At 69.2% G+C, this 107,109-nt stretch carries 111 protein-coding genes and 3 tRNA genes; 71 read left to right on the forward strand and 43 right to left on the reverse strand.

Going from position 1 to position 107,109, the window contains the following annotated elements; translation table 11 throughout:
* Positions 1–448: 448 nt before the first annotated feature.
* The 3 genes from ASG63_RS05515 to ASG63_RS05525 all read right to left on the reverse strand — a co-directional run bounded on the left by ASG63_RS05515 (position 449) and on the right by ASG63_RS05525 (position 6,666).
* Positions 449–4,180 carry an EAL domain-containing protein gene (locus tag ASG63_RS05515; RefSeq protein WP_056212906.1) on the reverse strand — a complete coding sequence of 1,244 codons (3,732 nt, stop codon included), beginning with the start codon at positions 4,178–4,180 and terminating at the stop codon, positions 449–451.
* A 309-nt stretch (positions 4,181–4,489) separates the two neighbouring features.
* The gene (locus ASG63_RS05520) at positions 4,490–6,001 is read right to left on the reverse strand and encodes a sensor histidine kinase (protein WP_338011809.1); all 1,512 of its coding nucleotides are present in this window, start codon (positions 5,999–6,001) and stop codon (positions 4,490–4,492) included.
* A complete protein-coding gene (locus ASG63_RS05525) occupies positions 5,998–6,666 on the reverse strand; it encodes a response regulator transcription factor (protein ID WP_056212909.1) in 669 nt (222 codons plus the stop codon). Before ASG63_RS05525 ends, ASG63_RS05520 begins: the two co-directional genes overlap by 4 nt.
* A 165-nt stretch (positions 6,667–6,831) precedes the next feature.
* Here ASG63_RS05525 and ASG63_RS05530 point away from each other — a divergent pair, with 165 nt between their 5' ends.
* The 11 genes from ASG63_RS05530 to ASG63_RS05580 all read left to right on the forward strand — a co-directional run bounded on the left by ASG63_RS05530 (position 6,832) and on the right by ASG63_RS05580 (position 16,288).
* Entirely contained in the window at positions 6,832–7,479 is a 648-nt protein-coding gene (locus ASG63_RS05530; RefSeq protein ID WP_056212911.1) for a hypothetical protein, read from the forward strand.
* A gap of 52 nt (positions 7,480–7,531) precedes the next feature.
* Entirely contained in the window at positions 7,532–7,879 is a 348-nt protein-coding gene (locus tag ASG63_RS05535) for a hypothetical protein (protein WP_056212913.1), read from the forward strand.
* 82 nt (positions 7,880–7,961) lie between these two features.
* Positions 7,962–8,426: a hypothetical protein gene (locus tag ASG63_RS05540; RefSeq protein WP_056212915.1), complete on the forward strand. Its 465-nt coding sequence runs from the start codon at positions 7,962–7,964 to the stop codon at positions 8,424–8,426.
* A gap of 133 nt (positions 8,427–8,559) precedes the next feature.
* Positions 8,560–8,973 (forward strand): EF-hand domain-containing protein, encoded by a 414-nt coding sequence (locus ASG63_RS05545; protein WP_056212916.1) that lies wholly within the window; start codon positions 8,560–8,562, stop codon positions 8,971–8,973.
* A 237-nt stretch (positions 8,974–9,210) separates the two neighbouring features.
* The gene (locus ASG63_RS05550) at positions 9,211–10,128 is read left to right on the forward strand and encodes a branched-chain amino acid ABC transporter permease (RefSeq protein WP_055959172.1); all 918 of its coding nucleotides are present in this window, start codon (positions 9,211–9,213) and stop codon (positions 10,126–10,128) included.
* 90 nt (positions 10,129–10,218) lie between these two features.
* Positions 10,219–11,517, forward strand: coding sequence for a high-affinity branched-chain amino acid ABC transporter permease LivM (livM, locus tag ASG63_RS05555; protein WP_056213095.1), 1,299 nt, complete (start codon positions 10,219–10,221; stop codon positions 11,515–11,517).
* Between the two features lie 104 nt (positions 11,518–11,621).
* Entirely contained in the window at positions 11,622–12,446 is an 825-nt protein-coding gene (locus ASG63_RS05560; RefSeq protein WP_244476333.1) for an ABC transporter ATP-binding protein, read from the forward strand.
* Entirely contained in the window at positions 12,443–13,225 is a 783-nt protein-coding gene (locus ASG63_RS05565; RefSeq protein ID WP_056212920.1) for an ABC transporter ATP-binding protein, read from the forward strand. The genes ASG63_RS05560 and ASG63_RS05565 overlap by 4 nt, the downstream gene beginning before the upstream one ends.
* 2 nt (positions 13,226–13,227) lie before the next feature.
* A complete protein-coding gene (locus tag ASG63_RS05570; protein WP_056212921.1) occupies positions 13,228–13,593 on the forward strand; it encodes a DUF6867 family protein in 366 nt (121 codons plus the stop codon).
* An 86-nt stretch (positions 13,594–13,679) separates the two neighbouring features.
* Positions 13,680–14,801: a branched-chain amino acid ABC transporter substrate-binding protein gene (locus tag ASG63_RS05575; RefSeq protein WP_056212923.1), complete on the forward strand. Its 1,122-nt coding sequence runs from the start codon at positions 13,680–13,682 to the stop codon at positions 14,799–14,801.
* Positions 14,802–15,646: 845 nt separating this feature from the next.
* Positions 15,647–16,288, forward strand: a complete 642-nt coding sequence (locus ASG63_RS05580) for a DedA family protein (RefSeq protein ID WP_056213097.1) — start codon at positions 15,647–15,649, stop codon at positions 16,286–16,288.
* Between the two features lie 247 nt (positions 16,289–16,535).
* Here ASG63_RS05580 and ASG63_RS05585 read toward each other — a convergent pair.
* Positions 16,536–16,611 (reverse strand) — tRNA-Asn (locus ASG63_RS05585).
* Positions 16,612–16,957: 346 nt separating this feature from the next.
* Between ASG63_RS05585 and ASG63_RS05590 the strand changes: the two genes are divergently transcribed.
* The 6 genes from ASG63_RS05590 to rsgA all read left to right on the forward strand — a co-directional run bounded on the left by ASG63_RS05590 (position 16,958) and on the right by rsgA (position 24,304).
* Positions 16,958–17,031, forward strand: a tRNA-Cys gene (locus tag ASG63_RS05590).
* 273 nt (positions 17,032–17,304) lie between these two features.
* Positions 17,305–17,955, forward strand: a complete 651-nt coding sequence (locus ASG63_RS05595; protein ID WP_056212925.1) for a protein-L-isoaspartate O-methyltransferase family protein — start codon at positions 17,305–17,307, stop codon at positions 17,953–17,955.
* 299 nt (positions 17,956–18,254) lie between these two features.
* A complete protein-coding gene (locus ASG63_RS05600) occupies positions 18,255–19,622 on the forward strand; it encodes a TolC family outer membrane protein (RefSeq protein WP_244476332.1) in 1,368 nt (455 codons plus the stop codon).
* A gap of 189 nt (positions 19,623–19,811) precedes the next feature.
* Positions 19,812–20,417, forward strand: coding sequence for a PopZ family protein (locus ASG63_RS05605; RefSeq protein WP_082501193.1), 606 nt, complete (start codon positions 19,812–19,814; stop codon positions 20,415–20,417).
* 115 nt (positions 20,418–20,532) lie between these two features.
* The gene (locus tag ASG63_RS05610) at positions 20,533–23,265 is read left to right on the forward strand and encodes a valine--tRNA ligase (protein ID WP_056212931.1); all 2,733 of its coding nucleotides are present in this window, start codon (positions 20,533–20,535) and stop codon (positions 23,263–23,265) included.
* Between the two features lie 40 nt (positions 23,266–23,305).
* Positions 23,306–24,304, forward strand: coding sequence for a ribosome small subunit-dependent GTPase A (rsgA, locus tag ASG63_RS05615; RefSeq protein ID WP_056212933.1), 999 nt, complete (start codon positions 23,306–23,308; stop codon positions 24,302–24,304).
* A gap of 10 nt (positions 24,305–24,314) precedes the next feature.
* On the opposite strand, the gene purD is transcribed toward rsgA, so the two are convergent.
* The gene (gene purD / locus ASG63_RS05620) at positions 24,315–25,598 is read right to left on the reverse strand and encodes a phosphoribosylamine--glycine ligase (protein ID WP_056212935.1); all 1,284 of its coding nucleotides are present in this window, start codon (positions 25,596–25,598) and stop codon (positions 24,315–24,317) included.
* Between the two features lie 445 nt (positions 25,599–26,043).
* On the opposite strand from purD, the gene xseA reads away from it, so the two are divergent.
* The 11 genes from xseA to ASG63_RS05675 all read left to right on the forward strand — a co-directional run bounded on the left by xseA (position 26,044) and on the right by ASG63_RS05675 (position 36,665).
* Positions 26,044–27,765: an exodeoxyribonuclease VII large subunit gene (xseA, locus tag ASG63_RS05625; RefSeq protein WP_056212937.1), complete on the forward strand. Its 1,722-nt coding sequence runs from the start codon at positions 26,044–26,046 to the stop codon at positions 27,763–27,765.
* 172 nt (positions 27,766–27,937) lie between these two features.
* Positions 27,938–28,165, forward strand: coding sequence for a DUF4170 domain-containing protein (locus ASG63_RS05630; RefSeq protein WP_056212940.1), 228 nt, complete (start codon positions 27,938–27,940; stop codon positions 28,163–28,165).
* Between the two features lie 135 nt (positions 28,166–28,300).
* Entirely contained in the window at positions 28,301–29,245 is a 945-nt protein-coding gene (locus ASG63_RS05635; RefSeq protein WP_055959118.1) for a ribose-phosphate pyrophosphokinase, read from the forward strand.
* Positions 29,246–29,432: 187 nt separating this feature from the next.
* Positions 29,433–30,143: a DUF1013 domain-containing protein gene (locus tag ASG63_RS05640; RefSeq protein WP_056212942.1), complete on the forward strand. Its 711-nt coding sequence runs from the start codon at positions 29,433–29,435 to the stop codon at positions 30,141–30,143.
* 336 nt (positions 30,144–30,479) lie between these two features.
* Positions 30,480–32,210 carry a 30S ribosomal protein S1 gene (gene rpsA / locus ASG63_RS05645; protein ID WP_056212944.1) on the forward strand — a complete coding sequence of 577 codons (1,731 nt, stop codon included), beginning with the start codon at positions 30,480–30,482 and terminating at the stop codon, positions 32,208–32,210.
* Between the two features lie 451 nt (positions 32,211–32,661).
* On the forward strand, positions 32,662–33,648 hold the full coding sequence (sppA, locus tag ASG63_RS05650) for a signal peptide peptidase SppA (protein ID WP_056212946.1): 987 nt from the start codon (positions 32,662–32,664) through the stop codon (positions 33,646–33,648).
* A gap of 46 nt (positions 33,649–33,694) precedes the next feature.
* On the forward strand, positions 33,695–34,006 hold the full coding sequence (gene ihfB / locus ASG63_RS05655) for an integration host factor subunit beta (protein ID WP_056212948.1): 312 nt from the start codon (positions 33,695–33,697) through the stop codon (positions 34,004–34,006).
* Between the two features lie 34 nt (positions 34,007–34,040).
* Positions 34,041–34,415, forward strand: coding sequence for a lipopolysaccharide assembly protein LapA domain-containing protein (locus tag ASG63_RS05660; protein ID WP_056212950.1), 375 nt, complete (start codon positions 34,041–34,043; stop codon positions 34,413–34,415).
* A gap of 31 nt (positions 34,416–34,446) precedes the next feature.
* Positions 34,447–35,088, forward strand: coding sequence for a phosphoribosylanthranilate isomerase (locus ASG63_RS05665; RefSeq protein ID WP_056212951.1), 642 nt, complete (start codon positions 34,447–34,449; stop codon positions 35,086–35,088).
* A gap of 147 nt (positions 35,089–35,235) precedes the next feature.
* On the forward strand, positions 35,236–36,477 hold the full coding sequence (gene trpB / locus ASG63_RS05670; RefSeq protein ID WP_056213099.1) for a tryptophan synthase subunit beta: 1,242 nt from the start codon (positions 35,236–35,238) through the stop codon (positions 36,475–36,477).
* Between the two features lie 111 nt (positions 36,478–36,588).
* Positions 36,589–36,665 (forward strand) — tRNA-Met (locus ASG63_RS05675).
* 258 nt (positions 36,666–36,923) lie between these two features.
* Here the strand turns inward: ASG63_RS05675 and ASG63_RS05680 are convergent.
* Both ASG63_RS05680 and ASG63_RS05685 read right to left on the reverse strand, forming a co-directional pair.
* Complete coding sequence (locus tag ASG63_RS05680; protein WP_200957528.1) at positions 36,924–38,210, reverse strand: hypothetical protein; 1,287 nt, start codon at positions 38,208–38,210, stop codon at positions 36,924–36,926.
* Positions 38,211–38,280: 70 nt separating this feature from the next.
* The gene (locus tag ASG63_RS05685; protein WP_156394076.1) at positions 38,281–38,817 is read right to left on the reverse strand and encodes a hypothetical protein; all 537 of its coding nucleotides are present in this window, start codon (positions 38,815–38,817) and stop codon (positions 38,281–38,283) included.
* A gap of 185 nt (positions 38,818–39,002) precedes the next feature.
* On the opposite strand from ASG63_RS05685, the gene ASG63_RS05690 reads away from it, so the two are divergent.
* Complete coding sequence (locus tag ASG63_RS05690) at positions 39,003–39,317, forward strand: hypothetical protein (protein WP_056212957.1); 315 nt, start codon at positions 39,003–39,005, stop codon at positions 39,315–39,317.
* Here ASG63_RS05690 and ASG63_RS05695 read toward each other — a convergent pair.
* The 14 genes from ASG63_RS05695 to ASG63_RS05750 all read right to left on the reverse strand — a co-directional run bounded on the left by ASG63_RS05695 (position 39,314) and on the right by ASG63_RS05750 (position 44,184).
* Positions 39,314–39,490, reverse strand: coding sequence for a hypothetical protein (locus ASG63_RS05695; protein WP_244479820.1), 177 nt, complete (start codon positions 39,488–39,490; stop codon positions 39,314–39,316). The genes ASG63_RS05690 and ASG63_RS05695 overlap by 4 nt on opposite strands.
* Positions 39,491–39,819: 329 nt before the next feature.
* The gene (locus ASG63_RS05700; RefSeq protein ID WP_056212961.1) at positions 39,820–40,011 is read right to left on the reverse strand and encodes a hypothetical protein; all 192 of its coding nucleotides are present in this window, start codon (positions 40,009–40,011) and stop codon (positions 39,820–39,822) included.
* Positions 40,008–40,217, reverse strand: coding sequence for a hypothetical protein (locus tag ASG63_RS24995; RefSeq protein ID WP_156394077.1), 210 nt, complete (start codon positions 40,215–40,217; stop codon positions 40,008–40,010). Before ASG63_RS24995 ends, ASG63_RS05700 begins: the two co-directional genes overlap by 4 nt.
* Positions 40,214–40,471 carry a hypothetical protein gene (locus ASG63_RS05705; protein ID WP_056212964.1) on the reverse strand — a complete coding sequence of 86 codons (258 nt, stop codon included), beginning with the start codon at positions 40,469–40,471 and terminating at the stop codon, positions 40,214–40,216. Before ASG63_RS05705 ends, ASG63_RS24995 begins: the two co-directional genes overlap by 4 nt.
* Positions 40,468–41,169 carry a phage terminase large subunit family protein gene (locus ASG63_RS05710; protein WP_056212966.1) on the reverse strand — a complete coding sequence of 234 codons (702 nt, stop codon included), beginning with the start codon at positions 41,167–41,169 and terminating at the stop codon, positions 40,468–40,470. Before ASG63_RS05710 ends, ASG63_RS05705 begins: the two co-directional genes overlap by 4 nt.
* A complete protein-coding gene (locus ASG63_RS05715; RefSeq protein ID WP_056212968.1) occupies positions 41,166–41,600 on the reverse strand; it encodes a hypothetical protein in 435 nt (144 codons plus the stop codon). The genes ASG63_RS05710 and ASG63_RS05715 overlap by 4 nt, the downstream gene beginning before the upstream one ends.
* A complete protein-coding gene (locus ASG63_RS05720; RefSeq protein ID WP_056212970.1) occupies positions 41,597–41,944 on the reverse strand; it encodes a hypothetical protein in 348 nt (115 codons plus the stop codon). Before ASG63_RS05720 ends, ASG63_RS05715 begins: the two co-directional genes overlap by 4 nt.
* Position 41,945: 1 nt before the next feature.
* On the reverse strand, positions 41,946–42,137 hold the full coding sequence (locus ASG63_RS05725) for a hypothetical protein (RefSeq protein ID WP_056212972.1): 192 nt from the start codon (positions 42,135–42,137) through the stop codon (positions 41,946–41,948).
* A 3-nt stretch (positions 42,138–42,140) separates the two neighbouring features.
* Positions 42,141–42,641, reverse strand: coding sequence for a hypothetical protein (locus ASG63_RS05730; protein ID WP_156394078.1), 501 nt, complete (start codon positions 42,639–42,641; stop codon positions 42,141–42,143).
* Positions 42,642–42,652: 11 nt separating this feature from the next.
* Positions 42,653–42,862, reverse strand: coding sequence for a hypothetical protein (locus ASG63_RS05735; RefSeq protein ID WP_056212976.1), 210 nt, complete (start codon positions 42,860–42,862; stop codon positions 42,653–42,655).
* Positions 42,859–43,029 carry a hypothetical protein gene (locus ASG63_RS25000; protein WP_156394079.1) on the reverse strand — a complete coding sequence of 57 codons (171 nt, stop codon included), beginning with the start codon at positions 43,027–43,029 and terminating at the stop codon, positions 42,859–42,861. The genes ASG63_RS05735 and ASG63_RS25000 overlap by 4 nt, the downstream gene beginning before the upstream one ends.
* Positions 43,029–43,361, reverse strand: a complete 333-nt coding sequence (locus tag ASG63_RS25905) for a hypothetical protein (protein WP_056212978.1) — start codon at positions 43,359–43,361, stop codon at positions 43,029–43,031. The genes ASG63_RS25000 and ASG63_RS25905 overlap by 1 nt, the downstream gene beginning before the upstream one ends.
* A complete protein-coding gene (locus tag ASG63_RS05745; RefSeq protein ID WP_056212980.1) occupies positions 43,358–43,579 on the reverse strand; it encodes a hypothetical protein in 222 nt (73 codons plus the stop codon). The genes ASG63_RS25905 and ASG63_RS05745 overlap by 4 nt, the downstream gene beginning before the upstream one ends.
* Entirely contained in the window at positions 43,576–44,184 is a 609-nt protein-coding gene (locus tag ASG63_RS05750) for a hypothetical protein (RefSeq protein WP_056212982.1), read from the reverse strand. Before ASG63_RS05750 ends, ASG63_RS05745 begins: the two co-directional genes overlap by 4 nt.
* Positions 44,185–44,320: 136 nt before the next feature.
* Here ASG63_RS05750 and ASG63_RS05755 point away from each other — a divergent pair, with 136 nt between their 5' ends.
* From ASG63_RS05755 to ASG63_RS05780, 7 genes are all read left to right on the forward strand, one after another.
* Positions 44,321–44,614: a helix-turn-helix domain-containing protein gene (locus tag ASG63_RS05755; RefSeq protein WP_056212984.1), complete on the forward strand. Its 294-nt coding sequence runs from the start codon at positions 44,321–44,323 to the stop codon at positions 44,612–44,614.
* 187 nt (positions 44,615–44,801) lie between these two features.
* Positions 44,802–46,478, forward strand: a complete 1,677-nt coding sequence (locus ASG63_RS05760) for an AAA family ATPase (RefSeq protein ID WP_056212986.1) — start codon at positions 44,802–44,804, stop codon at positions 46,476–46,478.
* Positions 46,479–46,503: 25 nt separating this feature from the next.
* The gene (locus ASG63_RS05765) at positions 46,504–46,770 is read left to right on the forward strand and encodes a hypothetical protein (RefSeq protein WP_056212988.1); all 267 of its coding nucleotides are present in this window, start codon (positions 46,504–46,506) and stop codon (positions 46,768–46,770) included.
* Between the two features lie 51 nt (positions 46,771–46,821).
* Entirely contained in the window at positions 46,822–47,421 is a 600-nt protein-coding gene (locus ASG63_RS05770) for a hypothetical protein (RefSeq protein WP_056212990.1), read from the forward strand.
* A complete protein-coding gene (locus ASG63_RS27000; RefSeq protein WP_082559192.1) occupies positions 47,402–47,779 on the forward strand; it encodes a hypothetical protein in 378 nt (125 codons plus the stop codon). Before ASG63_RS05770 ends, ASG63_RS27000 begins: the two co-directional genes overlap by 20 nt.
* Entirely contained in the window at positions 47,742–48,533 is a 792-nt protein-coding gene (locus ASG63_RS05775) for a metallophosphoesterase (RefSeq protein WP_056212992.1), read from the forward strand. Before ASG63_RS27000 ends, ASG63_RS05775 begins: the two co-directional genes overlap by 38 nt.
* Before the next feature lies 1 nt (position 48,534).
* Positions 48,535–48,855 (forward strand): hypothetical protein, encoded by a 321-nt coding sequence (locus ASG63_RS05780; RefSeq protein ID WP_056212994.1) that lies wholly within the window; start codon positions 48,535–48,537, stop codon positions 48,853–48,855.
* Between the two features lie 244 nt (positions 48,856–49,099).
* Here ASG63_RS05780 and ASG63_RS05785 read toward each other — a convergent pair whose 3' ends face one another.
* Both ASG63_RS05785 and ASG63_RS05790 read right to left on the reverse strand, forming a co-directional pair.
* Positions 49,100–50,083, reverse strand: coding sequence for a phage regulatory protein/antirepressor Ant (locus ASG63_RS05785; RefSeq protein ID WP_056212996.1), 984 nt, complete (start codon positions 50,081–50,083; stop codon positions 49,100–49,102).
* Positions 50,083–50,709 (reverse strand): hypothetical protein, encoded by a 627-nt coding sequence (locus ASG63_RS05790; RefSeq protein ID WP_056212998.1) that lies wholly within the window; start codon positions 50,707–50,709, stop codon positions 50,083–50,085. The genes ASG63_RS05785 and ASG63_RS05790 overlap by 1 nt, the downstream gene beginning before the upstream one ends.
* Before the next feature lie 194 nt (positions 50,710–50,903).
* Between ASG63_RS05790 and ASG63_RS05795 the strand changes: the two genes are divergently transcribed.
* Positions 50,904–51,167 (forward strand): helix-turn-helix transcriptional regulator, encoded by a 264-nt coding sequence (locus tag ASG63_RS05795; protein ID WP_156394081.1) that lies wholly within the window; start codon positions 50,904–50,906, stop codon positions 51,165–51,167.
* A gap of 197 nt (positions 51,168–51,364) precedes the next feature.
* Here the strand turns inward: ASG63_RS05795 and ASG63_RS25010 are convergent, their stop codons facing one another.
* Complete coding sequence (locus ASG63_RS25010; RefSeq protein ID WP_156394082.1) at positions 51,365–51,520, reverse strand: hypothetical protein; 156 nt, start codon at positions 51,518–51,520, stop codon at positions 51,365–51,367.
* Between the two features lie 1,018 nt (positions 51,521–52,538).
* Between ASG63_RS25010 and ASG63_RS05805 the strand changes: the two genes are divergently transcribed.
* The gene (locus ASG63_RS05805) at positions 52,539–54,509 is read left to right on the forward strand and encodes a hypothetical protein (RefSeq protein ID WP_156394083.1); all 1,971 of its coding nucleotides are present in this window, start codon (positions 52,539–52,541) and stop codon (positions 54,507–54,509) included.
* A gap of 539 nt (positions 54,510–55,048) precedes the next feature.
* Here the strand turns inward: ASG63_RS05805 and ASG63_RS05810 are convergent.
* Positions 55,049–56,446, reverse strand: a complete 1,398-nt coding sequence (locus ASG63_RS05810) for an LLM class flavin-dependent oxidoreductase (protein WP_056213007.1) — start codon at positions 56,444–56,446, stop codon at positions 55,049–55,051.
* Between the two features lie 264 nt (positions 56,447–56,710).
* On the opposite strand from ASG63_RS05810, the gene ASG63_RS05815 reads away from it, so the two are divergent.
* From ASG63_RS05815 to ASG63_RS05835, 5 genes are all read left to right on the forward strand, one after another.
* Positions 56,711–57,928 (forward strand): acyl-CoA dehydrogenase family protein, encoded by a 1,218-nt coding sequence (locus tag ASG63_RS05815; protein WP_056213009.1) that lies wholly within the window; start codon positions 56,711–56,713, stop codon positions 57,926–57,928.
* 12 nt (positions 57,929–57,940) lie between these two features.
* Positions 57,941–59,305: an LLM class flavin-dependent oxidoreductase gene (locus ASG63_RS05820; protein WP_056213011.1), complete on the forward strand. Its 1,365-nt coding sequence runs from the start codon at positions 57,941–57,943 to the stop codon at positions 59,303–59,305.
* Positions 59,306–59,340: 35 nt separating this feature from the next.
* Positions 59,341–60,345: an aliphatic sulfonate ABC transporter substrate-binding protein gene (locus tag ASG63_RS05825; RefSeq protein WP_082513854.1), complete on the forward strand. Its 1,005-nt coding sequence runs from the start codon at positions 59,341–59,343 to the stop codon at positions 60,343–60,345.
* Between the two features lie 71 nt (positions 60,346–60,416).
* Positions 60,417–61,214, forward strand: coding sequence for an ABC transporter permease (locus tag ASG63_RS05830; protein WP_056213104.1), 798 nt, complete (start codon positions 60,417–60,419; stop codon positions 61,212–61,214).
* Between the two features lie 22 nt (positions 61,215–61,236).
* Positions 61,237–61,992, forward strand: coding sequence for an ABC transporter ATP-binding protein (locus tag ASG63_RS05835; RefSeq protein ID WP_056213106.1), 756 nt, complete (start codon positions 61,237–61,239; stop codon positions 61,990–61,992).
* 45 nt (positions 61,993–62,037) lie between these two features.
* On the opposite strand, the gene ASG63_RS05840 is transcribed toward ASG63_RS05835, so the two are convergent.
* The 3 genes from ASG63_RS05840 to ASG63_RS05850 are packed head-to-tail and all read right to left on the reverse strand — an operon-like array spanning position 62,038 to position 64,635.
* A complete protein-coding gene (locus tag ASG63_RS05840) occupies positions 62,038–62,832 on the reverse strand; it encodes a MetQ/NlpA family ABC transporter substrate-binding protein (protein WP_056213013.1) in 795 nt (264 codons plus the stop codon).
* A 50-nt stretch (positions 62,833–62,882) separates the two neighbouring features.
* On the reverse strand, positions 62,883–63,548 hold the full coding sequence (locus ASG63_RS05845; RefSeq protein ID WP_056213015.1) for a methionine ABC transporter permease: 666 nt from the start codon (positions 63,546–63,548) through the stop codon (positions 62,883–62,885).
* On the reverse strand, positions 63,538–64,635 hold the full coding sequence (locus ASG63_RS05850) for a methionine ABC transporter ATP-binding protein (RefSeq protein WP_056213017.1): 1,098 nt from the start codon (positions 64,633–64,635) through the stop codon (positions 63,538–63,540). The genes ASG63_RS05845 and ASG63_RS05850 overlap by 11 nt, the downstream gene beginning before the upstream one ends.
* 500 nt (positions 64,636–65,135) lie before the next feature.
* On the opposite strand from ASG63_RS05850, the gene ASG63_RS05855 reads away from it, so the two are divergent.
* The gene (locus tag ASG63_RS05855; protein WP_082559193.1) at positions 65,136–66,125 is read left to right on the forward strand and encodes an ABC transporter substrate-binding protein; all 990 of its coding nucleotides are present in this window, start codon (positions 65,136–65,138) and stop codon (positions 66,123–66,125) included.
* Between the two features lie 4 nt (positions 66,126–66,129).
* Positions 66,130–67,173, forward strand: coding sequence for an LLM class flavin-dependent oxidoreductase (locus tag ASG63_RS05860; protein WP_056213019.1), 1,044 nt, complete (start codon positions 66,130–66,132; stop codon positions 67,171–67,173).
* 3 nt (positions 67,174–67,176) lie between these two features.
* Here ASG63_RS05860 and ASG63_RS05865 read toward each other — a convergent pair whose 3' ends face one another.
* Genes ASG63_RS05865 through ASG63_RS05885 form a run of 5 tightly spaced genes read right to left on the reverse strand, consistent with a single transcriptional unit; the run spans position 67,177 to position 70,957 of the window.
* Complete coding sequence (locus tag ASG63_RS05865; protein ID WP_056213022.1) at positions 67,177–67,620, reverse strand: DUF6691 family protein; 444 nt, start codon at positions 67,618–67,620, stop codon at positions 67,177–67,179.
* Positions 67,617–68,030, reverse strand: a complete 414-nt coding sequence (locus ASG63_RS05870) for a YeeE/YedE family protein (RefSeq protein WP_056213024.1) — start codon at positions 68,028–68,030, stop codon at positions 67,617–67,619. The genes ASG63_RS05865 and ASG63_RS05870 overlap by 4 nt, the downstream gene beginning before the upstream one ends.
* A gap of 56 nt (positions 68,031–68,086) precedes the next feature.
* Positions 68,087–69,004 carry an ABC transporter permease gene (locus tag ASG63_RS05875; RefSeq protein ID WP_056213027.1) on the reverse strand — a complete coding sequence of 306 codons (918 nt, stop codon included), beginning with the start codon at positions 69,002–69,004 and terminating at the stop codon, positions 68,087–68,089.
* Complete coding sequence (locus ASG63_RS05880; RefSeq protein ID WP_056213029.1) at positions 69,001–69,912, reverse strand: ABC transporter ATP-binding protein; 912 nt, start codon at positions 69,910–69,912, stop codon at positions 69,001–69,003. Before ASG63_RS05880 ends, ASG63_RS05875 begins: the two co-directional genes overlap by 4 nt.
* A gap of 10 nt (positions 69,913–69,922) precedes the next feature.
* The gene (locus ASG63_RS05885; protein ID WP_056213032.1) at positions 69,923–70,957 is read right to left on the reverse strand and encodes an ABC transporter substrate-binding protein; all 1,035 of its coding nucleotides are present in this window, start codon (positions 70,955–70,957) and stop codon (positions 69,923–69,925) included.
* A 954-nt stretch (positions 70,958–71,911) separates the two neighbouring features.
* On the opposite strand from ASG63_RS05885, the gene ASG63_RS05890 reads away from it, so the two are divergent.
* From ASG63_RS05890 to ASG63_RS05905, 4 genes are all read left to right on the forward strand, one after another.
* Complete coding sequence (locus ASG63_RS05890; RefSeq protein WP_056213034.1) at positions 71,912–72,103, forward strand: hypothetical protein; 192 nt, start codon at positions 71,912–71,914, stop codon at positions 72,101–72,103.
* A gap of 54 nt (positions 72,104–72,157) precedes the next feature.
* Positions 72,158–73,021 (forward strand): serine O-acetyltransferase, encoded by an 864-nt coding sequence (gene cysE / locus ASG63_RS05895; RefSeq protein ID WP_056213036.1) that lies wholly within the window; start codon positions 72,158–72,160, stop codon positions 73,019–73,021.
* Positions 73,022–73,489: 468 nt separating this feature from the next.
* Positions 73,490–74,881 (forward strand): family 2B encapsulin nanocompartment shell protein, encoded by a 1,392-nt coding sequence (locus tag ASG63_RS26785; RefSeq protein WP_056213039.1) that lies wholly within the window; start codon positions 73,490–73,492, stop codon positions 74,879–74,881.
* Entirely contained in the window at positions 74,868–76,958 is a 2,091-nt protein-coding gene (locus ASG63_RS05905; protein ID WP_056213041.1) for a family 2A encapsulin nanocompartment cargo protein cysteine desulfurase, read from the forward strand. The genes ASG63_RS26785 and ASG63_RS05905 overlap by 14 nt, the downstream gene beginning before the upstream one ends.
* Before the next feature lie 142 nt (positions 76,959–77,100).
* On the opposite strand, the gene ASG63_RS05910 is transcribed toward ASG63_RS05905, so the two are convergent.
* Positions 77,101–77,970, reverse strand: a complete 870-nt coding sequence (locus ASG63_RS05910) for a LysR family transcriptional regulator (protein ID WP_244479821.1) — start codon at positions 77,968–77,970, stop codon at positions 77,101–77,103.
* Between the two features lie 114 nt (positions 77,971–78,084).
* Between ASG63_RS05910 and ASG63_RS05915 the strand changes: the two genes are divergently transcribed.
* Complete coding sequence (locus ASG63_RS05915; RefSeq protein WP_056213044.1) at positions 78,085–79,020, forward strand: AEC family transporter; 936 nt, start codon at positions 78,085–78,087, stop codon at positions 79,018–79,020.
* Positions 79,021–79,117: 97 nt separating this feature from the next.
* Here ASG63_RS05915 and ASG63_RS05920 read toward each other — a convergent pair whose 3' ends face one another.
* Positions 79,118–80,557, reverse strand: a complete 1,440-nt coding sequence (locus tag ASG63_RS05920; protein WP_056213046.1) for an aminotransferase-like domain-containing protein — start codon at positions 80,555–80,557, stop codon at positions 79,118–79,120.
* Positions 80,558–80,916: 359 nt separating this feature from the next.
* Here ASG63_RS05920 and ASG63_RS05925 point away from each other — a divergent pair, with 359 nt between their 5' ends.
* The 11 genes from ASG63_RS05925 to ASG63_RS05975 all read left to right on the forward strand — a co-directional run bounded on the left by ASG63_RS05925 (position 80,917) and on the right by ASG63_RS05975 (position 95,547).
* On the forward strand, positions 80,917–81,399 hold the full coding sequence (locus tag ASG63_RS05925) for an MSMEG_0572/Sll0783 family nitrogen starvation response protein (RefSeq protein WP_056167628.1): 483 nt from the start codon (positions 80,917–80,919) through the stop codon (positions 81,397–81,399).
* Positions 81,400–81,481: 82 nt separating this feature from the next.
* Entirely contained in the window at positions 81,482–82,558 is a 1,077-nt protein-coding gene (locus ASG63_RS05930) for a Nit6803 family nitrilase (protein ID WP_056213048.1), read from the forward strand.
* Complete coding sequence (locus ASG63_RS05935; protein ID WP_056213111.1) at positions 82,512–83,615, forward strand: MSMEG_0568 family radical SAM protein; 1,104 nt, start codon at positions 82,512–82,514, stop codon at positions 83,613–83,615. Before ASG63_RS05930 ends, ASG63_RS05935 begins: the two co-directional genes overlap by 47 nt.
* A complete protein-coding gene (locus ASG63_RS05940; RefSeq protein ID WP_056213050.1) occupies positions 83,612–84,157 on the forward strand; it encodes an MSMEG_0567/Sll0786 family nitrogen starvation N-acetyltransferase in 546 nt (181 codons plus the stop codon). The genes ASG63_RS05935 and ASG63_RS05940 overlap by 4 nt, the downstream gene beginning before the upstream one ends.
* A complete protein-coding gene (locus tag ASG63_RS05945) occupies positions 84,157–85,152 on the forward strand; it encodes a sll0787 family AIR synthase-like protein (protein ID WP_056213052.1) in 996 nt (331 codons plus the stop codon). The genes ASG63_RS05940 and ASG63_RS05945 overlap by 1 nt, the downstream gene beginning before the upstream one ends.
* Positions 85,149–86,324 carry an MSMEG_0565 family glycosyltransferase gene (locus tag ASG63_RS05950; protein ID WP_056213054.1) on the forward strand — a complete coding sequence of 392 codons (1,176 nt, stop codon included), beginning with the start codon at positions 85,149–85,151 and terminating at the stop codon, positions 86,322–86,324. Before ASG63_RS05945 ends, ASG63_RS05950 begins: the two co-directional genes overlap by 4 nt.
* The gene (locus tag ASG63_RS05955) at positions 86,317–86,598 is read left to right on the forward strand and encodes an MSMEG_0570 family nitrogen starvation response protein (protein ID WP_056213056.1); all 282 of its coding nucleotides are present in this window, start codon (positions 86,317–86,319) and stop codon (positions 86,596–86,598) included. Before ASG63_RS05950 ends, ASG63_RS05955 begins: the two co-directional genes overlap by 8 nt.
* A gap of 37 nt (positions 86,599–86,635) precedes the next feature.
* On the forward strand, positions 86,636–87,904 hold the full coding sequence (locus ASG63_RS05960; protein ID WP_056213059.1) for an MSMEG_0569 family flavin-dependent oxidoreductase: 1,269 nt from the start codon (positions 86,636–86,638) through the stop codon (positions 87,902–87,904).
* A 329-nt stretch (positions 87,905–88,233) separates the two neighbouring features.
* A complete protein-coding gene (locus ASG63_RS05965) occupies positions 88,234–89,166 on the forward strand; it encodes a transporter (protein WP_056213113.1) in 933 nt (310 codons plus the stop codon).
* A gap of 162 nt (positions 89,167–89,328) precedes the next feature.
* Positions 89,329–90,171, forward strand: coding sequence for a Pnap_2097 family protein (locus ASG63_RS05970; RefSeq protein ID WP_056213060.1), 843 nt, complete (start codon positions 89,329–89,331; stop codon positions 90,169–90,171).
* A 435-nt stretch (positions 90,172–90,606) separates the two neighbouring features.
* Positions 90,607–95,547: an AAA domain-containing protein gene (locus ASG63_RS05975; RefSeq protein ID WP_244479822.1), complete on the forward strand. Its 4,941-nt coding sequence runs from the start codon at positions 90,607–90,609 to the stop codon at positions 95,545–95,547.
* Between the two features lie 126 nt (positions 95,548–95,673).
* Here the strand turns inward: ASG63_RS05975 and ASG63_RS26790 are convergent, their stop codons facing one another.
* The 4 genes from ASG63_RS26790 to ASG63_RS05990 all read right to left on the reverse strand — a co-directional run bounded on the left by ASG63_RS26790 (position 95,674) and on the right by ASG63_RS05990 (position 98,253).
* Positions 95,674–96,087, reverse strand: coding sequence for an ATP-binding protein (locus tag ASG63_RS26790; protein WP_082559194.1), 414 nt, complete (start codon positions 96,085–96,087; stop codon positions 95,674–95,676).
* The gene (locus ASG63_RS26795) at positions 96,006–97,490 is read right to left on the reverse strand and encodes a GAP1-N1 domain-containing protein (RefSeq protein ID WP_338011810.1); all 1,485 of its coding nucleotides are present in this window, start codon (positions 97,488–97,490) and stop codon (positions 96,006–96,008) included. Before ASG63_RS26795 ends, ASG63_RS26790 begins: the two co-directional genes overlap by 82 nt.
* On the reverse strand, positions 97,472–97,642 hold the full coding sequence (locus tag ASG63_RS25015) for a hypothetical protein (protein WP_156394084.1): 171 nt from the start codon (positions 97,640–97,642) through the stop codon (positions 97,472–97,474). Before ASG63_RS25015 ends, ASG63_RS26795 begins: the two co-directional genes overlap by 19 nt.
* Positions 97,643–97,917: 275 nt before the next feature.
* Positions 97,918–98,253 carry a hypothetical protein gene (locus ASG63_RS05990; RefSeq protein WP_156394085.1) on the reverse strand — a complete coding sequence of 112 codons (336 nt, stop codon included), beginning with the start codon at positions 98,251–98,253 and terminating at the stop codon, positions 97,918–97,920.
* 225 nt (positions 98,254–98,478) lie between these two features.
* Between ASG63_RS05990 and ASG63_RS05995 the strand changes: the two genes are divergently transcribed.
* Entirely contained in the window at positions 98,479–98,820 is a 342-nt protein-coding gene (locus tag ASG63_RS05995; RefSeq protein WP_056213071.1) for a hypothetical protein, read from the forward strand.
* Between the two features lie 52 nt (positions 98,821–98,872).
* Here ASG63_RS05995 and ASG63_RS06000 read toward each other — a convergent pair whose 3' ends face one another.
* Positions 98,873–99,406 (reverse strand): hypothetical protein, encoded by a 534-nt coding sequence (locus ASG63_RS06000; protein WP_056213073.1) that lies wholly within the window; start codon positions 99,404–99,406, stop codon positions 98,873–98,875.
* Between the two features lie 46 nt (positions 99,407–99,452).
* Positions 99,453–100,340: a hypothetical protein gene (locus ASG63_RS06005; RefSeq protein ID WP_056213076.1), complete on the reverse strand. Its 888-nt coding sequence runs from the start codon at positions 100,338–100,340 to the stop codon at positions 99,453–99,455.
* A 139-nt stretch (positions 100,341–100,479) separates the two neighbouring features.
* Here ASG63_RS06005 and ASG63_RS06010 point away from each other — a divergent pair, with 139 nt between their 5' ends.
* The 9 genes from ASG63_RS06010 (at position 100,480) to ASG63_RS06045 (ending at position 104,852) form a co-directional block, all read left to right on the forward strand.
* Positions 100,480–100,992: a GcrA family cell cycle regulator gene (locus tag ASG63_RS06010; protein ID WP_162248637.1), complete on the forward strand. Its 513-nt coding sequence runs from the start codon at positions 100,480–100,482 to the stop codon at positions 100,990–100,992.
* Positions 100,992–101,858, forward strand: a complete 867-nt coding sequence (locus tag ASG63_RS06015) for a hypothetical protein (RefSeq protein WP_056213080.1) — start codon at positions 100,992–100,994, stop codon at positions 101,856–101,858. Before ASG63_RS06010 ends, ASG63_RS06015 begins: the two co-directional genes overlap by 1 nt.
* Positions 101,852–102,139 (forward strand): hypothetical protein, encoded by a 288-nt coding sequence (locus tag ASG63_RS06020; protein WP_056213082.1) that lies wholly within the window; start codon positions 101,852–101,854, stop codon positions 102,137–102,139. The genes ASG63_RS06015 and ASG63_RS06020 overlap by 7 nt, the downstream gene beginning before the upstream one ends.
* 2 nt (positions 102,140–102,141) lie before the next feature.
* Positions 102,142–102,612 (forward strand): hypothetical protein, encoded by a 471-nt coding sequence (locus tag ASG63_RS06025; RefSeq protein ID WP_056213085.1) that lies wholly within the window; start codon positions 102,142–102,144, stop codon positions 102,610–102,612.
* A gap of 69 nt (positions 102,613–102,681) precedes the next feature.
* Positions 102,682–103,368 (forward strand): hypothetical protein, encoded by a 687-nt coding sequence (locus tag ASG63_RS06030; protein WP_056213087.1) that lies wholly within the window; start codon positions 102,682–102,684, stop codon positions 103,366–103,368.
* 23 nt (positions 103,369–103,391) lie between these two features.
* Positions 103,392–103,544, forward strand: coding sequence for a hypothetical protein (locus ASG63_RS25020; RefSeq protein ID WP_156394086.1), 153 nt, complete (start codon positions 103,392–103,394; stop codon positions 103,542–103,544).
* Entirely contained in the window at positions 103,544–103,819 is a 276-nt protein-coding gene (locus ASG63_RS06035) for a hypothetical protein (RefSeq protein WP_244479823.1), read from the forward strand. Before ASG63_RS25020 ends, ASG63_RS06035 begins: the two co-directional genes overlap by 1 nt.
* Positions 103,820–103,821: 2 nt before the next feature.
* Positions 103,822–104,016 carry a hypothetical protein gene (locus ASG63_RS06040; RefSeq protein ID WP_056213088.1) on the forward strand — a complete coding sequence of 65 codons (195 nt, stop codon included), beginning with the start codon at positions 103,822–103,824 and terminating at the stop codon, positions 104,014–104,016.
* A 2-nt stretch (positions 104,017–104,018) separates the two neighbouring features.
* Complete coding sequence (locus ASG63_RS06045; RefSeq protein ID WP_056213089.1) at positions 104,019–104,852, forward strand: hypothetical protein; 834 nt, start codon at positions 104,019–104,021, stop codon at positions 104,850–104,852.
* Positions 104,853–104,958: 106 nt separating this feature from the next.
* On the opposite strand, the gene ASG63_RS06050 is transcribed toward ASG63_RS06045, so the two are convergent.
* Complete coding sequence (locus ASG63_RS06050; protein ID WP_244479824.1) at positions 104,959–106,509, reverse strand: tyrosine-type recombinase/integrase; 1,551 nt, start codon at positions 106,507–106,509, stop codon at positions 104,959–104,961.
* Positions 106,510–106,943: 434 nt separating this feature from the next.
* Positions 106,944–107,109 (reverse strand): transposase (locus ASG63_RS06055; protein ID WP_156394087.1); only part of this gene is annotated, 166 nt, incomplete at its 5' end.

A 107,109-nucleotide genomic window follows, 5' to 3' on the forward strand; every position in this document is an offset into this window, starting at 1 on the left:
CTCTCGAAACGTGTCAGCAATCGTCTCACAATCCTCTTCACAGAGGATCCGCAAGAGCAAAATCGCCGCCCACGCTTCTCTTTCTCAGATTCACTTGTCAAAGAACCGCAAACACACAAACAAAACAGCAAAGCTCGCCCAGAACCCCAGGCCCAAACCCCGCCAATCGTCAGGAGATGCAAAAGCAAGCCGCCAACCCCGTTGGCCGCCCGCCGATGAACCGGGGTATACGGATCACTCCCAGACCCGTCAACTGNGAGGCGGTCCTGTGGATGAGCGCCGAGCTGGGCCAAAACAGCAAAGCTCGCCCAGAACCCCAGGCCCAAACCCCGCCAATCGTCAGGAGATGCAAAAGCAAGCCGCCAACCCCGTTGGCCGCCCGCCGATGAACCGGGGTATACGGATCCCCGGATCCCCTGTCAACAGCCTTGTGACAGAAACACGACGTTCAGGCCGCGTCGCGCAGGCCTTCGAGGAACCGACGTGCCTCCTCGGCCGGGAGGGGGCGGCCGAGGAGGAAGCCCTGCGCCTCGGTGCAGCCTTCCTGGCGCACCCGCGCCATCTGCTCTTCCGTCTCGATTCCCTCGGCGGTGATGCTTGCGCCGAGCTGGGTGCCGAGGTCGACCACCGCCCGTACGATCGCCGCGGTGCCGGGATCGGCGATCTCGCGGATGAAGGACCGGTCGATCTTGATCCGGTCGAAGGGAAAGCGGCGCAGGTAGCTCAGGGAGGAGTAGCCGGTGCCGAAATCGTCGAGGGCGATCCGGACCCCGAGAGCCCGCAGGCGGTGCAGGGGCAGACCGGAGGCCGACAGGGCGGAGACCACGCTCTGCTCCAGGTTCGCTTGCCCGAACTGGACCGCCGAGACGTTGACCGCGATGCGGCGGTCCCCTGGCCAGGAGGCCGCCTCGGTGCAGGCCTCCCGGAGGGCCCAGCTTCCGAGCTGACGGATCAGCCCGGTCTCCTCCGCAAGGGGAATGAAGGCGCCGGGCGCGATCATGCCCCGCACCGGATGCTGCCAGCGAAGCAGGGCCTCGAAGCCCTTCACGGCACCGCTGTCGAGGTGCAGGACCGGCTGGTAGTGCAGGCTGAAGCCGCCCGTGCGCACCGCCTCGCGCATCTCCAGCTCGAGGAGGTTGCGCTGGGTCGTCGCCGCATCCATGGCCGCCTCGTAGAAGCGATAGGTGTTCCGGCCGGCCGCCTTGGCCCGGTAGAGGGCGATGTCGGCGTTGCGGAACAGCGTGTCGGCGTCGGCGCCGTCCTGGGAGCCGAGGCCGATGCCGACGCTGACCCCGATCCCGACCCGGTGGCCGTCGAGGTCGACGGGCTGCTCCATCGCCTCGATGATGCGGCGCGCCGCGAGCCCCGCTTCCTGGGGATCGTCGAGGTCGGCCAGGATGATGGCGAATTCGTCGCCGCCCAGGCGCGCGACGGTGTCGCCCTCCCGGACCACGCTGCGCAGGCGGTCGGCCACCACGCGCAGGAGCGCGTCGCCGGCCGGATGACCGAGGGTGTCGTTGACGGCCTTGAAGCGATCGAGGTCGCAGGCCAGGACCGCGAAGCGGCCGCCCCGGCGATCGGCGCGGGCGAGGGCGTTGCTCAGGCCCTCCTTGAACAGGAGCCGGTTCGGCAGGCCGGTCAGCCCGTCATGCAGAGCCATATGGGCGATCCGGCCCTCCGCCAGCTTGCGCGCGGTGACATCCATCGTGAGCCCCACGATCTTCACCGGCTCGTTCGACTCCGGGTCGGTCACGACCCGGGCGAAGCTCTGGAGCCAGCGCGGCGGATCGCCTTCCGGCGCCGCCAGCCGGAACTCGCCGCTGTAGGATCCGCCCTCGGCGAGGCAGCGGTAGACCTGTCCGTACAGGACCGCGAGGTCGCCCGCATGGATGTGGCGGTCCCACGCGCCGATGCCGACCTCCACCGGCCTGTCGGCCGCGTGGCCCGCCGGCACCGGGAGGCCGTACATCCGCGCGCTGTCGACGGAGTGCCGGACGGTGCCGCCCTTCAGGTCCCAGGACCAGAGTCCGGCCCCGGCCGATTCCTGCGCGAGCCGCAGGAGGTTCGAGGTTTCCTCCAGGGCTTGGCGCGCCGTCACGATGTCGTCGATGTCGAGGGCCGTCCCGAGCAAGCCGACCATCACGCCGTCCTCCCGGATGGGCAGCATGACGAGCTTGTGCCAGCGATAGACGCCGTCGTGCCGGAGGAGGCGGCCTTCCATCTCGTAGGCATCCCCCAGCCGGCGGGCCTCGCTGAAGACCGCCTCCATCCGCGCGGCATCCTCCGGGTGATTGCGGGCGAGGCGGGCCTCCCGGCTGATGCCGATGGGTCCGTAGTAGTCCTCGAACCGCTGGTTGACGTAGGTGGCGGTGCCGTCGTGGAGGGAGACGACCCAGACGATCTGCGGCAGGGAATCGGCGAGCGCGCGGTACCGGGCCTCGCCCAGGCGCAGGGCCTGCTCGGCGGCGACGCGCTCGCTGACGTCGCGCGCGGCGGTGATGGTTTCGAAGGGCCGCCCCGCCTCGTCGCGCACGAGCCGCGTCTGCGCCTCCACCCAGATCCAGCGGCCATCGCGGTGGCGCAGGCGATGGGTGATGCGGCCCGTCTCGGTGCGCCCGGCCCGGAACGCCTCGAGGAACGCGCGCGTGGCGGGCGCATCCTCGGGGTGGAGCGAGGCCTCCAGGGGCAGGCTCAGCATCTCCTCGGGGCTGTAGCCGAGGAGATCGCGGGCGGCCGGAGAGACGTAGGTGCGGACGTTCGCGACGCTGCGCCGGACGATCATGTCGGAGACGGAATCCGCGAGGATGCGATACCGCCGCTCGCCCTCTCGGGTGCGGGCCTCCGCCGCCCGATGCTCCGTGACGTCGGTGAAGGTGTGCAGGATGCCGCCGTCGGGCAGGGTCACGCCCCGGACCTCGAGGGTGGTCCCGTCCGGACGCGGCCAGTCGATCCGCAGGGGCGTCCAGGCGCCGGTCGCATCGCGCAGGCGCGGCCGGCCGTCCTGGGCGGTCGGCATCGCCGAAAACTCGCCGCGCTCCGTCAGGTGCGCGAGGATGTCGGACAGGAGCGCCCCTTCGCACAGGATCGCCTCCGGCAGGTCCAGCAGTTGCAGGGCCCGCGGGTTGAGCAGCCGGACGCAGCCCTGCGCATCCATCATGATCAGGCCCTGGTCCATGGTCTCCAGGGTCGCGCGCAGGCGCAGGTCCTTCTCCCGCAGCTGCGCCTCGGAGGCAGCGAGGTCGGTGACGTCGAGGACGAGGCCGTAGAGCGCCGTGAGGCGGCCACCGGCATCGCGCTCCACCGCGCCCTGGACGATCACGTGACAGAGGCTGCCGTCCGGCCGGACGATGCGGGCCCGCCCCTGGTAGGCAGCGCCCTCGGGCCCGTCGCTCTCCAGGGCGTTGGCGATGCGGGCCGAGACCGCGGCCCGGTCGTCCGGATGGTAGTAGGCGAGGTGGTCGTCGAGGGAAATCTCGCCGCCGGGGGGCATCGGCCGCCCGAAGACACCGCATAGTCCCTCGGACCACGAGACGGTCCGGGCCCGCGCATGGATGCGCCAGTAGCCGATATGGGCGACGGACTCGGTCATCCGCTGGGCCTCGACCACGAGCTTGAGGTCGGCGGCCTTGGCGGCAAGGAGCACCTCTGTCCGCTGGCGCTCCGCTCGCTCGATCTGACTCGCGCGCTGCGCGACGGTGAGCCGGAGGTGGGCCTCGACGACGGTGCCGAGGTCGCGCAGTTGCGCCACGCGGGTCGCGTCGAAATCGTCGCGCGGAACCGTGTCGATGAGGCAGAGCGTGCCGAGGGGCAGGCCGTCCGACAGGGCGAGGGGTACGCCCGCGTAGAACCGGGCCCGCGGCCCCCCGGTGACCAGGGGGCTCGTTGCGAACTCGGCATCGGCCAGGATGTCGGGCAGGACCAGCACCGCGCCGGGCGCCCCCAGGATCGTCCGGTCGCAGAAGGCACCGGCCCGGGAGAGGGTGCCCCCCTCGGCGACACCGCATCGCGCCTTGAGCGTATAGGTCTCGCTGCCGGCAAGGTTCACGAGGGCGATGGGCACGCCGAACAGAGCGCAGGCTGTCCGGCAGACGGCATCGAGATGCGCCTCCGGCGTACACTCCAAGAGTCTCAGGTCGTTGAGGATGGCCAGACGCTGCGCCTCGACGCTGGAGCTCGGCACGACAACCCTTTCTCACCGACGCACAATCCACGGAAACGCCGCGATCCGCGTCTCAGGACCCCGAAACCGGCAGGCCCCGCTGTCGATGACGGGTCCGAGCCGGCACAAGATAAACATCGACCGGTCTTGCGGACACCCGCGACGAAACCGCCCGATGCGAGACCATGCCGTGCCAGCCTTTCACTTTCCTTTATGCGCGCGACGTCTCGGCGACGGCCGTGCGTTCCTTGGTGGCGCGCCGGCTCGTTTGTCCGGGAAGGCGGCGTTGCACACCGTCGACGTCGGTTCTTCGCGAGACATCGGCGGCCGTCACGCCGGCAAAAGCAACCGGGCACTGAGACCGCCGAGATCCGAGCGCGTGAGGCGCAAGCCCCCGCCGTACAGCTCGGCGAGCTCCCGGGTGATCGAGAGACCGAAGCCGTGGCCGGGCACGCTCTCGTCGAGGCGTCCGCCGGGCCGCACGGCGCGGGCGGCCGCCTCCGCGTCCAACCCGGGACCGTCATCCGCCACGGTCACGGCAATTCCCGCCTCCGTGGCGGCGGCCGAGACCCGGACGCGACCGCGGCTCCACTGGCAGGCATTGTCGATGAGGTTGCCGAGCATCTCGTCGATGTCCTGCGGATCGCAGGCCACCGCGAGGCCGGCCGGCAGGTCGAGCTCGAGGGCGAGGCGCTTCTCGGCGTAGAGGCGCCCGAAGGTGGTCCGCAGGTCGGCGAGGGGACCGGCGAGTTCGGTCCGGGTGCGGGTCGCGCCGCCCAACGCGGCGGCCCGGGCGCGCCGCAGGTGGTGGCGCACCTGCCGGTCCATGGCGCCGGCAAGCTCGGCGAGGCGACCATCCGGGTCGCGGGTCCGGTCCGAGAGGGCGAGGGTCAGGGTGGCGAGGGGCGTCTTCAGGCCGTGGGCGAGGTTCGCCACGTGGGTGCGGGCCCGTTCGAGGTTTGCGGCGTTCTGGTCGAGGAGGGCGTTCACCTCGCCCACCAGGGGACGGATCTCGGCGGGCTGCGGGCCGGGAATCCGGGGCCGGCGTCCGGCCCGGACCTCGGCGATGTCCCGGCGCAGCTGCTCCAGGGGCCGCAGGCCGAGGCGGACCTGCAGGACGGTGCCGGCCACCAGGCAGAGACCGAGGATCCCCAGGATGGCCGCGAGGGTCAGACCGGCCTCGCGCAAGGGTCCGTTCAGGGCCCTAACCGGGGCCGTGGCGATGAGGAGGGCCGGCGGCGTGTCCCCCTGGGCGGGCAGGACCTGGATGCGCAGGATCAGGGCTTCGCCCCAGGGGCCGGTGCCGTCGCCCGGCTGGGGGCGGTCCGGGTCCCGGTCACGGGGTGGCCGGGCCGAGCCGGGGCCGCCCGGGATCGAGCCGCCCAGGGCGGACGGGTCCGGCAGGCGCGGGTTGCGCGTCTCCAGGGATTCCCCCTGGAGGGACTCGGCCCGCAAGGTCCTGCCCCCCTGGCGAACCTGCCAGTACCAGCCGGAACGCGGGCGGTCGAAGGGCGGCCCGTCCAGCGCACGATCGAGGCGCAGGCGGTCGCCAGGGCCGCGCTCCAGGCTCGACGCCAGGGCGACGAGCTGGCTGTCGAGGCGGCTGTCGAGCTGGGTCCGGACGAAGCGGTGCAGGACGAGCCCGATGGCGAGGCCGGCGACCAGCAGGGCCACGGTGACGAGGCCGAGGGCGGCCAGGAGCAGGCGCCGCTGCAGGGAGCCGAGATGGAGGAGCCCGACGGGCTTCGGGGGCGGACCGGGCCGGTCGGACGGCGCGGGCTTGGCCGGCGGTCCGTGCCCAACCGCGCCGGCGTGCCCGGCAGGAGGCTTCGTCGGGGTCACGCGGGATCGCCCGGGAGCAGGCGATAACCGTGGCCACGCACCCCCTCGATCCGGGCGGGGGCGATCTTGCGGCGCAGGCGGGTGATGATGACCTCGACCGAGTTCGAATCGACGTCGGCGTCGCCGTCATAGACCCGCTCGATGAGCTGGCTGCGCGGCATCACCCCGTCCTTGTGCAGGATCAGGCAGGACAGGACGCGCCATTCGAGGCCGGTGAGCTTCAGGGGCAGGCCGTCGCGCTCGAAGGTGCCCAGGCCGGATTCGTAGGAGAGGGGACCGCAGGTGACGCGGGACGCCCCGTGCGCGGTCGCCCGGCGCACCAGAGCACGCAGGCGGATCACCAGCTCCTCGACCCGGAACGGCTTGACCAGGAAGTCGTCGGCCCCCGCCTTGAAGCCCGCGACCTTGTCGCTCCAGCCGTCCCGCGCCGTGAGGACGAGGACCGGCACGGTTCGGCCAGCCGCCCGCCAGGCCTGGAGGACGGTGAGCCCGTCGCGCCTGGGCAGGCCGAGATCGAGCACCACCGCGTCGTAGGTCTCGGTCTCTCCGAGATGCTGCGCGTCCTCGCCGTTCGCCGCGTGGTCGAGGGCGAAGTTCTCGGCCCGCAGGGCCTTGGCGATCTCGGCGGCGAGCGGCGCATCGTCCTCCACCAGCAGGAGTTTCATGGCGTGGTGTCCGTGGGTGGAAGGGCGAAGGTGGACCGGCGAGCGGCCTACGCCGCGTCGTTTAACGGGGGCTGAACCGTGCGGTTCAGATCGGGTTGGAGGCCCCGGCCTAGAACGGCGTCAACCCGAGAGGGCAACCGCCGAACCCCGGAAGGACAGGCCACCATGACCGAGACCGCCCAGACCCCCGCGCCCGCCAGCCTCACCCCGACCCCGAAGCCCTCGCGCCGCGCTCTCGTCGTCGGCGCCATCGCGGCGCCCCTGGCCTTCGGCGCGGTCGGCCTGTCGCTCGCCCAGACCGGAGCCTCGGTGATGACGCCGGTGGCGCCCACGGCGATCTCCGCCCTGAAGGCTTCGGGCTCCATCGCCGCCAAGGGCGACGTCGCCGAGATCTACGGCAACAAGTTCGTGATGCAGGACGGCACCGGCAAGGCGCTGGTCGAGACCGGCCGCCAGGGGGAGGGGGGCGCCCTGGTGAAGCCCGGCGAGGCCATCACCGTGCAGGGCCGGTTCGAGAACGGCTTCCTCCACGCCCTGCTGATCACCCGCGCCGATGGCAGCCAGGTGCGCGTCGGCCCCGCCGGCGGCCCACCCGCCGGAACCCTGGACTGGGCCAAGGACAAGGTGGGCCTCGGGGCGAAGCTCGACGTGCCGGCCCTGACCGCCCGCGTCGAGGCGGCCGGCTACTCCGACATCCGGGTCACCGGACGGGGGCCGCGTCACCTCGAGGTCGCCGCACGCGGCACCGATGGGCGCGAGCGCCAGCTCCACGTCGGCTTCGACGGTCAGGTCCGCGAGAAGCGGGTCTTCTGAGCGTCCCCTGCGCCGTCTCCCCCCTTCGATCTCACCCGGCAGGACATCCATCATGACGAAGACCACAGCCCTCCTCGGCGCCGCCGCGATCCTGATCGCCGGCGCGGCCGTCGCCCAGCCGGCCCCGCCGCCCGGCGGTCCGCGCCCCGGGCCGGAAGCCGGCGCTCCTCCGGGCGGCCCCCGGCGCGGTCCCGATGCACCGCCGCCGCCGAAAGCCGCCCATTTCCGCCTGGAGCGGGGCGAGACCGCCGTCGACGTGAAGTGCGCCGACGAGGAGCCCATGAAGGCCTGCGCCGACCTGACCCTGCAGATGCTCGACCGCCTCGCCGCGCTGCCGCAGCCGGACGCGTCGAAGACCGACGGGTCCAGGCCAGAAGCGGCCAAGCCCGACGCCCGCTGATCCCACCCCGAACAGCGATGCGGCGGCTCCCCGAGCCGCCGCATCCCGACCTCCCTCCTTTGACAGAGAGCACCCTATCCTGATGCCCACAACATGCAGCACGCACGGAACGATCTGGGCCCTGTTCGGCCACCGCCTCGCGATCGAGGCCCCCGAGGGCCGCGTCCTCGTAGATCTCGGCCCGGAGGGCGCCAGGGCGCTCGCCCTCGCGGGCGCGACGCTGACGCCGGGCGACGCCATCGCGGTGACCGGCGAGCGGAAGCCCTCGGAGATCAAGGCCATCGCCATCACGGCTCCGGACGGGATACGGCACGCCATCGCCCGGCCGCGTCCCGAAGACGGCGATGCGGGTCAGGCCGATCCGACGGTCGCCTTCGCGGCACTCCGAAAGGCGGGCTTTCAGGTCGAGGGGGAGGCCCGGCGCAGGAGAAAGCATTTCGAGATCCGCGCCCGGAAGGACGGAGGGTATGTCGAGGCGCACGTCACCTTCGCGGGGGTGATTCGCAAGACGAAGGCCCTGTCCGGGGCTGCCGCGCCGACCGGCTGACCAAGCGTCATGGCGCCGGGCCGAAGGGGGACCACCGGCCCGGACGCGATACTGCATTGCAATATCAAGCTTTCGCCGCTCCATTTCAGCGTGATAGATCGGCAATCGTTACTGCTGATACGGAGCTCTTCGCATGTCCCATCTGTCCCGCCTCGCCGTCGTCCTAGGTGCCGCCGCCCTCGCGCTTCCTCTGGCCATCCCGGCTTCCGCCAAGGGTCCGGGCGCATCGAAGGTGATCTCGATGGTCGACACCGACAACGACGGCACCATCGACCTCAAGGAGGCCCAGGCCGTGGCCGGCGCCCTCTTCGACAAGCTGGAATCCGACAAGGACGGCACCGTCGACGCCAAGGAGCTCAAGGGCCGCGTCAGCAGGAAGGCCCTCAAGGCCGCCGACCCGGATTCGGACGGCACCCTCGACAAGACCGAGTTCCTCGCCCTGGTCGAGGCCCGCTTCAAGGCCGCCGATCCGGACAACGACGGCACCCTCGACGCCAAGGAGTTGAAGACCCCCGCCGGCAAGGCCCTGGTCTCCCTCCTCAAGTAAGTCCGACCGGTGCCTCGGGCACCGGAGCACGACCCACCTCCCGGGACGGCCCGGCGCTCCCAGCGCCGGGCCGTTCGCGTTTCAGGGTCCGGGAAAGCTCACCCCGGGACTCGCCGCGAGGATTGACCGGAGGCGGCAGTTCAGAACATTCCAGGCTGGCACGCCATTCGCAAACAGCGTCTGCCGATCGCAGACAGCGTTCGCCGATGGCTGCGCTGTCGAAACGAAGGCCGGTTCATGGAATTTTTCGCCCAGCAGTTCATCAACGGCCTGACGCTCGGGTCGATCTACGGGTTGATCGCCCTGGGCTACACCATGGTCTTCGGCATCATCGGGATGGTGAACTTCGCCCATGGCGACGTGTTCATGCTCTCATCCTTCATTGCCCTGATCTTCTTTCTCATCCTCACGTCCTGGCTCGGGCTGACCTCGGTCGCTCTGGTGTTCCTGATCGTGCTGGTGCTCGCCATGATCCTCACGGCTCTCTGGGGCTGGGCGATCGAGCGGGTCGCCTACCGGCCCCTGCGCGGCTCCTTCCGCCTGGCGCCGCTGATCTCGGCCATCGGCGTGTCGATCTTCCTGTCGAACTTCGTCCAGGTGGTGCAGGGCGCCCGCAACAAGCCGGTGCCGCCCCTCGTCCGGGACGTCATCGTGCTCTACCAGAACGAGCAGTACACCGTGACCCTGTCCTACAAGCAGGCGATCATCATGACGACGACGGCGCTGCTGCTCGCCGGCTTCTGGTACCTCGTGCAGCGCACCTCCTTCGGCCGCGCCCAGCGCGCTTGCGAGCAGGACCGGCGCATGGCGGCCTTGCTCGGTATCAACGTCGACCGGACGATCTCGCTGACCTTCGTGCTGGGCGCGGCGCTCGCCGCCGTCGCCGGCACCCTCTACCTCCTCTATTACGGCGTGGTCTCGTTCTCGGACGGGTTCGTGCCCGGCGTGAAGGCCTTCACCGCGGCGGTGCTCGGCGGCATCGGCTCGCTGCCCGGCGCGGTCCTCGGGGGCCTGATCATCGGCCTGATCGAGACCTTCTGGTCGGCCTACTTCTCGATCGAGTACAAGGACGTGGCCGCGTTCCTGATCCTCATCGTGGTGCTCATCTTCAAACCATCCGGCATCCTCGGACGCCCCGAAGTCGAGAAGGTCTGAGCCATGGCGCAAGGATCGACGACTCACGGATCGACCATCGGTGGGGTGTCCCCCACCGTCGGCCGCCGCTCCGCCGCGGCCCTGCCGGAGATGCTCAAGGATTCCGCCCTCTTCGCCCTAGTGACGCTCGGGTTGAGCATCCCGGTGGTGGCCTACCGCACCGATCTTGGGCAGGGCACCGGCCTTGAACTCACCGGTCGCTGGGGAGTCGTCGCGGGCCTCTGCCTCGCGGTGTTCGTGCTGCGCCTCGGCCAGCGCCTGCTGCTGGGCGAGGTCGCGCGCCGGCGGGAGGCCCACCGCCTCGCGACCGTCGATGCGGCCCCGGTCGTCGCCCGGGCCGGCCGCGTCCTCGGTCCGCTGACGCTGGCCGTCGCGCTCACCCTGCCGCTGCTTGCCACCCTTGGCTCGGGCGGCCTGTCGGAGGGGCGCTACTGGATCGACCTCGGAATCCTCATCCTGACCTACGTCATGCTCGGATGGGGCCTGAACATCGTCGTCGGCCTCGCCGGGCTGCTCGACCTCGGCTACGTCGCGTTCTACGCGGTGGGGGCCTATTCCTACGCGCTGCTCTCCACCGTGTTCGGGCTCTCGTTCTGGATCTGCCTGCCGCTGGCCGGCCTGTTCGCCGCCGCCTTCGGGGTGCTGCTCGGCTTCCCGGTGCTGCGCCTGCGGGGCGACTACCTCGCCATCGTGACCCTCGCCTTCGGCGAGATCATCCGCCTCGTCCTGATCAACTGGGTCGACTTCTCCGGCGGGGCCGCCGGCCTGTCCTCGATTCCCCGCGCCAGCTTCTTCGGCATCCCGTTCACGGCCGGGGAGGGCGGCTTCGCCCAGACCTTCGGGCTGAGCTTCAGCCCGATGCACCGGATCGTCTTCCTCTACTACCTGATCCTGGTGCTGGCGCTGATCACCAACCTCGTCACCCTGCGCATGCGTCGCCTGCCCCTGGGGCGTGCCTGGGAGGCCCTGCGCGAGGACGAGATCGCCTGCCGCTCGCTGGGCATCGACACCACGATGACGAAGCTCACCGCCTTCGCGCTCGGCGCGATGTTTGCGGGCTTCGCCGGCTCGTTCTTCGCTGTGCGCCAGGGCTTCGTCAGCCCCGAAAGCTTCAACTTCCTCGAGAGCGCGATCATCCTGGCCATCGTGGTGCTCGGCGGCATGGGCAGCCAGGTCGGCGTCGCCATCGCGGCGATCGTCATGGTCGGCGCCCCGGAACTGCTGCGCAACCTGTCCTTCCTCAAGGCCGTGTTCGGCGAGGGCTTCGACCCGAACGAGTACCGCCTGCTGCTGTTCGGCCTCGCCATGGTGTGCATGATGGTCTGGCGCCCGCGCGGGCTCATCTCCGAGCGCTCGCCCTCGGTCCGCCTCGGGGGGCGCAGCGCATGACGCGTGCCACTGGTACCACCCGCCTCGCCACCCTGCGGGACGCGCCCCCGGCCGCGAATCCGGGCGGCCCGGTCGACCCGATCCTCGTGGTCGACCACCTGACCATGCGGTTCGGCGGCCTCACCGCCGTCGGCGACCTCTCCTTCAAGGTCGGGCGCGGCGACATCACCGCGCTGATCGGCCCGAACGGCGCCGGCAAGACCACGGTCTTCAACTGCATCACCGGCTTCTATAAGCCGACCGAGGGCATGATCCGCTTAGCGCAGGCCGGCGGCGAGACCTACCTGCTGGAGCGCCTGCCGGGTCACGACGTCAACCGCCTCGCCCGGGTCGCCCGCACCTTCCAGAACATCCGCCTGTTCCCGCAGATGACCGTGCTGGAGAACCTGCTGGTCGCCATGCACAAGCCCCTGATGCGGGCCTCCGGATTCTCCCTCGCGGGCATCCTCGGCCTGCCGGGCTATCGCCGGGCGCAAGGTGAGGCGATCGCCAAGGCCGCCGGCTGGATCGCGCGCATCGGCCTGACCCACCGGGCCGACGAGCCGGCGGGCGATCTGCCCTATGGCGACCAGCGCCGCCTGGAGATCGCCCGCGCCATGTGCACGGACCCGGTGCTGCTCTGCCTCGACGAGCCGGCCGCCGGCCTCAACCCGCGGGAATCGGCCGACCTCAACACCCTTCTGCGGATGATACGCGACGAGTACGGCACCTCGGTGCTGCTCATTGAGCACGACATGTCGGTGGTGATGCAGATCTCCGACCGCATCGTGGTGCTCGATTACGGCGTCAAGATCGCCGACGGCACGCCGGACGAGATCCGCAACGACACCCGGGTGATCGCGGCCTATCTCGGCGTCGACGACGAGGAGGTGGCGGCGGTGGAAGCGGAAGTCGGACTTGCCGGAACCTCTACGGGATTAACGGCATGAGCGTCGCGGGCATCAACGTGCTGGTGGACGAGACCCGCGCCCGGATGGACGCCATGACGGCGCCGCTGCTCAGCGTGCGCGGCGTCTCGGCCTATTACGGCAGCATCCGCGCCCTGAAGGGCGTCGACATCGACGTGCACGCGGGCGAGATCGTCGCCCTGATCGGCGCCAACGGGGCCGGCAAGTCCACCCTGATGATGACGATCTTCGGCCAGCCCCAGGCGCGCGAGGGCACCATCACCTTCGCAGGGCAGGACATCACCAAGCTGCCGACCCACGAGATCGCCCGGCTCAACCTGGCGCAGTCTCCCGAGGGAAGGCGGATCTTCTCCCGCATGACGGTGCGCGAGAATCTGCAGATGGGCGCGGCCGTCAACGGGGGGAAGCATTTCGCCGAGGACCTCGAGCGGATGTGCACGCTGTTCCCGCGCCTGCGCGAGCGTATCGACCAGCGCGGCGGCACCATGTCGGGCGGCGAGCAGCAGATGCTCGCCATCGCCCGAGCGCTGATGAGCCGGCCGCGCCTGCTCATGCTCGACGAGCCCTCGCTGGGCTTGGCGCCCCTGGTGGTCAAGCAGATCTTCTCCGCCGTGCGCGACCTCAACGCCCGCGAAGGCCTGACCGTGTTCATCGTGGAGCAGAACGCCTATCATGCCCTCAAGCTGGCGCATCGCGGCTATGTCATGGTCACGGGGGCGGTCACGATGAGCGGCACCGGCCAGGCCCTTCTCGACGACCCGCAGGTGAAGGCCGCCTATCTCGAGGGGGGATCGCACTGAGCATGGCCGACGGTTTCAGCCTCGATCTGCGCACCCTCGGAATTTTCCTCCTCATCACCGTGGCGATGGGCGGGGGTGCGGCCTGGATGACCGGCAGCGGGCTCGCCCGCGGCTGGCGGCCGTTCTGGCACTGCGTTCTGGCCCTGCTGCTGATCGCGGCGGTGACGCGGTTCCTCCACTACGCGCTGTTCGAGGACCCGCTGCTGTCGCTGCCGGCTTACCTCGTCGACGCGGCGGTCGTCCTCGCCATCGGGGCCGTGGCCTACCGCTACACCCGCACCGGACAGATGACCCGGCAATATGCCTGGCTCTACGAACGCACCGGACCGCTGAGCTGGCGGGACCGGACGAGCGCGCCGACGCCGTGACGGCGCGTCGCGAGACCACACCGCGTGTTGGCGACCGTGCCGGCGAAGCGAACGCCCGGTCCGGCGCCTCAAGAGGGGAAACGAGCATGAAGTCACTGTTTTCAGCCGGCGTCGCCCTCAGCCTGATGCTGGCGGCCACCGCCGCTCAGGCCGAGATCAAGATCGGCGTGGTGGTCCCCGTTACCGGTCCCAACGCCGCCTTCGGTGCGCAGATCAAGACCGGGGCCCAGCAGGCCATCGCCGACATCAACAAGGCCGGCGGCGTCAACGGCGAGAAGCTGGTGATGACGGTCGGCGACGACGCCTCCGATCCGAAGCAGGGCGTCTCGGTGGCCAACAAGTTCGCCTCCGAGGGCGTGAAGGCCGTGGTCGGCGCCTTCAACTCGGGCGTCTCGATCCCGGTCTCGGACGTGCTGCAGGAAGCCGGCATCGTCGAGGTCAGCCCGGCCTCCACGGCGATCAAGTATACCGAGCGCGGCAACTGGAACACCTTCCGCACCTGCGGCCGCGATGACCAGCAGGGCGCGGTGGCGGGGGCGTATCTCGCCGAGAAGTTCAAGGGCAAGAAGATCGCCTTCGTCCACGACAAGACCCCCTACGGCAAGGGCTTGGCCGACGAGACCCTGAAGGCCCTGAAGGCCAAGGGCGGCACCAACGTGCTGTACGAGGGCATCAACCCGGGCGAGAAGGACTTCTCGGCCCTGGTCTCGAAGCTGAAGCAGGCCAATGTCGACGTGGTCTATTTCGGCGGTCTCTACACCGAGGCCGGCCTGCTGATCCGCCAGATGCGCGACCAGAGCCTGCAGGCGCCGCTGATGGGCGGCGACGGCATCGCCGACCGCGAATTCGCCCAGGTGGCAGGCCCGGGCTCCGACGGCACCCTGATGACCTTCTCACCGGATGCCCGCAAGAATCCGAAGTCGAAGGCCACCGTCGACGCCTTCAAGGCGATGAACTTCGACCCCGAGGGCTACACCCTCTACTCCTACGCCGCCATGCAGATCCTCGCCGACGCGATGAAGGCGACGAAGTCCACCGACGGCCAGAAGGTCGCCGCCTACATGCACGAGGGCAAGCCCTTCAACACGGTGATCGGCGACATCGCCTACGACAAGAAGGGCGACATCACCCGCCCGGACTACGTGATGTACATGTGGAAGAAGGGCGCCGACGGCTCGATCAACTACGCCGGCAACGAGCAGCCGTAGGCTCCGCCGAGCGTCGTCGCCGATCGGGGCCGGGGGCGCGATCCCCCGGCCTTTTTTGTGCGGGGCCGCGCGAAGGCTCCGGGCGCGACGAACCTGCACACCCCGTCAGCCGGCCACAGCGCCAGGTCGGCTCCGGTTGTCGCAACGGGTCGTGGGCGGTTCTCCGCGTCCGCGCGCATTCCACCCCGACGGAGCAGCTATCGCCACACGCGCCGGAAGACCGACGTCCCCCGTGACGCCGACCCCGAGGGCGGCGTCGACCCGGACCATCGTCCACGCAAGATCGCCTGACGAGTTCAAGACGGAGGCTCCGAGACCTCCGCGCCCAGGCGACATCCCAACGACGGAGCGATGACCATGAGGCGACATGGCTCCCGGTCGCCGCATGCCAGACCTGTTCTCGCCGAACCCCCGGGAGGGTTAACGGGCCGGTCCGCTTCCGGTACCCCAAGCTGTGCCGTTGGACTGGCACGCCACTTGAGGAGCCTGGATGACCCTAGACGTGCAGCACGATCGCTCTGCCTCGCCGCTCGCAACCGTCTCTCACGAGATCTATCCGTCCCCATTGCCAAGTCCAGAGCATCCGGGCGACGACGCTCCGGTGCCTGCGCCCGATACGCCGACCGCCCCGAGCTTCGAAAGCGACTGTTTCGCGGGCTTCGGCTCCTTCAGCTGATCCCCCAACAGAGTAGCGCTCCGCCTCCGGCAATGGTCCGGGGGCAGGGCGTTGCGGGCACCGCAGGATAGCGGTGACCCAATCTTCAGGCACGGCTCAGCCACAGCCGAGCCCCGTTCCCGCCATGTTCGCCCGCTCTGTGTCGCGGGATTGCCGAACGGGAATGCCCATGTCCTTCCTCACGAACCTGCCCATCGCCGACCTGATCGCCAGCTACGGTTATATCGCGATCTTCGTCGTCATCGCCCTGGAGAGCGCGGGCGTACCGCTGCCGGGCGAGACGATCTTGATTTCGTCGGCGGTCTATGCCGGTAGCACCGGCCAGTTGAACATCGGCCTGATCATCCTCGCCGCCGCGACCGCCGCGATCCTGGGCGACAATCTCGGCTACTGGGTCGGCCGCCGCTGGGGCATGCCGCTCCTGCTGCGCTACGGCCACTTGATCGCCCTGGATCACGGCCGCCTCAAGCTCGGGCAGTATCTCTTTCGCGAGCATGGCGGGAAGATCGTCTTCTTCGGCCGCTTCACCGCGATGCTGCGCGCCTATGCAGCCGTCCTCGCGGGCGTGAACAAGCTCGATGCCCGCCGCTTCCTGATCTTCAACGGCCTCGGCGGCATTGCCTGGGCAACGATCATGGGCCTCGGCTCGTATTACTGCGGTCGCTCGATCGAGCATGTCGCCGGGCCCGTGGGCCTCGCCCTGCTGGCCGTGGTGATCTTCGGCGGCCTCGCGCTCTGGCTGTTCGTGCGCAAGCACGAGACGCGCCTGCTGGCGGAGGCCGAAAGCGCGATCCCCGGCCCACTGACCTAATCGACGCCGGCACGCTCCCCCCGAGACGAACCCCGTCGGCCTCCGAGGCCGGCGGGGTTCGTCGTTCGCGGACAAGTGCGAGAGGCGCGACGCCGGAAGATAGCAGGCTTTACCGAGAACATCGCCGCGTGACGTACTCGACGAAGGCGTCGAACCAGCGGCTGCGAGGATGCGGGGCCAGATCCCAGGATCGGCTCAACCGCTCTAGCTGACTCATCAAGAGTACAGCCAAGTCTTGAAGGAAGATTGGCTCCCCGAGCAGGACTCGAACCTGCGACAAAGCGATTAACAGTCGCTTGCTCTACCAACTGAGCTATCGGGGACCGCGATCGGGGGTCTACACAGCGCTTCGCCGGGACGCAAGAGTGTCTGGACCGGTGATTTGACGATTCCGTCACATTTTTTGACCGGCGCCCGGGGCGTTGCCGGAAATCCTCGCGACCCGGACTGAGGTCGCGTGGAACCGGAGGCGGGGGATCGAGGCGCAGGACCGAAGATGGCCCCACCCAGGCGCGCGAAGGGGGGACGCATCCGTCCGTGCAGCCTAATTTGCAGAGATCGTTCAAAGGCCGTTGCCCTCACGCGGGGGGCTCTGCTAGAGACCGCTCTCCCCGAGCCGGCCGCCCGGACGGGGGTCGCCGGACGAGCCCCTCGGGGCGGTGCGACAGAGGCCTCGTGGCGGAGTGGTTACGCAGAGGACTGCAAATCCTTGTACGGGGGTTCGATTCCCTCCGAGGCCTCCAACTTTTCTATTGTCGGCGCGGCCGGCGTCCCATTCGAGGAACGAGATCCCGCCGGTACCGGCGCCAAGTGTTCGGCGGCCCGGGTGGACAGAAACGATCGCAGCGGCCGAGGCCCGGAAGACCCGCTTCTGCGTGTCAGCGGGGCGCCTCCGGGAACCTTGCGTTTTCGCCATCGATCCACGACAACCCGCAAGCTTCGGCGTGGCCGCCCGGCCGCCCGGAAGGACAGAGCGGCGCCCGGCGCCGGCTCAGGGTCGAGGGAAGACGGCATCCATGCTCGATTACGCGCAGGCACGACGCCTCATGGTCGATTGTCAGTTGCGGACCTTCGACGTGAACGACGTCCCGGTCCTCGACGCCTTCGGAGAGGTCGCCCGCGAGCGTTTCGTGCCGCCGGGCCGCGAGGACTTCGCCTATATCGACCAGACCCTGCGGCTCGGCCGGACGGGCCGCGCGATGCCGGCACCGATGCTCCTGGCACGCATGATCCAGGCCCTGGCGATCCAGCCGGGCGACACCGCCCTCGATGCCGCCACGGGCTACGGCTACGGCGCCGCGATCCTCGCGCGGCTCGGTACCGACGTCGTGGCCCTCGAATCCGATGCCGATCTCGCGACGGGCGCCCGCGAACGCCTGACCGGCCTCGACCGCGTCACGGTCGTCGAAGGACCGCTCGAGGCCGGCGTCCCGCAGAGTGCACCATACGATGCGATCCTGGTGAACGGCCGGGTGGAGACGCGTCCGCAGCCCCTTCTGGATCAGCTGAAGGACGGCGGTCGCCTCGTCTGCGTGATGGGCCGGGACCGGGCCGCGAAAGCGACCCTGTTCGTGCGGGCCGGCGACGCCTTCGGCGCGCGCCCCCTCTTCGATGCCGCTCTTCCGCCCCTGGGCGCCTTCGCGGACGCGGTCGATTTCGCGTTCTGACCTCCGCAGAGCTGCCAAAAGGACCGCTTCGTCGCCATCGATGCCGTGGACTGGAGACCGGTTTCGCGCCCCGCACGCCTCGGAGGTAACCCGAAAGGAGTGTCGCTTTTTTGCGGCACCCCTGACGGATTCACGCAATGCACAGCAAGCAACCGGTGCTCTGCCGGTCAAGGTCGGGTAGTCTCCGCATCGAGGCGGGCAACCCGGTATCGCGCCCAGGCGCGGCGGCCTTCTGCGAGGCCGTCCGGTTCATCGAGAAACCGCAAGGGCTGATGAGCGTGAGAGATTCGAAACCTGCGATGCGCACGAGGCTTCGGCCGGCCGGCCTCGCCGTATTGGCGGTCGCCCTGGCGAGCCCGGCCGGTGCCGAGACGCTGGAGAGCGCACTCTCGCGGGCGTATGCCGCCATTCCGATTCTGAATTCCGGCCGCGCCGGCGTGCGCGCAACCGACGAGAGCGTAGCACAGGCGAAGTCCGGCTATCGTCCTACCGTCAGCCTTGATGCCGACATCGGGATCGGCCAGCTGGATGGGACAGTCTCGAGACAAAGGCTCAATCAGGTTACGCGTCCGGGCGGTGCGGGCCTCACCGTCAACCAAACTCTATTCAACGGCTTTCGCACCGACAATCAAACCCGCCAGGCGGAATCCGATGTTCTCCGCGTCCGGGAGGCCCTTCGCGCCACCGAGATGAACGTCCTGTTCAATGCAGCCCAGGCCTACATGTCGGTCCTCAGCGATACGGCAAACCTCGAACTGCGCCGCAACAACGTCGAGGTGTTGGAAGAGCAGCTTCGCCAGACTCGCGACCGCTTCAACGTCGGTGAGGTGACCCGCACCGACGTGGCGCAGGCCGAGGCCCGCCTCGCCGGCGCTCGGAGCGACGTCAGCGGTGCCGAGGCCACTCTGCGGGCCAGCATCGGCACCTATCGCCGCTATATCGGCGTCGAGCCGCGCCAACTCGCGCCCGGACGGCCTCTGGACCGCTACGTTCCGGCCAGCCTCGATACGGCGATCAATATCGGCCTCAAGGAGCATCCGCAGATCCTTTCGGCGCTGCACCTCGTCGACGTGTCCGAGGCCCAGGTGAAGGTGCTGGAAGGGGCGCTGTACCCGACCGCCGGCCTGCAGGGCTCGGTGCAGCAGCGCTATGACCAATCTTTCGCTGGCGACAATTTTCTCAGCGCCACCATCGTCGGCCGCCTGACGATTCCCCTCTACGAGGGAGGCCAGACCTATTCGCAGATCCGTCAGGCCAAGGAGACGGTCGGCCAGCGCCGACTCGATGCCGAGGACACCCGCGATCAGGTCCGCTCGGCCATCGTGACGGCCTGGGGCCAGCTCGAGGCGTCCAAGGCACAGGTCATCGCCTCGCAGGCGCAGGTGCAGGCCAACGAAGTGGCTCTGAATGGCGTGCGCGAGGAGGCCCGCGTGGGCCAGCGCACCACTCTCGACGTGCTGAACGCGCAGCAGGAGTTGCTGAACGCCCGTACGAACCTGATCATCGCCCAGCGCAACCGGGTTGTCTTCTCCTACGGCGTCGTCCAGGCGATCGGTCGCCTGACGGTGCGCTTCACGGCGCTGCCGGTGGCGGTCTACAGCCCGAAGGAACACTTCGATCAGGTCAAGGACCTCTGGTACGGCGTGCGCACACCCGACGGACGCTGAGGTTCGGCAACCACGCGGTCGCCGCAATTCGGGCTGTGCCGCCCCGGCCGGCGCAGCCGTACCTTAGAGTCTCACGGCGGCGCGAGCTTATCCCGTGCCGTGCAGCGGCCGGCGCTTGTGTCGGGGCGGGAGCATGAAATACTCGCCGCACGTCGCAACCGTTTCCCCCAGATCCCGAGCATCGTCCGGATGAGTGCAGCGAGCCCCAAGGTGTCGGACAAGGCGCAGGAACCCTCCATGGAGGAGATCCTGGCGTCGATCCGGCGCATCATCGCCGACGATCAGATCGCCAAGGCCGAGGTGGTCCCGCCGCGGGCATCCGCCCCGCAGCCCGAGAACGACGATGTCCTGGACCTCGCCGAGGTCGCCCAGCCCGTCCGCAAGCCCATCCCCCTCGACGAGCCCGAGATCGCGTTCCGCAAGGAGCCGATCGAGGACGGGCAGATCGACTTCGATGCGATCTCCTTCGACGATGACGAGCCGGAGCTGGAGCCGCTGCCGCCTCTCCGTGCCGCTGCCCCCATCGAGCCGCCGCGTCCGGCTCCCCAGTCCGCGATGCGCGAGCCGGAGCCGACACCCACCGAGCGCCTGACCTCGGCCGTCACGGATGCGAGCGTCGCCCAGGCCTTCCACATGCTCTCGAACACGGTGATGAGCAGCCAGGCCCGCACCCTGGAGGACCTCGTGCAGGATATGCTCCGGCCCATGCTGAAGGGCTGGCTCGACGAGAACCTGCCCGGCATGGTCGAGCGTCTGGTGCGCGCCGAGATCGAGCGGGTGGCTCGGGGCCGCTGAGGCCCGAACGCGGTCGCAGAGCCGAATCGCGGGGCTCGCGTGTTGACGCAGGGGGCCCGACAGGTTGAAAGCGGACCAACCTCCGCTTTCCCCGATCAGTGACCCGACCCCGCCCATGATGGACAAGACCTTCGATCCCGCCGCCGTCGAGGCGCGCATCGCCGCCGCCTGGGAATCGGGCGAGGCCTTCAAGGCCGGGCGCCCCGAACGGGCCGGGGCGAAGCCCTTCACCATGGTGATCCCGCCGCCGAACGTGACCGGCAGCCTCCATATGGGGCACGCCCTTAACAACACGCTGCAGGACATCCTCTGCCGCTTCGAGCGCATGCGCGGCCGCGACGTGCTCTGGCAGCCGGGCACCGACCATGCCGGCATCGCCACCCAGATGGTGGTGGAGCGCCGCCTCGCCGAGGCGAACGAGCCGGGCCGGCGGGAGATCGGCCGCGCGGCCTTCGTCGAAAAGGTCTGGACCTGGAAGGCGGAATCGGGCGGAGCGATCGTCAACCAGCTAAAGCGCCTGGGCGCTTCCTGCGACTGGTCGCGGGAGCGCTTCACCATGGGCGTCTCGGGGGCGCCGGACGACCAGATGGTCCGTGCCGTCACCCGGACCTTCGTCGACCTCCACGCCCAGGGCCTGATCTACCGCGACAAGCGCCTGGTGAACTGGGATCCGAAGTTCCAGACCGCGATCTCGGACCTCGAGGTCCTGCAGGTGGAGGTGAAGGGCCATCTCTGGCACTTCGACTACCCGGTCGTCGACGCAGGCGGCACCGAGACCGGCGAGATCATCACGGTCGCCACGACCCGGCCCGAGACCATGCTGGGCGACACCGCGGTGGCGGTCCATCCGGAGGACGAGCGCTACACCCATCTGGTCGGCAGGCGCGTGCGCCTGCCCCTGATCGGGCGCCTGATCCCGATCGTCGCGGACAGCTATTCCGACCCGGAGAAGGGCACGGGTGCCGTCAAGATCACGCCCGCCCACGACTTCAACGACTTCGAGGTCGGCCGTCGCGCCGGCTGCACGCCGATCAACATTCTGGATCCGGAAGCCCGCATAAGCCTCGACGGCAATGCGGCTTTCCTGAGCGGTTCGGATCCCGAGCCGGAGGCCCTGGCCCTGCACGGCCTCGACCGATTCGAGGCGCGCAAGCGGGTCGTTGCCTTGATGGAGGCGCGCGAGCGCCTGCGTCTTACCGAACCGAACACCCACGCGGTCCCGCACGGCGACCGCTCGAACGTCGTCATCGAGCCCTACCTCACGGACCAGTGGTACGTGAACGTGAAGCCCCTGGCCGAGCGCGCCCTGCAGGCGGTGCGTGATGGAAAAACCCGTTTCGTGCCCGAGAATTACGAGCGGACCTTCTTCCAGTGGCTCGAGAACATCGAGCCCTGGTGCATCTCGCGCCAGCTCTGGTGGGGCCACCAGATCCCGGTCTGGTACGACGAGGCGGGCGGCATCTACGTCGCCATGAGCGAGGCGGAGGCGCAAACCCAGGCCGATGCGAAGCGCGGGGCGCCCGCGCCCCTGCGTCGGGACGAGGACGTCCTCGACACCTGGTTCTCCTCCGCCCTGTGGCCGTTCTCGACGCTGGGCTGGCCCGACGAGACCCCGGAACTGGCGCGCTACTACCCGACCGACACGCTGGTGACCGGCAAGGATATCATCTTCTTCTGGGTCGCCCGGATGATGATGCTCGGGCTCCACGTCACCGACCGGGTGCCGTTCTCCACCGTCTACCTGCACACGCTGGTGCGCGACGCCTCCGGCGCAAAGATGTCGAAGTCGAAGGGCAACGTCGTCGATCCGCTCGGACTCATCGACCAGTATGGGGCCGACGCCCTGCGCTTCACCCTTGCGGCGATGGCCGCCCAGGGGCGCGACATCAAGCTGGCGGTGAACCGGGTCGAAGGCTACCGCAACTTCGCGACGAAACTCTGGAACGCCTCGCGCTTCGCCGAGATGAACGGCTGCGCCCTGCGGGCCGACTACCGGCCGGAAAACGCTGGCGAGACCCTGAACCGCTGGGCCCTCGGCGAGGCCGCGCGAGCGGTCGCCGAGGTCACGACGGCCCTCGAGGCCTACCGCTTCAACGACGCGGCGGCGGCAGCCTACCGCTTCGTCTGGAACATCTTCTGCGACTGGTACCTGGAACTGGCCAAGCCCGTACTCCAGGGGGAGGGCGTCGCGGCGGCCGCCAAGGCCGAGACGCAGGCCACCGTGGCCTTCCTGATCGACCAGATCGCCAAGCTGCTGCACCCCTTCATGCCCTTCCTCACGGAAGAGCTCTGGGCGATCAAGGGCGCAGACCTGCCGGAGCGGGGCCTGCTCGCCCTTGCGCCCTGGCCGGATCTGGCCGCCCTTAACGACTCGGCCTCGGAGGCCGAGATCGGCTGGCTCGTCGACCTCGTCTCGGAAATTCGCTCGGCCCGCTCCGAGACCAGCGTGCCGGCAGCGGCGCAGATCCCCCTCGTGGTGGTCGGCGTCGATGCGGATCTGCAGGCCCGGGCGACCCGCTGGGGCGACACCCTGGCGCGGCTGGCGCGGCTCTCCGAGATCCGCTTCGAGGCGGCCGCGCCGAAGAACTCGGTGCAGCTCTTGGTGCGCGGCTCGGTGGCGGCCCTGCCGCTGGAGGGCATCGTGGACCTGGCCGCAGAGGTCGCCCGCCTGAAGAAAGAGGCGGCGAAGGCCGGCGCCGAGATCGCCAAGATCGAGGGCAAGCTCGGCAATGCCGACTTCCTCGCCCGCGCGCCCGACGAGGTGGTGGACGAGCAGCGCGAGCGTCGCGATGCAGAGGCCGCCCGCCTGGAGAAGATCACGGAGGCGCTGGCGCGGCTCGCCGCTTGAGCGGGTCGCAAGCCTTCGGCGCGCGACTGGGTCGCGCGTCGTGACGGTCGTCCATACCCTGGCCGAACTCGGCTGGTCCGCCTTCTTCGCGGACCAGTGCCGGCCCGACGAGGCGGCCCTTGTGCCCCAGCGCGTCGCCACCGTGCACCGCGCCCGCATGGGCGCCCTCGCGGAGGCGGGGCCGCTCAAACTCATGCTGCCGGTCCACACCAACACCGGCGACTACGCGGTCGGCGACTGGGTCCTGGTCGAGGCCGGGACGCAGATGCTGCGCCGACGCCTGGACCGCCGCACCGTCCTGGAGCGGCGGCGGGAAGGGAGCGCCGCGCCGCAGCTCGCGGCGGCCAATGTCGACGCGCTCTTCATCGTCACGTCCTGCAATGCGGACTTCAATCCGACGCGGCTGGAGCGCTACCTTGCCCTCGCCAACCAGGGTGGCGCCGAGCCGGTCATCGTCCTGACCAAGGCGGATGTCTGCGAGGATGCGGAGCGCTATCGCCGCGAAGCCGAGGCCCTGCAGCGCGATCTCGCCGTGGTGCTGGTGAACCCCCGCGAAACTGGAGCAGCGGCGCGGCTCGGCCCCTGGTGCGGCCCCGGCCGCACCGTGGCGGTGGTCGGCTCTTCGGGGGTCGGCAAGTCGACCCTCGTGAACACCCTGGCGGGCCCGGGCCACGCGGCGCCACAAGCGACGGGGGGCATTCGGGAGCACGATGCGAAGGGCCGGCACACCACGACGAGCCGCTCGCTCCATGCCATCGCGGGCGGCGGCTGGGTGATCGACACGCCCGGGATCCGCTCGCTCCAGCTCGGAGATGCGGCCGAGGGGATCGACACCCTGTTCGCCGAGATCACCGAGCTGGCTCCCGCGTGCCGCTTCCGCGACTGCACCCATGCCCACGAGCCCGGCTGCGCCGTGCAGGACGCGGTGGCCGAGGGACGCCTCGACCCGGAACGGGTGGCGCGCTGGCGCATCCTGCGGGCCGAGAACCGGGGCAACACGGTGGTGCCCACTGGCCCCCGCGGCAACAAGCGGCGCTGACCGCCGAACCTCAGATCCCGCCGCCCGCGACCTCGCGGGCGACGGCGCGGCGGCCGATATCGCGCCGGCAGAAGCCCTCTGGCCAGTCGATCCGGGCCACCGCCGCGTAGGCGCGTGCCTGCGCCTCCATCATGCTCTCGCCCAGGGCCGTGACGGCGAGCACCCGGCCCCCGTCGGCGAGCAGGCGCCCGCCCTCGGCGCGGGTGCCGGCCTGGAACACCAGGACCTCGTCGCTCACGCCCGCGGCCTCGATCCCGCGGATCTCCGAGCCGCGCAGAACCGCTCCGGGATAGCCGGCCGCCGCCATGACCACCGTGAGCGCGGCACGCCGCTCGTCGAATTCAAGGCTGATCCCGGACACGTCGCCCTCGCAGGCCGCCAGCAACGCCGGTACGAGATCGGAGGCGAGGCGCGGCATCAGCACCTGGGCCTCCGGGTCGCCGAAGCGGGTGTTGTACTCGATCAGCTTCGGCCCGTCGGCAGTGAGCATCAGCCCGGCATAGAGGATGCCGGTGAAGGGGATGCCCCGCGCACGCATGCCGTCGAGCGTCGGAGCGATGATGGTCTCCATCACCTCCCGCTCCAGGGCCGGGGTCAGGATGGTTGCGGGCGAGTAGGCGCCCATGCCGCCCGTATTGGGGCCGCGGTCGCCGTCGAAGACACGCTTGTGGTCCTGGGCCGTGCCCACCGGGACCGCGCGGGTGCCGTCGCACAGGGCGAAGAAGCTCGCCTCCTCGCCGAACAGGCATTCCTCGATGACGATCTCGGCGCCGGGCTCCTCGAACAGGGCCCGCACGGCGCTCTCCGCCTGCTCGCGGGTCTCGGCCACGACCACACCCTTGCCGGCAGCCAGACCGTCGGCCTTCACGACGATGGGGGCGCCCTGCGCGGCGAGGTAGGCCAGGGCCGGCTCGAGAGTTTGGAAGCGCGCGAAGGCGGCGGTGGGGATGCCGACTGCGGCGCACAGGTCCTTGGTGAAGCCCTTGGAGCCCTCGAGCTGGGCGGCGGCCTTCGTCGGGCCGAACACCCGGACGCCCGCAGCCTGCAGGTCGTCGACGAGGCCCGCCACCAGGGGGGCCTCGGGCCCGACCACCACGAGGCCGATGCGTTCGCCCGAACAGAAGGCCCGCACGGCGGCATGGTCGGACACGTCGAGCTCCGGGCGGTTCTCGCCGAAGGCGGCCGTGCCGGGATTGCCCGGTGCGGTGAACAGGCGGGTGCAGAGGGGGCTCTTGGCGAGGGCGAAGGCGAGGGCGTGCTCGCGCCCGCCCGAACCGATGAGGAGGATGTTCATGAGGGGTGATGTTCCCCAAAAGCCGTTCGTTGAAAAGTCCGATTCGCCGTCGACACTCGCGCTGTGCACGGGAAGCGGTCCGCGAACCGGGTTCGGCCTCCGTGTGTTCTCGGACTTTCCGCATGGAACGAACCGCTTCGGACGACGTTGTGAGGATTATGCCAGGCTGTCGCAAATCCGTTCCGTTTTTGGTGGCGCCGACTCCTTCCCGGAGTGTCAGCCTCGCGCATTACGTCACGCACGGACGCGTTCCCGTGCGCGCCTGCAACGACAACGGCAACCTCGACAATCTGCCGATCTGGCGCATGGCCCTGGCGATCTGCGCCGTGCCCGTGGCATCCGTGCTGGTCATCCTCTCCATCCTGATGTGATGCGCCGGGTGTGACTTGGAGCGGCGCGGCCGATCCCTTTACCTGAGGCGACGCCGGCCCTAGCGTCCGCCGCCATGGCCGTTCCTCCTCCGCCCGCCAAAGCCGCCTCCGGATCCGGACCCGTCTCCAACGTGCCGGAATGGTCCGTCGGAGACCTTGCCTCCGCGCTGAAACGGACGCTGGAGGATGCCTTCGGTCACGTCCGCCTGCGCGGGGAGATCTCGGGCTTTCGCGGCCAGCACAGCTCCGGCCACGCCTACTTCTCGCTCAAGGACGGCAGCGCCCGGATCGACGCGGTGGTCTGGAAGGGCACCTTCAACCGCCTGCGCCAGCGGCCTCAGGAAGGGCTCGAAGTGGTCGCCACCGGGCGGATCACGACCTTCCCGGGCAAGTCCTCGTACCAGATCGTCATCGAGACCCTGGAACCCGCCGGCGTCGGGGCTTGGATGGCGCTGTTGGACGAGCGCAAGCGCGTGCTCGCCGCCGAGGGCCTGTTCGCGCCCGAGCGCAAGCGGCCGATCCCGTACCTGCCGCGCGTGGTCGGCGTGGTGACCTCGCCCACCGGCGCCGTCATCCGCGACATCCTGCACCGGCTCGCGGACCGCTTCACCCGGCCGGTCCTGGTCTGGCCCGTGCGGGTTCAGGGGGAGGGGGCGGCCGAGGAGATCGCGGGGGCGATCCGGGGCTTCAATGCGCTGGCGCCCGGCGGCGCGATTCCCCGGCCCGACGTCCTCATCGTGGCGCGGGGTGGCGGTTCGATCGAAGATCTCTGGGCCTTCAACGAGGAATGCGTGGTGCGGGCGGCCGCGGACTCGACGATCCCGCTGATCTCCGCGGTGGGCCATGAGACCGACACCACCCTGATCGACTTCGTCTCCGACCGCCGGGCTCCGACCCCGACGGGGGCCGCCGAGATGGCGGTTCCGGTGCGGGCCGACCTCGTCGCCGCAGTGGTCGATCTCGGACGGCGCCAGCGTGAGGCGGTCCAGCGTCGCCTCGACCGGGAGCGCAGCGACCTGCGCGCCCTGGTGCGGGCGATGCCGGACGTCGACGCCTTCCTGGCGGCCAAGCGCCAGCGCCTCGACCTCGCCGAAGCACGGCTCGGCCCGGCGCTGGCCGGCAACGCCCGGGTGTTCCGGCTGCGCGTCTCGCACCTCGTCGAGCGCTTCGCCCGGCATCCGCCCACCCTGGCCCTCGCCCAGGCGCGGGGACGCGTCGCCCGCATCGGCGACCGTCCCGGCGCGGCCCTGCGCCACGACATGGCGCGCAAGGGGGAGGGGCTGTCCTATCTCGGTCGCCGCCTCGTCATCGCCCGGGCGGGAACGGTGAGCCGCGCGCGGGCGGAGCAGGTCCGCAGCCGCGATCGCCTCGACGCCCTGCAGGCGCGGCTGGTCCGGGCCGGGATCCGCTCGACGGAGCGCCGCGCCGACCGCCTGGCAGGCCTCTCCGGTCTCCTCGGCTCGCTCGGCTACCGGGCCGTCCTGGCCCGCGGCTACGCCCTGGTGCGCGACGCCGACGGGCGGGCGATCCGCGCGGCGGCGCAGGCCGCGCCGCACATGACCCTGGAATTCACAGACGGTTTCGTCGAGGTCGCGCCGCGCGCCGCCGCGGCCCCCGCCGCGGCGGATCCCCCGAAGGCCGCGCGGAAGAAGAGCGCCCCGACCAAGACCGCCCCAACCAAGACCGCCGCGACCAAGGAGGCAACCAAGACCGCCCCGACGACGGCTGCCGGGACGGCGCCGCCGGCGGACGTCCCGGCGCCCCCGGCCCGGCAGGGAAGCCTGTTCGACCTCTGAGGACCGGTTGCCGGGCGGCAACGCCTGTGCACCGTGGCCGGCGGGGAGGGGGCCTGCGTGTTGCGCGGCACGCGGATCGGGTTGACGAACCCGGCGGCGTTTGCGACCGCACCGGCGGCACGCCTCGTGCCTTCCGGGATGGCGCCGGATCCGGGCGGAAGGAGATGCGGGAATGACGACGACGATCGACAGCGCACAGAGACTGCATCTCGTCTTCGGGGGCGAATTGGAGAGTCTCGACGGCGTGAATTTCCGCGACGTCAAGGATCTCGACATCGTCGGCATCTTTCCGGACTACGCCTCGGCCCAGACCGCCTGGAAGGCCAAGGCACAGTCGACGGTTGACAGCGCCCAGACGCGCTACTTCATCGTGCATCTGCACCGGCTGCTCGAGCCCTGATGTGCGAAACCTGACTTCGGAACGGACGTGAAGGCATTGTGACGCCGGGGTTGCGGCTGTTATGCAGCGCCGCAACGATGGCCTCAACCTCGGCACGGGCTCGGCCCTCCAGGATCGCGAGATGAAGACCCCGGCATGAAGTCCTCGATCAAGATCATCGCCGGCAACGCGAGCCGCCCCCTGGCCGAGGCCATCGCGGCCTACCTCGAATTGCCCTTGGCCAAGTGCATGGTGCGGCGCTTCGCCGACATGGAGATCTTCGTCGAACTCCAGGAGAACGTGCGCGGCGAGGACGTGTTCATCGTCCAGTCGACCTCGTTCCCGGCCAACGATCACCTGATGGAACTGCTCATCATGATCGACGCCGCGCGCCGCTCCTCGGCGCGGCGCATCACCGCCGTGATCCCGTATTTCGGCTATGCCCGCCAGGACCGGCGCACCTCGGGCCGCACCCCGATCTCCGCCAAGCTCGTGGCCAACCTCATCACCGAGGCCGGGGCCGACCGCGTGATGACCCTCGATCTCCATGCCGGGCAGATCCAGGGCTTCTTCGACATCCCGACCGACAACCTGTTCGCCGCCCCCGTGATGGTGCGCGACATCAAGGAGCGCCTCGACCCCCGGGACTGGATGGTGGTCTCGCCGGATGTCGGCGGCGTCGTCCGCGCCCGTGCCATCGCCAAGCGCATCGACGCGACCCTGGCCATCGTCGACAAGCGCCGCGAGCGTCCGGGCGAGTCCGAGGTGATGAACATCATCGGCGAGGTCGAGGGACGCTCCTGCATCCTTGTCGACGACATCGTGGATTCCGGCGGCACCCTGGTGAACGCCGCCGAGGCCCTCCTGAACGCCGGCGCCAAGGACGTCTCCGCCTACATCACGCACGGGGTGCTCTCGGGCGGCGCGGTCTCCCGCATCGCCGCCTCGCGGATGAAGGAGCTCGTCATCACCGACTCGATCCAGCCGACCCAGGCGGTCAAGCTCGCCCGCAACATCCGGGTCGCCACCATCGCGCCGCTCCTGGGCGAGGCCATCGGCCGGACGGCGACGGAATCCAGCGTGTCGAGCCTCTTCACCTGACGCGCGCGTCCCGGATGTCCGGGACCAGCGGATCGCAATTGCGCTGACCCCATCGGAACCTGTATAGACGGCGCTTCCCTATTGCAGCGTTGAGACGGGATGCTGCCGGCCAGTCGAGGCCGGAGCGAGCGACGCCCTGTCGGCGGCGCCCCGGACCCGTCCCGCACGAACCAGTTGGAGTAGCCCGATGTCGCAAGGCCCGCTGATGCCGAAGGCCACCGCCGTATGGCTGGTGGAGAACACCTCGCTGGCCTTCGAGCAGATCGCCGATTTCTGCAAGCTGCACCCCCTCGAGGTAAAGGGGATCGCCGACGGCGAGGTCGCCGCGGGCATCAAGGGCCTCGATCCGATCACCACCGGCCAGCTCACCCGCGACGAGATCGAGAAGGCGCAGAAGAGCCCCAACTACAAGCTCAAGGTCGCGGTCTCGAAGGTGAAGCTGCCCGAGGTCAAGCGCACCACCAAGGGACCGCGCTACACGCCCCTCTCCCGCCGCCAGGACCGGCCGAACGCCATCCTCTGGCTGCTGCGCAACCACCCCGAGCTCAAGGACGCGCAGATCATCCGCCTCGTCGGCACCACCAAGTCGACGATCCAGCAGATCCGCGAGCGCACCCACTGGAATTCCGGCTCCCTTCAGCCGATGGATCCGGTGACCCTCGGCCTCTGCACCCAGATCGACCTCGATTTCGAGGTTCAGCGCTCGGCCAAGGACCGTCCGGCCAACATGCCGGTGGATGGCGGCGCGACGCTGCTGCCGACCGAGGTGTCGACGGCCACGGACTACACCGAGGCCGACGCGCATCACCGCAGCGCCCGCGACGAGAAGCTCAACGCCGATTCGGTGTTCGCGAAGCTCAAGGGCATGCGCAGCACAGAGGACGACGACGAGGACTGAGGCGCCCCGCACGCGCCGCGCCGACCGATCCCCGTGGCCCCGCCGCGGGGATTTTTCGTTTCCGGGCTCCGGGGCGGAGGGCCGGCAGCCAGTTGCCGGATGGTCGGCAATCCGCTATGCAACCGGCGTTCTCCGAATGGATTCCACGAGGCTCGGCCGTCCCGCCGGGCCACGCTCCGTTTGGAGGATCGCTCTCGACCATCGTTTGAGAATGCGTCGGCCCTCCTCCGGGAGGTTGAGCCCGTCGGGTCCGTGACCCCGGGTGGCGACGTCGAGGGTGTCCCGTCACACGAGCCGCCGATGCCGGCCTCCCGATGAGGCCTGTCAGGAGACAGAATGACCGCTGGTAACGCCCTGCAGCGTAGCCCGAGCCGCGACGATTTCGCCGCTCTTCTCGAGGAGTCCTTCCTCGAACACGAGATCACCGAAGGGTCCGTCGTCAAGGGTCGCGTCGTCGCGATCGAGAAGGACGTGGCCGTCATCGACATCGGCGCCAAGACGGAAGGCCGTGTCGCCCTCAAGGAATTCAACGGCCCCGGCCGCGAAGGCGAACTCGCCGTCGGCGACGAGGTCGAGGTCTATGTCGACCGCATCGAGAATGCCCTCGGCGAGGCCGTCATCTCGCGCGACAAGGCGCGCCGCGAGGAGAGCTGGGTCAAGCTCGAGAAGGCCTTCGAGGCCAACGAGCGCGTCACCGGCGCGATCTTCAACCAGGTCAAGGGCGGCTACACCGTCGATCTCGACGGCGCCGTGGCGTTCCTGCCGCGCTCCCAGGTCGACATCCGCCCCGTGCGCGACGTCACCCCGCTGCTGGGCACCCCGCAGCCGTTCCAGATCCTCAAGATGGATCGCCGCCGCGGCAACATCGTCGTGTCGCGCCGCACCGTCCTCGAGGAGAGCCGCGCCGAGCAGCGCTCCGAGCTGGTGGCCAACCTCGAGGAAGGCCAGGTCATCGACGGCGTCGTCAAGAACATCACCGAGTACGGCGCCTTCGTCGATCTCGGCGGCATCGACGGCCTGCTCCACGTCACCGACATGGCGTGGCGCCGCGTGAACCACCCGTCCGAGGTCGTGACCATCGGCCAGACGGTCAAGGTCAAGATCATCAAGATCAACCACGAGACCCACCGCATCTCGCTCGGCATCAAGCAGCTGCTGGCCGATCCGTGGGAGGGCATCGCCCAGCGCTACCCGGTCGACGCCAAGCTCAAGGGCCGCGTGACCAACATCACCGACTACGGCGCCTTCGTGGAGCTGGAGCCGGGCATCGAAGGCCTGATCCACGTCTCCGAGATGTCCTGGACGAAGAAGAACGTCCACCCGGGCAAGATCGTCTCCACCTCGCAGGAAGTGGAAGTGCAGATCCTCGAGGTCGATCCGGTCAAGCGCCGCATCTCGCTCGGCCTCAAGCAGACCCTCCAGAACCCCTGGGAGGCCTTCGCCGAGCAGCATCCGGTGGGCTCCGAGGTCGAGGGCGAGGTCAAGAACAAGACCGAGTTCGGCCTGTTCATCGGCCTCGACGGCGATGTCGACGGCATGGTCCACCTGTCGGATCTCGACTGGAACCGTCCCGGCGAGCAGGTCATCGAGGAGTTCAAGAAGGGCGACATGCTGCGCGCCCAGGTTCTCGACGTCGACGTCGAGAAGGAGCGCATCTCGCTCGGCGTGAAGCAGCTCGGCGGCGACCCCTTCACGGAAGCCGGTGACCTCAAGAAGGGTCAGATCGTGACCTGCGAAGTGGTGGACGTGAAGGATTCGGGCGTCGACGTGAAGATCGTCGACACCGACCTGACGACCTTCATCCGCCGGGCCGAGCTCGCCCGCGACCGTGGCGACCAGCGCCCCGAGCGCTTCGCCGCCGGCGAGAAGTTCGACGCCCGCGTGATCCAGTTCGACCGCAAGGCGCGCCGGGTCCAGCTCTCGATCAAGGCCCTCGAGATGGCCGAAGAGAAGGAGGCGATGGCCCAGTTCGGTTCGACCGATTCGGGTGCCTCGCTCGGCGAGATCCTCGGCGCCGCCTTCAAGAAGGCCCGCACCAGCGACGACAAGGACGAGTCGCAGGACTGATCCGTCCCGCGTCTCCCCCGGTCCCTTGGGACCGGGGATCCTCGCAGACTCCATCGACGCCCGCGCGGGATCGCCTCCCGCGCGGGCGTTTTTTCGTGCGCGGACCCCGTTCCCCCGGAGTCGCGCGGAGCCGCCGCCAGCCCCTTGTCGGTCCGTGTCCGGCAAGGCTAGAACACGAGCCCGTGACGGATCGGGCGCGGCCTTACGCCGGAGGACGCGTGAGGCATCCAGGGCCGGGATGTGTCGAAGCCGATCGCTGCCAAAGGCCGATAGCTGCCAAAGGCTTGATGCAAATCGGCGGGGAGTGTGGGACAAGGTTCGGCGCGCAGGCGGAGGCCGGCGCGTACCGGCCGAGCGTTCGGACCTCGGCGCCGGGAAACCCGGCGTCCAGACCCTGGCGTCCGGAAACATCAGCCGGCCGAGCCGGCACGTGAGGGAGCGTAACCAGCGCATGGCCGCGGATGCCGAACTTCTGATCGATCGCCGGCGCCTGCGCCGCAAGCTCTCCCTCTGGCGCGTCCTCGGGATCGGCGGTCTCGTGGTCGCGGTCGGCGCGGTCGGCCTGCGGGTCCGCAGCGGCGGCGAGGCCCTGGGCCTCGGCAGCGTCCGTCCGCAGATCGCCCGGATCTCGGTGGGCGGCTTCATCGCCGGCAGCGAATCCACCACCAAGCTGATCGCGCGCGTCCGCGACGCGAGCGCCGTTCAGGGCGTCGTGGTGTCGATCTCCTCGCCGGGCGGCACCACCACGGGCTCCGAGGAACTCTACCGCAACCTGCGGGCGCTCGCCGAGAAGAAGCCCATGGTGGCCTTCGTCGACGGCACCGCCGCCTCCGGTGCCTACATCGCGGCCATCGCCGCCGACCACATCGTCGCCCGCGAGACCGCGCTGGTCGGCTCCATCGGCGTCCTGTTCCAGTATCCGGACCTGTCGGGCCTCCTCGACAAGGTCGGGGTCAAGGTCGAATCCGTGAAGTCGGCCCCCCTCAAGGCCGAACCGTCGGGTTTCACGCCCACCTCGCCCGAGGCCCGCGCCGCCCTCGCGGCGGTCGTCGGCGACACCTATGCGTGGTTCAAGGGGCTCGTGGCCGACCGGCGCAAGATGACCGAGAAGGAACTCGCCACCGTCTCCGACGGCCGGGTGTTCAGCGGCCGCCAGAGCGTGCCCCTGAAGCTCGTCGACGGTCTCGGCGGCGAACGGCAGGCCATCGCCTGGCTCGAATCCGAGCGCGGCGTGGCCAAGGACCTGCCGGTGCTGGACTGGAAGCCGACGGCCAAGAGCGATTTTCGCCTGTGGTCCGCCCTCGGCCTCGGGGCCGACCTCGTCGGGCTCGACGGCGTCGCGGCGCGTCTGCGCCAGGTCGGCGACGAGACGGCGGGATTGGCCCAGGGCGGACTCCTGGTCCTCTGGCGGCCCGGGCCCGCGGACGCCGCCCGCTGAGGGTTCGCGCCACCCCATTCGTGCATGACTTCGTGAAGGCCCTCGCATGATCAAGTCGGAGCTCGTGCTCAAGATCGCCGAGCAGAACCCGCATCTCTACCAGCGGGATGTCGAGACCCTGGTGAACGCGATCCTGGACACCATCGCGGATGCCCTGGCCCGCGGCGACCGGGTCGAGCTGCGCGGCTTCGGGGCCTTCTCGGTGAAGCGCCGCGATGCGCGGCGCGGGCGCAACCCGCGGACGGGTGCGGCCGTTGCCGTCTCGGAAAAGGCCATCCCCGTGTTCAAGACGGGCAAGGAGATGCGCCTGCGCCTCAACGAGGCCGGCATCGGGGACGGCGCGGCCGCCGCGTCCTGATCCGCCCCGTCCCCAACGCTCGGAGTTCCTCTCGATGATCCGCTTCCTCAAGGGCTTGGTGCTGCTTCCCGTGGCGATCCTGGTGGTCGCCTTCGCGGTGGCCAACCGCGACGTGGTGCGGGTGTCCTTCGATCCCGTCTCGCCCGACATGCCGGTGTTCAGCGCGGCGCTGCCGCTCTACCTGCTGCTGTTCATCGCGGTGGCGATCGGCGTCCTTCTGGGCGGCTGCGGCGCCTGGCTCGGGCAGGCGGGCACCCGCCGCACCAGCGCCGCGCGCCGCCGCGAGATCCGCCGCCTGGAGAGCGAGACCGCCCGCCTGAAGACCTACGCGCCGGCGCCGACCAACGAGGGTCCGAACGGCATCTACCGCAACGCCCCCGACCGCGTCGCCCTGCCGGCGCCGCACTGAGGCCGGCGGCACGCCCCGAGCCGCGGCACCCATGGCGACCATCGCGATCAAGATCTGTGGGCTGAGTACGGCGGCGACCCTCGACGCCGCCCTGGAGGCCGGCGCCGATCTCGTCGGGTTCGTGCATTTCCCCAAGAGCCCCCGGCACGTGGACCTGGAGACCGGCCGTGCCCTCTCGGCGCGCGCGAAGGGCCGGACCGAGCGGGTGGTGCTCCTCGTCGACCCGGACGACGCTGCTTTGGCGGCCGCCGTCGCGGCCCTCGACCCCGAGTGGATCCAGCTCCACGGGCACGAGACGCCGGAGCGCGTCGCGGCCATCCGCGCCGTGACCGGTCGCCGGGTGATGAAGGCCGTCGGCGTCGCCACCTCGGCGGATCTCGACGCGGTCCCCCTGTATACGGGGGTGGCCGACCGCATCCTCCTCGACGCGAAGGCGCCCCCGGAGGCCCTGCTGCCCGGCGGCAACGGCCATGCCTTCGACTGGAATCTCCTCGACGGCGCGGTCCTGCCGGCGGATTACATGCTCTCGGGCGGCCTCACCCCCGGCACCGTGGCGGCGGCGCTCGCCCGCACCGGCGCGCGCGCCGTCGACGTGTCCTCGGGCGTCGAGACCCGGCCGGGCGAGAAGTCGCCGGACCGGATCGCCGCCTTCATCGCGGCGGCCCGGGGCTGAGGGGGCAGGGGGCTCCCGGCCGGGGACCCCTCGCTTTCCGCGCCCAAAGGCCTGGATTTCGCGATTCGACGCGTTGGCCGCATTGTCGCCGCCCCCCGCGCGGGTCTAGGCCTATCGACAAACGCAGAGCTGACAAGGACCATGCCCGTGACCATCGCTCCCCCTCCGAACTCGTTCCGCAACGGCCCGGACGAGCGCGGCCGCTTCGGCATCTTCGGCGGACGCTTCGTGGCCGAGACGCTGATGCCGCTGATCCTCGACCTGGAGGCCGCCTACACGGCCGCGAAGGCCGATCCGGCCTTTCAGGCGGAGATGAACAGCCACCTGACCCACTATGTCGGCCGGCCGAGCCCGCTCTACTACGCCGAGCGCCTGACGGAGCACCTGCGCGCGCAGGCCGCCCCGGGGCAGGGCGCGAAGATCTTCTTCAAGCGCGACGAGCTGAACCACACCGGCTCGCACAAGGTGAACAACGTGCTCGGCCAGATCATGCTGGCCCGCCGCATGGGCAAGCCGCGCATCATCGCCGAGACCGGCGCCGGCCAGCACGGCGTCGCCACCGCCACCCTCTGCGCCCGCTTCGGCCTGAAATGCGTGGTCTACATGGGCGCCGTCGACGTGGCGCGGCAGGCGCCCAACGTGTTCCGCATGAAGATGCTGGGCGCCGAGGTGGTGCCGGTGCAGTCCGGCACCAAGACCCTCAAGGACGCGATGAACGAGGCCCTGCGCGACTGGGTCACCAACGTCGCCGACACCTTCTACTGCATCGGCACGGTGGCGGGCCCGCACCCCTACCCGGCGATGGTGCGCGACTTCCAGTCGATCATCGGCCGCGAGACGAAGCAGCAGATGCTCGAGATGGAGGGCCGCCTGCCGGATTCCCTCGTCGCCTGCATCGGCGGCGGGTCCAACGCCATGGGCCTGTTCCATCCCTTCCTCGACGATCCCGAGGTCGCGATGTACGGCGTCGAGGCGGCGGGACACGGCATCTCCAGCGGCCTGCACGCGGCCTCGCTGTCGGGCGGCAAACCCGGCGTACTGCACGGCAACCGCACCTACCTGCTGCAGGACGCCGACGGCCAGATCGCGGACGCGCACTCGATCTCGGCCGGCCTCGACTATCCGGGCATCGGCCCCGAGCACGCCTGGCTGCACGAGGCCGGCCGCGTCACCTACCTCTCGGCGACGGATCAGGAGGCGCTCGACGCCTTCAAGCAGTGCTCGATGCTGGAAGGCATCATCCCGGCCCTGGAGCCGGCCCACGCCCTCGCCAAGGTTGGGGAGCTGGCCCCGCAGAAGCCCCAGGATCACCTCCTCGTCGTCAACCTGTGCGGACGTGGCGACAAGGACATCCCCCAGGTCGCCGAGATCCTCGGCACCCGGCTCTGACCTTCACGCGGGGCCGGCCATTTTCCCCGGTCCGACCCCGTTGACACGTCACGGCGGGGTTCCCTATACCGCCGATCTCATCGCGGCCACGATCTTCGGCGGCCGCGGTCTGGCGGGGTAGCTCAGCTGGTTAGAGCAGAGGAATCATAATCCTTGTGTCGGGGGTTCAAATCCCTCCCTCGCTACCAATTTTCCCCAGTCGCTAGAGCGACTTAGCCTCCGAGCCCTGGACATCGTGTCCGGGGCTTTTTGGTTCTCGGGCTTCTCTCGGGCTGCGACCCTCGATATTCATCGGCAGGTTCGATGGCGGTGATTTATCCCCAACGGATCGAATCCCGACGGTCCCACGCGCCGTGGACAGTCCCAAGGGGGAGGCGTCTCAGCCGAGCGGATGATTTTGGCGCCGACCGCCGGGATTCTTGCGAGCGGCTAAAGCCGGGCCCGGGTCACTCGATGCCGATCTCGGCAAGGAGCTCGGCCCGATCCTGGTGGGCGAGCCAGATCAGGAAGCTCCGATCGACGGTCGTCAGGACCCGGGTGGTCTGGTCGTAGTCGAAGATGATGGGGCGGATGCTCTTCAGAACCTGCAGGGAGGCCGTGTTCTGGAGGGCCTGGGTGATGTTGCCCTCGTTGAGCTTGGCCCCCTCTGGGTGCTTGCCCTTGATGATGCTCGCCACCTGCTGCCGCCGCAGGCCCGTCTCCAGGTCCTCGATCGGGGACGCGAGCACCGCGTAGGTGACCCACTTGTACATCTCCAGGTCGGTCTGCTGGAAACCCTCGGAGAAGTTCGTGATGAAGGCCGAGTAGCGCCCCGCCTGGTCGTTGACGATCTCGCGGACCAAGGCCTCGGCATCGGCGTCGGTCCCGACGTCCACGGCCTCGTCCCGCGTCTCGAATACCCCGGCGCGCTCGCACATCCGGTAGCAGGCCTCCTGTACGAGCGCGACGCTGTCGCCGCAGTGGCGCAGCAGGACCTCGATGGTGGACGGGTCGAATCGGACGTTCAGGAGCTGCTCGCCGACCCCGATGACCTCGCGCAGGTGAGCCTCCTCCCACACGTCGACGTCGATGCTGACGATGCGGTTGGTGAGGTCGCCATTGTAGTAGATGAGCCGGTTCTGCTCCCGCCAGACCCCGACGATGATAAAGCAAAGGTCGGAGTTCTCATGGAACGCCTTCAGCGAGAAGGCGAAGGATCGCTGGGTGTCGGCCGACAGGTAGTGGAAGTCCTCCAGGATGATGAACTTCGCGAAGCCGATCTCCTGCAGGGCCGTGATGATGTCATTGACGTCGTTGAGGTCGATCTCCAGGCGCTTGGTCACCACCGCATCGGCCTCGTTGGACTCGCGGTTCACTGTGCCCTTGCCCGACGCCTTTGCCACGAACGGGACCTTGCCCTCGCCGGCGAACTCGGCGCCGTACTTCCAGGCCCCGCCGACGGTCTTGGTCTGCGTCTGCTCGATGCGGTAGCCGGCCTTCTTGAGGATCGCGCCGTTCAGGTCGGCCAGCCCCATCGTGTTGAGGCAGCTCACAACGATGAAGTCGCTCTCCTCCAGGCAGTGCCGCCGCAGTGTAGTCTTGCCCTGCTTCGAGGAGCCGTAGATCACGACGTGCTTGTCGCGTGTGAGGCTGTCCACGAAGCGACCGTCGACGTTGTCCCGGGCGACGTAGTTCAACGGGATCTCGCGTCCGACGCCGAAGGCATCCCGCAGCTTCACGACCTGCTCTGGCATCACGTTCCCCGCTTGTGCCGCCCGACACTAGGAAGCGGGGCGTCCCGCAGCAAGGACGTGGGTCATGGGGCTAAATCAGATTCAGGTCGTCCTTGTCCCGGACCTCCGGCGGCAGCGACGTCCCGGTGGGCGTCGACGTGACGATCGGGAGCACCGTGTCGTCGAGTTTCTGCGGGTCCTTCTCGTCGAGGAGGACGTAGCGCCCGTCCCGGAACACGATCGCGCCCGGCGTCGGGACGGTCTTGTTCACCGCGCCCCGCGGCTGGATGAAGGGCCAGCGGCGCTCGACCGGTTTCTTCGGGTCGCTCTTGTCCGTCCAGACGAACTCCCTGAACCAGACGACGACGGCGGCCGGCCGGTCCGGATCCTCGAATGCCTCGGACGTGACCACCCATGCAGCCGCGGCCTCTTCGGCGACGCGCCGGCGCCCGAGCTTGGACAGGTTGGATCGGAGGACGAGGGGGTGCGCCGCGATCTCGTGGAGGGGCAGCGGCGTGTAGACGAGCGCGATGTCATGGGCGGACATGCGCTCGAAGATTTTGACGACGGGCTCGGGCATGCCGCCATCATGGCGGCCAGCGGTTAACCTCACGTCGCCTGCGCTCAAGCCGGGGGCCTCCAGGGGGCCGACACGTCTGTGCGAAAATCGCACAGACCTTGGCCTTGCGCGGCGTCTGGCAGGGGCGCATCTTCCCTGCATAGGGGACCGGCTCCGGCCGGTCAGCCTCTCGCACCCCCCAGTGGGCTCCTCGTCAATCGCGCCGGCCGCCGTGCCCGCGCAGGAGCCTTCCCATGCGTCATACCCTCATTGAAGCCGCCACCATCGAGCCCCTGTTCCGGGAGGCGCTGCCCCTCGCCACGGACGAGGAGATCGCGGTGCTCGTCTCCCGTTGCGAGGGTCGCCTCCTGCACGAGGACAACGACGACCTGCTGCGCTCCTTCGGGCGGCGGGACACGTCCGACAGCAAGATCCAGCGCGTTGGGATGCTGATTGGCTGCCTCACCTGCGGGAGCCGGAACGCCTGGTTCGGCTCTGCGGTCAGCCATACCCTGACCAGCCTGGTCAAGCGGGCGGCAGCGAGGACCGCCCCGGCCGAGCCGGCCTAGCGCGAGGCCTCCCGGGCCCGGCGCTCGCGACCCAGCTTCCTCGCCAGATCGGCCGGCCGCTGCGCCCGCACGAAGCCGCGCGAGACCTGCCCGCTGAGCTCCGCCAACTCCGTCAGCGCGTCCCCGAGGGCCCTGCGTAGGGCGTCCCTCGCGTCACCGTCCGAGGCGTCCATGTAGGCTCTCTCCAGGTCGTCCAAGATCCGCTCCACCGATTCGCACATGAGAACGAATGGAGAACAAATCCGCGCGGGAGTCGATCCCTGGACGAGGGTATTTAGGTGCGTGGCGCACCGTCGCTCCAGCCGGCTTAACCATGCCGACGATCTTCGCTTTCCATTCCGGGCTGGCCGTCCTACCCGTGGCTGACAGGCACTGCCTGCCTCGCCCCTTGCGCGAGGATGACCCCAGGTTCTTGAAATCCTGCGCTACACCGCCTGTACCCTCGCCCCCGCGCGCGAGGATGGTTCGAAAGGCCCCGGCATCGTCCCGGGGCCTTTCTCGTTCACGACCTCCTCGCGACGCGGCGCCGGTCGTTGCGGACCTCGCGCTTCACGGCGTGCGAGATCCACAGGGCGAGCTCCCTCTGGAGTCGGGCCGTCCGCTCCGTCGGGGTGTCCGCCGGGTTCTCGGCGATGACCTTCTCGACGGTCCAGGCGGCCCCGTCGGCGAGGTCGTCGATCGTGCGCTGCCTCATGGCGCTTCATCCCGAGGAGCGTTGCAGGACGTCTGCACGGGTCTGGACGACCAGCGGACCACGTGGCCGCCCTTGTTGTCCGTCGCGAAGCACAGGGCGACATGCGGCACGGGCAACGCATCGCGCCCGCATGCCTGACGTTCGGCGGGCCCGTCGCCGGCTTGCGGCAGCGGGCGTCCGCAGGTCTTGCAGCGCTGCTCGGTCATGCCGCCTTCGCCTTCACTAGGTCGTCGATGAAGGCGTCGTCCTGCCGGACCTGGGAGATCGCTCCCTCAATCGTCATCGTCAGCAGGTCGCGGACGAGGGCAGCATCGGCGCCGAGCTCGGGCGCCGCGAAATAGGCGAGCGCCTCGACCTGTCCCTTGGCGCGCTCCAGCATGCCGAGGATCCCGCCCTCGGAGAAGGTCGACGTATCCTTGGCCTGTGCGACCGTGGCCCGGTGCTTCATCGTCTCGATCATGGTGTCTCTCCCTTCAGACGCGCCGTCGCTTTCCAAAACTCCTCCTCGATCAGGAGTGCCGTGCCCCCGACTTGGGATGGCATCCGGAACACCACCCGCTCCACCGGCGCGTCGCCCAGCCTCTTCATGAGGTCGAGCAGGTACGGGGTCCGCTCGGCCCGGAAGTGGCAGTCCCCGAGCTCGAACTTCTCCGTCCACGGGATCGGGTCGACGTCTTCGCCGGCGATCTTTTGCCAGGGCGACGCGGACGTGGACGTGCTCGACGCTAAGTAGGAGCGCCACGCCTGATGATGCACCTCGGCCGCGGTAACCCCATGGCGCTCACCGGCATGGAACGGCACAGGCATCATCGAGAGCGGTGGTGGCGGGCCGGGGCGGGGCCCGAAGGTCTCCTGCATGGCATCCTGGATCGCCATGGCGGCCTCAGTCGGCGCCCGGCGCGCCTGCTCGAACTCCTCGAAGCGCCCGGCGAACCGCGCAGCCGCTAGCGCCGCCTGCGACCAGGCCTGCTCGGCCGCGAGGTTCCGGAAGACCGTCTCGCCGTTCCTGACAACGAAGCTGTCCATGATGTCCGGCGGCTCGCGCCTGCTCTCGACCATCGCGAGCAGGCCCAGCCCCTCCGCATGCTCAAGGAGAACCGCGGCCGCCTTGTTAACGGCTTCGCGCGCGGCCGCGATCTTGGTCTCGGTCTCGGTCATGATGCGGCCCTCGAAGTCTCTGGCATCGGAAGCGCGATCTCCCCGATCCGATAGCCGATCGCCTGGAGCCCCTTCATCGGATCGATCAGCCAGCCGGCGAGGCGCTCAAGGTCCTCGCGTTCCCAGATGAGCCACTGGCGATCGAACTCGATCATGCCGTCCCTGCAGAGTAGGTCCGGGTGCATCGTGAACATGCCGGACCTGGTCTGCTCTGGAGTGAAGGTGGCCTGGTTCGCATCCGTCATCATGTGCGCGTCATGGATGATGGTAGGCATGAGGGATGCCTCGACGAAATCACCCCGGCCATCCTCATATTTCCAGACCTCGTGAAGGATCCGAAGGTCGCTCCAGTCCGGCCTTCTATCGTTCGTCATCTGGAACACGGTGCCCGGGGGCATCGCGCTGAACTCGGCCCAACCAACGATCTTCATGCCCGCCTCCCCAGGATCGACAGCGGCGACCCGGGTGCCAGCACCCGCACGGCCGGCCGGACCGGCGCCGGGATCTCGACCTTCTCGTTTGCCTTGAGCCAGGCGAGTTGCTCGGCCGAGGCGACGTTCATCATCAGGCCGGCCGGCGCGATTCCCGGGACCTTCGAGACGCCGACCTTGCGGATGACGTCCAGCCCGGGGCGGAAGCTCTTCGCCCGGATCCGCTCCCAGTCCTTGATGCTCTCGGCGTAGATGCCCGGCGGGATCGCGCCCGGCAGGGGACCGCCCGTGATGGGCGACGTCTCGCCCGGCCAGTACCTGTCCTTGTGCCAGATGGTCGTCATGTCAGGAGGTCCTCGCGCACACGGCGATGAGCGTCGGTCCGCCGGACAGGAGGCCGCCAGTGTCGGCCGCCGCCTTCACGTAGGCGGCCTTCGCAGCCTCGCAGAGTTCCATCGACTGGAACGCCGGCGTGATAGACGTCGGGTTGCCGGTGCTGACGGTGAAAAGCGTGATGATCAGGATGTAGGTCCCCACGGCTCAGGCCCCCCTGCGCTGTTCGGCCAGCAGGCCGTCGAGGCAGTCCCGGAGCGACCGGAGGTGTCCCTGCCCAACGCCGTCGTCGAGGTCGGTGGTGGCCTCGGCCTCCCGGATGGCGAGCATCACGGCGTCGATGTCGTCCTGCAGGGGGACGGCGCGCTTGGGCCGCCACTCCACCGTGTCGACCTCCTCGTGGACGACCAGCCGCACGGGCATGTCCTTGAGGCTGGTGCCCGTGGTGCGGCGGTGCGTATCCGGCACGGGCTTATTCGCCTCCTCCTCGCCCAGCGCGGTAAGCCGGATCCGGTGCGGCCCGTTGCCCGTGGCCAGGCCGAGCGAGACGAGCCGCAGCCACGTCTCGGGTTTCCCGAGGATGGGCAAGCCCACGCCCGAGCCACCACCACCCGAGGAGGCGACCATGCCTCCCGGTCCGATCGCCCCTTCGCACCCGTACGCGTACAGGCAGCGGATCGCCTCGCGCTGCTCGAAGCTGATGTCCATCGTCCCCTCCATCACCAGAAGCTCGCCACCGCCGGCAGCTCGCCCGCCGGGGCCTTCTCCGCATCGGGGGCGGCACGCGTCGCCTGGAATGCCCGCCACCGCTCCAGCGCCCAGAACCGCGCCTGCTTCTCCTGGAGCGCCTGGTACTCGGCGGCGCTCTCCTCGTAGGGGCGGTCGAGGTCGCCGTAGGTCAGCTTGATGGGCGATGGATCCCAACTCACGGGCAGTCCTCCCCTCGGGCGGCCTTGCGGCGCTGGACGGCCGCCACGATCCGCGTGACCTCGGACGGCGGCCGCGGGCGATCGAGGCGCGAGAGGACGGCGACGACGAGGATGACGGCGAGCACCAGGGCGATCGAGACGCCGGCGACGAGGAGGGTGAGGTCCATCAGGCCGCAGGCCCGTAGAAGGGATGGTCGAGGGATCCCGGTCTCGTCGCAGTGAGGGGACCGTGAAACGGGTGGTCACCAGCCTTGGCCCGGGCCTCCCACCGGCGGCAGGCGGGCGAGCGCAGGAGGACGTCGGTCGCCTTCCCACCCGTCCACCGCGCCCGGGCGAGGCCGCACTTGCTGTACGTCGAGGCGAGCCGGATGCGGGTGAGATGCCCGCAGGATCCGCAGGTCTCGCCCTCGGGACCGGTGCCGGGTGGGAAGGCGTACCCGTTAGCCTGGGTACCCTTGGGCTTCGCCGGCTCGGGTGATTGGCCGAACAGGTCGCTCACGCTCGGCCCTCCGAGAGCAGGCCGTGGGACACGAGCGCCGCGTAGACGCCCCCCGCCAGCTGCAGGTCGTCGAGGCCGTCCTTGCGTCCCTGCGCGAGCACGGCGCGGATGAGCTCCCAAGGGGCGGGGGCCGGCGCCGGGGCCGGGGCCCACAGCGGCGAATGGGGGAACCGCTTGTGGAGGCGGGCCCGGATGTGCTCGGGGACGGGGCCGGTCACGCCGACCTCTGGGCCGGCTTAAAGCGGCGCAGCTTCAAGCCGTTCAGCCGCTCAGCCTGCAGAGCCGCCTTGAGCTCGGACTGGCGGGCCATCGATGCGCAGTAGGCCTCGTCATCCGGATCGACGCTGTCGTCGTCCGGCTCGACCTCCGGGTCCTCAGCGCGGTCGAAATGGACGTGGACGCTGCCGACGCGGATCGAGTCCAGGTGATCTGAGTGGAGCAGGATCGCCTGGTTCTTGCGGTCCCACTTGAACGGGCCGGTCCGGCCGGACAAAGCCGAGACTACGCAATCGGCGACGGACGCAATCCTATCGGAGTTGCTGCCGTAGACCGTAACGTCGCTCTTGATCTCGTTCCAGGCGACGAGGCACGCACCGACCAAGCGGCCGGCGCGCGGATGCATCACGGTCATCGCCCGTTCGATATCCTCCTTCGAGCGGGTATCGACCTCCAGGACCTCTCCCGGCTGGAGGTAGACCTGACCAAGGGTCAGGATCGAATGCTTCACCTGCTGCAGACGCTCGGGGTTGATGAGCACCCGAGCCCAGAAATCGACCTGGGGCACGTGCACCCCCGTCACCACAAATTCCGGCGCCTTCGACATCCCATTTCCCCCTGCGAATCCGTCCCGTTTGGATTCTGCCACGGTTTTACGATTCGCACTGGACGGTGCGCACGAAATCGCGCAGCGGGCTGATTCGGAGGAGGTTCCTTGCTGGGTCCTGCGGTAGGCTCAGCGCATGGACATCTTCGAATTGGGCGCCCAGCTCGCCATCGCACGCCGCCACCGCCGGCTCTCCCAGAGGCAGCTCGCCGCGAAGGCCGAGGTGTCTGTGGAGTGGCTGTCCCGTTTCGAGCGGGGGGACTCATTCGAGCCGTCGATGCACCGCGTCATGCGGTGCTTGAACGCCCTCGGGCTCGACCTGCGGCTGAGCAGCTACAACAGCGGTCGCGGGTCTATCGACGACCTCATGGCTCAGGACGACGAGGCCGCGATGGACCCAGTTCTGAAGGCCGCGCTAGGCGGCGGTTAACCACCGCCATGCTGATCGGCGCGCGCCCATGTAAATAAGCTTGCCCCTAGAGATGGTTTGATGCACATAGGGGGCACACCGGAGATTACGTCGATGACCTGCCCTCGCTCGAAACGGACGCCCGCCACCGCCGCCTGAGCCACCCGCTCGGCGCGCCCCCGCGTGCACCTGTTCCAGCGAGATCCCCATGACCGACGACACGAAGGCGCGCGCCGCTGCCGTCCAGGCCGCCCGTGCCACGCTCCTCGACTCCACCGCCCTGACGGGCCCCCGCCAGCCCGAGGCTCCCATCGGCCCCCGTGCAAAGGCCTACGGCGGCGAGCACGTCCGGTACGACGCCCGCGTCGACGCCGGCTTGGCGCTCTCCCGATTCCTCGGTGAGGAGCCCCGGCTCCCGGCCGCCCTCGTTCGGCAGCTTGGGCAGACCCGGCGGGACGTCAGCATCGCCTCCCTGCAGAAGGCTGAGGCAGCGCTGCGCGGGCACGCCAACGCGGAGAGCACGTCCGACGCAGGGCGGAACGCAGCGGCGCTGCTGGCTGATGACTTGCTGTTCGCGCAGGCTGCCCTCGGGTCCGCCAGGGCGGCGGCGTGCTGCAGCTCGATCTGCCTGCGCCTGGCGCTGGCATCGGCCTCCAACGGGCACCACGCCGGCGCGTGGCTCGCCCTGCGGAACGCGCTTCGATACTGCAGCGACGCCACGGAAGAGCTCGACGAAGCCGGGTACGTGTCCGAGGACCAGGCGAGCAGCCTGGCGCCGTACGACAACCACGTGGCCAAGTTCGCCGAGACGCTCGCGATCATCGCGGCGGCGCACGCCCAGATCGGGGTCGAGGAGGACCTCTTACGCGGCGGCGCCGGCGCAAGCGCCAAGGAGTGGGTCGACGGCCAAGCGGACGACCTCGCCGCGCTGGCCTCCCTCGACTGGCCTCTTGGCGACGGGGGCTGGCGGGACCGGGCCGCGCGCGCCGCCCCGACGCTCGTCGTCCTGGCGAAGGGGGCGCTCGACCACCTGCCAGGATCGGAGAGCTCAGGGTCGTCCCGATCGACGCGGGGATCCACGCCCCGGAGCGAGTTCAACTCCCTCGCGGGGGAGGCCCTCCCGCTCGTCCACGGCGTCGACGTCGTGGCCGTCGGGAAGGCGCTCGACGCGCGGTTCCCCTGGTTCCGGGACCTCACGGCAATCCTGCTGCGGGACCTCGCCAATGGGGGCGTCGCGAGGCTGAGGAACACCTTGGCGGTGAGCCCGCCTGGCTCGGGGAAGACCAGCTACCTGCAGGCCTTCTGCGAGGCCTGCGGGATCCCGGTCGTCCTCTACAACGCGGCCGGCGTCGCCGACGCGGCGTTCGGAGGGACGTCGCGCCAGTGGGCGACGGGGCGCGCGAGCGTCCCGCTGCAGGCCATCCAGCGGCTCAAGACCGCCAACCCGGTCATCGTCCTGGACGAGATCGAGAAGGCGGGCACGAGGTCCGACAACGGCCGTCTCACGGACAGCCTCATCGCCCTGCTGGAGCCGGCGGGATCGAGGGCCTTCCACGAGGTCTACCTGGAGACGGAAGCCAACCTGTCGTCCGTCCAGTACCTCGCGACGGCTAACACGCTCTCCGGGATCCAGGGCCCGCTGCTGGACCGCCTCCGCGTCATCCACGTCGGCCTGCCCCGGGCCGAGGACCTCCCCGTCGCGGCGGTCAACATCGTCGCCGAGCTCCGGGACGAGCGTGGTCTCGACGCCGGGTGGATCCCCGACCTCGACGGCGACGAGCTGCATCTGCTGGCGCGCGTGTGGAAGGGGGGCAGCCTGCGCCCGCTCCGCCGCGCCGTGACGACCTTGCTCGACGGCCGCGAATCCCTCGCCCGTCGCCACTGACACCCCACACGAAGGAGACCTCCCCATGTCGAACGCACACCCGAGCCGCGCCCCGCTCATCGTCCTGGAGGCGGCGATCGCCCAGATGCGAGCCCGCCACGAGCAGGGCGACCTACGCGACGAACTCGCCGTCACCGGCCTGTCCGTCCTCCGCCTGGCGAGCCGTGCCTACGCCCGCGGGGCCTTCCCGCCGTCGGAGGCCCGCCACCTCTGCCAGGGCCTTCTCGCCCTTGCCGAGGCGCTGCCCGCCAACCCCGACGACCGCCGCGAGCCCCGCGAGGTCCGCGCGTGAAATCGGCCCGCGGCCCCCCTCTGCCCACCCCGCATCCCAGGAGACCTACCCATGTTGCTCGACGAGTTCCGCACGATCGCCGACGATGCCGTGTGCCGCCATCCGGGCCACGTCGACGTTGTTCCCACGGGCGTCAGCCCCAGCCGGCACGGCCCCCTCGTCGGATGGACGGGCGGCTCCCCGCTGCCCCGGCAGGATGACGGCCGGACCGTGGCGCCGCCCCCCGCGCAGGACGTCCTCCGGGTGCTGGCGCGCGTCCTCGCCCTGCGCTGGCAGACCGGCCGCGCCGTCGTCCCGGACGACTGGGATGCCGGTTTGCGGGCGCGCTTCCCGAAGACATTCGATGACGGCGGGCCGTACTCAGGCGGCGGGTGGCGCTGGCTATGGGAAGCGGGCGCGAGCCTCATCGCCGACGCCGGCGCGACGGGATTCCGGACCGAGCAGACGAAGGAAAAGTTTGCGCAGGCCCGCTGGTATTACTCGATCGAAGGCAAGCCTAGGAAGGCGATGCGCAACGAGGTCTCGACTATAGTTGACTGCGTAGAGCATCTGTCCGCCTACGTCTGCGAGACCTGCGGCGCCCCTGGGCGGATCCGCAAGGGCGGGTGGGCGAAGACCTACTGCGACGCCCATGCCGCCGGGAAGGTCTGACGTCTACCGCAACCTCACGCGGGGCGCCTGGTCCGTGCGCGTCGGCGGCCGGGTCGTCGGCCACGTGCCGGCGATCGTCCTCGCTGACGTCGTCCTCCGAGCGTCGGAGGCGGGGCGCCAGCGCTGCCTGCGGACGGGGGCCCGGGACGTCCACGCGTGGGCGTCCGGCAAGGTGGCCAAGGGGGCGCGGCCGCCCTCGGCAACGAGACTCCGGTACCGGATCGAGTGTCCCGGATTCAGGACGAATGGGCTGTGCGTCACGCGGGCAGCGGCGGTGTGGTTCGAGGCGGACGGGTCCGCGTGGATTGAGGGAGGTTGGGATGCTGAGAGCCTGGATCGTGTCGGATATCCACGATGACGCCGACTGCTGGGAGGGGCCGACGGTCCCGCCGTGTGACGTGGCCGTCATCGCCGGCGACGTGGCCGATGGCCTGACGAAGCGCGCGATCCCCTGGCTTGCGGCGTGCGTCTCGCCCTTCGTGCGGCACGTCATCTACGTCCCCGGGAATCACGATTTCTACGGCGCGAGGTGGCAGAGCGAGCTCGACCGGGGCCGCGAGGCTGCGGCCGCGCACGGGATCCACATCCTCGCCGTCGGGGAGACCCTCGACATCGAGGGCGTGCGGTTCGTCGGGGCCACGCTCTGGACGGACTATGAGCTCCTCGGCGAACCGTTCCGCGTGTTGGCGCAGTCCACGTGCGGGGACCGCGTCGGCGGAATGCGGGATCATCGGCAGATCCGGACGCGGCTCCCGTCGGGCGGGACGAACGCGTTCCGGCCTCCGATGGCCGCGGCCGCGCACGTCGCCCAGCTCGGTCGGATCGAGCGCGCCCTAGCCGAGCCGCACGCGGGCCCGACCGTCGTCATCACGCACCATGCCCCACACCCCGTGTCGCTCGGGCGGCAGGGGCCGCTGCAGGCGATCGACGCGGCGTACGCCTCGAACCTTTCGCGGATCCTCGAAGGGCCGACGGCGCCGCCTCTCTGGATCCACGGGCACATCCACCGGTCCGCTGACTACGTCGTCGGCGGGACGCGGGTGCTCGCGAACCCGCGCGGGCGCCGGGGCGAGAACGCCCTGTTCGACCCCGCCCTCGTCCTGGAGATCTGAGATGCGTGCGCTCGTCCTCATCGCCCTGCTCGCCGGCCCGGCCGCGGCGGAGGCCTTCCAGCCCCCGTCCGGCCTCTACTGCCCTGAGGGGGCCGACGTCCCCGCGGTCGTCATCGGGCCCGGGCCCGGCGAGGTCGGCATCGATCTGATGGAGTGCCACGGCGCCCGGATCTCGGGCGGCCGCGTGACGTCCCGCCAGTGCTACGGCAACGGGGGGACGGCGGTCCCCTACGAGGCCGAGCTCGTCCTCCTGCCGTCGGGCGTTCTGCTGCACGACGGCGTCCGATTCCGGCGCAGGCCGGCCGGGGGGCCGTGCCCGTAGGCCGGCGCAATTTCGCACCCTGCGCGGTCAAGGGGTTAGGCAACCCAACGCCAAGAGCCTCAAAGGCAAGCTTGAAGAGCGTCTTAGCCTGTTAGGGAGAAGGGCTCACCCTGGCGCGCGAGCGACTTACACGCTTCAATGATACCGAAGCGGGTTTCGGGTGCGTTTCGGTGCGTCAGGTTTCGGGCACGAAAAAGGGGCCCGGGTGACCGGGCCCCTAGGGGTACTCACAGTGTGAGGGGTGTTAGGCGACGCCGGGGAGGCGCGCCTGGAGCTCCGCCTTGCGCTCCTGCTCGGCGGCCCAGAGCGGATATTCGACGCGGAGGCGGTCGATGCCCTTCATCGTTACGAGCGGCTGCGGCTTGATCTCCAGCTTGCCCCCCGACCGCTCAAGGTGGACGAGGCGGTGCCGGAGCTCGTCCCGGTGGATCCGGGACCGGTAGGCGTGCTCCTGCTCCTGCCCCGGCCGGACGTAGAGCCAGGGCTCCCGGGGAGCATCCTCGGTCCCCTTGTCCCGCATGAAGGCGTAGAGGCGGCCCCGCGGCACGCCGAGCACGTTCGCGGCGTCCGTGACGCAGATCGCGCCGTTCGCATCGAGGACCCGCCGATAGCCCTCTGCGAGGGGCGCGAGCTCCCTCACTTGTTCCGTCACGACCACCAGCGCCCGCCCGTTCGATTCCGCGCGGGCGCTCTCGATCCGGCGCAGGCGGACCTCGTCCTCCCAGTGCGCGTGGGTCTCGCCATGGGCCACGCGCTCGGCCTCCGCCTCGGCCCGCGCTGCCAGGGTCTCGCGCGCCTGGTGTTCGATCAGGGCGATGATCGTGGCCGGGTCCCGCAGGATCTCGGGCAGCACGACAGGCGCCGGGGCCCGCTCCCGGAGTTGGCGCTCCATCGAGTTGAAGGCCGCCGAGTAGGCGAGCTTCCAGCGCAGGGCCCTAGGCCCAGTGAAAGCCATGGCGAGGAGCGCGAAGCCGTCCCGGTCCATCAGGTAGCAGTCGTAGACCCGCCCGTTCTGGGGATCCACGTAGGTCGATTCGACGAACATCTCCCTCGGCGAGGGGGTCTCCTCAAAACTGAGGAGACCCCTGATGTCGCGCATGACGTTGTCATGGCGCTTGCCGAACATGGACGCCACGTTGCGGGAGTCTGTGAACAGGCGGCCGTTGATGACGGTGACGAAGGGGGCCGGCGCGTCGTGCGCGGCAACGATCGGGGTGACGGCGTTCATCAGGCCCTCCCGCCGGTGGCGAGGGGGACGGCCACGAAGCGCACGTTCGCGGGCAGCAGGCCGGCGATGGCTTCCTCGGTCTCGGGGGACCCGATCACGACGCCCTCCTTGTAGTAGGGCTCCTCGTCGAGGAGGACGACCATGTCGTGGATGTCGCCGACGAGGTGCGCCCGGGAGACGTAGCAGCACGGGACGAGCCGGCCATCGATCGAGACGTGCCAGAAGGCGGACGCGGTCAGCTTGCGGATGCTGGCAATGGCGCCGGGCAGGTACGCGCCCGGATCCCGGCGGAACTGGAGCTCGCGCTGCTTGTCATTGTCGCCGCCCGGCCGGTCGGGGCCCTGCATGAGGAGGAGGCGGTCACGCGCGGCGGCGGCGGCCTCGATGCGCAGCTGGATCGTGGCCAGGACGCCGTTGAGCAGCAGCGGGAACGCGGGCTCCTCCGGCCGCTGATTTAGCAGGGAGCGCGCGGCGTAGGGATCGGTGACGCTCATGGCGACCGCGATCTCGTAGATCTGCGCCTCCTCGAACCGGGCGTAGCAGTCCGAAATTCCCTGGGCGAGGTGGTCGGCGAGGCTACCGTCCGAGACGGTGGTGGTGTTAGACTTGGTGCACGGCTCGGTCATGGGGGTGCTTCCTGTGATCGACCAGGCCTCGGCGGCGTCTTCAGCGCTTCCGGGGCCATTTTTATGCGCCGTGGATTCCGCGTGCTCCGATTCTACCATCGTCCCCCAGAAAACATGCAAGGCCTGACGCGATCATTGCGTTTCGCCGGCCTCTAGGGAAAACTGGGGTTCCAGCGAATCTAGGAGCGCCCCCCGTGTATCCGTCCCCGATGATGTTAAAGGCCGCCCGCACGCTCGTGGGTATCAAGCAAGATGAGATCGCGAGGCGCGTAGGTCTCTCTCAGCGCACTATGGTCGCCGTCGAGAATAGGAAGAGCACGCTAGCGGCGCTCCATTCCGTCATGGGCTTCTATACTGGCATCGGTGTCGTATTCGGTGGGACGGAGGACTACACGGTCCAGACCGTATCCTACACGGCTAAGGTCGCACCTGAGCTTGACCCTCTGCCCGAGAAGTAGGGCGAGACCTCTTCACGCTCTTAGGCCCGCGCTCGGCTGCGCGGAGGAGCGCACTGACGTGTCGGCCGCCCCATCGTTCGAGGACGGCCTCGTGGCCGCCCGAGGCGAGCGTGGTCAGGACCCGGGCCTGTGTGGGCTTCGGACGCAGCTTCGACGCCCAATCCTCTTCATGATCCGGGCGAATCGGTCGTGCGCGTTCACCTGACATGGAGGCGCCCCCAGAGCCGGCGCCGCGCGACCGGCATGTCCTGCGGCCGCGCCGGCGGGGTGTAGGCCGGGACGGGGTCAACGAGGATCCCGGCCCGCAGGAGGTTGGCGAGGGTCAGCACGTAGGAGACGTCAGGCTTGCTCATCGCGCGCCCCGAGGGGGATCGAGGCCCGGGGAGAATGGGCGTTCACGGCCTGTCCACCATCACGCCGGACAGATGCCGGACTGCCCGGGGTGAGGCTCGCGGCCGACTCCCGCAGCTCGCTGACGAGCTCCCGATCGGCGTCGGACAAGCGCATGACGCCACGCGGAGGCGCGATCGGCAGGGTGTCGGGGGACGTGGCGTCCGCCACCCGACGCTGTTTCACGATACCGCCGACGATGCCGAGGCCTGCGGCGAGGGCTGCTGAGACGGAGGCGATGACGCCCTTCCAGCGCTAGATCGCGGCGACGAACGCCTGGCCTGCTGCGTACAGCAAGTTCACGGGGCGAAGCTCCTGGGAAGGGGGCCAGCGGGGCCGCCCTCATTATCTCGAAAACCCGACCCGCGACATCTCGAAAACCCGACCCGCGACGAAGATGTGGCGCCCGGCGCGGTAGGCGCTGCGGACGTCAGAGACGGCCAGTGCGGCCGAGAAGGCCGCAGTCCGGCCTGTTCCCAGGGTGCAACGCGATGGCACACGTCAGGTCGGGATCGCCAATCCTTCCGGTATTCCGCCACGGCAACGCTCTGCCATGACAGTCCCATGAGGCGTCCCATGCGCCCCATCGCACTCCTATACGAGCGCCATGAAGTCGTGTGGCTGACGCATACAGCGACGTTCACGCACAGGGGTGACAGCCTCGAAGGGTGCGACACCCTGCGACACTGTGAGCCAACCGATAGAGTTTCGGGGGATCCTGCCAGGGCCTCGATCCCATCAAATCGATCCTAGGCCACCACGGCCCATGTGGGCTCCATGTCCGGCCAGGGATACGTCTCGAATGGGCTCATGAGTCGCCATGGGAGGACATGGGGCTAAACGCGATCGGTGTGTTTCGAGGGTGTCCGGGCGAGGCTGAAATGTCCCGGATCAGGGACATCGGGTCGTTAGGATTAGGCATGCCCGAGGGGTAGCTCTCGTGTGCGCGGGGTGGTGCCCGCGCAGCGCCGGAAGCCCCGCTTGTTCAATCCATCCTCCCTTCCCAGCCCTGCCTCGCGTGCCGCCCTGCGGCGCGCGCATCTCGCTGCCCTGCATCCGCACGGCAGCGTCGGGCGTCCCTTCGTGGGATCGAAGGTCGAGCGCGACGGGGAGACCCGGTTCGAGGGCGTCGTCGGCGACCTCGCCGAGTGCCATGCCGCCGTTGCCGCCGAGACTACCTTCGTCTCGCTCAACCGGTTCTGGGGCCGCAGCCGGGCAGGTTCGAATCTCAAGTCCGTCGCCTCGATCGCCGTCGACTTCGACTACTTCTACGACGGCCTTCCGTACGCCCACCTACCGGCCGAAGAGGTCGCGGACATGCTCGTCGAGGCGATGGTCGCCTCCGGCATCCCGCGGCCTTCGATCGACGTCGCCTCCGGCCGAGGCGTCCAGATGTCCTGGATCGGGGACGGAGCAAAAGCATCCGCGTGGGCGCGCGTGCGCGCGATCTACGATGCCCTGCATGGCCCCCAGCTCGACGCGGCCGGTAATCCCGTCAGGTCCCGTCGCCACAAGGACGACGAGGTTCTCGCAGCCTTCGACGACCGCATGGCGCCGCTGTGGAGGATCTTCCGGGACTGCGGCCTCGATAGGTCCGTCCGGGACGCCGCCCGCGTCGTGCGGCTGGTCGGGAGCGTGAACGCCCGCAGCGGGCGGATGGCCCGCCTCCTGTTCCCCAGCCAGTTCCAGGACGTTCAGCGGTACTCCCTCCACGCCCTCGCCGACGCGATCCTGCCCCGCTCCCGCGCCGCGATCCTTGCCCTGCGCGAGGCCCGTGCGGCCGCCAAGGCTGAGCAGCCCGCCAACGACAACGGGGCCCGCAAGGTGCGTCGCGTCCCGGCCGGCTACTGGCCTACGGTGCTCGCCGACCTTCTCCGCCTCCGGGCGCACCGCGGCGGCATCGAGCAGGGGAAAAGGCGCACGTGGCTCTTCCTGACGGCCAACGCCCATGCCCACGTCCACGGCGGCTGCCCGGCCGACTGGGCCACACAGTTCGCCGATCTTGCGGGCCTGAGCGAGGGGGAGGCGCGCGAGTGCCTCCAGAGCCTCGGACGGCGTCAGCAGCGGAACGCGGCGGGTGAGCGGGACACCTGGGGGACCAAGGACTGGAGCGCGCTCTTCAACTACAGCGCGGAGAAGATGGTCGACCTGATGGACATCATGGTGGAGGAGGCGGATGCCGCCGGCCTGCGCCAGCTCGTCCCGGGCGGCGCCATCCCGCGCACGGACGCAGAGCGTCAGGCCGACAAGCGCCTGCGCCAGGGATCCGAGACCCTAGCCGACATCGCGGCCCAGAAGGTCTGGGACGGCATCGCGGCGCTGCAGATGCAGGACGAGGGGATGACCCTGAAGGCCATCGCGACCATCGTGGGTCGTGGCAGGACCTCTCTCCTCGAAGCGATGCGCGAGGCCAAGGCTCTTCTCGATTCCACGCCAACGGGTTCCGTGTCCCGGGCTGACGCCACGGAAGATCGGTCCGCAAAGGTGGTTCGGAAGTCGTCACGCTATATGTGGTCCGAAGGCCTGCGCGAGGGCCCTGCGCCTGCCCCGGCACCCGCTGCCGCCCCCGTGCTCCCCTCGGCCCCCGTCGGCACCGTCACCGTCCGCCGCTGGACCCGCCACCACGCCACCGTCGAGGCCGCCACCGGGACCTGGTGCTGGACCGTCGCCGAGGCTGAGGGGCTCTACCGGCACCGGGACGTGTACTGGGACCTCGACACCGGCTGCACGCCGAGCGAGGCCGACAGGGCCCTTGCGGAGGCAGCCCGCTCCGACCTCGACGCCAGCCTCTCCCAGCCCGTCGCCGCCCGTCCCTCGACCTCCCGTCGCCGTCCCGCCGCCGCCCGTCCCGTGGCCTCCCAGGACCGTCGCACGGTGCCCATGCCGGTCCGTCGGGTGACAGGGGATGAGCGTTGGGAGAACAGCTACTGGCGGGCGTCGCAGGGGGGCTGACGCCCTTGTGGGTATCCGGGGGTCACGCTACCTTCTCGTTGCGCTTCCGGCGTAGGGTGCTCACCACATCCACAGGGCCGTCCCAGGAGAGATCCGGGGCGGCCTTCGTCGTTCCAGGGGCATGTGTTGGCGGGTGCACGCCCGAGCCCGAGCCCGAGCCTGACCTCGCCAGGCTTTCCGCTCCCTTTCCGCCCAGTCGCCTGACACAGGCGCCCATGGTAGCCCGCGTCCCTTTGGTGTCGATCTTTCGACCAGCGGGCGTAGCCGATCAGGATCATCGTCATGCCGGGACGTGTATGTTTGGCCGCCACCATCGGAAGAAATGCCGGACGGGTCTTACGGGACGCCCCCTTCCCCCAGCTGCCCCCGAAGTGTGAGTCCCGCGTGTGCGTGGAGCAATCGCTTACCGAACACCCGGGAACGGCCGGTCTGGGTGGTTATCGGCCTGTCAGCTTTGGGGGGCGCGAATTGAGAAAGCGGACGCTTGCTTCGAAGTCACCGCGAGTTGGCTCGCAGCGAGCCGCAAGCCTCCGCTCTTTTCATGACGCGGCCAGCAAGGCCTCCGGCGTCCCGCGGCGGAAGACCGCTCCGGGATGGCTTGCCTTCAGGAGTGGACCGCTGCCAGGGAAAAGCTTCTCGCGCAGTGTGCCCTCCGAATACTGAGTCTTGAAGGCGCCACGCGTCTGGAGTTCCGGCACGACGAGGTCGACGAAAGCTTCCAGGGTTTCCGGCGCTACCGCGCGGGTCAGGTTGAAGCCGTCGGCGTCAGTGGCCTCGGCCCAGGCGACGAGTTCGTCGGCGACTTCCGAGGGCGCGCCGACGATGAAGGGCGCCCGGGCCCCGCGCGGGCCGAACGCGGCGAAGTCCGCCCGGGTGAAGGGCCGCTCCCCGGCCTGCGTCAGGGTCTCCACCAGGGACTGCATGGCGTTCGTCTGGACATAGGCGAGGCCCTCTTCGGGCCCAAGGGTCGAGAGGTCGATGCCGGTCCAGCCCGAGACCAGGGCGAGCTGGCCCTCGACGTCGATGTAGCGCGCATACTCGTCGCGTAAGGACAGGGCCTCGGCGCGGGTCGGCGCCACGATCACCGTGGCGCCGAGGAACATGCGGATGTCGTAAGGGTCACGCCCGGCGGCGCGGGCCGCCTCGCGCAGGTCGCGCACGGCCTTGGCGGCGAGCGGCTTCGTCTGGCCGTTGAAGAACACGGCCTCGGCGTGGCGCCCCGCGAAGAGCTTGCCCCGCCGGGAGGTGCCCGCCTGGTAGAGCACCGGCGTGCGCTGGGGCGAGGGCTCGGCGAGGTGGCGGCCGTCGACGCGGTAGTAAGGACCGTCGTGCCGGATGCGGTGGACCCGTTCCGGATCGGTGAAGACGCCGCCGGCCCGGTCGCGCCGCACGGCGCCCGCCTCCCAGCTGCCCTCCCACAGCTTGTAGGCGGCCTCCAGAAAGTCGTCCCCCGCCTCGTAGCGGGTGTCGTGCGCCCGGGCCGTGTCCTGGCCCATGCCGCGGGCGCCGCTCTCGAGATAGCCGGTGACGATGTTCCAGCCGACCCGGCCGCCGGTGAGGTGGTCGAGGGTCGTGATCCGGCGGACGAAGGGATAGGGGTGCTCGTAGGTCAGGTTGGCGGTGACGCCGAAACCAAGATGGCGCGTCGCCTGCGCCATGGCGGGCACCAGCAGGAACGGATCGAGATTGGGCGCCTGCGCGGCCCGCGCCAGGGCCGTGTCGGCGCTGCCGCCGTAGACGTCGTATTGCCCGAGCACGTCGGCGAGGAAAATTCCGTCGAAGAGGCCGCGCTCGGCGGTGCGCGCCAGATCGACCCAATAGTCGAGGCTGTTATAGGCGCTGCCGGTGTCGCGCGGATGCCGCCACAGGCCGGCCCAGGTATGGCCCGGCGAGGCCATCTGGAAGGCGTTCAGCCGCAATTCTCGGCGCGTCGTCATCGGAGGATCCGTCCGCAGGGTGGGAAGGTCAGGGTATTGGTCCCGTCCATCCGGTCAACAAGAACGTTCTTTTTCTCAAGGCCTTTGCAGGAGCAGGATCGTTCATTCATAGATGATCGAAGAGATATGCGTCCCAAACTGGTATGATATCACGGTATTATCGGCATGAAGACTTGAGTTTTAAGCGATAATCCCGGATTCCAACGGCTGCCGCCGCGTCTGGTCCGTTGGTTCGGACGCGGCTCAGGACGGGATTGCAGGATCATGTCGCAAACGGATGCGGGCTGGGGTGCCGGCCCGAGCGCTCGCTACGAGGACCTCGCCGCACGCTTCCGACCGGCCTTCGCCGAGATCCGTGCGACCGCCGTGGCCCGGGACGGCGAACGCCGGTTGCCGCATGCCGAGATCGGCTGGCTCAAGGAGGCGGGCTTCACCACCCTTCGGCTACCGGAAGCGGCGGGCGGGCACGGGGCGAGCCTGCCCGAACTGTTCAACCTACTGATCGAGCTCTCGCAGGGGGATTCCAACGTCACCAACGCGTTGCGTGCGCATTTCGGGTTCACCGAGGACGTGCTGTGCTCGACCTCGCCCGAATGGCGGGCGCGCTGGACCGCGCGGATCGCCGCGGGCCAGACCATCGGCAGCGGCGTCTCGGAGACCGGGGAGGCCAAGGTCGGCCAGTTCGACACCATCCTCCGCCGGCGCGGGGCCGAGCGGGTCGTCGACGGCCGGAAGTTCTATACGACCGGCTCGCTCTTCGCAGACTGGATCCACCTCTCGGCCCAGGACGAGGACGGCGCGCCCGTGGTCGCGGCGGTCTCGACCCAGGCCCCGGGCGTTTCCATCGAGGACGACTGGGACGGGTTCGGGCAGGCGCTGACGGCGAGCGGCACCGCGCATTTCACCGGGGTGGTGGTCGAGGCCGATTGGATCAAGCCGGACCCGGCGCGCTTCCCCTACGCCATGGCGTTCTTCCAGCTCGTGCACCTCGCGACTCTTGCCGGCATCGGCCGGGCGGCGGCCGAGGACGTCGCCCGGCTGGTGGCCGAGCGACGGCGTGTCTACAGCCACGGCAATGCCGGGCGCACCGGCGACGACCCGCAGATCCAGGCGGTCGTCGGCCGCGTCCGGGGCAACGCCTACGCGGCCGGCGCCATCGTGCTGAAGGCGGCCGAGGCGGTGCAGCGGGTGTTCGAGGCCCGCCGCGACGGGGCCGATCCGACGGGCCCGGCCGCGCTCGCCGACGTCGAGGTCAACCAGGCGGTCACGGTAGTGACGAACCTCGTGCTGGAGGCCACCACCGGCCTGTTCGACGCGCTCGGCGCCTCGGCGGTGAAGGAGGGCCTGGGCCTCGACCGCTACTGGCGCAACGCCCGCACCATCGCCTCGCACAATCCGCGGATCTACCGTGACCGCATCGTCGGGGCCTTCGCGGTCAACGGCACCGCGCCGCCGCGCGAGTACCGCGTCGGTTCGGCCTGAGGTCAGCCCGCGATGCCGGCCCGCTCCGACCGCATGCGCCTCGGCGCCTTCCTGTATCCCGGCGGGCACCACGTCGCGGCCTGGCGGCACCCGTCCGCCCAGGCCGATGCCGGGGTCAACGCCGCGCATTACCGGCGGATCGCCAGGACGGCGGAGGCGGCGAAGTTCGACCTGATCTTCCTCGCCGACGGCGTCGCCGTCCGGGGCGAGGACATCGACGCCCTCAGCCGGACGGCGATCCGCTACGTCGGGCAGTTCGAGCCCCTGACCCTACTCTCCCACCTCGCGGCGGTGACCGAGCGGATCGGCCTCGTGGCCACGGCCTCCACCACCTACAATGAGCCGTTCCACGTCGCCCGCAAGTTCGCCTCCCTCGACCACCTCAGCGAGGGCCGGGCCGGCTGGAACCTCGTGACCTCGGCCGATCCGCGGGAAGCCTGGAACTTCAGCCGCGAGAGCCACCTCGCCCATGGCCACCGCTACGCCCGGGCGGAGGAATTCGTCGACGTGGTCCGCGGCCTGTGGGATTCCTACGCGGACGACGCCTTCGTGCGCGACCGGGACTCGGGTCGGTTCTTCGACCCGGACCGACTGCACCTCCTGGCCCACGAGGGCGCGCACTTCTCGGTGCGCGGGCCCCTCAACGTGCCACGCCCTCCGCAGGGCCACCCGGTCGTGGTGCAGGCCGGCTCCTCCGAGGCCGGCAAGGCACTGGCCGCCCGCACCGCCGAGATCGTCTTCACCGCGCAAGAGACCCTGGCAGACGCGACCGCCTTCTACGCCGACGTGAAGGGCCGCATGGCCGGCTTCGCGCGCGACCCCAACCATCTCAAGATCATGCCCGGCGCCTTCCCGGTCGTCGGGCGCACGGAGGGCGAGGCCCAGGACCGCTACGGGGCATTGCAGGACCTGATCCACCCCGTGGTCGGCCGCTCGCTGCTCGAACAGCTCGCCGGCGCCGACCTGTCGGCCTATCCGGACGACGCCCTGGTGCCCGACCTGCCCGAGACCGAGGGCGGCAAGAGCCGGCAGGCCCTGATGCTGACGCTGGCGCGGCGCGAGGGGCTGACCATCCGCGAGCTCTACCTGCGCATCGCCGGCGCTCGCGGGCACTGGACCCTGGTCGGCACCCCGGGCCAGATCGCCGACGCGCTGCAGGAGCGTTTCGAGGCTCACGGCGCGGACGGCTTCAACATCATGCCGCCGACCCTACCCGGCGGCCTTGACGATTTCGCCACCCTGGTGATCCCCGAGCTCCAGCGCCGCGGCCTGTTCCGCACGGACTACGAGGGCCGCACCCTGCGCGAAAACCTCGGATTGCCGCGCCCGCCCCATCGCCACCCCGCCGCCGCGATCCGGGTGCCGGCCGCCCCGTGATTCCGTCCTCCTCCCCGCACCAGGACCCTGAGCCCATGACGATCCGCCAGCGGCGCCGCCACGCCTCGCACACCCGCCGCACCCTCCTCGCCCTCGCCTGCGCGGCCCTCCTGCCACTGGGCGCGGCCCGCCGAAGCGAGGCCGCCGAGGTGACGGAGGTTCGCCTCGACTGGGCGACCTACAACCCGGTCAGCCTCGTCCTGAAGGACAAGGGCTTCCTCGAATCCGCCCTGAAGGCGCGCGGCATCGCCGTGCGCTGGACGCAGTCGCTCGGCTCGAACAAGGCGCTCGAATTCCTGAACGGCGGGGCCATCGACTTCGGCTCCTCGGCCGGGGCGGCCGCCCTGCTGGCGCGCATCAACGGCAACCCGGTCAAGGCGATCTACGCCTACTCGCAGCCCGAATGGACCGCCCTGGTAACCACGAAGGACAGCGGCATCCGGACGCCCGCGGACCTCAAGGGCAAGCGGATCGCGGTGACGCGGGGCACCGATCCGCACATCTTCCTCATCCGCGCCCTGCAGGGCGCCGGGCTCACCGAGAAGGACGCCAAGCTCGTCCTGCTCCAGCACGCCGACGGCCGCACCGCCCTGGAGCGCGGCGACGTCGACGCCTGGGCCGGCCTCGACCCGATGATGGCGGCCTCGGAGATCGAGGGCAGCACCCGTCTGTTCTTCCGGGACCCGGCCGCCAACACCTGGGGCGTCCTCGACGTGCGCGAGGATTTCGCCAAGGCCCATCCGGACCTCGTGAAGATCGTCATCGCTGCCTACGAGCAGGCGCGCACCTACGCGATCGCCAACCCGGAGGCCGTGACGCGCGCCCTGGTGGCCGCGACCAAGCTGCCCGAGGCCGTGATCGCCCGCCAGCTCGCCCGCACCGACCTGAGCCGGCCCGAGATCGGCCGGGTCCAGGCCGAGAGCATCCGGGCGGCGGGCCTCGCATTGCAGCAGGCCGGCGTGATCCCGGCGGAGACCAACGTGGCCGCCGCCGTCGATGGGCTCATCGATCCCCGCTTCACCGCCGGATCCGAGCGGTGAGCGCGGGAACCGCGTCCCCGCTCCTCGCGTCCGGCGCGGATGGCGACGGCGCCGCTCCGGCACCGGCCGGGCTGCACCCGTCCTGGCGACGGGATGCCGGGCGCACGGGCGGGCGCCTCGTCCTCGGAATCCTGATCCCCCTGGTCCTCGCCATCGGCTGGGAGCTCGCCATCCGGTCCGGCCTTACCCAGGGGCGGCTGCTGCCGCCGCCGAGCCGGGTCCTCGGGACGCTGCTGGCGCTGGCCCAATCCGGCGATCTCCGCCTGCACGTCCAGGCGACGCTCCTGCGCGTCGCCCTCGGCTTCGTGGCCGGCGCCGGGGCGGGCATCCTCGTGGGCGCCCTCACCGGCACGCTCCCGCTCGCCCGGCACCTTCTCGACCCCAGCCTGCAGGCCCTGCGGGCGGTACCTTCGCTCGCCTGGGTGCCGCTCTTCATCCTCTGGCTCGGCATCCTCGAGACGCCGAAAGTGGTGCTGATCGCCGTCGGGGTGTTCTTCCCGGTCTATGTCGGGGTCTCCGGCGCGATCGCGTCGGTGGATCGCAAGCTCGTGGAGGTCGGGCGCATCTTTCGCCTGTCGCGCCTCGCGCTCGCCCGCCGCATCCTCCTGCCCGCGGTGCTGCCCGGCACTTTGGTGGCGCTCCGCACCGGCCTCGGGCTCGGCTTCCTGTTCGTGGTCGCGGCCGAGCTGATGGGTGCTTCGGAGGGGCTCGGCTACCTCCTGGTGGACGGCCAGCAATTCGGGAAGCCGGACCAGATCCTGGCGGCCATCCTGGCCTTCGCGGGTCTGGGCAAGCTCGCCGACGGCCTCCTCGTCCTGGCGACCCGCCCGCTGCTGCGCTGGCAGGATGTCAGCCGCGGCGTCCTTTAGATTGTTCTTCCGGACCGACCACATGCTGACGATCCAGGACCTTTCGAAGACCTACGCGGACGGGACGCAGGCGCTCTTAGGTCTGACCCTCTCCCTCGCGCCCGGCGAGATCGTCGCCGTGGTCGGCGGCTCGGGCTGCGGCAAGACCACCCTCCTGCGCCTCGTGGCGGGCCTCGACGCGGCGACGGCGGGCCTGATCCGGCTCGACGGCGCCACCCTCGACGGCCCGCATCCCGGACTCGGCCTGGTCTTCCAGGAGCCGCGCCTGCTGCCCTGGCTCAGCATCGCCGAGAATGTCGGCTTCGGCCTCGCGGACCGGCCGGCGGCCGAGCGCCGGACCCGCGTCGCCCGGGCCCTGGCCCGCGTCGGCCTCGCCGACCATGCGGGGCGCTGGCCGCGCGCGCTTTCCGGCGGCCAGCAGCAGCGCGTGTCCATCGCCCGGGCCTTCGTGGCCGACCCCCGGGTTCTCCTGCTGGACGAGCCCTTCTCGGCCCTCGACGCTGTCACGCGCGAGGACCTGCACCGCCACCTGCTGGCCCTCTGGGCCGAGACCCGCCCGACCATCCTCCTGGTCACCCACGACGTCGCCGAGGCAGCCGCCCTGGCGGACCGTGTCGTGGTCATGCGTCCCCATCCCGGCCGCATCCACGAGACGATCACGATCGATGCGCCCCGCTCCGAAGATGCGGCGGACCATCTCCGGACCTCACAGGTCCTGCGGACCCTGCTGGACGCGTCCCTCGCCCCACCCCCGCGCCGGGCGCCCCTCGCCGTCTGACGGGCCTGCGCCCAGCCGCCATCGGCGCGTCCAGGCTGGGGCACCCTACCAGCTCGTGAGCACCGCTCCGCCGAAGGTCGTCTCCACGAAGGCCTTGGTCTCCGGCGTGCGGTAGCTCTCCACCAGGGCCTTGACCCAGGGTTTGTCCTTGTCCGCCTCGCGCACCGCCAGCATGTTCACGTAGGGGCCCTTCGGCTCCTCCTTCAGGAGCGCGTCGGAGGGCTTGAGGCCGGCGGGCGTCGCGTAGTTGGTGTTGACCGCCGCGGCGTCCACGTCATCGAGGGCGCGGGGCGTCTGGGCCGCATCCACCTCGATGAAGCGGAGCTTGCGCGGATTCTCGACGATGTCGGCCACCGTCGGCTTGAAGCCGGTGCCGGGGGCCAGCTTGATCACGCCCTTGTCCTGCAGGAGGAGCAGCGAGCGCCCGCCATTGGTCGGGTCGTTCTGGATCGCCACGGTGCCGCCGCTCGGCACCGCGTCGAAGCTCTTGTGGCGCTTCGAATAGATGCCGAGGGGGAAGTTCACCGTCAGGCCGACGCCGGTGATCCGGTAGCCCCGGTCGGCCTTCTGGTTGTCGAGGAAGGGCTGGTTCTGGAACGAGTTCGCCTCGATCTCGCCGGCCGAGAGGGCCTCGTTCGGCACGACGTAGTCGGAGAACTCGATGATCTGGAGGTCGAGCCCCCGCTTCGCCGCGATCGGCTTCACCGCCTCGAGGATCTGCGCGTGCGGCCCCGGCGTCGCCCCGATGCGGATCCGCGTCAGGGGCTCGGCCCGGGCCGGCCCCGGAAGGAGCAGGGCAGAGGCGGCGAGGAGGGCGGCGAGGGTCAGGGCGCGCGGCATGGCGGATCGTCCGGTTCGGGAACGGGAGGGTGGGACAGAAGAGCGGCGCGTCAGGCCGACCGGATGCGCCGGTTCAGACGCCGGGCCAGGCCCTCGCCGACGGTCTGCACCGCCTGGACGAGGACCACGAGGACGACGACCACGGCCAGCATCATCTCGGGCCGGAAGCGCTGGTAGCCGTAGCGGATGCCGAGGTCGCCGAGCCCTCCGCCGCCGACGGCGCCCACCATGGCGGAGAACCCGAGGAGGGAGACCACCGCCAGGGTCAGGCCCGATACGATGCCGGGCAGCGCCTCGGGGATTAGCACCTTGGCGATGATCTGCCCCGGGCTCGCCCCGAAGGCCCGGGCCGCCTCCACGAGGCCTGGATCGACCTCCCGGATCGCCGCCTCGATCAGGCGCGCCAGGAAGGGCGTCGCCGCCACCGTGAGCGGGACCGTCGCGGCGAGGGTCCCGATGGAGGTGCCGGCGATGAGCCGGGTGAAGGGAATGATCGCCACCACCAGGATGATGAAGGGCGTCGAGCGGGTCGCGTTGACGACGAAGCCCAGCACCGCGTTCGCGATCGGCGCGGTGAAGAGTTCGCCCCGCCGGCTCGTCGCTAGGAAGATCCCCAGCGGCAGGCCGAACAGGGTTCCGAGGGAGGCGGAGAGCGCCACCATCGTGAGGGTGTCGCCGGTGGCCTGGACGAGGAGGCGGATCAGTTCAGGCGACACGGGACGCCTCCTGGGCCGGCGGCAGGTATCCCAGGACCTGACTGTCGATGCTGTGCTGCGCGAGGTAGGCCCGCGCCCGTGCCGCCACGTCGGGCGCCGGCGGCAGCCCGATCGCCAGGGAGCCGTACGGACGCCCGCCGATCTCGTCCACGGTGCCGGCCAGGATCGCGGCTTCGATGCCGGTGTCGCGGGCGAGCTTCGCCAGGATCGCGGTGCCGTCCGGGGCGTCCTCGAAGGCGATGCGCAGCACGACCGTCGCGCCCGGGCGTGGGCCGGCTCCGATCCGCGCCGCCAGGACCGGGGGCAGCCCGTGGCCCATCTCCCCGGCGAGGAGGGAGCGGGTGATCTCGGCCCGCGGTCGGGTGAAGACGTCGAAGGCCGAGCCCTCCTCGACGATCGCGCCGTTCTCGATCACCGCGACACGGTCGGCCACGGCGCGGATCACCGACATCTCGTGGGTGATGAGCACGATGGTGAGGCCGAGCTCCCGGTTGATGCGCGCGAGGAGCGCCAGGATCGCGCGGGTGGTCTCGGGATCCAGGGCCGAGGTCGCCTCGTCGGAGAGCAGCACCTCCGGCCGGGTCGCCAGGGCCCGGGCGATGCCGACGCGCTGCTTCTGCCCGCCCGACAGCTCGGCGGGATATCGCCCCGCCTGATCCGCGAGCCCCACGAGATCGAGCAACTCGGCGACCCGCGCCCGGATCGCCGCCGGCGCCCAGCCGGCGATCTCCAGGGGCAGCGCGACGTTGCCGGCGGCGTCCCGCGACGAGAGCAGGTTGAAGTGCTGGAAGATCATCCCGACCCGGGCCCGCAGGGCGCGCAAATCCCGCGGGCGCAGGGCCGACACCTCGGCATCCCCGACCCAGACGCGGCCCGCACTCGGCCGCTCGAGGCCGTTGATCAGGCGGATCAGAGTCGACTTGCCGGCGCCCGAGCGCCCGATGATGCCCAGGATCAACCCGGCCGGAACCGCGAGGTCGATGCCCTCCAGGGCAGCGACCGCCGTCCCGTTGCGCCGGGGCGCGTAGGTCTTCGAGACGGATTCGAAGCGGATCACCGCTTCGGCGGGGTGGCTGGTCGACGGCATGGACGGGGATGATCCTCGGCCCGGTCGCGCGCTTGCCGATCTCAGGATGCGGAACACGAGAGCAGGTCTCTTGAAGCAGAGGGCGCTGCTCTACTTATCTACGCCTGATGTACCCCCAGTCAATGAAAGCATAGACCAAACTGCGGCGTCGACGAGGATGAAGGTCGTTGTGACGGCCGGGCGCGCGAGAAGGTTCTCCCTCGATGCTGTAGATGGGCCCGCCGAGCGTGCGACACCCGCGCTTTCATCCTCTCGAGGCTTGCTCTCCGGACTTAGGCGCGATCTTTCGTGAGGTCATTCTGGCTATTTCGCCAGATACGAAAACAATCGTCCTAAAAGCCATCGAAATTTGAAAATCCCTTTCCTTGCGAAATCTTGGGAGTTTTTCGTACATCATCGGCACGGGATCGTGATCGTGCGGCGACGACGTCGGCGATGTGCGATCCGGGCCGTGCAGACCGTCGGGTGCACGGCGGGCGACACTTCTCCGGAGACGATCCATGACCGACGACACGCCGCGCGGGGCTGCCCCCTCGCGCCGGACGATCCTGCGCGCCGGCCTCGCGACCGCCGCGCTAGCGCCTCTCGGGATGCCGGCGGTCCGGGCCGCCGAGCGGACGGTCCGCCTGAGCTACCAGCGCTCCTCGACCCTGCTTACCATCCTGAAGGCCAAAGGCACCCTGGACGAACGCCTGAAGCCCCTGGGCTTCGCACCCTCCTGGCACCTCTTCACCAGCGTGATCGAGCCCATGAACGCCGGGGCCGTCGACCTCCACGCGGACGTCGCGGACGCGGTGCCGATCTTCACCCAGGCGGCCAATGCGCCGCTCACCTTCTATGCCCGCGAGGTCGGTTCCCCCGCGGCCGAGGCCATCATTGTTCCCGAGGAGTCGCCGATCCGCTCCATCGCCGACCTGAAGGGGCGCACGGTCGGCGTCTCGCGTGGGTCGGGCTGCCACTTCATCCTGGCAGCCGCCCTCAAGCGGGCGGGCCTCGCCTTCACCGACATCAAGCCGGCCTATCTCCAGGCGCCGGAGGGGCTGGCGGCCTTCGGACAGGGCAGCCTCGACGCCTGGGTGATCTGGGACCCGTTCCTCGCCATCGCTCAGGCCAAGCGGCCGGTGCGGGTGTTGGCCGACGCCACTGGCCTATCGAGCTATCACCGCTACTACCTCGCCAACGACCGCTTCGTGGCCGAGAACCCGCAAGTGGTCGGGATCGTCTACGACGCGCTCCGGCAGGCGGGCCGCTGGGTCAAGGCCGAGCCGGATGCGGCGGTAGCGCTGCTCGCGCCGATCTGGGGCGACCTCTCCCCCGAGGTGGTCGCCACGGTGAACCGGCGCCGGACCTACGCAGTCACGCCGGTGGTGCGGTCCGAACTCGGCGAGCAGCAGGCCATCGCCGACACCTTCCGCGAGGCCAGGCTGATTCCGCGCGACCTCGACGCGACCGCGGTGAATACCTGGCAGCCGCCGGCGGAGCGGGGCTGAGCGCATGACCCATCCGCTCCGCTTCGGAATCTGGGCGGCCGTCCACGGCTCCCGCGCCTCCCACCACGATCCGGACGAGCCGGACGACGCCAGCTGGGACCGCAACCGCGCCCTGGTGCTGGAGGCTGAAGCCCTCGGCTTCGACGCCGTTCTCGTCGCCCAGCACACCGCCAATCCCTACGACGACGGGCGCGACCAGCTCGAAGCCTGGACTGCCTCGGCCGCCCTGGCGGCCCTGACCCGGCGCATCGAGATCATCGCGGCGATCAAGCCCGGGCTCTACCACCCCGTGGTGCTGGCCAAGATGGCCCTGCAGATCGAGCACATCGCGCAGGGGCGGTTCGCCCTGAACCTCGTGAATGCCTGGAACCGGGCCGAGTTCGAGCGGGCGGGACTACCCTTTCCTGCCCACGACGCGCGCTACGCCTACGGCTCCGAGTGGATCGGCCTCGTCGACCGGCTGATGCGGGGCGAGCGCGTCACCCATGCGGGCCCGCACTTCCAGGTGTCGGACTATCAGCTTCGCCCGGCCGGCAGCTTCCGGCCGCGCCCGACGATCTATCTCGGTGGCGAATCCGAACCGGCCCGGGCGCTGGCGGCAAGCCAAGCCGACGTTTGGTTCATCAACGGCCAGCCCCTCGCGGAGGTCGCGGCGCTGATCGCCGACGTGGCCCGTCGGCCCGCTGCCAACGGCCCCTTGCGCTATGGGCTCTCAGCCTTCGTCATCGCCCGCGAGACCGATGCGGAGGCTCAGGCTGAGCACGCGCGCCTGCTGGCCCTGGCCGATCGCGACGCGGCTTTGCGGGCGGACACCCGGGCGCGCACGGACACGGCGAGCGTGATGTTCGCCAAGACCGACGCGGCGGCCTCCCGCCATGTCGGGACCAATGGCGGCACCGCCGCCGGCCTCGTCGGCAGCTACGACACCGTCGCTTCCCGCATCCGCGCCTTCCATGCCGCCGGAATCGAGCTGTTCATGCTGCAATTCCAACCGTTCGAGACCGAGATGCGGCGCTTCGCCGTAGAGGTCCTGCCCCGGGTGCGCTGAGGCTTAGGCGCGGGCGACGAAGCGCTGGTGGGCCGTCATGCCCACGAGCATGGCGGCGACAAAGACCGCTACGGGCAGAGCCCCCGTCGACAGGGCCGCCACGGCGGGGCCGGGACAGAGGCCCGATAGGCCCCAGCCGATCCCGAACAGGGCCGCGCCGCCGATCAGCGACGAGTCGATCCGATGGTTCGTCGGCAGGTCGAAGGCGATAGCCAGTGCCGGGCGCGGCAGGCGCCGGGCCAGGGCGTATCCGAGGCCGGCGACGCTCACCGAGCCGCCGAGCACGAAGGCCAGGGTCGGGTCCCAGGCCTGACGCCCGTCGAAGGCGCCAGTCACGTCGAGGAAGCCCTGGACCCGGGCCGGGTCGAGCATGCCAGAGAGCGACAGGCCGAGCCCGAAGATAAGACCGGCGGCGAGGGCCGCGAGCAAGTGGAGCGCCGCGCTCACGCCAGCGCCCGCAACAGGGCGACGGTGAGCATGCCGGTCCCCAGGAAGGTCAGGACCGCCGCCAGCGAGCGGGCTGAAAGCCGGGCGAGGCCGGCGACGCCGTGGCCGCTGGTGCAGCCCGAGCCGAGACGGGTGCCGAACCCGACGAGGAGGCCGGCGACGGCGAGCACCGGCAGGGAAGCGACGAAGCGCATCGCCGGCCACGCCCCGGTGGCGAGGGCGAAGACCGGCGGACCGGCGATCAGGCCGGCGACGAAGGCGGCATCGACCCACCGACGCAGGCCCCGATCCCGGCCGAGGCCGGCCACGAGGCCGCTGATTCCGGCGATGCGCCCGTTCAGGAGCATCAGGAGCGCCACCGACAGGCCGATCAGCGCGCCGCCGGCGAACCCGGACGCATAGGTATTCATGTGTATCGGCTCTCTTCCGCAACCGCGTGTCGCCTCAAGCTCGAAAGGGCCCTATCCTAGCGGGCCATGCCCCAGCGCCGCACGGTGATCCGCTCGAAGACCGCGAACACCAGGTTCTCGACCACGAGGCCGATGACGATGACCATGACGAGACCGGCAAAGACCCGGTCGGTGTAGAGTTCGTTGCGGTTCTGGAAGATGTACCAGCCGAGGCCACCCCGCCCCGAGGAAGCCCCGAACACCAGCTCGGCCGCGATCAAGGTGCGCCAGGCGAAGGCCCAGCCGATCTTCAGGCCCGACAGGATCGCCGGCAGGGCGGCCGGGATCAGGATCTGCAGGACGTAGGACGGCCCGCGCAGGCCGTAGTTGCGCCCCGCCATCCGCAGGGTCTCGGGCACGCCCTGGAAGCCCGCATAGGTGTTGAGCGCCATCGGCCACAGCACCGAGTGGATCAGCACGAAGATCAGGCTCCCTGAGCCGAGGCCGAACCAGAGCAGGGCGAGCGGCAGCAGGGCGATGGCTGGCAGCGGGTTAAACATCGCCGTCAGGGTCGAAAGCAGGTCGCGGCCGAACTGCGTCGAGACCGCGAGCGTCGTCAGCCCGAAGGCCAGCACGATGCCGGCGAGGTAGCCCTGCACCAGCACGGTGAGCGAGATCCGCACCCGGTCGATGAGCTCGCCGTTGGCGAGGCCGTCGAAGAGGGCCGACATCGTGGCGAGAAATCCGGGCAGCAGCAGGTCGTTGTCCTGCCAGCGCGCCAGCCCCTCCCAGACCAGCGCCAGGGCGGCGATGATCAGGCCCTTGCGCAGCCAGTCCCGCTGCCACAGCCGCGCCCCGAGCGGCAGCGTGCGTTCCACCGGTGCCTCCACGAAGGGCGCGAGCACCCGGTCGTATTCCGGGCGGACCGGCGGCACCAGATCGCACGAGACGCCGTTCCGCGTGAAGAGATCGGGGCGGGTCGCGGACGCGCTCATCGGTTCGCCTCCGCCGGCGCGCCGGTCTCAAACAGGCGCGCGTGCAACCGCTGCACCGCTCCCTGGAAGGCCTCGCTGCCGATGCTGGAAAGATCGAAGGCGTGGCTGTTGAACTCGGCCCGCACCCGGCCGGGATGGGGCGAAAGCAGGGCCACCCGGTTGCCGACCACGAGCGCCTCCTCGATCGAATGCGTGACGAAGAGCAGCGTGAACCGGGCCTCGTCCCAGAGGGCGAGGAGCTCTTCCTGCATTCGCCGCCGGGTCAGGGCGTCGAGCGCTGCGAAGGGCTCGTCCATCATCAGCACCCGGGGCTGCATCGCCAGGGCGCGGGCAATGGCGACCCGCTGCTTCATGCCGCCCGAGAGCTGGTGCGGGTAGCTGTCGGCGAAGGGCGTGAGTCCGACCTTGTCGATGTAGTGGCGCGCGCGCTCCTGCGCCTCCCGCCGGCTGAGCGCCTTGGCGGCGCGCAGCGGGAAGGCGACGTTCTGCACCACCGTCTTCCAGGGCGGCAGTTGGTCGAATTCCTGGAACACCACGATGCGGTCGGGCCCGGGCGCGCGCACCGGAGCGCCTGCTAGGGTGATCGCGCCCTCCACTGGCGTGATGAAGCCGGCCGCCGCTTTCAACAGGGTGGACTTGCCGCAGCCCGAGGGCCCGAGCAGGACGAAGCGGTCGCCCGCATGGATGTCGAGGTCGATCCGGTGCGTGGCCCGCACCACCCGCTGCGGCGTGCAGTATTCCAGGGTAACGCCCCCGATCTGCAGCAGGGGCGACGGGTCGGGCGCGGGGGGCGGCGGCGGCTCCGGTGACGGCCGGGCGGGGGCGGCCTCGCGTCGAGCGCCGCCGCGCGGGCGCGGCTCGGCCAGTTCGAGGACGGAGAGGTCGGACAGAGTGGCGGCGCAGATCATCGCGGGCCGCTCAGCTGCCGGTGTCGATGCGCGGATCGGCGAAGAAGTAATCGCCAATGGCCTGGGGCGCGGACTTGATCGCCCCGACCCGATGCATGAACTGGCCCAGCCCAAGGGTGTTCTCCGGCGTCACCTTGAAGGTCACGGCCGGGTTGGTGATGATGGTCTTCAGCAGCGCCGGATCGAGCTTGCTGCTGGTCGTCCGGACATAGATTTCGGCCGCCTTGCCGGGGTTCTCGGTGATGAACTTCGCTGCCTCGTCGAGCGCGTCCAGGAAGGCCTTGTAGGTCTTCGGGCTGGACTTGTAGAACGCCTCCGTCCCGTAGAGCACCGTCGAGGAGGACGGGCCGCCCTGGACGTCGTACGAATTCAAGACGATGCGGGCCTTGGGGTTCTCGGCCAGTTCCTGGTCCTGGAAGGGCGGATTGCCGAAATGCGCGGAGATCTCGGTGCCGCCTTTGATGATCGCGGCGGCCGCCTCCGGGTGCGGGACCGCGACGCTGATCCGGTCGAGCTTGGCGAAGTCCTTGTCGCCCCAGAGCTTGGCCGAGGCCCACTGCAGGATGCGCGACTGCACCGAGACGCCCACCGCAGGCACTGCGATTCGGTCCTTCTCACCGAAGTCGGCGATGCTCCTCACCTCGGGATTGTTGGTGACGAGGTAGTAGGGAAAGTTGCCGAGCGAGGCGATGCCCTTGACGTTCTGCCGGCCCCGGGTGCGGTCCCAGAGCGTGAACAGTGGCCCGACGCCGGCCCCCGCGACCTCGATGTTGCCCGACAGCAGCGCGTCGTTGACCGCCGCACCACCCGAGAGCTGGACGTAGTCGACCTTGATGTCGAGGCCAGCCGCGTTGCCGTGCTTCTCGATGAGCCTCTGGTCCTCGACCACGTTGAGGAGCAGGTAGACGACGCCGAACTGCTTGGCGATCCGTAGCTGTCCCTCGGCCGCCGCCGCGCCGCCAGCGAGCGACGCGCACAGGGCCAGCCCGCCGAGCAAGGCACCCGCCAGGCGCCGCGGGAGAATGAAGTGTTGCCTGGTCGTCATTGTGTCCGCCGCCGACATGTCTGGAGAAGTTGTCTTGTCTAAAGGCAATCCAGGTGATCCGGGTCGATAAAGAGCCGTGGATCGATGGCGCAGATGGTATCTTGTGTCGGGGTTAGGTCAATAAAAGCGCCATCTTTATTCCGATCGCCCTGGAGAATGCTTGTGTCTCATGCGCGGTCTTCCGGAGAGCATTTCTCCCGACGGGCAATTTAGCGCCGGAAACCCGTTTTGGTGCGGGGAAGTACCGCTTCCTTTCGCCGGACCTCTCTGCAGGCGTTGCGCTCTCCGCGGGGACCGGAGTCAGAATGAACGTCCTGGCCGGAATTTCTCCCTGAAACCGGCGCATCCGGAGGCTATTTCTATTGCCGTGCGCTGAATATGGAAAGATTTTTGCGTTGATAACCTCGGCCGAATACATTTGAATTTCGCTCTCGGAGGCGCTGTCGCCTCTGCCCTCACGCACTTCGTGTCATGCGGCTCCGCCTCGCGATCGTTCCCCACCCCTGTTCGACTACATCCGCTGCGCCAGCCAGTTCGACGCGCCGCAATCCATCGGTGCGGACGAGACCTACCCCCTAAGCGCCTAAGTCCCTCACCCCGAAGGACTTCTGCCGCAGGACTCCGGCACGATCCCGGCGGTGGCGATGCCGAACCGGCAGGGCTTCACCGGGGATGCACGCCCCGACATCCCGGTGACAGTTCGCTGAGCTGGTAAGGTCGGCCGCGCAGGAGAAGCCTGCTGTCAGGACCCATCCGGAAGGAAGGCTGTGCCCGCAGGCCACCGATCTTTGGAAACCGCTCTCATTGACCCTGGAGGCCCCGGATCGGCACACTTCCCCGAGGCGCGGCGCTCCCGTCCGTGCCCCGCAAAGGTCCGTCCGTGGACCCCGGACCGCGCCACCGGCACCCCCTCGCCACCCTTCTCGAGCGACGACTTTCAGACCGGAGAAAACGATGGTTCTCGGAGATCAGGTTGTATTTGCCCGGCTCGACGTGGCCGATGCCCTCGGGATCTGGCGCCACGCCACCGGGCGAATCGTCGACGTCCTGCCGGCCCGGGACGGGGCGCAGGTCGTGGACGTGCAATTCGACGGACATGGCCTCCTCGTGGGCTACATCGCCGCTCTCTTCCAGCGCGTCGGGTGAGGCCGATGCCGCCGCGCACCGCCCGGACCTCGCGATCCGCATGAGCCGATACACATGACCGCCGGCAGTCAGGCCTCGCGCAGTCCCAGCAACCTCCTGCGCCCGCCCCTGCGCAGCGTGAGCCAGACCACGGCCGGCTCCGACGTCTGGCGGGCGATGCGTGCCGAGGCGGAGGCGGCCCTGATCGAGGAGCCGCTCTATGCCGGCATCATCCAGGCGACGGTGCTCGACCAGCCCAGTCTGATCCACGCCTTCGCCTACAGGCTCGCCCATCGCCTCGGCGACGGCGACCTCGCGCGGCTCTCCACCCGCGATCTCTGCCTCTCGGCCTTCGAGGCCGACCCGCATGCGGGCGAGCACGCCGTGCGCGACCTCGTGGCCATCCGCGAGCGTGACCCGACCTGCCGGCGCTACCTCGACCCCTTCCTCTTCTACAAGGGGCTTGCTGCCCTGGAGGGCTACCGGGTGGCGCACTGGCTCTGGCACCAGGGCCGGGCCACCCTGGCGCTGCACATCCAGAGCCGGATCTCCGAGGTGTTCGGCGCCGATATCCACCCGGCAGCGCGGATCGGCTCGGGCGTCTTCATCGACCACGCCACCGGCGTCGTCATCGGAGAGACCACGGTGATCGCCGACGACGTCTCGATCCTGCAATCGGTGACGCTCGGGGGCAACGGCAAGGAGAGCGGCGACCGCCACCCGAAGATCGAGCGCGGCGTGCTCCTCAGCGTCGGCGCCAAGGTGCTCGGCAACATCCGGGTCGGCGAAGGCGCGAAGGTGGCCGCCGCGGCCGTCGTCCTGCACGACGTGCCGGCCCACACCACCGTGGCGGGCGTGCCGGCCCGCGTCGTGTCGCGCATCAGTTCGGCCGAGGACCCCGCTCAGACCATGGACCAGTTCTTCGGCGACGGGATCTGACAGGTGCGGGGGCCGGACGTCCCCCGGGGCAGCGACTGACCCGTCCATCGATCTCCGGCCGGTCCCCATACCCGGCCGCACAAGCGGGTCTCCCTTGCCGGGCGGACCGGATTTCAGGCCAAGTCGCTCCGACCGTTTCCCGCCCCCCTTATCTCGGACAACAATTTCCTCCAATCTCGCAGTAATATAATCTAAATTTTTGCCATCATTGATTTATAGACTGATTGAGTCTCATAAATATTCAAATATAGAATATCTTTCCGTTGACGTTCGCGCAAAGTAACGGTTAGAACCGCATCGCGTCCGGCGCTGTACAATTTATTATGCCGGGTACGACAGGACTATGCGGTGTTCCCCGCAGCGCTGTCCTTGATCGCGTAGTCGCTCGACTGCGCACGCGAAGATCCATGGCCGGATGCGCACGGCATTACCCGACAATCCAGACGGACCACACGGAGACGACCAGACATGAGCGGACAGGGGCAGAGCGTGGGCGCATCCGCAGCACGCAATCTATCGACGGCGACCGTCACGTCGGTCCAGAACCTCGCCAACACCCCGCGCTGGTTCCTGCGGCTTCTGCCCTTCGTCAACGTGGATGGCGGCGTCTACCGCGTGAACCGGCGCGCCGTCGTGCTGGCCAAGCCCGGCCGCATCGCGTTCGCCAGCGCCGACAAAGCGCGCACGATCAGCCCCGCTTCCCTGCGCGCCGTGCCGCCGTTCAGCCGTCTGGGCGATGCCGAACTCGCGGCCCTCGCCGACCGGTTCACCGAGAGCAAGCACAAAGCCGGAGAGACGATCTCGGAAGGGGGCGCGGGCGACCGCAGCCTGACCATCGTCGCCGACGGCACCGTCGAACTGTCCCTGTCCGGGCCCTACCAGAACCGCCTGCGTTCGGGGCTCGCCACCCGCGGCGACTTCTTCGGTGACGACGCCCTCACGGGCGACGGCCAGCCCGCTCCCGCCGTCAAGGCGCTCTCGGCCGTCACGCTGCTGACCCTTGACCGGGCGGCCCTGGACGACGCCGCCGTCAAGAATCGCATCGCGCAGTATGTCGAGGAGCGCGACCGCTTGAAGGGTCACACCAACAGCCACGGCGAGCAGGGCATCGAGCTGCTCGCGGTGCAGACCGGCGCGCCGCGCCTGCCGAGCACCTTCGTGGATTACGAGATCGACCCGCGCGAGTACCACCTCTCCACGATCCAGACGATCCTCAACACCCATACCCGCGTCACCGACCTCTACTCCAACGAGATCGACCAGCTACGCGAGCAGATCCGCCTCACGGTCGACGCCGTGAAGGAGCGGGAGGAGTGGGAGCTGCTCAACAATTCCGAGTTCGGCCTGCTGAACGAGGTCGGCGGACGCCAGCGCATCCCCACCCGCGGCGGCCCGCCGACCCCGGACGACCTCGACGAGCTGCTGACGCTGGTCTGGAAGAAGCCCGCGTTCTTCGTGGCGCATCCCCGCGCCATCGCGGCCTTCGGCCGGGAAGCCACCCGCCGCGGCGTGCCCCCGGTGGTGATCCACTTGTTCGGCGCGCCCTTCATCACCTGGCGCGGCGTGCCGCTGGTGCCGAGCGACAAGCTGCCGATCGACACCGATCCGGTCACCGGATCCCAGACCACCTCGATCCTGCTGCTGCGCGTCGGCGAGGGCGAGCAGGGCGTGGTCGGCCTGCAGAAATCCGGCGTCACCGGCGAGATCGAGCCTGGCCTGTCGGTGCGCTACATGGGGACCAACGACCATTCCATCGCTTCCCACCTCGTGACCCGCTACTTCTCCGCCGCAGTGCTGGTGGAGGATGCCATCGCACGCCTCGATAACGTTCTGCTGGGCAACTACCATGACTACGCCTGAGGCCGGCGTGTTGGGCTCGTCCGGCTTCGGTCTGCCCATGGGCGCGGGCGGCGACTCCGCCGGTTCCTTGGCGCATGCCGACCTCGTCGGACGCCTCGCCCGCGAGATCTACGGCCAGGGCCAAGCGGCGTCCGCGCCGCTGGCCCCCGCGCTGCCGGCCGCGTCGCAGGGTCCCCAGGGTCTGGAGAGCCTTCCCCAGGCCCCCGGGCAGCCATCGCTTCCGGGTGACGTCATCGGCACGCCCTTGGTGCCCTCGGACGCCCTGCCGTCGGGCTTCCAGCCCGACGCCGCGGCCCTCGGGGCGCGCAATTTCGGTGGCCCGCGCGTCGGGCTTCCGGGCCTGACCGGGCCGTCGGCCGCCAACCCGTTCGGTGCCACGCCAGCGCCAGCGGGCGCCGGCTTCCTCGACACGGCGACGATCCCTTCGGTCCATCCCCTCACCGACCCGTTATCGGTCCGGCACGGCCTCCCGGAATTCTTCGTGCCCACCGTGCCGGAAGTGGCCGCCTTCCTACCCGGCGGCCCCGACCTGCACCGGACGATCGCCCAGGATCATCCGCGCGCGAACGCCTTCGCGCACGCGATCGCACCGAGCCTCGTGCCGGCCGATCCAGCGAAGCGTGGCGGGGACGTCGCTCAGGCAAACTCTCAGCGCACAGGGCGCCTCTCGGGAGAGCCCGTCCGCTCGGCGCAGCCGGGCGGTGACGCGGCGTCCGCTTCCGGCGACTATTATTTCCTGTCCGATTCTTCCCCGACACAGTCCCAGCGCGCCTCGAGGCCGCACGCCTCCCCGCGCGCCGAGCCCTCGCGGCACGGCGGGCCGGCTCCGCGCGTGAGCTCCCACGAGTCGAGCCCGGTGGCGGCGCCCTTCGATGTCGAGCGCGTCCGCAAGGACTTCCCGGCCCTCCACCAGAGCGTCAACGGGCACCCCCTGGTCTGGCTCGACAACGCGGCCACCACCCACAAGCCGCAGAGCGTCATCGACGCCACGTCCGAGTTCTACGCGCGCCACAACTCGAACATCCACCGGGCCGCCCACACCCTGGCGGCGCGTTCCACCGACTTGTTCGAGGGCGGGCGCGAGAAGGTCCGGCGCTTCCTCAACGCGCCCTCCAAGGACAACATCGTCTTCCTGCGTGGCACCACGGAGGCGATCAACCTCGTGGCCAACGCGTATGGCCGCGCCAACATCGGTCCAGGCGACGAGATCATCGTCTCTCAGATCGAGCACCACGCCAACATCGTGCCCTGGCAGCTCCTGACCCAGGCTACGGGCGCGACCCTGCGGGTGATCCCGGTGGACGACCGCGGCGAGATCATCTTCGAGCAGTTCGCCGCCCTGCTCTCGGGCCGCACCAAGATCGTCTCGGTAACCCACGTCGCGAACGCACTCGGCACCATCAACCCGGTCCGTGAGATCATCGCGCTGTCCCACGCCTACGGCGTGCCGGTGCTGGTGGATGCGGCGCAGTCCTCGCCCCACATCCCCCTCGACGTGCAGGCGCTCGATGCCGACTTCCTCGTCTTCTCCGGCCACAAGGTGTTCGGGCCGACGGGAATCGGTGCCCTCTACGGCAAGAAGCACCTCCTGGAGGCGATGCCGCCCTGGCAGGGCGGCGGCCACATGATCGAGGACGTCACCTTCGCGAAGACCGTCTACAAGGGCGCGCCGGAGAAGTTCGAGGCCGGCACGCCCGACATTGCCGGCGCGGTCGGCCTCGGCGCCGCCCTCGACTACCTGAATGGGGTCGGACTGCCCGGCATCGCCGCCTACGAGCACGACCTGCTGGACTACGCGCAGGCCGGCCTCGCCGACGTGAAGGGTCTGCGCCTGATCGGTACCGCCCGCCAGAAGGCAAGCGTGATGTCCTTCGTCATCGACGGGCACACAAATGAAGCTGTGGCCCACCATCTCGATGCCCACGGCATCGCGGTGCGATCGGGCCATCATTGCGCCCTTCCGGCCCTGCGCCGTTTCGGCGTCGACCAGTCGGTGCGGGCCTCGCTCGCCTTCTACAACACCCGCGCGGACGTGGATGCCTTCCTGACGGCGATGCACCGCTTGCCGCGGCGATAGGAAAGGCGGTCTTGCCTTGGCCGAGTTAAAAAATGACCGGTCCGCTGGAGTCCGCAATTCGGCAGCCTTGACGAACGCATGTACGACCGGGTTGGGTCGGGACCCGCCCGTCCGCCCTACGGCAAGGCTTCGTGGGTAATCGTCATTTCCCCCCGAGGACGATGCCTGCTTCCAAGAGGAAAGGCCGGAGAGCGGGGTTGAGGTTCCCCGGCCTCCATACAACGACGTGCTCGATGGTCGGGGCCTCCTGCAGGTCGCGGAAGACCACATCGGCAACCCCCATCTTGCGCAGCGATTGCGGTACGAGGGCTATGCCGAGGCCTTCCGCCACGAGGCTCACGATTGTCTGTTGGAGTTGCGCCTCAAGGCGGACGGTCGGTTCGAAACCGCCCGAGCGGCAGAATCCGACGACCGCCTCGCGCAATGTCGGCGCGACATCGGCCGGCGCCGCGATCAGGCGTTCGTCGACGAGATCGTGAGCTTGGATGCCTTCCCGTCCGGCGAGGGGATGGCGGGCATGCACCGCGAGGCACAGCGGCTCACGGAAGATCGCGTGCGCGTCCAGTCCTCGCACGGGTCCGGGATTGAACATGATGGCGGCGTCGAACCGCCCGGTCAGCACCGCATCGGCCAGTGCGTTGGGAACGACCTCCCGCAACTCGACCTGGACCTGGGGGTGGCTGGCCATGAACCGCCGTGCGAGCCCCGGCAGGACCGTGTGGGCGGCGTGCATCATGAAACCGATGGACAGTTCGCCGAGATCGCCCCCGTCGGCGAGCCGCGCATTACGGCAGGCTTGGTCGAACGATACGAGGACGGCGCGTGAATCCTCCAGGAACTGCCGACCCGCGTAGGTCAACGCCGCTTGCCGCGTGTGACGCTCAAGCAGACGCACGCCGAGCTCCTTCTCCAGGTTGGCGATCTGCCGGCTCAGGGGAGGCTGGCTGATATGCAGTCGCTCGGCCGCCCGGCCGAAGTGGAGCGTCTCCGCCAACGCCACAAAGTAGCGCATCTGTCGGATGTCGACCATGATACCGGAAGGGTATGAATGAAGGGGTCAATCGGCATTGGATGATATGGGGCCTGGAGGATAGGTCTGCCCCATCACCTCGGGTCACCTCCTGTCATGCTGTCCACGCTCACCGTCGTCCTGCCGATCTTCGCGCTCATTTTCGCCGGATGGCTCGCCCGTCGCATCGGCGTTCTAGGCCCTCACGCGACGACGGAACTCAACCGGTTCGTGGTCTACCTCGCGCTTCCGGCGCTGCTGTTCGACATCGTCGCGAATGCGCGCTGGCTCGATGTGTGGCAGCCGGGCTTCGTCGCTGCCTTCGGTCTCGGCGCCGCCCTCGTGTTCTGCCTCACGCTCGTCGTCCGCTTGCAACGCCCGAGGCATCTGGCCGATGCCGCCATCGACGGCCTGAACGCGGGCTACGCCAATACGGGCTTCATTGGGTTCCCGCTGGCGTTCGTGGCACTGGGCCAGGAGGCCCTCGCCCCGACGCTCGTGGCCACGATCATCACGGTCTGCATCCTGTTCGCCATCGCCATCGTGCTGATCGGGATCGGGTTGCAGACCGAGAATCGACGCAGGGATCTCGTCATGAAAGTTGGCGGCTCGTTGATACGCAATCCGTTGCTCGTCGCACCGGTCCTGGGCGCTCTCATTCCGCTCGCCGGATTGGACGTTCCCGCCCCTGCGGAGACCTTTCTGAAGCTGCTTGGCGGGGCCGCCTCGCCCTGCGCGCTCGTGGCGCTCGGTCTTTTCCTGGCAGCGGAAAGGGCAGCGACGGATCGGGACCCAGGTTCGGCAGCGCTCCTGGTGGGGTTCAAGCTGATCCTTCAGCCGGCCGTGACCTGGATACTGGCAACGGTCGTGTTCGGGCTCTCGCCGATGCTGACGCACGCCGCCGTCCTGCTCGCCGCGCTTCCGACCGGAACGGGCCCGTTCATGCTGGCCGAGTTCTATGGCAGGGAGGCAGCCATCACCTCGAACGTCGTCCTGACCTCGACCATCCTGTCCGTCATGACCATCAGCGGATACCTCGCATTCGTGGCGTGAACCGACCGACCTGCTGGGGGACTGCGGGCGTCAGGTCTGACGACGTTGGCTGCGTTCAACTTGCCGATGTGGCCTGGGCGCCAAGCTGGCACGACGCTCAAATGTAGGACGACGCAAGCGCCGGCGAACCTTCCAGCGCGTGGGCGAGCACTTCCAGTCCCTGGGTGATCTGCTGTCGGGTGGAGGGGCCGCCGAGGCAGAGCCGCACCGCCTCGGGTGGCGTGCCGGCGACGCAGAACGGGTCACTGGCGACGACGCCGAGTCCGGCGGAACGCCCCTGGCTCGCGAAGGCTGAGCGGGTCCAGCCCTCCGGCAGGTTGATCCAGACGTGGAAGCCGTGCGGGTCCGCGGTGTAGGTCCCACTGGGAAGTAATGCGGTTGCGATGCGCTGGCGCGCAGCCGATTCTTCGCGCACGAACTGCACGATGGCATCCGCCGTCCCGTCCAGGATCCAGCGCGTCGCCAGCGCTGTCGAGATCGGTGAGGCCATGACGGTGGCGGCTCGCAGGGCGCCGGCGAGCGGAAGGGCGGATCGGGCACTCGGGGCCACCAGGAAAGCCAAGCGCAACCCGGCGCCGAGGCATTTGGCGAGGCCGGCCACGTAGTAGGTGATCTCGGGGGCGAGCTCGGCGAAGCTCGGGGGCGGCGCCGGGCAGATGCGCGCGTAGGCATCGTCCTCGATGATGGTGACGGCGTACCGGCGGGCGACCGCGATGATGGCCTCACGTCGCGTCCGGGACAGGGTCGTGGTGGTCGGGTTCTGCAGGAGCGGGTTCAGGTAGATCGCCTTCGGCGCGACCTTGGTGCAGACGGCCGCGAACCCATCGGGGTCGACGCCGTGCCGGTCCATGGGCAGGTCGACGAGGCGCAGGCCCAGATGCGCCGCCAGCGACCGGATGCCCGGGTAGGTGATGCGTTCGGCGCAGATGGCGTCACCGGGGCGGGCTATCTGGCCCAGCACGCTGAACAGGGCGCTGTGGGCGCCGGGGCAGATGAGCAAGCGCTCCCGCGGCGTGTCGATGCCCCGGCCCTTCAGCCAGCGCAGGGCGGCTTCCTTGTCCTCGTCAGTTCCGCCGAAACCCTGGTAGCGCAGCAGGTTGGACAGGTCGCCGGACAACTCGGCGAACGAGGCCTGCATCCGCGCCTGCAAAGCCGGCGCGTCGGGCTCGGGAGGCAGGTTCATCGTGAAGTCGACTGGCCCGATCCGTGAGCCGTCCTTCGAAGGCGTGGCCCGGCCCGGGCGCACGGGATCGATCACGAAGGTGCCTTGGCCGACGCGTCCTTCGATCAGGCCGCGCTTGTGGGCCTCGACATAGCCGCGCGAGACGGTCGTGAAGTTCAGGTCGAGGGCCTCGGCCAGGGCACGCTGGGTCGGGAGCCGCGTGCCGACCGTCAGGCGTCCGGTCCGGATGTCGTCCGCCAAGGCCTCGGCGATGGCGAGGTAGTGGGGCTTCCCCCAACGCTTGAGGTCGGGCGTCCACGTCCCGCTCACGACATCCGAAGGCGTCGGTCGCCCGTCTCGCGCTGCTGAGGTCATCCGTTCTCCAAGCACACCATCAAGATGCGATCAATACCTGATTGTATGGGTAGCAAGCTCCATACCGTATCGGAGGCCCAAACGGCTTACAGAACTAATACATACAATACCATCAATCCATGCAGTCAGACTGGGCATAGCGTGATGCTCTGTTGTGCATATGCCGATCTGACTGCCAGTGGAGAACAGGCATCCGGAACCAAGGCATGATGATGATTGAATGCAATATTGTATGCATTCAACCTGGGGCCATTGATGGTTTTGTTGATTGGTCCCCGTTGGCACGTCGCTTGCCATGACGGGCTGGGACCACCCGAGGCTTCGGCCGACGCGGTCCAACCCATCACGGAGTGAGATCCATGCCCGCAGTGAATCGCGAACCCCACAAGAAGGGCGACTTCCTGGTCGACTACGAGGAGAAGGTCTTCGAGGACGTGAAGGCCGAGCCGGGCCAGAAGGCGCTGGTCACCTTCCACACGGTCGCCTTCGAGGGCTCCATCGGCCTCGTGAACCTGCTCCAGGCCACCCGCCTGCAGCGCAAGGGCTTCGAGACCTCAATCCTGCTCTACGGCCCCGGCATCACCCTCGGTGTCCAGCGCGGCTTCCCGCGGCTCGGCGACGAGGCCTTCCCGGGCCACCTGAACTTCAACAACCAGCTTGAGAAGTTCATGGCCGAGGGCGGCAAGGTCTACGCCTGCCGGTTCTCCACCCAGGCCCTCTACGGCCACGGCGAGGCCGCCTTCATCGAGGGCATCCGCATGATCAACCCCCTCGACGTCCTCGACTGCATGCTCCTGCATAAGCGCGACAACGCGGTGATCATCGACACCTGGACCGTCTGAACGGGCCCTCGGCCCATCGACCGGGACGTCGCATCCGGCGGCCGCGCGCGACGCGGCCGCCGTCACCGCCGGAGGATCATCCATGTCAGAGAACCGGATCGTGCGGGCCGCCGCCGTACAGATCGCGCCCGATCTCGACCGGCCGGAGGGCACGCTCGAACGGGTGCTGAACGCCATCGACGAGGCGGCCGCCAAGGGTGCGCGCTTCATGGTCTTCCCCGAGACCTTCGTGCCGTACTACCCGTACTTCTCGTTCGTGCTGCCGCCGGCACTGCAGGGCGCGGAGCACCTGCGCCTCTACGAGCGTGCCGTGGCAGTGCCGGGCCCCGTCACCCAGGCGGTCTCGGCCGCCGCGCGCCGGCACGGCGTCGTCATCGTGCTCGGCGTCAACGAGCGCGACCACGGCTCGCTCTACAACGCGCAGCTGATCTTCGACGCCGACGGCACCCTGAAGCTCAAGCGCCGCAAGATCACCCCGACCTACCACGAGCGCATGATCTGGGGTCAGGGCGACGGCGCCGGCCTCACCGTGGTCGACACGGCGGTCGGCCGCGTCGGGGCGCTCGCCTGCTGGGAGCACTACAACCCGCTCGCCCGCTACGCCCTGATGGCCCGGCACGAGGAGATCCACGCGGCCCAGTTCCCGGGCTCGCTGGTCGGCCAGATCTTTGCCGACCAGATGGAGGTGACGATCCGCCACCACGCCCTGGAGGCGGCCTGCTTCGTCGTCAACGCCACCGGATGGCTCACCGACGAGCAGGTGGCGCAGGTCTGCCCCGACGAGCGCCTGCGCGGCGCCTGCCGCGGCGGCAACTGCACCGCCATCGTCTCGCCCGAGGGCAAGCACCTCGCCGACCCGCTCGGCACCGGCGAGGGCATCCTCGTCGCCGACATGGACCTCGCGCTGGTGACCAAGCGCAAGCGGATGATGGACTCGGTCGGCCACTACGCCCGTCCGGAACTCCTCAGCCTTCTCCACGACGACCGCCCGGCCTCGTTCGTGCACCAGCCGATCCGTTCGCAACATCAATTCCGGAGCCTCGACAATGAGCAGTTCCCCGCTTCCGACGAGCCTTCCCACGCTTCCGCCGGGCATGGCGGGCCTGGTCGGGATGCCGACGGAACGCCTGATCAACGCGTTGCAGTCCTACGGCGTTAGGCTCGCCGACAGCCGCGCCGGGGCCCCGAGCCGGCGCGGCGGCGCCGGTCCCTCCGACCATAAGGCGATGACCATCGCGGGCCGCACCGTGATGGTGCCGGTCCACACCGAGACCGCGTTCGACTCGCCCTTCCTGGTGCGCCGCCCGGACCTCGACGGGGTCTCAGTCATCGAGCACGAAGGCGCGGTGATCGGCCGGGTGACCTTCCCGGGCAAGCCGCGCTTCTACGCCCTCTCGACCTTCGACGGGGTGCCGTACTCGAAGATCGCGGTGCTGCACGGACGCGACGTGCTCGCGACAACAGTGCTGCAGACCTGCATCCGCTACGCCAGCCGAACCAAGACCTGCCAGTTCTGTTCCATCGGCCAGTCCCTCGCCGCCGGCCGCACCGTGGCCCGCAAGACCCCTGAGCAGCTCGCCGAGGTCGCCCGCGCCGCCGTTCTGCTGGACGGCGTCAAGCACATGGTGATGACCACGGGCACCCCGAACGCCACCGACCGGGGCGCCGCGATCCTGTGCGAGAGCGCCTTCGCGGTGAAGGCGGCGGTGGACTTGCCGATCCAGGCGCAATGCGAGCCGCCGGACGACGACCGCTGGTTCGAACGCATGAAGGCGTCGGGCGTCGACGCGCTCGGCATGCACCTGGAGGCCGTCACCCCCGAGGTCCGTGACAGGATCATGCCCGGCAAGGCCAGCGTGCCGCTGGAGCGCTACTACGATGCCTTCGCGGCGGCTGTGCCGGTCTTCGGGCGGGGACAGGTCTCGACCTACATCCTCGCCGGCCTCGGCGACGCCCCGGAGGCGATCCTCGCCATGGCCGAGCGCCTGGTCGGGATGGGCGTCTACCCATTCGTCGTACCCTTCGTGCCGATCTCCGGCACCCCCTTGGAGAGCCACCCGGCACCGTCGCCGGATTTCATGCACGCGATCCTGCAGCCCCTGTCCGAGATGCTGGGGCGGGCCAATCTGCGTTCGACCGACATCAAGGCCGGCTGTGGCCGCTGCGGCGCCTGCTCGGCGCTCTCCACCTACGAGCGCGCGGGGGTGGCGGCATGATCCTCGAACCCGTCGCGCCCTATCGGCCGAGCCACTTCCGGGTGAAGTTCGCCACCTCCGCTTGGGAGCGGCGGGCCTGCGCCACCCTGCGCCGACAGGTGTTCTGCACCGAGCAAGGCATCTTCGCGGATGATGACCGCGACGCCATCGACGGGCGTGCGATCCCGATCTGCGCCCTCTCCACTCTCGGCGGGGATGCCGACGCAGTCGTTGGTACCGTTCGCATCCACGAGGTGGCGGAACGTCCTGGCGAGTGGTGGGGCTCGCGACTGGCCGTCGCCAGGGCCTTCCGCGGCACGGCGGCGCTCGGGGCCGGGCTGATCCAGGTCGCGGTCGCGTCGGCCCATGCACGGGGATGCACGCGCTTCTTGGCGCACGTGCAGGACCGGAACGTGCCGCTGTTCGAGGCCCTGCACTGGGCGACCCTCGATGCGGTGGAGCTTCACGGTCGCCTTCACCACCTGATGCAGGCCGATCTCGCCGCCTACCCGCCGATGCACGACCCTGAGCACGGGCTCGTCACGTTCCGCAGGGCGGCATAATGACCGCGGCCGTCGACCTCAAGACCCTGGCCGGCCAGATCCGGGATGCACGGGGCGTCGCGCATAAGCGCGACATCGATGCCGTCGTCACGCGCCTCGGACTGGGCGCACGGCATGACGCGGTGCCGGTCGGAGACGATTGCGCCGCCATCCCCGATGGGGATGGACACCTGCTCTTCGCCATCGAGGGATTCATCGACAGCTTCGTCTCGGCCGATCCCTACTTCGCCGGCTATTGCGGGATCATGGTGAACCTCAGCGACGTGGCGGCCATGGGCGGGCGGCCGCTCGCGGTCGTCGACGCCCTGTGGAGCCGGGACGCCGCGGCGGCGGACCCGATCCTCGCCGGCCTGTCGGACGCGGCCGCCCTCTACGGCGTGCCTGTCGTCGGCGGCCACACGAACACGCGTTCGGAGACCGGCAACCTGGCGGTCGCCGTGCTCGGCCGCGCCGGTTCCCGCCTGCTCACGAGCTTCGATGCGGCACCGGGCGACGACCTCGTCGCCGCCATCGACCTGCGCGGGCGTTTCCGCGATCCGCATCCCTACTGGGACGCCTCGACCGGGTCGCCGGGCGACCGCCTGCGCGCCGACCTCGCCCTGCTGCCGGGGCTCGCCGAGGACGGTCTCTGCCGCGCCGCGAAGGACATCAGCATGGCGGGCGTCGTCGGCACGGCGCTGATGCTACTCGAATGCTCGAAGGTCGGCGCCGTCATCGACCTCGCCGCGATCCCGCGGCCCGACAACGTTCCCATGGCACGCTGGCTCACCGCCTTCCCAAGCTACGGCTACCTCCTCAGCATCCGCCCCGCCGACACCCGGGCCGTGCTCGACCGTTTCGCCGCGCGGGGCATCACGGCCGCGACCATCGGAACCGTCGATGCGAGCCGGGTCGCGCGCATCCGCGATGCCGGAGGCGAGGAGGCCGTGGTCTGGGATTTCGTCGCCAGCTCGCTGATCGGCTGCGGCCGGGATGAAGCGGAGGCCTCGGCATGACCGGTCTGCGCATCGCCCTGCTTACCCACTCCACCAACCCGCGGGGCGGCGTCGCCCATTGCCTCGCCCTGGCCGAAGCTCTGTGCGCTCTCGGGCACGAGGCGGTGGTCCACGCGCCTGACCCGTCCGGCCGTGGTTTCTTCCGGGCCGCCGCATGCCCCACGGTGTCCGTCGCCGCCCGCCCCGTTGCCGGTGACACGGTCGAGCTCGTGCGGACCCGCATCAACGACTACCTGACCCACTTCGGGTCGCCGGCGGCCTGTGACTTCGATGTCTTCCACGCCCATGACGGCATCGGCGGCAACGCGCTCGCCACCCTGAAGCATCGGCGTCTGATTCCGGGTTTCGTTCGGACGGTCCACCACTTGGATACATTCGCCGACCCGCAGCTTGCCGATTGGCAGGATCGCTCGATCCAAGAGGCTCGGCGCATCCTCTGCGTCAGTCAGGGCTGGACCGAGCACGTCCGTTCGGACTTCGGTGCGACACCGGAGGTCGTCGGCAACGGCGTCGACATGGCGGCCTACCAACCCACGCCCGACCTGCAGGATGCCGCCGTACGGCGGCGCTGGGGGTTGGGCGACGGTCCCATCGTCCTCGCCATCGGCGGCTTCGAGGCACGCAAGAACACCCTTGGCATCATCGAGGCGTTCGCGCGCTTGCGTGAGCGCCATCCCGGGGCCCAGCTCGTCATCGCCGGGGGAGCCTCGCTTCTCGATCACGCCGCCTACCGCGCGCGATGCCATGCGGCCCTGACCGCCAACGGCCTCGCGGCTGGGGCAAGCGGTCCCGCAATCGAGACCGGTCCGGTTCCGCAGGCCGATATGCCGGCCCTCTACCGTATCGCCGACGTGCTGGCGTTTCCTTCGCTGAAGGAAGGGTTCGGCCTGTGCGTGCTGGAGGCGATGGCCTGCGGCACCCCGGTCATCGTCTCCCGCCGGCCGCCCTTCACCGAATACCTCGCCGAGGGCGACGCACTGTTCGTCGATCCGGCCGCCCCCGACGACATCGCCCGAGCCATGGTCGCCGCCCTCGTGCCGGAGACGCACGACCGCCTGAGGCTCGCGGGCTTCGCACGGGCCGCCGCCTATTCCTGGCGGGCCTGCGCCGAGCGCCACCTCGATGCCTACGCGGGCTGCGCCCGCATGAGACAGGAACCGACCCATGCCTGAGATGCACTTCCACGTTCGCTGGCCCGATGGTCGGCGCGAGGCCTGCTACTCGCCGTCCCTCGTCGTGAAGGACTTCCTCGTGCCGGGCGAGAGCTACGCCGTCGACGAGTTCGTCGAAAAGACCCGCACCGCCCTCAACATCGCCAGCGAGCGCGTACGCGAGAAGTACGGGTTCAGTTGCTCGTCCGCCCTGGACCAACTTGCCCGGATCGAGGCCGCCGCGAAGCTCCAACCTTCCGATGGTCGGGTCATGGTCGAGACCTTCGAGCCCTGAACCGCCCCCCTTTCTGCGAACTCACGGAGTGAGAGCCATGACGTCCACCCCCCGTCACGTTCCCGTTGCCGTCGTCGGCGGCGGCCAGGCCGGCCTCTCGGTCAGCTACCACCTCAAGCAGCGTGGAATCGAGCACCTCGTCTTCGAGAAGAACACGGCGGCCCACACCTGGTCGACGCAGCGCTGGGACACGTTCTGCCTCGTCACGCCGAACTGGCAGTGCGACCTGCCAGGCCATCCCTACGATGGGCCGGAGCCGGACGGATTCATGCGAAAGGACGAGATCGTCGCGTATCTCAAGGCCTTCGTCGCCAAGGTGAACCCGCCGATCCGCGAGGGCGTCTCGGTTACCCGTGTCGAGCGGCGGGAGGACGGGATCTTCTCGGTCCAGACCTCGGAGGGCGACTACACCGCCGACGAGATCGTCGTGGCCTCGGGCGGCTACCACACGCCGATCATCCCGCGCATGGCCGAGAAGCTGCCGGGCTCCGTCACGCAGATCCACTCGAACCAGTACCGCAACGCAGCCCAATTGCCCGAGGGCGAAGTCCTGGTCGTCGGCTCCGGACAGTCCGGCGCGCAGATCGCCGAGGATCTGCATCTGGCCGGTCGCAAGGTGCACCTCGCGGTCGGCGACGCACCCCGCTGCGCCCGGTTCTACCGCGGCCGCGACGTCGTCACCTGGCTTGCCGACATGGGCTACTACGAGATGACCGTCGACAACCATCCGCTGCGCGACGGCGTCCGCGACAACACCAATCACTACGTCACCGGCCGTGACGGCGGCCGCGACATCGACCTGCGCCGCTTCGCCACCGAGGGCATGAAGCTCTATGGGCTGATGGAGGACTACAGGGACGGCAGCCTGCGCTTCCGCGACGACCTCAAGCGCTCGCTCGATGGCGCCGACAGGACCTACAACGGCATCAACGCCGCCATCGACAAGTACATCGCCGAGAAGGGCATCGAGGCCCCGGAGCAGGAACACTACGCGCCGGTCTGGGAGCCGGGCGAGCCGGTCACAAGCCTCGCCCTCGACGGCTCCGGCATCACATCGGTGGTCTGGTGCATCGGCTTTTCGCCGGACTTCCGCTGGCTCGACGCCCCCGTGTTCAACGGTTCGGGCAGCCCGAAGCACAAGCGTGGCGTCACGAACGAGGAGGGGATCTACTTCATCGGACTGCCCTGGCTGAACACCTGGGGGTCCGGGCGTTTCGGCGCGGTCGGCCGCGATGCCGAACATGTCGTCCAGGCGATCCAGCAGCGCCTCGGCACCGAGCGGTTCGCCTTGAAGTTCGCGGTCTGACGCCGGCCTCCATGGCCGCCTGGATGGCACCTCCACGGGTACGCCTTCGATCCCGTACGCCATCGACGCACAGGGGACGGCTGTGACGGCGTAGCGCCTGTGCCGTTCATGCAACAAGACATCACTCCAAGCATCTGCAAAGCAAAATCTCGTAGACTCTAAATACTGATCACGTAAAATATAAACATTGCTGGATTTGCATACAAATTGCGTGCAGATCCAATCAATCAAGATCAAGATCTAACGAAATAATTGGTGCGCCGCCAACGCCGATGCTTTTCGGTGAATGGGTGCGGCTGCCCGCTGCAGATCCGAGAAGGGGATTGATGATGTTGAAGAAGTTCGCGGCCGCGGCAGGAGCGTTCGCCGCAATCACCCTCAGCGCGACCGCCTCGTTCGCGCAATCCACCACCATCCCCGGCGAGCAGGTCGGCCTCGCCGTCGGTGCGCCACTCCCCGAGGGCATCTACGCCATCGACACCTTCATCTACCGCCGGAACGACACCCGGTTCTCGACCGATACCGCGATCAACGTGCCGGTCCTGGTCTGGTCGACAGGCTTCAAGTTGTTTGGCGCCAACGTCGAGCCATTGCTCGCACAGCCCACGGTGTTCGGCTTCCCCAATAATCCGGCTGGCGTGCCGAACCGTGATTTCTCGGTCAACGTCGGAACCCTTGTCGGATCGATCTTCGCATGGGACCTCGGCAACAACTTCGGCGTCAGCTATCTGGCGGCGGTCCATCTGAACGATCTCGACGCCGGTCGAGGCCTGACGCAGTTCTCATCGAACACCTACCGCCAGGGTTTCGCGGCGAGTTACACGGGCGATGGCTGGAACCTTACCGCCAACCTGACCCATAACTTCTACGACTCCCCCGGGCGGTTCGAGGGGCCGGTCGGTCGTGCCATCGGTCCCCTATACCTGGCCGACGCCCTCCTGCTCGACCTCACGGCCACCAAGAAGTTCGGCAAGTTCGAAGTCGGCGCGGTCGCCTACGGGGTGACGGACCTGCCTCTCGGCGGTCGCGACTTCGCGCGGGCCACCGCGCAGGGCTACACGCGCGCAGGACGCTTCGCGGTCGGCGGCCTGGTCGGCTATGATTTCGGACCGTTCACCGCGCAATTGATGGTCGCCCGCGACGTCGCGGTCCGGACCCGCGGCACCGAGTCGACCGACGGCTTCATCCGTCTCATCGCCCCGCTATACAGCGCACCGAAGGCTGCCGAACCGATGCCGGTCAGTCTCGTCCGCAAGTATTGATTCCGGCATTCGCGCCCCCAGTCACCCTCACCTGAGGTAGCGGGGACGTGACCGCAATCGAAGTGAAAATCCTTCCCAAGGACCCCGCTTCGATAGGGGCCGGGTGGTTCAGTCTCAACAGCTACCACCACCCGGTCCCGCCCTCCGCAACGGAGAAGGTCCATGACTTTGCACATGCGGTTGGCAGGTGGCGGTTCGCCCCTCTCGGACGCGTCCAGCTACGTCCTAGGCATGCCGCACCTAAGCCCGAACGGCCTCTCGGAAAATTGGCTTTGGAAAGAGCTCGGGCATCGTCACTGGAACTTGATCGCCAAGGCCTACGGCAGGGCGGCGACCGGGTTCGGTTCCGTGGGCGACCAGCCCATCTACGCCGCGTTCCGAAACATCTCGCTGCATGGTGGCGACCTTGGCGGCGTTCGGGAGAACGACAGCTTGGATGTACGCTCGACGATCACGCACCTCTCGGAGACCCGGGTCGTCAGTCGCCATTTCGCCGCGTGTCGGGACCGGTTGATCGCGGATGTGGAGATGACGTCCGTGTTCGTCAGGCGTCAGGCCGAAGGCGTGAACCGCTCCATCACCCGTGTCAGGATCGAGGGTACCGGAAGCGCGGACCCCTCCCTGGGGACCCTGCCATCGCAGCCAGCGTACCGTTGTCATGAGACGTTGGCCCACGATGTGTGGGTCGATGAGAATGAGTTGGGCACAACACCAATCACGATGTGCCCACATTTGGACTTCAATGGCGCCGGTCTCCTGTATTTCAGCAGCTTCATCGCCGCGGTGGATAGGGCTGAGTGGCGTTTCATCGGCAAACGGTCGGGCCAGTTCTCGACCAAAAAGCGTCACGCGCGGTTCCACGCGAACATCGAGGTAGGTGACGACATCACCGTGCGGATGTTCGCAGCACAGGATGGTGCGGGATGCCGGCATCGTGCGCTTCTGAGCGCCTCGGTGGATGGTAAGCTCTTGGCCGAAGTGGTGACGCACCGCACGATGTCCTGATCTAGCTTCCTACCTACCAACGACAGTTTATTATATGCTCACTTAATCCTACGGCGTGGTGCTGGTAGTTTTCATTCAATCCGCATTCCAAGAAACTTACGCCGTTCAATGGACGTTGATTTCGCTCCCAATGTATTTTGCTTCCATGTTCATCGAGGACCAAGGGGCTGAACGTCCGCTATTGGGAACAATCTGGATCACCTGATTTGGCGAGGTTGGGTCGATAGCCGAATGGCATCTGATTCCAGTTTCGACCGCGGCCGCGTATGCTGCCCAACGGCTCGCTTCAGGTGTCCATGAGTTTGGGACAGGCGTCTCCTTAGGTTGCGAAGCACGTGCTTGACGTCGCCTCGATCCATGTCGGACTGTCCCACCCGGAAGCTTCGCCAGGGTGCGCGGCCAGGGTAGCGCATCCCGGCAATGATCAATCGAGAAATGGCAGATCCCGCTAGCGGAAGGCTCCACGACCTGCTGGGCTACGTCGAGCAAGTCGTCAGGCTCGACGAAAGGGCGGCCATGCGGCTGAGCGAGCATCGGCTCCCGACCGGGCAAGCGTTCATCCTGCACCAACACGAACTCCATGCCCTTCCCGGTGTCAGGCATGACCTCGTCGACGAGGAGGGACCGATCTGGCTTTCGGTCCTGCGGTTGCGGCGAAGCGCGCCGCCGGCTCCGCCTGAGGAGGCTGCGGAATGGCTGGAACTCGCTCCTGATCCGGAACGCCGGCCCCGGCTGCTCCCGTTCCTGATCCGAACCATACCGATGGGCGAGAAGAACGCCCTTGTCTCGGCAGGGTTGGCTCGGGTCGAGGATTGCTCCGAGGCGCCGATTCAGACCGAGAAGGATGTCCATCTCTGGGATGTCCGGCTGCGGATCGAGGACAGGGCCGAGGTTCAGGCTGCGGCGGAGGCCTGGATCACGGAGAGGTGGCTGCCCTGGTCCCTCGCGGAGGGGCCGGTACGTCGTTCGCTGGCCCTGTATCAGCGTCTTTTCGAGGTGGCGCAGTTGTCCGAGCTCGGCGGCGGAGACCGGCCGTTCGAGCTCGTCTGGGGCATGGGCCTGGCGCGATGGAAAAAGGATGATCGTGAGATCGATCTGCCGCTTGTGGAGCGCCTGATCGAGATCGAAGTCGACGATGCCGGAGGGGCCGAAATCCGCATTCGACCGCGCGCCGCCGCCGCCGCCGTGAACCTTCGGGCCTATGAGGACATGGGCGTCGAGGGTGTGATGCTGGCCCACGATGCAGCCCGACGCGCCATCGCCGTTCTCGATCCGGACGAAGGCATCTCGCCCTACCGTCGCGACGATTTCGAGCCGATTCTTCGATCCTGCCAAGCCCGGCTCGACGTCGAGGGCGGGTACCTACCTGACCGACTGACCCTAGCGCCCCACGAACCCGTACCCGGCGCAGGTGAGAACCTCACGGTCTCCGACCGCTGGGTGATCTTCGCCCGCCATAGGTCGGACAGCTTCCTGCTGGCGGACATCGAGAACCTGAAGCGCTCCGTGAAACGTGCCGCGGAGGAACACGATCTCCCGGGTCCGGCACGGACGTTGGTCATGGGGCCTGCGGACAAGCCGTCGGGCGATCTCTGGCGCCCCCTGAGCGACCGGGTGGGTGGGACGGTCGATCACGCACCCGAACCGGTCGGCCCAGCCGAGGGCGGCGACCTGTTCTTCCCCAAGCCGTTCAACGACGAGCAGATGGAGATCGTGCGGCGGCTCGAAGCCACCGACGGGATCGTGGTGCAGGGCCCGCCTGGAACGGGCAAGACCCACACCATCTCGAACATCATCTGCCACTACATGGCGACCGGTCGGCGCGTGCTAGTCGTCTCGCACGGCGAGCCGGCCCTGGCAGTGTTGCGCGACCAATTGCCCGACGGGGTTCGCGACCTCGCCATCAGCATCACCGCGACCGAGCGCGAGGGCTTCAAACAGCTGGAAGCGGCGGTCCGCCTTCTTCAGTCGGTGGTCGAGAGCATCAAGCCATCGGAGCAGTCGCGGTTGATCCGGGACCTCGAAGCGTCGGTGGTGGGGCTTCGGGGCCGGTTGAACGAGGTCGACGCGGAGATCGAGCGGTTTGCGCTCCGCCAGCTCTCCCCGGCATTCGGTCACGAGCGACCTGCCGAGCTTGCGCGGCGGGTCACGCTCTCAGCCGTGAGGCACGATTGGTTCAAGGACCGTCCAAGCGATGCTTCACTCGATGCGATGCCGCGGGACCAGGACTTAGCCGGCCTCCGCTCGGCGCGCCTCGCCCTCGGAGCCCGTCTCGAACACATCGACTGTGTCCTGCCGTCAATTCATGACCTGCCGGACGGCGATGTCATCGCGCGGCTGCACGATGACCTGGTCCGGTCCATGCACTTGGCCGAGGCGGCGGCGAGCGAACCCTCGATCCGGGTGCGGATCATGTCCCCAAAGGACGTCGCCAAGGCACTTGAGGCGGCGTCGGAGCTGGGGTCCCTACGCCGGGCCAAGGACCTGGCGGACGATACACCGTGGCTGCGGGCGCTGGCAGGGGACATCCTCTTCGCGGCCGGCGAGAACCGCATCGTCAACCTCGTAAGACGCTTCGCCGAGGACGCCCGGCCCATCGCCCTGGAACGGGAGCGGTACCTCGGCCTTCCCGTCGAGCTTCCCGAGGCCTTCGAGCCCGCTTCGCTGGAAATCGCCGGCATCGTTCGCCGGCTGGCCGCGGAAGAACCGGTGTTCGGGTTCTTCGCTTTCCGCGAGAAGTCGCTGCGTCCGATCGTCGACGCCATTCGGGTTCAGGGGCGTCCTCCAGCCGGGCCCGGGGATTGGGCGCACGTCCGGGACTATCTGGCGTGGCGGGATGCCGTCGCATCGCTCGCGATCCGCTGGCGGGCGCTGGCCGACGAGATCGGCGCTTCCCCGGTCGCCACGGCCCGCGAACTCGACCAGCTTGTCGGAACGCTCGATGCCATCCTCGAAGGGGCCGAACGCGCGACGCGCATCCTCGGCGAGGCGTTCGCGGATCTCGTCCCGGGCTGCGGGTCCGTTCGCGACCTTTGGCTGGATCGCCGAAGGCTCGACCTTGTCGAGAAGGCTTTCCGGAATGCCGCGGCTGCGGCGCAACTTTCCGCATCGCGCAACGAGATCGATCGGCTTCAGACCCTTTTCCCCGAGACAGCCGGGAAGATCGGCCAGCTCGCCCGCGACGTCCTATCTGAGGCCGTCGGACGCCAGGGCGTGGGGGCAGACCAGATCTCGTCCCTATGGTCCGCCCTGCGTCGCCAGATCGACGACCTGGGTCAGGGCCGGGGCTACTTCGAGGTGGTCCGATCGATCACCGAGGTCATCCGCCTAGGCGGTGCGCCGGTCTGGGCCTCACGCCTTCGCAAGGAACCGGCCCAGGACACGGCAGACCCGCTGCTGCCGGGGGATTGGCGCGAGGCCTGGGAATGGGCGGTGACGGCCGCCTACCTGAGACGGATCGATGACCGGGACAGGCTGAGGACGCTCGCCGACGAGCGCGTCCGGCTCGATGCCGAGGTGCGGAAAACCTTCGAACAGCTCGTCCGCGAGCGGACCTTCTACGAGCTTGGTCGCTCGATGACCGGGACGGTGCGCGCGGCCCTGATGATGTTCGCCACCGCCCTGCGCAAGACCGGCAAGGGCACCGGCAAGGGTGCTGGCCGCCATCGACGCGACGCTCGTTTGGCCATGGCGCAGTGCTACGCCGCGATACCGTGCTGGATCATGCCGGCGTGGCGTGTCGCCGAGCAGTTGCCCGGCGAGGTCGGCTCGTTCGACCTGGTGATCATGGACGAGGCCTCACAGTCGGACATACGCGAACTCCCCGCGCTGCTACGTGGCAGGAAGATCCTCGTGGTCGGCGACGACAAGCAGGTGAGCCCGTCCGCCGCCTTCATCGAGAACGCCAAGATCGACCGCCTGGAACACGGGTTCCTCAAGGGCCAGCCCTTCAGGACCCTGCTTCTGCCGGGGGCATCGCTCTACGACCTGGCAAAGGTCATGTTCCCGGACAAGCTCGTCATGCTGAGGGAGCATTTCCGCTGCGTCGAGCCGATCATCCGGTTCTCCATGGAGTTCTATCCCGAACCCCTGGTGCCCCTACGCGTGCCGACCGCGCACGAGCGGCTCGATCCTCCGCTCATCGACATCTACGTCCCGGACGGTCGCCGTAAGGGCGACAAGCAGAACCCCCGCGAGGCCGAGGTGATCGTCGCGGAGATCCGCAAGCTCGTCGACGATCCGGGCCTTGCTCGCATCGAGGCGCCGGACCGTTGGCGAACGATCGGCGTCGTATCCCTTATCGGATCAAAGCAGGCCGCCCTCATCAACAAGATGCTCCTGGAAGAACTTGGCGAGGATCTCGTAAGACGCCACCGCATCGCCTGCGGCGACAGCGCCACGTTTCAAGGAAACGAGCGCGACGTGGTCTTCCTGTCGATGATCGCCGATCCTGACAGTAAGCAATCCCAGACCGCCACTCAGTTCGAGCAGCGCTTCAACGTGGCAATGTCCCGGGCCCGGGATCGGTTGGTGCTGGTGCGATCCGTACGGGAGGACGAGCTCAAGCCGAACGACCTCAAGGCGCGCGTGATACGGCACTTTCGCGAACCGATGGCCGGTGCCGAGGCCCGGACCGGCGATTTGGAGGCACTCTGCGATTCCGATTTCGAGCGGGACGTCCTCCGACGTCTCGTCGGGCGTGGCTACCGGGTTCTCCCGCAGGTCGGCGCGCTGGGCTATCGGATCGATCTCGTCGTCGAGGGCGCGAACGGGCGCCGCCTCGCGGTCGAATGCGACGGTGACAGGTACCACGGGCCAGAGCGTTGGGCGGACGACATGCGTCGGCAGCGCATCCTGGAGCGTGTCGGGTGGCGCTTCTGGAGATGCTGGTCGTCGAGCTTCATTCTCGACCCGGACGGCTGTATGCTTGACCTGTTCGAGACGCTCGAACGAGCTGGTATTGAACCCGGCGGCGCCGCCGAACTCCAGTCCGGCTACACCTTGCACCGAACGGCAGCCCGGTCGGGGGATACAGTGGGCAGACTGCATGACATCTTGCCTAACGACAGCGCCACCGAATCCTTCGCGGATCATGATCTGCAGGTGGGGTCTGGAAAACTGAAGGACGATCACCCGGCCGGAGGGGTCAAGGCGGGGGATCGCGTCGTTTTACGCTATCTCGACGACAACAAGACCGTGACCTTCACGCTGGCTCATGGGCGCCACGACGACGCGAATGGCCGCCTTCCGGTGAACTCCCCGTTGGGGTCGAAGCTGCTTGGGGTTTCGGAGGAAGACGAGATCGAGTTCGATGCGGGCGGCCGCATGAGGCGCGTACTCGTGCTAAGGAGAGAGCGACCCCAGGCGCCTCATTGATCGCATGCCGCTGCTGGCGGTTGAGCTTGACGGGTCGGTACCAATCGTTGATCGTCCGCGAAGGGTTGTCAACGGTCTGGCTGCTTTCAATGGCATGCTATCCTTAAGCAGACATAGGTCCAAGCGTCAGTTGCCAGACAACTGGCTCAGCTGCTCTCGTCGATAAGGCAGCACCTCTTCGGCGCTATAGGCGACCACCACACGGTATCCGATGCCCTGCAGCGCCTCGTCTGCCATGGCGGCCGCCTCGCGGCTGTCGTCGACCACCAGGATCAGCGACGTCGCCGTCGAGGCGTCGAAGGTCTTGACCCGGTATCTCGGCGCATCCGGGGGGCGGTCTCCACGCTCGTCCCGTTGCAGGTCCCGCGGGAGGATCATGCTGACCGTGGTGCCACGGCCGACTGCGCTCTCGATCTCCAGCCGACCGCCGGACTGCTGTACGAAGCCGTGCGCCATCGCTAATCCGAGGCCGGTCCCTTCGCCGTTCGCCTTGGTGGTGAAAAACGGCTCGACGGCCCGCGCCTGGATATGAGGCGGCATCCCCACCCCCCTCGTCGGACACGCTCAGCAGGACGTAGTCGCCCGGCTCCAGGTGCTTGGCGGCGGCGCTCTCGTCGAGGTGGATCTCGCGGGTCGTGACCGTGACCGCCCCACCGTTGGGCGAGGCGTCCCGTGGGTTCACGATAACGTCGAGAAGGGCCATTTCCAGGTGGATCGGGTCGACCTTCACCGTCGTGAGTGAAGTTGCTGCCCAGACCCGAGGCGATGCGGGGCACGAGTTCGGTGAGGGCTCCGCGGGGGTCCTCCTGCGACAGAAGCAAGACCGCGCCCTCCGGCGCACGTGCGGCGAGCCTTTCGACCGCGTCCGCGACAGCCGCACTCCCCGCCGGCATGGAACGTCCCTGCAGCTTCCGGTAGATGGCGCCCAGGAAGCCCCACGCGTCGTCGTCCGCGAAGGTCGTAGACGCGCGGTTCGCCGCCTCCACCAGTGACGGTTCGATGGCCTCAACCGCGTGGGCGTCGCGGACCCTGCCGGAATTGACGATGTCCAGCAGGCCGAGGGCGGCCGTCGGCGTGTTGTGGATCTTGGTGGCCAGCTCGCCCCATAGCAACGCGATCCGCAGGGCCGCCGCGTCGTCCTGATTGGCGTCGTTCCCGCCCACCAATCCGGTCTCGGGGACGGTCAGGAGGCGCGGGTGGGGCTGGTCGAAGACCCGGGCCACGATCGCGCCCGTCCAACGGTGCCGGGCGTCCTGCACCGAGCGGCCGTCCACCCGGCGCCCGTTCCAGTCGGAGAACCTCGACCTTGCGTCCTTTGGGGCGAAGACGAGGTCGAAGTCGCGGCCTCCGACCTTGCGCGGGGACCGCGCGAACGTCGACACGGCGAACCTTCGCCTCAGGGAGGGCCAGAGGGCGGTTAGCAGGCGCGTCGCGACGAGCTCGGGTTCCAGCGCGTCCAGCATGACGACGGGCCGCACGTCCTCCAGGAACAGCGCTTCCAGGAGTTCGCTGCCGTTGAACGGCGGCGCCGGCGGCAGCGGCTCGGTGCCCGTGTCTCGGACGACGACTTGCGTGGCGTCACGGGGCTCGGGAAGCCTGTCCAGCCGCAACTGGTCGGGGTAGGCGGACAGGCCATCGGCCTCGACCCATTCGTCCATGGGAATGACGAGGCTGAGGGTCCGGACGCATCCCGCCCGTGCGACTGTCAGGTCCTGCCAAGTTCGTGCAAGCACGTAGCGTTTTCCGCCCGGCAGCGGGTAAGCCGTCAGGTACGGCTCGAACCGCTCCCGCGGTCGCAAGGGTCCCGCGACGTCGGATAATTGGTTGACTACCGACTGTTCCGCCTTCGGGAGAGGCATGGACGCCGCCAGGAGCTGGTGCCCCTGCTGGTACCCATGGAGCTGGCGCTCGACGGCTGACATGGTCAAACGCCGACGGCCCATGCGATGGGCCACGTCAGATCGGGGTCCCGGCGCCAGATACCTTCGTCCTCGACCGCCACCCACCCGCGGCCGTCGAGTCCGTTCTCCTGGACGTCGTCGCGGCAGGACTCGTCCGCCTTGAGTGAGAGGGAGGGCGCATGCTGCAGCTCCATAAAAGATATCCGCAACCTCAACGCCGCCGGCATCAGCAAGATTGAGTTAGAACTAAAGTTGCAAACCGAAACACACACGGCCCTTCGCGAAGGCGGAGACGTCGAAGTCGATTTCGATTATCAGGCCGTTCATGAGGGCCGGATCGCGGGGTCCCGTGCACCCGGCAACACACGCCAATCGGTTCGACCCGTCAGACGAGTGCTTTTTGGGACGAGCCGTCCTCCCCCCGTTACCTCGATGTTGTGAATCGAAAAACGTGCAGTCGGAGGGGCCCTCAGGGATCGAGCCCGAGACGGGCTGCGAGGGCCGCCGCGACGGCCTCGCGACGGTAGACGACCGTCGGCTTTCCGGCGGCGATCGCCCGCTCCGTGCGGTCCCTCAGCGCCTCGGCCGCCGCCCACAGGATCGCCTCTGCATCGAGGGGCGTAGCGAGCCGGTACCCCTGCGGCGCGCGCGCGATGACCTGCGCCAGCGCATCGGCGATCGCGCGATCGAGGACCGCCGGATCCGGGCGACCGGCCTGAGCGCGGCGGGCGCGCGTCTCGGCCTGCGCGACGCGGTTGGCCTCGCGCTCGCGGGCGGCAGCGGATGTCGGGCGGGATGCGCTCATGAAGGGATGATGCCGCCCGGGCACGCAAGGCACCATGACGTGTCAGGCGTCTCGGCACGCCGTGCGCACGAGGCCGTGCCGAATCGTGCTGAGAGGGCAAGGCACAACCCCTGGAAGGGTTCGTTCACCAGAAAATGTGGACGGCCTCGAACCCGGATTGACGGGGATTCCAGCCCAGGTGCCTACTGATTCTCGCAGTGAGATCGCCCAGCCAGGAGAGATGCCATGACGCACGAGACACGTTCCTTCGGCATCGACTCCGGGATCCGCGTCGCGCAGGGCCTCGCCCTCGGGCAGAACCTGCTCGGCGGCATCTGCGACGGGCTCGCCGAGGTCTCGCGCCTGCGGGCCGCCGAGGAGCTGTCGGCCGTCGACGCCCTGTCGGGTGAGGTCCTCCGTCTCCGCGAGCTCCTCGCCGGGGCGCAGGCCGAGGCCTCCCGGGCCCGCGCCGAGGCCGCCACGCTCGGGGCCGCCCTCGACGCCACGACGGCCCGCGCCCGCCGGGCTGAGGCCGGCCTGCGCACGTTGACCGCCGCCGTCGCTGCCGGCCGCGTCCGCCGGGCATGAAAAAAGCCCGCCGGGGGGACCGGCGGGCTGATGGTCGAGACGCCCTGACGCGTCAGGATCGGGCGGTCTTGGCCGGGGCGTAGCAGTCCTCGATCGTCAGACCCTCGGCGGCGAGCCAGTCCTCCAGGTCCGGGTAGACCTCCTCGTCGTCGTTGGCCGGCGCGGGCGCCGCCACGCGAGGGGCCGGCGGCACGAATCCCGGCGGCTGCGGGCAGGCCCCGAGCAGATCGTCGAGGCGGTCAGACTGCCCGGTGACGTGCTCCTCGATCATCGCAGCCGGGACGGCGTGGATGGCCGAGATCTGCTGCTCCGTCCGGCCAGCGAGCCAAGCCGCGATGCGGCCCGGCAGGGGATCGAGGGCAGCCGCACCGTGGGGGACGCGCTTGAGCGTCAGGCGGATCGCATGCTCGCGGACGAGGGCCCCGAGGGGAGCATCCTCATCCGGATCGGGCTCGACCGGCAGGGGGGCCGAGAGCGTGGCGGCCGCCGTCGCGCCGGCGGCGCTGACAGGGCCGCCGCGGGACAACCCGAAGATCGCCGCGATGAAAGCCAAGATGGCTTCGAGGATGCGCTGGAAGAGGTTCATCGTGACTGCCTAAGTTGAACTTAGTCGGTTGATCGGTGAGGGATCTTCAGGCCGCGGACAGCAACCCACCAGCGGCGGCGGTGGGCCGGCGCTTCCGGTTCCCCGCGTGCTCGAACAGGCGCCGCTGCAGCTCGTTGGGGAGCTGGCGCCGGTAGATCCGGACGACCGCCAGGGCATGAGCCGTCTCGCCCTGATCGAGTTCCGGCCGCTCTGCGAGCCGGTGCCCTATCCCCGTATGGGCTTTGGACCACCCCGCATCGTTGGCCTCCGAGGCCCAGTCCGCGTCGAGGCCGGATAGGAGCCGGCAGGCCTCGTGGGCCGCCCTGCGCACGTCCTCGTCAGCGGCGCGCTCATACCAGGCGGCCGGCGGCGTTGCTCCGATTTTGGCGTCGGCCCGGGCGGCGACGCCGTCCGCGTTGGCCAGCAGCCTCTGCGCGCACGAGAGCCCGTAGCCCGTCCACTCCGGCATGTGCGCGAGTTCCACCGCCTCGGCCGCCGCGGCCCCGAAGGCCCACGGGCGCGCGGTGACCTCATCACGGAGGCGGGCGCGAATCGGTCCCGCGATCCGCTCGACGCGCTCGATGTCGGCGAGCCTGCTGGCCTCCTCCCGGGCGGCCGCGCGCGCATCATAAGCGAGGCGCTCGGCATGGGCCGCGGCGATCGCGGCCTCGACGGCGGCGCGCACCGGCGGGACGTCCGCGTCGTCGGCGCCGATCAGCCACCAGCAGGGTGCGAGGCCATGCGTGTCGCCCTTGTCCGTCCACGAGAACCCGAGGCTCTCCATGACCGGCTTCGCCGCCTTCCAGGCGTCCGAGTAGCCGTAGGGCACCTCGTCGAGGACGTAGAGCTCCAGCGTGTGGCCGAAGCGGGTGCGCTGGCCAACGCGCCGCCAGGGCGGGCCGAAATCCAGCGGGGGGGTCAACAGGCGCGCCATTTGGGGCTCCTCAGAAAAATGTGTGCGATGCCATTTTGCCCCTTGCGATTCTGAAAAGTCAACGTCACCTTGCCTACCAGGTGTCTTCGGAGGCAGTTTGTTTGCCTTCAAAGAAAACCGGTTCAGCATGAGGCCCCCCGTGTCCCGTCCTCTCCCCCCTGAAACCCTCGACCGGATGAAAGCCGCCTGGCTCGCCGGCACGACCGCCGAGGCCATCGCCGCCGACGTTGCCGCCGAGGGCCACCTCATGACCGCCTCGGCCGTCATCGGCCGCATGAGGCGCGCCGGCCTGACGTTCATGGGCCCCCGCTCGAACTGGCGCGCGCCGATCAAGCCCCGGGTCCGGAAGCCGCGTCCGAAGAAGGCGGCCGCCCCCGTCGTCGTGAAGGCCCCGCCGCCGCCGCCGGCCCCGCGGCCCACGCCCCGACCGCAGGCCTGCGACGTCGTCCTCCCGGAGAGCCGCCGCGTGGCGATCTGGGACGTCCGCGATGGCCAGTGCCGGTGGATCGCCGGGGACCCGCGCCGGGACTCGACGGCCTGCGGGCACACCACGGCGGCGGGCTCGCCCTACTGCCCGGCGCACCGGCTGATCGGGACCGAGGCTCTGCGGTCGCGGACCGCCGCCTACACCCCGCTGAGGAGGGCTGCCTAATGTACTGGGACCCTCCCAAAGCTGCGATCCTGATCACTCCCAGGTTCGAAGGAAGCTTCGACCTCGCTCTGGAGGATGGGAACGGCCCGGGCACTCCCCACGATCTGGCGCACTACTGCTGGCGGATCCTCTGGGCCTATGGAGTCCATGGCGACTGCGAGCCGCTGAAGGTCGCCGACGTAGATCTGCTAGTTCTCCGGATGACGGACCTGTACGTCATCCAGGGTAAGGGGCGGACACACCGCACGCACGTCCTGCAGCGCTGGCTCGACGCCGGTCACCTCGTCCACCTCGGTATCCGATTCGGGATATTGGCGGAGGAGGCCGGGCCCGACGGGCGCCGGCAGTGGCGGCTCCTGACGCACGAACCGGCGTGGATCCACGAGGACGGTCCGGACGGGGAGAGGGTCGCCATCCAGGTGCGTGGCCTACCGCCGGCGGAGCAGGCCGCTCGCCTGGAGTTGGAGGCGGAACGCGCGGTCGCCGAGGAGATCGCCGCCGCGGCCCGGTCGGCGCGGCCCCGCGATAGGATAGCTCGCGAGTACCGCAGGCTCGACGCTGTCGCGGGGCCGCTCCTGACCCGCATCGTCGAGCACCATCCCCAGGCTCGGGTCGGTCACGCGATGATGCGGATCGCCGGTACGATGCTGCCCGGCGCCTTCCGCGGCGAGCCGCTCTCCGCGGTCCTCCCCACGCTTTCGTCCCTGCACCGGGACAAAGGTTTCGACGTGGGCCAGTGCATCGAGTGGAGCGGGCACCTCCACCGCGTCGCCGATCGGGCGGCGGATCTGGGCCTGCGCGAGCATGCTGATCCCGCCGCTGTCCCCGAGTCGGACGCCGATGCGCTGGGGAGCCTCGCATGGTGAGGCGCCGGATCCTCCCGGGCACGCGCCTGCAGCAGAGGCACGCGCAGGCGCGCAGCCTGCTCGCGCGCGCCGCCGCCCCCGTGCTCGTCGTCAACCACGTCGTCGTGCCCGAGAGCCTGCTCGCCCGCCAGCTCGATGCCCATGCAGACGTCGTGCGCGAGGTCCTCGCCGAGCTGGCGGAGGACGGCAGCCCGGAGAGCGTCCGCCTATGCGCCGAGCTCGTCGGAGCGCTTGCGACCTTCGAGGCCCGCGCCGAGGCCGCGCGTTTGGGGAGGACCTGACGATGGCGGTCATCCCTTTCCCCAAGCCGTGCCGCCCCATCCCGGTCCACGTCCCCGAGCTTAGGCTCACGTTCGAGATGTACGGACATAACGGCCACATTCGCGACCGCTGCGTGATGGTGAAGGGGATCATCCGTGTCGCCTGTCCGCCCTTCGCTCTGCACGACTGCAAGAAGGCGGGTGTGCGCATCGATCCCAAGGACGAGTTCCTCGGGCAGATCGTGAGTGTGACGGACGGTCGTGGCCTGTTGTTCCGGCGGACGAACGCGGATCCGAGCGTCACGTCCGAATACCTGCCTTGCGAACCCGGGGATCGCTACGTGCTCATCCGGTTCCGGGACCCCGACGGCCGGGGCCACGTCTTCGGCCATCGCGTCGCCGGCGAGTCCGATGCTGACGTCCATGAGGCGATCGCGATCCTCTACCGCAGGCACAGGCGCGAGCGCCCGTACAACCCGCTTGACAAGTGGTAACCATGTCCATACATTGATGGACATGGGCAGGCTTTGCAGGCCCATAGTTCGCACAGGGAAACCGCGATCATGAAAACCGTCGTCATCGACACCCTCGACACCTCCACCGCCGTCTCGCGCATCGAGCGCGCCTCCAACATGTCCCGCCTCGTCGACGCCTACGACGCGGCGGTCGGCGGCAGCGACGTGTCGGTGCACCGCTGGCAGGGGCGCTGGCAGGTCTGGCACGGCGAGTACGCGGGATTCTGCGGCTCCTTCTCCCAGGTCCGCACGCACCTCGCCCGTGCCGCCGAGGAGACCTTGGACCGCCAGATCGACGAGGCCGCACCCGCCATGGTGGCCCAGCAGGCGCAGCTCCAGCAGGCCTGCGCGGCGAGCTTCCCCGCCGGCCCGTTCGACGCGCTCGCGCTCAAGGCCGGGTACACGGGCACCGACCTCACCATCACCGCCGCCTCGACGCTCTATGCGGTGCACGGTCCCGACGGGATCGATCCGGAGGCCATCGTCGAGATGAGCGACCTCACGTGGCTCCGGTTGCTGCTGCGCGAGTGTGGTCACCAGCGCGTCTTCGAGGCACTCGTCGGGGACAGCGGGGATCCGGATGCGGTGAGCCTGAACCTCTCGCACTGCGAGGATCTCTACCGCCGCCTGGCTCAGCTCGTCGGGCACCGGCTCGACATCCACCCTTACGAGAGCCCGCACCTGGCCAATCCGGTCGGGGGCGAGCCGGCCCCAGACGAAGAGATGCCCTTCTAGGCCCCTGGGATCGAGGTCCGATCATGACCGCGACCATCGCCCCGCTGCCCCCGCATCTGGATCCCGAGCGCCTCGCCGCCGAGCACGCCGCCTACGTCGAGGCGATGCTGGCCGAGCTGCTTGCGGAACCCATCGTCGACCGGGAGCCCTCGGTCGACACCCCGAGGACCGACTGATGACGATCTCCCCCGAGACCCTGGCCGAGGCCTGCGAGCTCCTCCTCGGCCCCGAGTGGAAGCGGCCGACGGCGAAGCTGCTTGGCCCCCACCACCCGGACGGCGCGCGCGAATCCCTCGATCCGCGCCTCCCGTTCCGGTGGGCCTCGGGCGAGCGCGCGGTCCCGGACTGGGTCCCGCCGGTCCTGTCGCACCTGCTCTCCGAGCGGGCCGAGACACTCGCTGCGGACGCCAAGCGCGCCCGGGCCTTGTGCAGGCTCCTGAAGAGGAAGTGACCATGGCCACGTCCGCAAAGTCCAAGCGGGACTACATCGTCTCGATCTGGGGGGAGGCACACCAAGTCAGCGCCGGCTCCCGCTCCGGAGCCCGGTATGCAAGCTTCCGGGCTTTCCGGGAGGCTGGCTACAACGAGGACCTGCTCTGGTTCGCGCAGAACACCCGGATCGTCCTCTGCAAGGTCGTGGGGGAGTGAGCATGGAACCCGCCCACGCCGCCTTCCTTGACGCCTGGAGGGCGCAGGATTTCCACGTCCCCCGGGGGCCCTGGCCGCGCCCGGCGCCCCCGAAACCCCTCCTGTCGTCCCCCGTCCAGCTGTCGCTTTTCGACATGGACGACGAGCCGGCTGCTCCGCCCGCCGCGCCCCAGCCGCCCAGTGCGCTCCTGACCGCCATCATCGACGCCGCGGGCGTCGGGCGCCGGCGGCCCCGGGACATCGCGACCGTCGAGGCTGCGATCAACGCGAGCATCCCGGCCGACGTGCCCACGTTCGTCGATGAGATCCTGTCGGTCCGCCGGGATGGCGAGGACCTCATCGCCCGCGTGCGTGTGTTCGACGGCGGCCTCGTCCTGCTGACGGTCATCGGCGGGCCCGAGCCGTCCGTGCGCGAGTGGGAGGCCGAGGGCGATCAGCGCGCGTTCCACTACGCTGCCGGCGCGTGGGCCCGATTCGACGAGGCGGTGACGCCCGCGCCGGCCGAGGTCCCGGCGCCCCGCCGGCCGTCTCCCGAGGACGTCGCCTACGTCGAGCGCGCGATCCTCGACATCCTGCCGAAGGGGTGGCCGAGCTACGCCACGGAAGTGCTGAGCGTCCGCGAGGTCAAGAGGACCGGTGATTTCGGCGATGTCTACACAGGGCGCGCCACCGTCGCGACCCTGCGCTTATTCGACGGAGAGGTCGGCGAGTTGACGCTCGCCGGGAGCCCGGGGGCACACGGCTACTCGTGGAAGGTCGGCAAGGTGGACAAGCGGCCATTCCAATTCGATGAGGCAGCTTGGGCCTGGGGCCGCGTCGACGAGCCGGACGGCTGAGGGCCATCTTCCCGTACGGTGGTCCCTATTTGGGACAGCCCGCAACCAACTGAAATCCTTGCAAGATTTCGGTGTTCCAAATCGGGATACCCGATCGGGAAGATCCTCACGCGGCGAGGTCGACGGCTTTGTCCCCCGCCTCGGCCGCAGCCTTCTCCGCGGCCTTCTTCGCGGCCGTCTTGGCCTTCCCGTCCTGCTCTCGGGCCCGGCGCCGGGCGGCGATCTGTGCCGCGAGCTCGGGCAGGGGCGGGAATCCCGCGGCCGCCGCCGCGGCCTGCTCCTCGCACCACGAGAGCCAGCGCGCCATGACCGGCTGCTTCTCGTCCAGGCGGTCGTCCACGGTGTAGTGCCCCTCCAGGACGTCGTCGGATGCGATGCCCTCGGAATGGTCCATGACGAGCTTCACATCCTTTCGGGATGTCTTGAGTATCTTCTGGCTGTGCGTCGAGAACCCGCGCCGGATGTCGTGCGGGCTCGCCTTCAATCCCATGTCGAGTAGGCGGTGGTTCAACGCGGCTTCGTTCATGTGCCCGGCAACGGCATCGCCGAGCTTCCACGGGCGGATCTGCGGGAACAAGTGCTCGCGCCCGGCGTCCGTGCACGCCTTCAGCTGCGGCACGATCCGGGCCCACAGGGCAGGGGGGAGCGGCAGGGCGTGGCGGCTCTGGTCGTCCCGCTTGTCGGCGGTCTTCCGGTGGGCGGGCCCCATCGACCACACGCCCCAGCCGGCCTCCTCCGCCCACGGGACGAAATCCTCCACCCTCGCATCGACGATCGGGCGTCGGCGCTGGGCCGTCAGGACGAGAAGCTCCAGGGCGAGGGACACAGTCGGGTCGATGACGCCGGAGCGAGCGACGGCGAGGACGGTGCCGATCTCGGCCGGCGTCGCGACGTAGCGGCCGGCGACCTTGCCGTTCGCCCTGACCTTCCTTGCCTTAGACTTGGGAGGTGCCGAGAGCTTCGCCATGTCCGTGCCGATTCCCTCGATGCCGAGGCCGCTGCGTGTCCGGACGTGGGCCTGCCACAGCCAGCGCCACATCGGCCGAAGGGCGCTCGCGAGGTTCACCGCGTGGGTCTCGCGCCCGGATCCGTGGACAGCGGCGACGATGCCGGCGAGGTCCTCCAGGCTGATGCGGCGGACCTTACGCCCGGCGAGGACGCCGAGCTCGGGGAGGGTGAGCTTGGCACGGTAGTCCTTCCACGTCGCCTCGCGCAGCGTGCGTTGCACCTCGGCGAGGTAGGCTTCTCGGGCCTGCTCCCACTTCCAGAACGGCATGTCGCCGGCGAGCTCCATCATCTCGGCGACCTGCACCGGATCCCGCGGCTGACGCGGGGGCCGCGGCGGCAGCTTCCCGAGGCGGATGAACTGGTCCTCCAAGAACCTGTCGCCGGGCTCGTCGGTCCTGTTGGCGATGTGGCGCTGCGCCTCGGCCACGATGCTACGGGCCTCGTCGAGCGTCAGGCCGGGCGGGGATCCGAGCGTCAGGCGGAACGTCGTCCGCTGCCTGATGATCTTGAACGCCCAGCGCGCGCCGCGCGGCCCGACGCGGAGGAGCAGGCCGGGCTGCTGGGAGTCGATAAGGTCGTACGCTCGCGCGCCGTTGGCGACGTCCTTGAGCGCCTTGTCGACATGGGTCTTGGAGAGGCGTACGGCCATCGGAGCAACTCGGGCTGCTCTCGGGCTGCGGAGCCCGAGATCCTCACTCCGCTGTACGGCAGGGCGCGTGACCGATCCGTTAAGGCAATTCCCTGGACTTGCAGGCATTTATGCGATCCCACCCGGGCTTGTTCCGGGCTCAAACTCGGGCTGCGGGGGTGGAACAATAGAAATCATAATCCTTGTGTCGGGGGTTCAAATCCCTCCCTCGCTACCAACGAATTCAATGACTTAGCAGCAAATTCCGTAACCAGAGCTGCTCAAATTTACGCTGGGTCGCAATTGGGTCTCTAGCCCGTGCGGCCCAGTCGCGTTTTTTACACCTTCATAACGGTTCCAATCCGTTCCTTCGGGAAGCCGACTCGGGCTCCGACCGCTCAATCATACCTTCCTGCGAATCACGACATTTATGGCAAGCAGGCTTCTAGGGTCTGTCATCGCTTGAGCCAATCGAGGGCCGCGGCAAGACAGAGGACGCCCATGAGGCTGACGGTCGTCTTCTCGTAGCGTGTGGCGATGGCGCGCCACTCCTTGAGCCTGGCCCAGAGGCGCTCGACCTGGTTGCGGTTGTTGTAGATCCAGTCCGGGCAGGCGACGGGT

Origin of the sequence: Methylobacterium sp. Leaf94, from assembly GCF_001426045.1 — a bacterium.
In the GTDB taxonomy this organism is placed as follows: domain Bacteria; phylum Pseudomonadota; class Alphaproteobacteria; order Rhizobiales; family Beijerinckiaceae; genus Methylobacterium.

What these genes read in the sequence shown, in the direction of transcription:
- ASG63_RS25010 (WP_156394082.1), bottom strand. Translation starts at nt 51,520, where the DNA reads ATGAGCAAGCCTGACGTCTCCTACGTGCTGACCCTCGCCAACCTCCTG.
- ASG63_RS05695 (WP_244479820.1), bottom strand. Translation starts at nt 39,490, where the DNA reads ATGGACGCCTCGGACGGTGACGCGAGGGACGCCCTACGCAGGGCCCTC.
- ASG63_RS05990 (WP_156394085.1), bottom strand. Translation starts at nt 98,253, where the DNA reads ATGAGCGCATCCCGCCCGACATCCGCTGCCGCCCGCGAGCGCGAGGCC.
- ASG63_RS05940 (WP_056213050.1), top strand. Translation starts at nt 83,612, where the DNA reads ATGATCCTCGAACCCGTCGCGCCCTATCGGCCGAGCCACTTCCGGGTG.
- xseA (WP_056212937.1), top strand. Translation starts at nt 26,044, where the DNA reads ATGGCCGTTCCTCCTCCGCCCGCCAAAGCCGCCTCCGGATCCGGACCC.
- ASG63_RS06015 (WP_056213080.1), top strand. Translation starts at nt 100,992, where the DNA reads ATGTACTGGGACCCTCCCAAAGCTGCGATCCTGATCACTCCCAGGTTC.
- ASG63_RS05910 (WP_244479821.1), bottom strand. Translation starts at nt 77,970, where the DNA reads ATGCGCTACTTTGTGGCGTTGGCGGAGACGCTCCACTTCGGCCGGGCG.
- ASG63_RS05545 (WP_056212916.1), top strand. Translation starts at nt 8,560, where the DNA reads ATGTCCCATCTGTCCCGCCTCGCCGTCGTCCTAGGTGCCGCCGCCCTC.
- ASG63_RS05755 (WP_056212984.1), top strand. Translation starts at nt 44,321, where the DNA reads ATGGACATCTTCGAATTGGGCGCCCAGCTCGCCATCGCACGCCGCCAC.
- ASG63_RS05565 (WP_056212920.1), top strand. Translation starts at nt 12,443, where the DNA reads ATGAGCGTCGCGGGCATCAACGTGCTGGTGGACGAGACCCGCGCCCGG.
- ASG63_RS05550 (WP_055959172.1), top strand. Translation starts at nt 9,211, where the DNA reads ATGGAATTTTTCGCCCAGCAGTTCATCAACGGCCTGACGCTCGGGTCG.
- ASG63_RS05610 (WP_056212931.1), top strand. Translation starts at nt 20,533, where the DNA reads ATGATGGACAAGACCTTCGATCCCGCCGCCGTCGAGGCGCGCATCGCC.
- ASG63_RS05660 (WP_056212950.1), top strand. Translation starts at nt 34,041, where the DNA reads ATGATCCGCTTCCTCAAGGGCTTGGTGCTGCTTCCCGTGGCGATCCTG.
- ASG63_RS05595 (WP_056212925.1), top strand. Translation starts at nt 17,305, where the DNA reads ATGCTCGATTACGCGCAGGCACGACGCCTCATGGTCGATTGTCAGTTG.
- ASG63_RS05635 (WP_055959118.1), top strand. Translation starts at nt 28,301, where the DNA reads ATGAAGTCCTCGATCAAGATCATCGCCGGCAACGCGAGCCGCCCCCTG.
- ASG63_RS05810 (WP_056213007.1), bottom strand. Translation starts at nt 56,446, where the DNA reads ATGACGACGCGCCGAGAATTGCGGCTGAACGCCTTCCAGATGGCCTCG.
- ASG63_RS05780 (WP_056212994.1), top strand. Translation starts at nt 48,535, where the DNA reads ATGCGTGCGCTCGTCCTCATCGCCCTGCTCGCCGGCCCGGCCGCGGCG.
- livM (WP_056213095.1), top strand. Translation starts at nt 10,219, where the DNA reads ATGCTCAAGGATTCCGCCCTCTTCGCCCTAGTGACGCTCGGGTTGAGC.
- ASG63_RS05770 (WP_056212990.1), top strand. Translation starts at nt 46,822, where the DNA reads ATGTTGCTCGACGAGTTCCGCACGATCGCCGACGATGCCGTGTGCCGC.
- ASG63_RS06025 (WP_056213085.1), top strand. Translation starts at nt 102,142, where the DNA reads ATGGCGGTCATCCCTTTCCCCAAGCCGTGCCGCCCCATCCCGGTCCAC.
- ASG63_RS06040 (WP_056213088.1), top strand. Translation starts at nt 103,822, where the DNA reads ATGGCCACGTCCGCAAAGTCCAAGCGGGACTACATCGTCTCGATCTGG.
- ASG63_RS05715 (WP_056212968.1), bottom strand. Translation starts at nt 41,600, where the DNA reads ATGAAGATCGTTGGTTGGGCCGAGTTCAGCGCGATGCCCCCGGGCACC.
- ASG63_RS05945 (WP_056213052.1), top strand. Translation starts at nt 84,157, where the DNA reads ATGACCGCGGCCGTCGACCTCAAGACCCTGGCCGGCCAGATCCGGGAT.
- ihfB (WP_056212948.1), top strand. Translation starts at nt 33,695, where the DNA reads ATGATCAAGTCGGAGCTCGTGCTCAAGATCGCCGAGCAGAACCCGCAT.
- ASG63_RS05605 (WP_082501193.1), top strand. Translation starts at nt 19,812, where the DNA reads ATGAGTGCAGCGAGCCCCAAGGTGTCGGACAAGGCGCAGGAACCCTCC.
- ASG63_RS05975 (WP_244479822.1), top strand. Translation starts at nt 90,607, where the DNA reads ATGGCAGATCCCGCTAGCGGAAGGCTCCACGACCTGCTGGGCTACGTC.
- ASG63_RS05680 (WP_200957528.1), bottom strand. Translation starts at nt 38,210, where the DNA reads ATGCCAGAGCAGGTCGTGAAGCTGCGGGATGCCTTCGGCGTCGGACGC.
- ASG63_RS05705 (WP_056212964.1), bottom strand. Translation starts at nt 40,471, where the DNA reads ATGATCGAGACGATGAAGCACCGGGCCACGGTCGCACAGGCCAAGGAT.
- ASG63_RS05930 (WP_056213048.1), top strand. Translation starts at nt 81,482, where the DNA reads ATGTCAGAGAACCGGATCGTGCGGGCCGCCGCCGTACAGATCGCGCCC.
- ASG63_RS25020 (WP_156394086.1), top strand. Translation starts at nt 103,392, where the DNA reads ATGACCGCGACCATCGCCCCGCTGCCCCCGCATCTGGATCCCGAGCGC.
- ASG63_RS05850 (WP_056213017.1), bottom strand. Translation starts at nt 64,635, where the DNA reads ATGCCGTCGACCAGCCACCCCGCCGAAGCGGTGATCCGCTTCGAATCC.
- purD (WP_056212935.1), bottom strand. Translation starts at nt 25,598, where the DNA reads ATGAACATCCTCCTCATCGGTTCGGGCGGGCGCGAGCACGCCCTCGCC.
- ASG63_RS05630 (WP_056212940.1), top strand. Translation starts at nt 27,938, where the DNA reads ATGACGACGACGATCGACAGCGCACAGAGACTGCATCTCGTCTTCGGG.
- ASG63_RS05855 (WP_082559193.1), top strand. Translation starts at nt 65,136, where the DNA reads ATGACCGACGACACGCCGCGCGGGGCTGCCCCCTCGCGCCGGACGATC.
- ASG63_RS05890 (WP_056213034.1), top strand. Translation starts at nt 71,912, where the DNA reads ATGGTTCTCGGAGATCAGGTTGTATTTGCCCGGCTCGACGTGGCCGAT.
- ASG63_RS06045 (WP_056213089.1), top strand. Translation starts at nt 104,019, where the DNA reads ATGGAACCCGCCCACGCCGCCTTCCTTGACGCCTGGAGGGCGCAGGAT.
- ASG63_RS05750 (WP_056212982.1), bottom strand. Translation starts at nt 44,184, where the DNA reads ATGTCGAAGGCGCCGGAATTTGTGGTGACGGGGGTGCACGTGCCCCAG.
- ASG63_RS05935 (WP_056213111.1), top strand. Translation starts at nt 82,512, where the DNA reads ATGCCGACGGAACGCCTGATCAACGCGTTGCAGTCCTACGGCGTTAGG.
- ASG63_RS05860 (WP_056213019.1), top strand. Translation starts at nt 66,130, where the DNA reads ATGACCCATCCGCTCCGCTTCGGAATCTGGGCGGCCGTCCACGGCTCC.
- ASG63_RS05665 (WP_056212951.1), top strand. Translation starts at nt 34,447, where the DNA reads ATGGCGACCATCGCGATCAAGATCTGTGGGCTGAGTACGGCGGCGACC.
- ASG63_RS05525 (WP_056212909.1), bottom strand. Translation starts at nt 6,666, where the DNA reads ATGAAACTCCTGCTGGTGGAGGACGATGCGCCGCTCGCCGCCGAGATC.
- ASG63_RS06035 (WP_244479823.1), top strand. Translation starts at nt 103,544, where the DNA reads ATGACGATCTCCCCCGAGACCCTGGCCGAGGCCTGCGAGCTCCTCCTC.
- ASG63_RS05815 (WP_056213009.1), top strand. Translation starts at nt 56,711, where the DNA reads ATGTCGCAAACGGATGCGGGCTGGGGTGCCGGCCCGAGCGCTCGCTAC.
- cysE (WP_056213036.1), top strand. Translation starts at nt 72,158, where the DNA reads ATGACCGCCGGCAGTCAGGCCTCGCGCAGTCCCAGCAACCTCCTGCGC.
- ASG63_RS05540 (WP_056212915.1), top strand. Translation starts at nt 7,962, where the DNA reads ATGCCCACAACATGCAGCACGCACGGAACGATCTGGGCCCTGTTCGGC.
- ASG63_RS06050 (WP_244479824.1), bottom strand. Translation starts at nt 106,509, where the DNA reads ATGGCCGTACGCCTCTCCAAGACCCATGTCGACAAGGCGCTCAAGGAC.
- ASG63_RS05720 (WP_056212970.1), bottom strand. Translation starts at nt 41,944, where the DNA reads ATGACGACCATCTGGCACAAGGACAGGTACTGGCCGGGCGAGACGTCG.
- ASG63_RS26785 (WP_056213039.1), top strand. Translation starts at nt 73,490, where the DNA reads ATGAGCGGACAGGGGCAGAGCGTGGGCGCATCCGCAGCACGCAATCTA.
- ASG63_RS05875 (WP_056213027.1), bottom strand. Translation starts at nt 69,004, where the DNA reads ATGAGCGCGTCCGCGACCCGCCCCGATCTCTTCACGCGGAACGGCGTC.
- ASG63_RS05955 (WP_056213056.1), top strand. Translation starts at nt 86,317, where the DNA reads ATGCCTGAGATGCACTTCCACGTTCGCTGGCCCGATGGTCGGCGCGAG.
- ASG63_RS06005 (WP_056213076.1), bottom strand. Translation starts at nt 100,340, where the DNA reads ATGGCGCGCCTGTTGACCCCCCCGCTGGATTTCGGCCCGCCCTGGCGG.
- ASG63_RS05690 (WP_056212957.1), top strand. Translation starts at nt 39,003, where the DNA reads ATGCGTCATACCCTCATTGAAGCCGCCACCATCGAGCCCCTGTTCCGG.
- ASG63_RS05560 (WP_244476333.1), top strand. Translation starts at nt 11,622, where the DNA reads ATGCGGTTCGGCGGCCTCACCGCCGTCGGCGACCTCTCCTTCAAGGTC.
- ASG63_RS05925 (WP_056167628.1), top strand. Translation starts at nt 80,917, where the DNA reads ATGCCCGCAGTGAATCGCGAACCCCACAAGAAGGGCGACTTCCTGGTC.
- ASG63_RS05570 (WP_056212921.1), top strand. Translation starts at nt 13,228, where the DNA reads ATGGCCGACGGTTTCAGCCTCGATCTGCGCACCCTCGGAATTTTCCTC.
- sppA (WP_056212946.1), top strand. Translation starts at nt 32,662, where the DNA reads ATGGCCGCGGATGCCGAACTTCTGATCGATCGCCGGCGCCTGCGCCGC.
- ASG63_RS05760 (WP_056212986.1), top strand. Translation starts at nt 44,802, where the DNA reads ATGACCGACGACACGAAGGCGCGCGCCGCTGCCGTCCAGGCCGCCCGT.
- ASG63_RS25015 (WP_156394084.1), bottom strand. Translation starts at nt 97,642, where the DNA reads ATGGAGCTGCAGCATGCGCCCTCCCTCTCACTCAAGGCGGACGAGTCC.
- ASG63_RS05835 (WP_056213106.1), top strand. Translation starts at nt 61,237, where the DNA reads ATGCTGACGATCCAGGACCTTTCGAAGACCTACGCGGACGGGACGCAG.
- ASG63_RS26795 (WP_338011810.1), bottom strand. Translation starts at nt 97,490, where the DNA reads ATGGGCCGTCGGCGTTTGACCATGTCAGCCGTCGAGCGCCAGCTCCAT.
- ASG63_RS05600 (WP_244476332.1), top strand. Translation starts at nt 18,255, where the DNA reads ATGCGCACGAGGCTTCGGCCGGCCGGCCTCGCCGTATTGGCGGTCGCC.
- ASG63_RS05710 (WP_056212966.1), bottom strand. Translation starts at nt 41,169, where the DNA reads ATGACCGAGACCGAGACCAAGATCGCGGCCGCGCGCGAAGCCGTTAAC.
- ASG63_RS06020 (WP_056213082.1), top strand. Translation starts at nt 101,852, where the DNA reads ATGGTGAGGCGCCGGATCCTCCCGGGCACGCGCCTGCAGCAGAGGCAC.
- ASG63_RS05775 (WP_056212992.1), top strand. Translation starts at nt 47,742, where the DNA reads ATGCTGAGAGCCTGGATCGTGTCGGATATCCACGATGACGCCGACTGC.
- ASG63_RS05580 (WP_056213097.1), top strand. Translation starts at nt 15,647, where the DNA reads ATGTCCTTCCTCACGAACCTGCCCATCGCCGACCTGATCGCCAGCTAC.
- ASG63_RS26790 (WP_082559194.1), bottom strand. Translation starts at nt 96,087, where the DNA reads ATGCCGCCTCATATCCAGGCGCGGGCCGTCGAGCCGTTTTTCACCACC.
- ASG63_RS05960 (WP_056213059.1), top strand. Translation starts at nt 86,636, where the DNA reads ATGACGTCCACCCCCCGTCACGTTCCCGTTGCCGTCGTCGGCGGCGGC.
- ASG63_RS05530 (WP_056212911.1), top strand. Translation starts at nt 6,832, where the DNA reads ATGACCGAGACCGCCCAGACCCCCGCGCCCGCCAGCCTCACCCCGACC.
- ASG63_RS05880 (WP_056213029.1), bottom strand. Translation starts at nt 69,912, where the DNA reads ATGATCTGCGCCGCCACTCTGTCCGACCTCTCCGTCCTCGAACTGGCC.
- ASG63_RS05640 (WP_056212942.1), top strand. Translation starts at nt 29,433, where the DNA reads ATGTCGCAAGGCCCGCTGATGCCGAAGGCCACCGCCGTATGGCTGGTG.
- ASG63_RS05905 (WP_056213041.1), top strand. Translation starts at nt 74,868, where the DNA reads ATGACTACGCCTGAGGCCGGCGTGTTGGGCTCGTCCGGCTTCGGTCTG.
- ASG63_RS05790 (WP_056212998.1), bottom strand. Translation starts at nt 50,709, where the DNA reads ATGACCGAGCCGTGCACCAAGTCTAACACCACCACCGTCTCGGACGGT.
- ASG63_RS05995 (WP_056213071.1), top strand. Translation starts at nt 98,479, where the DNA reads ATGACGCACGAGACACGTTCCTTCGGCATCGACTCCGGGATCCGCGTC.
- ASG63_RS05785 (WP_056212996.1), bottom strand. Translation starts at nt 50,083, where the DNA reads ATGAACGCCGTCACCCCGATCGTTGCCGCGCACGACGCGCCGGCCCCC.
- ASG63_RS05920 (WP_056213046.1), bottom strand. Translation starts at nt 80,557, where the DNA reads ATGACCTCAGCAGCGCGAGACGGGCGACCGACGCCTTCGGATGTCGTG.
- ASG63_RS05885 (WP_056213032.1), bottom strand. Translation starts at nt 70,957, where the DNA reads ATGACGACCAGGCAACACTTCATTCTCCCGCGGCGCCTGGCGGGTGCC.
- ASG63_RS05950 (WP_056213054.1), top strand. Translation starts at nt 85,149, where the DNA reads ATGACCGGTCTGCGCATCGCCCTGCTTACCCACTCCACCAACCCGCGG.
- ASG63_RS06000 (WP_056213073.1), bottom strand. Translation starts at nt 99,406, where the DNA reads ATGAACCTCTTCCAGCGCATCCTCGAAGCCATCTTGGCTTTCATCGCG.
- ASG63_RS27000 (WP_082559192.1), top strand. Translation starts at nt 47,402, where the DNA reads ATGCCGCCGGGAAGGTCTGACGTCTACCGCAACCTCACGCGGGGCGCC.
- ASG63_RS05840 (WP_056213013.1), bottom strand. Translation starts at nt 62,832, where the DNA reads ATGCCGCGCGCCCTGACCCTCGCCGCCCTCCTCGCCGCCTCTGCCCTG.
- ASG63_RS05820 (WP_056213011.1), top strand. Translation starts at nt 57,941, where the DNA reads ATGCCGGCCCGCTCCGACCGCATGCGCCTCGGCGCCTTCCTGTATCCC.
- ASG63_RS05730 (WP_156394078.1), bottom strand. Translation starts at nt 42,641, where the DNA reads ATGGACATCAGCTTCGAGCAGCGCGAGGCGATCCGCTGCCTGTACGCG.
- ASG63_RS05870 (WP_056213024.1), bottom strand. Translation starts at nt 68,030, where the DNA reads ATGAATACCTATGCGTCCGGGTTCGCCGGCGGCGCGCTGATCGGCCTG.
- ASG63_RS05575 (WP_056212923.1), top strand. Translation starts at nt 13,680, where the DNA reads ATGAAGTCACTGTTTTCAGCCGGCGTCGCCCTCAGCCTGATGCTGGCG.
- ASG63_RS05970 (WP_056213060.1), top strand. Translation starts at nt 89,329, where the DNA reads ATGACTTTGCACATGCGGTTGGCAGGTGGCGGTTCGCCCCTCTCGGAC.
- ASG63_RS05915 (WP_056213044.1), top strand. Translation starts at nt 78,085, where the DNA reads ATGCTGTCCACGCTCACCGTCGTCCTGCCGATCTTCGCGCTCATTTTC.
- ASG63_RS05535 (WP_056212913.1), top strand. Translation starts at nt 7,532, where the DNA reads ATGACGAAGACCACAGCCCTCCTCGGCGCCGCCGCGATCCTGATCGCC.
- ASG63_RS24995 (WP_156394077.1), bottom strand. Translation starts at nt 40,217, where the DNA reads ATGACCGAGCAGCGCTGCAAGACCTGCGGACGCCCGCTGCCGCAAGCC.
- ASG63_RS05765 (WP_056212988.1), top strand. Translation starts at nt 46,504, where the DNA reads ATGTCGAACGCACACCCGAGCCGCGCCCCGCTCATCGTCCTGGAGGCG.
- ASG63_RS05965 (WP_056213113.1), top strand. Translation starts at nt 88,234, where the DNA reads ATGTTGAAGAAGTTCGCGGCCGCGGCAGGAGCGTTCGCCGCAATCACC.
- ASG63_RS25000 (WP_156394079.1), bottom strand. Translation starts at nt 43,029, where the DNA reads ATGGACCTCACCCTCCTCGTCGCCGGCGTCTCGATCGCCCTGGTGCTC.
- rpsA (WP_056212944.1), top strand. Translation starts at nt 30,480, where the DNA reads ATGACCGCTGGTAACGCCCTGCAGCGTAGCCCGAGCCGCGACGATTTC.
- ASG63_RS05700 (WP_056212961.1), bottom strand. Translation starts at nt 40,011, where the DNA reads ATGAGGCAGCGCACGATCGACGACCTCGCCGACGGGGCCGCCTGGACC.
- ASG63_RS06030 (WP_056213087.1), top strand. Translation starts at nt 102,682, where the DNA reads ATGAAAACCGTCGTCATCGACACCCTCGACACCTCCACCGCCGTCTCG.
- ASG63_RS05825 (WP_082513854.1), top strand. Translation starts at nt 59,341, where the DNA reads ATGACGATCCGCCAGCGGCGCCGCCACGCCTCGCACACCCGCCGCACC.